Annotated in this window: 115 protein-coding genes (1 of these 115 cut by a window edge); 63 read left to right on the forward strand and 52 right to left on the reverse strand. The window is 73.1% G+C overall.

Translation table 11 applies throughout. The features are described from left to right. From O2V63_RS02415 to O2V63_RS02425, 3 genes are all read right to left on the reverse strand, one after another. A partial coding sequence (locus O2V63_RS02415) for a flagellin N-terminal helical domain-containing protein (RefSeq protein ID WP_442928978.1) occupies positions 1–473 on the reverse strand: 473 nt, incomplete at its 3' end. Positions 474–608: 135 nt separating this feature from the next. Continuing rightward, a complete protein-coding gene (locus O2V63_RS02420; protein WP_269165975.1) occupies positions 609–1,772 on the reverse strand; it encodes a flagellin N-terminal helical domain-containing protein in 1,164 nt (387 codons plus the stop codon). Positions 1,773–1,906: 134 nt separating this feature from the next. Continuing rightward, complete coding sequence (locus tag O2V63_RS02425) at positions 1,907–2,830, reverse strand: sigma-70 family RNA polymerase sigma factor (RefSeq protein WP_269165976.1); 924 nt, start codon at positions 2,828–2,830, stop codon at positions 1,907–1,909. 185 nt (positions 2,831–3,015) lie between these two features. On the opposite strand from O2V63_RS02425, the gene O2V63_RS02430 reads away from it, so the two are divergent. The 8 genes from O2V63_RS02430 to O2V63_RS02465 all read left to right on the forward strand — a co-directional run bounded on the left by O2V63_RS02430 (position 3,016) and on the right by O2V63_RS02465 (position 9,481). Further along, the gene (locus tag O2V63_RS02430; RefSeq protein WP_269165977.1) at positions 3,016–3,504 is read left to right on the forward strand and encodes a flagellar protein FlgN; all 489 of its coding nucleotides are present in this window, start codon (positions 3,016–3,018) and stop codon (positions 3,502–3,504) included. Further along, on the forward strand, positions 3,501–4,934 hold the full coding sequence (gene flgK, locus O2V63_RS02435; RefSeq protein ID WP_269165978.1) for a flagellar hook-associated protein FlgK: 1,434 nt from the start codon (positions 3,501–3,503) through the stop codon (positions 4,932–4,934). The genes O2V63_RS02430 and flgK overlap by 4 nt, the downstream gene beginning before the upstream one ends. Before the next feature lie 4 nt (positions 4,935–4,938). Next, positions 4,939–5,850, forward strand: coding sequence for a flagellar hook-associated protein FlgL (gene flgL / locus O2V63_RS02440; RefSeq protein WP_269165979.1), 912 nt, complete (start codon positions 4,939–4,941; stop codon positions 5,848–5,850). A 142-nt stretch (positions 5,851–5,992) separates the two neighbouring features. Beyond that, a complete protein-coding gene (gene csrA / locus O2V63_RS02445) occupies positions 5,993–6,241 on the forward strand; it encodes a carbon storage regulator CsrA (RefSeq protein ID WP_269165980.1) in 249 nt (82 codons plus the stop codon). A 142-nt stretch (positions 6,242–6,383) separates the two neighbouring features. Further along, positions 6,384–6,977 (forward strand): hypothetical protein, encoded by a 594-nt coding sequence (locus O2V63_RS02450; RefSeq protein WP_269165981.1) that lies wholly within the window; start codon positions 6,384–6,386, stop codon positions 6,975–6,977. A 103-nt stretch (positions 6,978–7,080) separates the two neighbouring features. Further along, a complete protein-coding gene (locus tag O2V63_RS02455; RefSeq protein WP_269165982.1) occupies positions 7,081–8,178 on the forward strand; it encodes a flagellar biosynthesis protein FliA in 1,098 nt (365 codons plus the stop codon). Between the two features lie 197 nt (positions 8,179–8,375). Further along, entirely contained in the window at positions 8,376–8,723 is a 348-nt protein-coding gene (locus O2V63_RS02460; RefSeq protein ID WP_036332933.1) for a hypothetical protein, read from the forward strand. Next, positions 8,720–9,481, forward strand: a complete 762-nt coding sequence (locus O2V63_RS02465; RefSeq protein ID WP_269165983.1) for a hypothetical protein — start codon at positions 8,720–8,722, stop codon at positions 9,479–9,481. The genes O2V63_RS02460 and O2V63_RS02465 overlap by 4 nt, the downstream gene beginning before the upstream one ends. 22 nt (positions 9,482–9,503) lie before the next feature. On the opposite strand, the gene O2V63_RS02470 is transcribed toward O2V63_RS02465, so the two are convergent. Both O2V63_RS02470 and O2V63_RS02475 read right to left on the reverse strand, forming a co-directional pair. Continuing rightward, positions 9,504–11,429 carry an NlpC/P60 family protein gene (locus tag O2V63_RS02470; protein WP_269165984.1) on the reverse strand — a complete coding sequence of 642 codons (1,926 nt, stop codon included), beginning with the start codon at positions 11,427–11,429 and terminating at the stop codon, positions 9,504–9,506. Between the two features lie 197 nt (positions 11,430–11,626). Next, positions 11,627–12,928: a citrate synthase gene (locus tag O2V63_RS02475; RefSeq protein ID WP_269165985.1), complete on the reverse strand. Its 1,302-nt coding sequence runs from the start codon at positions 12,926–12,928 to the stop codon at positions 11,627–11,629. Positions 12,929–13,207: 279 nt separating this feature from the next. Between O2V63_RS02475 and O2V63_RS02480 the strand changes: the two genes are divergently transcribed. Further along, positions 13,208–13,846 carry a PglD-related sugar-binding protein gene (locus tag O2V63_RS02480; protein WP_269165986.1) on the forward strand — a complete coding sequence of 213 codons (639 nt, stop codon included), beginning with the start codon at positions 13,208–13,210 and terminating at the stop codon, positions 13,844–13,846. Between the two features lie 107 nt (positions 13,847–13,953). Here the strand turns inward: O2V63_RS02480 and O2V63_RS02485 are convergent, their stop codons facing one another. Together O2V63_RS02485 and O2V63_RS02490 are read right to left on the reverse strand one after the other, a co-directional pair. After that, positions 13,954–15,246, reverse strand: a complete 1,293-nt coding sequence (locus tag O2V63_RS02485; RefSeq protein WP_269165987.1) for a DegT/DnrJ/EryC1/StrS family aminotransferase — start codon at positions 15,244–15,246, stop codon at positions 13,954–13,956. Between the two features lie 336 nt (positions 15,247–15,582). Continuing rightward, positions 15,583–16,986: a class II fumarate hydratase gene (locus tag O2V63_RS02490; RefSeq protein ID WP_269165988.1), complete on the reverse strand. Its 1,404-nt coding sequence runs from the start codon at positions 16,984–16,986 to the stop codon at positions 15,583–15,585. Between the two features lie 449 nt (positions 16,987–17,435). Here O2V63_RS02490 and O2V63_RS02495 point away from each other — a divergent pair, with 449 nt between their 5' ends. Next, the gene (locus O2V63_RS02495) at positions 17,436–18,110 is read left to right on the forward strand and encodes a DUF1707 SHOCT-like domain-containing protein (protein ID WP_269165989.1); all 675 of its coding nucleotides are present in this window, start codon (positions 17,436–17,438) and stop codon (positions 18,108–18,110) included. A gap of 24 nt (positions 18,111–18,134) precedes the next feature. On the opposite strand, the gene glpX is transcribed toward O2V63_RS02495, so the two are convergent. Next, positions 18,135–19,190 carry a class II fructose-bisphosphatase gene (gene glpX, locus O2V63_RS02500; protein ID WP_269165990.1) on the reverse strand — a complete coding sequence of 352 codons (1,056 nt, stop codon included), beginning with the start codon at positions 19,188–19,190 and terminating at the stop codon, positions 18,135–18,137. Positions 19,191–19,260: 70 nt separating this feature from the next. On the opposite strand from glpX, the gene O2V63_RS02505 reads away from it, so the two are divergent. Further along, positions 19,261–19,923, forward strand: coding sequence for a DUF4245 domain-containing protein (locus tag O2V63_RS02505; RefSeq protein ID WP_269165991.1), 663 nt, complete (start codon positions 19,261–19,263; stop codon positions 19,921–19,923). Here the strand turns inward: O2V63_RS02505 and O2V63_RS02510 are convergent. From O2V63_RS02510 to O2V63_RS02525, 4 genes are all read right to left on the reverse strand, one after another. Beyond that, the gene (locus O2V63_RS02510) at positions 19,920–20,141 is read right to left on the reverse strand and encodes an exodeoxyribonuclease VII small subunit (RefSeq protein ID WP_269165992.1); all 222 of its coding nucleotides are present in this window, start codon (positions 20,139–20,141) and stop codon (positions 19,920–19,922) included. The genes O2V63_RS02505 and O2V63_RS02510 overlap by 4 nt on opposite strands. Continuing rightward, the gene (gene xseA / locus O2V63_RS02515) at positions 20,138–21,373 is read right to left on the reverse strand and encodes an exodeoxyribonuclease VII large subunit (RefSeq protein WP_269165993.1); all 1,236 of its coding nucleotides are present in this window, start codon (positions 21,371–21,373) and stop codon (positions 20,138–20,140) included. The genes O2V63_RS02510 and xseA overlap by 4 nt, the downstream gene beginning before the upstream one ends. Positions 21,374–21,452: 79 nt before the next feature. Further along, a complete protein-coding gene (locus tag O2V63_RS02520) occupies positions 21,453–22,214 on the reverse strand; it encodes a M15 family metallopeptidase (RefSeq protein WP_269165994.1) in 762 nt (253 codons plus the stop codon). Positions 22,215–22,326: 112 nt separating this feature from the next. Next, on the reverse strand, positions 22,327–23,472 hold the full coding sequence (locus tag O2V63_RS02525) for a lipid droplet-associated protein (RefSeq protein ID WP_269165995.1): 1,146 nt from the start codon (positions 23,470–23,472) through the stop codon (positions 22,327–22,329). 156 nt (positions 23,473–23,628) lie between these two features. On the opposite strand from O2V63_RS02525, the gene O2V63_RS02530 reads away from it, so the two are divergent. Then, positions 23,629–24,600, forward strand: coding sequence for a 4-hydroxy-3-methylbut-2-enyl diphosphate reductase (locus O2V63_RS02530; RefSeq protein WP_269165996.1), 972 nt, complete (start codon positions 23,629–23,631; stop codon positions 24,598–24,600). An 88-nt stretch (positions 24,601–24,688) separates the two neighbouring features. Here O2V63_RS02530 and O2V63_RS02535 read toward each other — a convergent pair whose 3' ends face one another. After that, a complete protein-coding gene (locus O2V63_RS02535) occupies positions 24,689–25,288 on the reverse strand; it encodes a DUF6542 domain-containing protein (RefSeq protein ID WP_269165997.1) in 600 nt (199 codons plus the stop codon). Positions 25,289–25,690: 402 nt separating this feature from the next. Here O2V63_RS02535 and O2V63_RS02540 point away from each other — a divergent pair, with 402 nt between their 5' ends. Then, positions 25,691–26,686 carry a YihY/virulence factor BrkB family protein gene (locus tag O2V63_RS02540; RefSeq protein WP_269165998.1) on the forward strand — a complete coding sequence of 332 codons (996 nt, stop codon included), beginning with the start codon at positions 25,691–25,693 and terminating at the stop codon, positions 26,684–26,686. Between the two features lie 26 nt (positions 26,687–26,712). Here O2V63_RS02540 and O2V63_RS02545 read toward each other — a convergent pair whose 3' ends face one another. From O2V63_RS02545 to O2V63_RS02555, 3 genes are read right to left on the reverse strand one after another with little or no spacing between them, the layout of a single operon-like run. Continuing rightward, positions 26,713–27,783 carry a DNA recombination protein RmuC gene (locus O2V63_RS02545; RefSeq protein WP_269165999.1) on the reverse strand — a complete coding sequence of 357 codons (1,071 nt, stop codon included), beginning with the start codon at positions 27,781–27,783 and terminating at the stop codon, positions 26,713–26,715. 53 nt (positions 27,784–27,836) lie between these two features. Next, entirely contained in the window at positions 27,837–28,373 is a 537-nt protein-coding gene (locus O2V63_RS02550; protein ID WP_269166000.1) for a methylated-DNA--[protein]-cysteine S-methyltransferase, read from the reverse strand. Continuing rightward, entirely contained in the window at positions 28,370–29,872 is a 1,503-nt protein-coding gene (locus O2V63_RS02555; RefSeq protein ID WP_269166001.1) for an Ada metal-binding domain-containing protein, read from the reverse strand. Before O2V63_RS02555 ends, O2V63_RS02550 begins: the two co-directional genes overlap by 4 nt. Before the next feature lie 143 nt (positions 29,873–30,015). Here O2V63_RS02555 and O2V63_RS02560 point away from each other — a divergent pair, with 143 nt between their 5' ends. The 5 genes from O2V63_RS02560 to O2V63_RS02580 all read left to right on the forward strand — a co-directional run bounded on the left by O2V63_RS02560 (position 30,016) and on the right by O2V63_RS02580 (position 34,945). Next, positions 30,016–30,918 carry an ABC transporter ATP-binding protein gene (locus O2V63_RS02560; protein WP_269166002.1) on the forward strand — a complete coding sequence of 301 codons (903 nt, stop codon included), beginning with the start codon at positions 30,016–30,018 and terminating at the stop codon, positions 30,916–30,918. Next, the gene (locus tag O2V63_RS02565; RefSeq protein ID WP_269166003.1) at positions 30,915–31,739 is read left to right on the forward strand and encodes an ABC transporter permease; all 825 of its coding nucleotides are present in this window, start codon (positions 30,915–30,917) and stop codon (positions 31,737–31,739) included. Before O2V63_RS02560 ends, O2V63_RS02565 begins: the two co-directional genes overlap by 4 nt. Then, the gene (locus O2V63_RS02570; RefSeq protein ID WP_269166004.1) at positions 31,736–32,977 is read left to right on the forward strand and encodes a sensor histidine kinase; all 1,242 of its coding nucleotides are present in this window, start codon (positions 31,736–31,738) and stop codon (positions 32,975–32,977) included. Before O2V63_RS02565 ends, O2V63_RS02570 begins: the two co-directional genes overlap by 4 nt. Next, a complete protein-coding gene (locus O2V63_RS02575; protein WP_269166005.1) occupies positions 32,974–33,612 on the forward strand; it encodes a response regulator in 639 nt (212 codons plus the stop codon). Before O2V63_RS02570 ends, O2V63_RS02575 begins: the two co-directional genes overlap by 4 nt. Before the next feature lie 133 nt (positions 33,613–33,745). Then, complete coding sequence (locus O2V63_RS02580) at positions 33,746–34,945, forward strand: HNH endonuclease signature motif containing protein (protein WP_269166006.1); 1,200 nt, start codon at positions 33,746–33,748, stop codon at positions 34,943–34,945. Positions 34,946–35,010: 65 nt separating this feature from the next. Here the strand turns inward: O2V63_RS02580 and O2V63_RS02585 are convergent, their stop codons facing one another. After that, on the reverse strand, positions 35,011–35,346 hold the full coding sequence (locus tag O2V63_RS02585; protein ID WP_269166007.1) for a cupin domain-containing protein: 336 nt from the start codon (positions 35,344–35,346) through the stop codon (positions 35,011–35,013). 54 nt (positions 35,347–35,400) lie between these two features. Between O2V63_RS02585 and ychF the strand changes: the two genes are divergently transcribed. Next, entirely contained in the window at positions 35,401–36,474 is a 1,074-nt protein-coding gene (gene ychF, locus O2V63_RS02590) for a redox-regulated ATPase YchF (RefSeq protein ID WP_269164978.1), read from the forward strand. Positions 36,475–36,504: 30 nt separating this feature from the next. Here the strand turns inward: ychF and O2V63_RS02595 are convergent, their stop codons facing one another. The 7 genes from O2V63_RS02595 to O2V63_RS02625 form a co-directional block, all read right to left on the reverse strand. Then, complete coding sequence (locus O2V63_RS02595) at positions 36,505–37,614, reverse strand: tyrosine-type recombinase/integrase (protein WP_269166008.1); 1,110 nt, start codon at positions 37,612–37,614, stop codon at positions 36,505–36,507. 90 nt (positions 37,615–37,704) lie between these two features. Next, on the reverse strand, positions 37,705–37,902 hold the full coding sequence (locus O2V63_RS02600) for a helix-turn-helix transcriptional regulator (RefSeq protein WP_269166009.1): 198 nt from the start codon (positions 37,900–37,902) through the stop codon (positions 37,705–37,707). A gap of 145 nt (positions 37,903–38,047) precedes the next feature. Continuing rightward, entirely contained in the window at positions 38,048–38,170 is a 123-nt protein-coding gene (locus tag O2V63_RS02605; protein WP_269166010.1) for a hypothetical protein, read from the reverse strand. A 912-nt stretch (positions 38,171–39,082) separates the two neighbouring features. Beyond that, entirely contained in the window at positions 39,083–39,697 is a 615-nt protein-coding gene (locus O2V63_RS02610; RefSeq protein ID WP_269166011.1) for a hypothetical protein, read from the reverse strand. Between the two features lie 197 nt (positions 39,698–39,894). Beyond that, the gene (locus O2V63_RS02615; protein ID WP_269166012.1) at positions 39,895–40,296 is read right to left on the reverse strand and encodes a RidA family protein; all 402 of its coding nucleotides are present in this window, start codon (positions 40,294–40,296) and stop codon (positions 39,895–39,897) included. A gap of 41 nt (positions 40,297–40,337) precedes the next feature. Continuing rightward, a complete protein-coding gene (locus tag O2V63_RS02620; protein ID WP_269166013.1) occupies positions 40,338–40,910 on the reverse strand; it encodes a DinB family protein in 573 nt (190 codons plus the stop codon). A 52-nt stretch (positions 40,911–40,962) separates the two neighbouring features. Further along, positions 40,963–41,787, reverse strand: coding sequence for a recombinase family protein (locus tag O2V63_RS02625; protein ID WP_269166014.1), 825 nt, complete (start codon positions 41,785–41,787; stop codon positions 40,963–40,965). Between the two features lie 445 nt (positions 41,788–42,232). Here O2V63_RS02625 and O2V63_RS02630 point away from each other — a divergent pair, with 445 nt between their 5' ends. Together O2V63_RS02630 and O2V63_RS02635 are read left to right on the forward strand one after the other, a co-directional pair. Next, a complete protein-coding gene (locus tag O2V63_RS02630; protein ID WP_269166937.1) occupies positions 42,233–42,775 on the forward strand; it encodes an RNA polymerase sigma factor in 543 nt (180 codons plus the stop codon). Continuing rightward, complete coding sequence (locus tag O2V63_RS02635) at positions 42,772–43,815, forward strand: CU044_5270 family protein (protein WP_269166015.1); 1,044 nt, start codon at positions 42,772–42,774, stop codon at positions 43,813–43,815. The genes O2V63_RS02630 and O2V63_RS02635 overlap by 4 nt, the downstream gene beginning before the upstream one ends. Before the next feature lie 260 nt (positions 43,816–44,075). Here O2V63_RS02635 and O2V63_RS02640 read toward each other — a convergent pair whose 3' ends face one another. After that, a complete protein-coding gene (locus tag O2V63_RS02640) occupies positions 44,076–44,741 on the reverse strand; it encodes a hypothetical protein (RefSeq protein WP_269166016.1) in 666 nt (221 codons plus the stop codon). 256 nt (positions 44,742–44,997) lie between these two features. Between O2V63_RS02640 and O2V63_RS02645 the strand changes: the two genes are divergently transcribed. Continuing rightward, positions 44,998–45,621: a GPP34 family phosphoprotein gene (locus O2V63_RS02645; protein ID WP_269166017.1), complete on the forward strand. Its 624-nt coding sequence runs from the start codon at positions 44,998–45,000 to the stop codon at positions 45,619–45,621. 382 nt (positions 45,622–46,003) lie between these two features. Here the strand turns inward: O2V63_RS02645 and O2V63_RS02650 are convergent, their stop codons facing one another. Then, entirely contained in the window at positions 46,004–46,597 is a 594-nt protein-coding gene (locus tag O2V63_RS02650) for a hypothetical protein (RefSeq protein WP_269166018.1), read from the reverse strand. A 662-nt stretch (positions 46,598–47,259) separates the two neighbouring features. On the opposite strand from O2V63_RS02650, the gene O2V63_RS02655 reads away from it, so the two are divergent. The 3 genes from O2V63_RS02655 to O2V63_RS02665 all read left to right on the forward strand — a co-directional run bounded on the left by O2V63_RS02655 (position 47,260) and on the right by O2V63_RS02665 (position 50,306). Further along, on the forward strand, positions 47,260–48,363 hold the full coding sequence (locus O2V63_RS02655; RefSeq protein WP_269166019.1) for a mandelate racemase/muconate lactonizing enzyme family protein: 1,104 nt from the start codon (positions 47,260–47,262) through the stop codon (positions 48,361–48,363). 143 nt (positions 48,364–48,506) lie between these two features. After that, entirely contained in the window at positions 48,507–49,850 is a 1,344-nt protein-coding gene (locus O2V63_RS02660; protein WP_269166020.1) for a GntP family permease, read from the forward strand. A gap of 48 nt (positions 49,851–49,898) precedes the next feature. Further along, complete coding sequence (locus O2V63_RS02665) at positions 49,899–50,306, forward strand: hypothetical protein (protein WP_269166021.1); 408 nt, start codon at positions 49,899–49,901, stop codon at positions 50,304–50,306. A gap of 76 nt (positions 50,307–50,382) precedes the next feature. Here O2V63_RS02665 and O2V63_RS02670 read toward each other — a convergent pair whose 3' ends face one another. Then, entirely contained in the window at positions 50,383–50,856 is a 474-nt protein-coding gene (locus O2V63_RS02670; RefSeq protein WP_269166022.1) for a hypothetical protein, read from the reverse strand. A 149-nt stretch (positions 50,857–51,005) separates the two neighbouring features. Between O2V63_RS02670 and O2V63_RS02675 the strand changes: the two genes are divergently transcribed. Further along, positions 51,006–51,857 carry a mechanosensitive ion channel family protein gene (locus O2V63_RS02675; RefSeq protein WP_269166023.1) on the forward strand — a complete coding sequence of 284 codons (852 nt, stop codon included), beginning with the start codon at positions 51,006–51,008 and terminating at the stop codon, positions 51,855–51,857. Between the two features lie 13 nt (positions 51,858–51,870). On the opposite strand, the gene O2V63_RS02680 is transcribed toward O2V63_RS02675, so the two are convergent. Together O2V63_RS02680 and O2V63_RS02685 are read right to left on the reverse strand one after the other, a co-directional pair. Then, the gene (locus O2V63_RS02680) at positions 51,871–52,677 is read right to left on the reverse strand and encodes an LmeA family phospholipid-binding protein (protein WP_269166024.1); all 807 of its coding nucleotides are present in this window, start codon (positions 52,675–52,677) and stop codon (positions 51,871–51,873) included. After that, positions 52,674–55,079 carry an MMPL family transporter gene (locus tag O2V63_RS02685; RefSeq protein WP_269166025.1) on the reverse strand — a complete coding sequence of 802 codons (2,406 nt, stop codon included), beginning with the start codon at positions 55,077–55,079 and terminating at the stop codon, positions 52,674–52,676. The genes O2V63_RS02680 and O2V63_RS02685 overlap by 4 nt, the downstream gene beginning before the upstream one ends. Before the next feature lie 93 nt (positions 55,080–55,172). Between O2V63_RS02685 and O2V63_RS02690 the strand changes: the two genes are divergently transcribed. Together O2V63_RS02690 and O2V63_RS02695 are read left to right on the forward strand one after the other, a co-directional pair. Next, the gene (locus tag O2V63_RS02690) at positions 55,173–55,736 is read left to right on the forward strand and encodes a hypothetical protein (protein ID WP_269166026.1); all 564 of its coding nucleotides are present in this window, start codon (positions 55,173–55,175) and stop codon (positions 55,734–55,736) included. A gap of 132 nt (positions 55,737–55,868) precedes the next feature. Next, entirely contained in the window at positions 55,869–56,102 is a 234-nt protein-coding gene (locus tag O2V63_RS02695; RefSeq protein ID WP_269166027.1) for a hypothetical protein, read from the forward strand. Positions 56,103–56,110: 8 nt separating this feature from the next. Here O2V63_RS02695 and O2V63_RS02700 read toward each other — a convergent pair whose 3' ends face one another. Beyond that, on the reverse strand, positions 56,111–56,842 hold the full coding sequence (locus O2V63_RS02700; RefSeq protein WP_269166028.1) for a spermidine synthase: 732 nt from the start codon (positions 56,840–56,842) through the stop codon (positions 56,111–56,113). A 26-nt stretch (positions 56,843–56,868) separates the two neighbouring features. Beyond that, positions 56,869–58,218: a reverse transcriptase family protein gene (locus O2V63_RS02705; RefSeq protein WP_269166029.1), complete on the reverse strand. Its 1,350-nt coding sequence runs from the start codon at positions 58,216–58,218 to the stop codon at positions 56,869–56,871. 284 nt (positions 58,219–58,502) lie between these two features. Between O2V63_RS02705 and O2V63_RS02710 the strand changes: the two genes are divergently transcribed. Continuing rightward, on the forward strand, positions 58,503–59,123 hold the full coding sequence (locus tag O2V63_RS02710) for a hypothetical protein (protein WP_269166030.1): 621 nt from the start codon (positions 58,503–58,505) through the stop codon (positions 59,121–59,123). Positions 59,124–59,135: 12 nt separating this feature from the next. Here O2V63_RS02710 and O2V63_RS02715 read toward each other — a convergent pair whose 3' ends face one another. Continuing rightward, the gene (locus O2V63_RS02715; protein ID WP_269166031.1) at positions 59,136–59,540 is read right to left on the reverse strand and encodes a hypothetical protein; all 405 of its coding nucleotides are present in this window, start codon (positions 59,538–59,540) and stop codon (positions 59,136–59,138) included. A 100-nt stretch (positions 59,541–59,640) separates the two neighbouring features. Further along, positions 59,641–59,970, reverse strand: coding sequence for a hypothetical protein (locus tag O2V63_RS02720; RefSeq protein WP_269166032.1), 330 nt, complete (start codon positions 59,968–59,970; stop codon positions 59,641–59,643). 122 nt (positions 59,971–60,092) lie between these two features. Here O2V63_RS02720 and O2V63_RS02725 point away from each other — a divergent pair, with 122 nt between their 5' ends. After that, entirely contained in the window at positions 60,093–61,082 is a 990-nt protein-coding gene (locus tag O2V63_RS02725) for an LLM class flavin-dependent oxidoreductase (protein WP_269166033.1), read from the forward strand. A gap of 5 nt (positions 61,083–61,087) precedes the next feature. On the opposite strand, the gene O2V63_RS02730 is transcribed toward O2V63_RS02725, so the two are convergent. After that, complete coding sequence (locus O2V63_RS02730) at positions 61,088–62,422, reverse strand: C40 family peptidase (protein ID WP_269166034.1); 1,335 nt, start codon at positions 62,420–62,422, stop codon at positions 61,088–61,090. A gap of 170 nt (positions 62,423–62,592) precedes the next feature. Here O2V63_RS02730 and O2V63_RS02735 point away from each other — a divergent pair, with 170 nt between their 5' ends. Continuing rightward, complete coding sequence (locus O2V63_RS02735) at positions 62,593–62,790, forward strand: hypothetical protein (protein ID WP_269164962.1); 198 nt, start codon at positions 62,593–62,595, stop codon at positions 62,788–62,790. A gap of 59 nt (positions 62,791–62,849) precedes the next feature. After that, positions 62,850–63,458 (forward strand): SGNH/GDSL hydrolase family protein, encoded by a 609-nt coding sequence (locus O2V63_RS02740; RefSeq protein WP_269166036.1) that lies wholly within the window; start codon positions 62,850–62,852, stop codon positions 63,456–63,458. 1 nt (position 63,459) lies between these two features. Here the strand turns inward: O2V63_RS02740 and O2V63_RS02745 are convergent, their stop codons facing one another. From O2V63_RS02745 to O2V63_RS02760, 4 genes are all read right to left on the reverse strand, one after another. Beyond that, the gene (locus O2V63_RS02745; protein WP_269166037.1) at positions 63,460–63,849 is read right to left on the reverse strand and encodes a thiol-disulfide oxidoreductase DCC family protein; all 390 of its coding nucleotides are present in this window, start codon (positions 63,847–63,849) and stop codon (positions 63,460–63,462) included. An 83-nt stretch (positions 63,850–63,932) separates the two neighbouring features. Beyond that, entirely contained in the window at positions 63,933–64,712 is a 780-nt protein-coding gene (locus tag O2V63_RS02750) for a succinate dehydrogenase/fumarate reductase iron-sulfur subunit (protein WP_269166038.1), read from the reverse strand. Between the two features lie 19 nt (positions 64,713–64,731). Beyond that, positions 64,732–66,678, reverse strand: coding sequence for a fumarate reductase/succinate dehydrogenase flavoprotein subunit (locus O2V63_RS02755; RefSeq protein ID WP_269164958.1), 1,947 nt, complete (start codon positions 66,676–66,678; stop codon positions 64,732–64,734). Between the two features lie 17 nt (positions 66,679–66,695). After that, positions 66,696–67,406: a succinate dehydrogenase cytochrome b subunit gene (locus tag O2V63_RS02760; protein ID WP_036337418.1), complete on the reverse strand. Its 711-nt coding sequence runs from the start codon at positions 67,404–67,406 to the stop codon at positions 66,696–66,698. Positions 67,407–67,600: 194 nt separating this feature from the next. Here O2V63_RS02760 and O2V63_RS02765 point away from each other — a divergent pair, with 194 nt between their 5' ends. After that, positions 67,601–68,212 (forward strand): sulfite oxidase-like oxidoreductase, encoded by a 612-nt coding sequence (locus O2V63_RS02765; RefSeq protein WP_036337654.1) that lies wholly within the window; start codon positions 67,601–67,603, stop codon positions 68,210–68,212. Then, positions 68,205–68,930 carry an FAD-binding oxidoreductase gene (locus O2V63_RS02770; protein WP_269166041.1) on the forward strand — a complete coding sequence of 242 codons (726 nt, stop codon included), beginning with the start codon at positions 68,205–68,207 and terminating at the stop codon, positions 68,928–68,930. The genes O2V63_RS02765 and O2V63_RS02770 overlap by 8 nt, the downstream gene beginning before the upstream one ends. A gap of 47 nt (positions 68,931–68,977) precedes the next feature. Here O2V63_RS02770 and O2V63_RS02775 read toward each other — a convergent pair whose 3' ends face one another. After that, positions 68,978–71,089, reverse strand: coding sequence for a catalase (locus O2V63_RS02775; RefSeq protein ID WP_269166042.1), 2,112 nt, complete (start codon positions 71,087–71,089; stop codon positions 68,978–68,980). Between the two features lie 178 nt (positions 71,090–71,267). On the opposite strand from O2V63_RS02775, the gene O2V63_RS02780 reads away from it, so the two are divergent. After that, positions 71,268–72,137 (forward strand): formate/nitrite transporter family protein, encoded by an 870-nt coding sequence (locus O2V63_RS02780; protein WP_269166043.1) that lies wholly within the window; start codon positions 71,268–71,270, stop codon positions 72,135–72,137. Position 72,138: 1 nt separating this feature from the next. Here O2V63_RS02780 and O2V63_RS02785 read toward each other — a convergent pair whose 3' ends face one another. After that, on the reverse strand, positions 72,139–72,687 hold the full coding sequence (locus O2V63_RS02785; protein WP_269166044.1) for a DUF1990 family protein: 549 nt from the start codon (positions 72,685–72,687) through the stop codon (positions 72,139–72,141). 40 nt (positions 72,688–72,727) lie between these two features. On the opposite strand from O2V63_RS02785, the gene O2V63_RS02790 reads away from it, so the two are divergent. The 3 genes from O2V63_RS02790 to O2V63_RS02800 all read left to right on the forward strand — a co-directional run bounded on the left by O2V63_RS02790 (position 72,728) and on the right by O2V63_RS02800 (position 76,406). Continuing rightward, a complete protein-coding gene (locus tag O2V63_RS02790; protein WP_269166045.1) occupies positions 72,728–73,597 on the forward strand; it encodes a HipA family kinase in 870 nt (289 codons plus the stop codon). Next, the gene (locus O2V63_RS02795) at positions 73,594–73,998 is read left to right on the forward strand and encodes a DUF3037 domain-containing protein (RefSeq protein WP_269166046.1); all 405 of its coding nucleotides are present in this window, start codon (positions 73,594–73,596) and stop codon (positions 73,996–73,998) included. Before O2V63_RS02790 ends, O2V63_RS02795 begins: the two co-directional genes overlap by 4 nt. 176 nt (positions 73,999–74,174) lie before the next feature. Next, positions 74,175–76,406 (forward strand): PhoX family protein, encoded by a 2,232-nt coding sequence (locus tag O2V63_RS02800; protein ID WP_269166047.1) that lies wholly within the window; start codon positions 74,175–74,177, stop codon positions 76,404–76,406. Between the two features lie 67 nt (positions 76,407–76,473). On the opposite strand, the gene O2V63_RS02805 is transcribed toward O2V63_RS02800, so the two are convergent. The 5 genes from O2V63_RS02805 to O2V63_RS02820 all read right to left on the reverse strand — a co-directional run bounded on the left by O2V63_RS02805 (position 76,474) and on the right by O2V63_RS02820 (position 80,111). Continuing rightward, positions 76,474–76,785 carry a 4a-hydroxytetrahydrobiopterin dehydratase gene (locus tag O2V63_RS02805; RefSeq protein ID WP_269166048.1) on the reverse strand — a complete coding sequence of 104 codons (312 nt, stop codon included), beginning with the start codon at positions 76,783–76,785 and terminating at the stop codon, positions 76,474–76,476. Positions 76,786–76,816: 31 nt separating this feature from the next. Next, positions 76,817–77,530: a phosphoadenylyl-sulfate reductase gene (locus O2V63_RS02810; RefSeq protein ID WP_269166049.1), complete on the reverse strand. Its 714-nt coding sequence runs from the start codon at positions 77,528–77,530 to the stop codon at positions 76,817–76,819. A gap of 187 nt (positions 77,531–77,717) precedes the next feature. Continuing rightward, entirely contained in the window at positions 77,718–79,397 is a 1,680-nt protein-coding gene (locus O2V63_RS02815) for a nitrite/sulfite reductase (RefSeq protein ID WP_269166050.1), read from the reverse strand. Positions 79,398–79,490: 93 nt separating this feature from the next. After that, on the reverse strand, positions 79,491–79,595 hold the full coding sequence (locus O2V63_RS20770; RefSeq protein ID WP_442928980.1) for a putative leader peptide: 105 nt from the start codon (positions 79,593–79,595) through the stop codon (positions 79,491–79,493). 33 nt (positions 79,596–79,628) lie between these two features. After that, the gene (locus O2V63_RS02820; protein WP_442928981.1) at positions 79,629–80,111 is read right to left on the reverse strand and encodes an RrF2 family transcriptional regulator; all 483 of its coding nucleotides are present in this window, start codon (positions 80,109–80,111) and stop codon (positions 79,629–79,631) included. Positions 80,112–80,138: 27 nt separating this feature from the next. Between O2V63_RS02820 and O2V63_RS02825 the strand changes: the two genes are divergently transcribed. The 8 genes from O2V63_RS02825 to O2V63_RS02860 all read left to right on the forward strand — a co-directional run bounded on the left by O2V63_RS02825 (position 80,139) and on the right by O2V63_RS02860 (position 89,167). Beyond that, entirely contained in the window at positions 80,139–80,891 is a 753-nt protein-coding gene (locus O2V63_RS02825; RefSeq protein WP_269166051.1) for a (deoxy)nucleoside triphosphate pyrophosphohydrolase, read from the forward strand. A 385-nt stretch (positions 80,892–81,276) separates the two neighbouring features. After that, on the forward strand, positions 81,277–82,998 hold the full coding sequence (locus tag O2V63_RS02830) for an ABC transporter family substrate-binding protein (RefSeq protein WP_269166052.1): 1,722 nt from the start codon (positions 81,277–81,279) through the stop codon (positions 82,996–82,998). 224 nt (positions 82,999–83,222) lie between these two features. Next, positions 83,223–84,212, forward strand: a complete 990-nt coding sequence (locus tag O2V63_RS02835) for an ABC transporter permease (RefSeq protein WP_269166053.1) — start codon at positions 83,223–83,225, stop codon at positions 84,210–84,212. Positions 84,213–84,239: 27 nt separating this feature from the next. Next, positions 84,240–85,196, forward strand: a complete 957-nt coding sequence (locus tag O2V63_RS02840; protein ID WP_269166054.1) for an ABC transporter permease — start codon at positions 84,240–84,242, stop codon at positions 85,194–85,196. 11 nt (positions 85,197–85,207) lie between these two features. After that, the gene (locus tag O2V63_RS02845; protein ID WP_269166055.1) at positions 85,208–86,506 is read left to right on the forward strand and encodes an ABC transporter ATP-binding protein; all 1,299 of its coding nucleotides are present in this window, start codon (positions 85,208–85,210) and stop codon (positions 86,504–86,506) included. Further along, positions 86,503–87,567, forward strand: a complete 1,065-nt coding sequence (locus tag O2V63_RS02850) for an ABC transporter ATP-binding protein (protein ID WP_269166056.1) — start codon at positions 86,503–86,505, stop codon at positions 87,565–87,567. Before O2V63_RS02845 ends, O2V63_RS02850 begins: the two co-directional genes overlap by 4 nt. Before the next feature lie 290 nt (positions 87,568–87,857). After that, positions 87,858–88,754: an N-acetyl-1-D-myo-inositol-2-amino-2-deoxy-alpha-D-glucopyranoside deacetylase gene (gene mshB / locus O2V63_RS02855; RefSeq protein WP_269166057.1), complete on the forward strand. Its 897-nt coding sequence runs from the start codon at positions 87,858–87,860 to the stop codon at positions 88,752–88,754. Beyond that, positions 88,751–89,167, forward strand: coding sequence for a hypothetical protein (locus O2V63_RS02860; protein ID WP_269166058.1), 417 nt, complete (start codon positions 88,751–88,753; stop codon positions 89,165–89,167). The genes mshB and O2V63_RS02860 overlap by 4 nt, the downstream gene beginning before the upstream one ends. Here the strand turns inward: O2V63_RS02860 and O2V63_RS02865 are convergent. Together O2V63_RS02865 and O2V63_RS02870 are read right to left on the reverse strand one after the other, a co-directional pair. After that, the gene (locus O2V63_RS02865; protein WP_269166059.1) at positions 89,124–89,876 is read right to left on the reverse strand and encodes a GNAT family N-acetyltransferase; all 753 of its coding nucleotides are present in this window, start codon (positions 89,874–89,876) and stop codon (positions 89,124–89,126) included. The two genes, O2V63_RS02860 and O2V63_RS02865, sit on opposite strands and share 44 nt — an antisense overlap. 18 nt (positions 89,877–89,894) lie before the next feature. Next, positions 89,895–92,714 carry a bifunctional diguanylate cyclase/phosphodiesterase gene (locus O2V63_RS02870; protein WP_269166060.1) on the reverse strand — a complete coding sequence of 940 codons (2,820 nt, stop codon included), beginning with the start codon at positions 92,712–92,714 and terminating at the stop codon, positions 89,895–89,897. 227 nt (positions 92,715–92,941) lie between these two features. Between O2V63_RS02870 and fdxA the strand changes: the two genes are divergently transcribed. Next, complete coding sequence (fdxA, locus tag O2V63_RS02875) at positions 92,942–93,262, forward strand: ferredoxin (RefSeq protein WP_014739194.1); 321 nt, start codon at positions 92,942–92,944, stop codon at positions 93,260–93,262. Then, positions 93,259–94,362 carry a succinyldiaminopimelate transaminase gene (dapC, locus tag O2V63_RS02880; RefSeq protein WP_269166061.1) on the forward strand — a complete coding sequence of 368 codons (1,104 nt, stop codon included), beginning with the start codon at positions 93,259–93,261 and terminating at the stop codon, positions 94,360–94,362. The genes fdxA and dapC overlap by 4 nt, the downstream gene beginning before the upstream one ends. Here the strand turns inward: dapC and O2V63_RS02885 are convergent. Further along, positions 94,359–95,291: an AraC family transcriptional regulator gene (locus tag O2V63_RS02885; protein ID WP_269166062.1), complete on the reverse strand. Its 933-nt coding sequence runs from the start codon at positions 95,289–95,291 to the stop codon at positions 94,359–94,361. The genes dapC and O2V63_RS02885 overlap by 4 nt on opposite strands. An 81-nt stretch (positions 95,292–95,372) precedes the next feature. Here O2V63_RS02885 and O2V63_RS02890 point away from each other — a divergent pair, with 81 nt between their 5' ends. Together O2V63_RS02890 and O2V63_RS02895 are read left to right on the forward strand one after the other, a co-directional pair. Next, a complete protein-coding gene (locus O2V63_RS02890) occupies positions 95,373–96,206 on the forward strand; it encodes an NAD(P)H-binding protein (protein WP_269166063.1) in 834 nt (277 codons plus the stop codon). Then, on the forward strand, positions 96,203–96,673 hold the full coding sequence (locus tag O2V63_RS02895) for an anthrone oxygenase family protein (RefSeq protein ID WP_269166064.1): 471 nt from the start codon (positions 96,203–96,205) through the stop codon (positions 96,671–96,673). Before O2V63_RS02890 ends, O2V63_RS02895 begins: the two co-directional genes overlap by 4 nt. Before the next feature lie 7 nt (positions 96,674–96,680). Here O2V63_RS02895 and O2V63_RS02900 read toward each other — a convergent pair whose 3' ends face one another. Together O2V63_RS02900 and dapD are read right to left on the reverse strand one after the other, a co-directional pair. After that, a complete protein-coding gene (locus O2V63_RS02900; RefSeq protein WP_269166065.1) occupies positions 96,681–97,601 on the reverse strand; it encodes a hypothetical protein in 921 nt (306 codons plus the stop codon). A gap of 69 nt (positions 97,602–97,670) precedes the next feature. Further along, positions 97,671–98,654 (reverse strand): 2,3,4,5-tetrahydropyridine-2,6-dicarboxylate N-succinyltransferase, encoded by a 984-nt coding sequence (dapD, locus tag O2V63_RS02905; RefSeq protein WP_269166066.1) that lies wholly within the window; start codon positions 98,652–98,654, stop codon positions 97,671–97,673. Positions 98,655–98,766: 112 nt separating this feature from the next. On the opposite strand from dapD, the gene dapE reads away from it, so the two are divergent. The 4 genes from dapE to O2V63_RS02925 are packed head-to-tail and all read left to right on the forward strand — an operon-like array spanning position 98,767 to position 101,615. Continuing rightward, positions 98,767–99,897 carry a succinyl-diaminopimelate desuccinylase gene (gene dapE, locus O2V63_RS02910; protein ID WP_269166067.1) on the forward strand — a complete coding sequence of 377 codons (1,131 nt, stop codon included), beginning with the start codon at positions 98,767–98,769 and terminating at the stop codon, positions 99,895–99,897. After that, entirely contained in the window at positions 99,894–100,742 is an 849-nt protein-coding gene (locus O2V63_RS02915; RefSeq protein WP_269166068.1) for a TIGR00730 family Rossman fold protein, read from the forward strand. Before dapE ends, O2V63_RS02915 begins: the two co-directional genes overlap by 4 nt. Before the next feature lie 2 nt (positions 100,743–100,744). Then, positions 100,745–101,152, forward strand: coding sequence for a DivIVA domain-containing protein (locus O2V63_RS02920; protein WP_269166069.1), 408 nt, complete (start codon positions 100,745–100,747; stop codon positions 101,150–101,152). Next, positions 101,145–101,615, forward strand: a complete 471-nt coding sequence (locus tag O2V63_RS02925; RefSeq protein ID WP_269164925.1) for an SRPBCC family protein — start codon at positions 101,145–101,147, stop codon at positions 101,613–101,615. Before O2V63_RS02920 ends, O2V63_RS02925 begins: the two co-directional genes overlap by 8 nt. Before the next feature lie 109 nt (positions 101,616–101,724). On the opposite strand, the gene O2V63_RS02930 is transcribed toward O2V63_RS02925, so the two are convergent. Next, positions 101,725–102,471: a cytochrome c oxidase assembly protein gene (locus tag O2V63_RS02930; protein WP_269166070.1), complete on the reverse strand. Its 747-nt coding sequence runs from the start codon at positions 102,469–102,471 to the stop codon at positions 101,725–101,727. Next, complete coding sequence (locus O2V63_RS02935; RefSeq protein ID WP_269166071.1) at positions 102,468–102,944, reverse strand: DUF2243 domain-containing protein; 477 nt, start codon at positions 102,942–102,944, stop codon at positions 102,468–102,470. The genes O2V63_RS02930 and O2V63_RS02935 overlap by 4 nt, the downstream gene beginning before the upstream one ends. Positions 102,945–103,104: 160 nt before the next feature. Between O2V63_RS02935 and O2V63_RS02940 the strand changes: the two genes are divergently transcribed. The 9 genes from O2V63_RS02940 to O2V63_RS02980 form a co-directional block, all read left to right on the forward strand. Further along, positions 103,105–103,818 (forward strand): ABC transporter ATP-binding protein, encoded by a 714-nt coding sequence (locus O2V63_RS02940; protein WP_269166072.1) that lies wholly within the window; start codon positions 103,105–103,107, stop codon positions 103,816–103,818. Further along, positions 103,815–105,152, forward strand: a complete 1,338-nt coding sequence (locus tag O2V63_RS02945; protein WP_269166073.1) for a hypothetical protein — start codon at positions 103,815–103,817, stop codon at positions 105,150–105,152. The genes O2V63_RS02940 and O2V63_RS02945 overlap by 4 nt, the downstream gene beginning before the upstream one ends. Before the next feature lie 95 nt (positions 105,153–105,247). Next, complete coding sequence (locus O2V63_RS02950; protein WP_269166074.1) at positions 105,248–106,156, forward strand: DMT family transporter; 909 nt, start codon at positions 105,248–105,250, stop codon at positions 106,154–106,156. Next, positions 106,153–106,731: a DNA-3-methyladenine glycosylase I gene (locus tag O2V63_RS02955; protein WP_269166075.1), complete on the forward strand. Its 579-nt coding sequence runs from the start codon at positions 106,153–106,155 to the stop codon at positions 106,729–106,731. Before O2V63_RS02950 ends, O2V63_RS02955 begins: the two co-directional genes overlap by 4 nt. 116 nt (positions 106,732–106,847) lie before the next feature. Then, positions 106,848–107,015, forward strand: a complete 168-nt coding sequence (locus O2V63_RS02960) for a DUF3117 domain-containing protein (RefSeq protein ID WP_064972432.1) — start codon at positions 106,848–106,850, stop codon at positions 107,013–107,015. A gap of 89 nt (positions 107,016–107,104) precedes the next feature. Next, the gene (locus O2V63_RS02965) at positions 107,105–108,637 is read left to right on the forward strand and encodes a leucyl aminopeptidase family protein (protein WP_269166076.1); all 1,533 of its coding nucleotides are present in this window, start codon (positions 107,105–107,107) and stop codon (positions 108,635–108,637) included. 86 nt (positions 108,638–108,723) lie between these two features. Further along, positions 108,724–108,891, forward strand: a complete 168-nt coding sequence (locus O2V63_RS02970; protein ID WP_269166938.1) for an antitoxin — start codon at positions 108,724–108,726, stop codon at positions 108,889–108,891. A 72-nt stretch (positions 108,892–108,963) separates the two neighbouring features. Then, the gene (locus O2V63_RS02975; protein WP_269166077.1) at positions 108,964–110,412 is read left to right on the forward strand and encodes a hypothetical protein; all 1,449 of its coding nucleotides are present in this window, start codon (positions 108,964–108,966) and stop codon (positions 110,410–110,412) included. A 49-nt stretch (positions 110,413–110,461) separates the two neighbouring features. Next, positions 110,462–110,517, forward strand: the 5' portion of a protein-coding gene (locus O2V63_RS02980) for a hypothetical protein (protein ID WP_269166078.1). The gene runs 646 nt beyond the window's last position; only the first 56 of its 702 coding nucleotides appear in the window; the start codon lies at positions 110,462–110,464; the stop codon falls past the right edge of the window.

Raw genomic sequence — 110,517 nt, forward strand, 5'->3', positions numbered from 1 at the left:
GAGATGGTCTCGCCCTTGTTGGCCCCGACCTGGAAGGTGCCCGAGTAGCTGCCGTCCAGCAGCGCCTTGCCGTTGAAGTTCGTGGTGTCGGCGATGCGGTTGAGCTCGGACTTCAGCTGGCCGATCTCGGACTGGATGTTCTTCTTGGCGTCGGCGTTGAGCCCACCGTCGTTGGAGGCCTGCACCGACAGGTCGCGCATGCGCTGGAGGATCTTGTGCGTCTCGGTGAGCGCACCTTCAGCGGTCTGCACGACCGAGATGCCGTCCTGGGTGTTGCGGACGGCGACCTTGAGGCCGCCGATCTGCGAGCGGAGGCCCTCGGAGATGGCCAGACCGGCAGCGTCGTCGGCGGCGCGGTTGATGCGGAAGCCGGAGGAGAGCTTCTCCAGCGACTTGCTCATCTGGCTGTCGGTGACCGACAGGTTGCGGTACGAGTTCAGCGCCGCGATGTTGTTGTTCACGGTCAGACCCATGGGGGTTCCTCCTTGGACGGGGTGACCGCGGCATCCGTGCCGCAGTCGTCGTACCCCTGTCAACGGAGCAGGTCGGCCGGTCCTTGAGGGCCACTCGGCGATGTCCCCCGTTCGGGTGGGTCAGCCGGTCCCGGGTCAGGCCAGCAGCTGCAGCACCCCGCGCGGGGACTGGTTCGCCTGGGCCAGCATGGCCGTACCGGCCTGGTTGAGGATCTGGGTCCGGCTGAAGGCGGTCATCTCCGTGGCCATGTCGGTGTCTCGGATCCGGCTCTCCGAGGCAGCGGTGTTGTCCAGCGCCGCGCCGAGCTTCGCGACGTTGTGCTCGAACCGGTTCTGCACCGCGCCCAGGTCTCCGCGGATGACCGACACCTGGCCGATCGCCGCGTCGATGGCGGCGATGGCGGACGAGGCGCCGGTCGCCGGGGTGAACCCGACGGTCACCGCCGCCAGCTCCTGCGCCGACGCCCCGGAGGGCGGGGCCGTGCCGGTGACGACCAGTCCCCCGGAGTTGGTCGCGGTGACCGCTCCGGCGCCGAAGGTCGCGGTCAGTGCGGCGTTCACCCGGTCCAGTCGCTGGGCGGCGGAGTCGGTGTCGCGGAACCGGATCGAGGCGAGGTCGAGGGTCCGGCCCCGGTAGGAGACGGCGCCGTCGAGTCGGTCGAAGTCCCCGCCGGTCAGGGTGGAGCTGCCCAGCGTCACCGCGGAGGGGCTGCCGGCCGAGGGCGCTGCCGAGGCCGTGCGGGCGGTGGTCCCGCCGTCCCGGGCGGTGACGTCGACACCGGCCACGCCGAGGGCGGCCGCTGAGGTGCCCGAGCGGACGTCGATGGCGAGGGTCTGCCCGACGTCGGCGCCGACCTGGAAGGTGCCGCGGTAGCTGCCGTCGAGCAGCCGTCGGCCGTTGAAGGACGTGGTGCCGGCGATCCGGTCGAGCTCGTCCCGCAGCTGGCCCATCTCGGCCTGCACCGCTGCGCGCGCGTCGGGGTCCAGCGCGCCGTCGTTGGCGGCCTGGACGGCGAGGTCGCGCATCCGGTGCAGCACGTCGTGCACCTCGGTCAGCGCGCCCTCGGCGGTCTGGAGCACCGAGATGCCGTCCCGGGTGTTGCGCAGCGCCACCTTGAGCCCGCCGATCTGGGCGCGCATCACCTCGGAGATCGCCAGGTTCGAGGCGTCGTCCGCGGCGCGGTTGATCCGCAGGCCGGAGGAGAGGCGCTCCACCGACGCGGTGAGCTGCCGGTCGGCGATGCCCAGACTGCGTCCGGCGTTCAGTCCGGCGATGTTGCTGTTGACGACCAGGCTCATGCGGACCCTCCGTGGACCGGGAACGAGAAGGACCCGCCGCAGCCGTGCGGCGGGATCGCTCTCTTCTACGGTCCGGTGGGTCGGGTCTCAACCCGAACGGGTGAGGTCCGCGGTGCGGATGTGACTCAGGTGGCTCAGGCGGGGAGGGCCGCCGCGCCACGTTCGGGGACCACCCAGTCGTGCCGGGCCCGACCCCGCGGCTGGGGCACCGGGAACGGGGGAGGGGTCGTCGTGGCCCGGCCGGCGGTCTGCCGGGCGGCGACCCGTTCGACGTAGGCGCGCTGCTGGTTGCGGGCACGCACCCCACCGTCGGCTGGGACGGCGGTGCCGTCCCAGATCTCGCTCATCGCGGCGTGCAGCAGGGTGAGGGCACGGGCCCGCATCTGCGAGACGCGGGAGAGGGTGACGCCGAGGGAGTCGGCGATGTCGGTGAGCGACTCGTCGCCGAAGAAGTTCCGCTCCACGACCTCGTCGAGCCGGTCGGGGAGGGCGCGGATCGCCTCGTGCAGGTGCCGGGCGCGCTCGCCGCGCAGCAGTGCGCGCTCCGGGGAGTCGCCGGTGTCGGGCAGGTCCAGGGACCCGCCCTCGGTGCCGGTCTCGGCGTCCATGCTGACCATCACCGCGCGGTGCACGTCGATCTGGAGCGAGTCCAGCTCCGAGCGCTGGACGCCCAGGTTGGAGGCCAGCTCCTCCTTCGTCGGCGGCCGGCCCAGGCTGATCGTCAGCGCGTCGGCCGCGGCGTCCGTGCGCCGCGCTGCGGCCCGGACCGAGCGGCTGGCCCAGTCGCCGGAGCGCAGCTCGTCGAGGACGGCGCCCTGCAGCCGCGGCAGTGCATAGGTGGCGAAGGTCGCGCCGGCGGCCGGGTCGAAGCGGCGGGCGACCTCGACCAGCGCGACGCTGGCACAGGAGAGCAGGTCGTCCCGGCTGACGTGGCTGGGCAGGGAGATGCGGGAGGCCACCGCGTTCACCGCGAACTGGGCCAGCGGCAGATGGGTGGTCACCATCGCGTCGACGTCGGCAGGGCGGCGCTCACTCACGGCGGGGCGGGCTGCGGTCACGCCCTCCTTCTCGGCTGACCGTGCACCGCGTGGCACCGCCATCGACACATTTCCCGCCGGCCTCGGCCCATCTCGGCTTGACCGGGCCCGGCCGGGTGCCGAAGTGGAGATCGACAGCGCCCGCCGGTCCCGGTGGGCGCCGGCCTGCACGACGGGCCGCACACGACGACGGAAAGGCGGCCGGCATGGACCACCAGCACCTGTCGACGTTGCTCTGGCGAGAGCAGGAACTGCTGGACCTCCTGCTCTTCAAGGCGGAGGAGAAGCAGTACCTGATCGTCACCGGCAAGAGCCGGTGGCTGGCCCGCATCGCCCACGAGATCGAGGTGGTCCTGGAACAGTTGCGGACCCTCGAGATCGAGCGGGCGGCGGCCACCGAGCAGATCGCCGGCCGACTGGGCCTGGAGGTCAACCCGTCGCTGCGCCAGCTCGCCGACTCGGCCCCCGCCCCGTGGGACGACCTCTACGCCAAGCACCACGAGGCACTGCTGCTCATGGTGGCCGAGCTGCGCGGGCTCTCCGACGCCAACAAGGAGCTCATCGAGAGCGGCCTGGCCGTCATCAACGACGCCCTGGCCACCAGCCAGCCGCCCACCGCAGCCGGCACGTACACCCAGACCGGCCGGGCTGCCGGCAACGCCCACCGCTCGGTCACGCTGGACGGTGCGATGTGAGCTCCTTCAGCGGCCTGAACACGGCGACGACGGCCCTCTGGGCGCAGCAGCGCGGGCTGGACGTCACCGGGCAGAACATCGCCAACGTCAACACCGCGGGCTACTCGCGTCAGCGAGCGGAGCTGCAGTCGATCGGTGGCAACGCCGTCCCGGCGATGTACGCGATCAGCAACCAGGTCGGCCAGGGCGTCGACGCCGACAAGGTGATCCGCATCCGGGACGCGTTCCTCGAGGGCAGGGCGCAGATCGAGTCCGCCTCCACCGCGCGGATGACCGCGCAGGACGCCACCCTCGCGCAGATCGAGCAGGCGTTCCGCGAGCCCGGCGAGACCGGCATCCAGGCCAAGCTCACCGCCGTCTTCACCGCGTGGGGCGACGTGGCCAACCACCCGACCGAGGACGGCGCCCGGACGGCCGTGCTGCAGAAGACCGCCACGCTCGTCGCGGAGCTGCACACCACGAGCAGCAACCTGGACAAGCAGTGGACCCAGACCCGCGACAGCCTGGACACGCTGACGCAGGACGTGAACGCCAAGACCCAGTCGATCGCCGACCTGAACCGGGCGATCAAGCGCGCGACCCAGGCCGGCCTGCCGGTCAACGAGCTGGCCGACAAGCGTGACGCCCTGGTGATGGACCTGGCCACCTCCATCGGTGCCACCTCCAGCCCCGGGGACGACGGGCAGGTGAACGTCTCCGTCGCCGGCGCGACGCTGGTCTCCGGCACCAACGCACTCGGGATCAGGGCCGTGGGCACCGCGGTCCCGGCCGAGGCCACGGCGACGGACCCCTCGTTCGTCACCGACCCGGGCGGCACCCGGCTCGCCCTCGGCGGCAAGGCGGGCGGTGCGCTGACGGCGCTGAGCCAGACGATCCCGAAGTACCAGCAGCAGCTGGACGTCGTGGCGCAGCAGCTGGCCGACCAGGTCAACGCCGTGCACGCCGGTCCGCCGCTTGCCTACGACAAGAACGGCGACCCGGGCGGGCCGATGTTCGGGTCCGGCACCGTGCCGGCCAAGCCGATCACGGCAGCCAACATCACCCTTCTGATCGACAAGCCGGACAAGCTCGCGGCCGCGGCGGTCGGGACGGTCCCGTTGGTGCCGGGGAAGGCATCGGCCGACGCCGGCAACGCCGCGAAGCTCGCCGCCATGGCGAAGGCGGACTCCGGCGTGGCCGTCGCCTACCGGCGGCTGATCGTCGACCTCGGCGTCGAGGCGTCGGTGGCCACGAGCAACCTGCAGACCCAGACGGTGGTCGCCGCGCAGGTGGACGCCTCCCGCGAGTCCGTCTCGGGGGTCAACCTCGACGAGGAGATGACGAACATGCTGCGGTTCCAGCACGCCTACTCCGCCGCCGCGCGGATGATCACCACCATCGACGAGACGCTCGACGTGCTGATCAACCGCACCGGCCGAGTGGGGCTGTGACCTGATGCGGATCACCCAGCGCGCACTCGCCGTCACCGCACTGCAGGGCCTCAACCGGAACCAGGAGGCCATCGCCAAGCTGCAGGCGCAGCTGACCTCCGGCAAGACGATCAACAAGCCCTCGGACGACCCGACCGGCACGAACGCCGCGATGCAGACCCGCCAGGAGCTCGCCGGCGCCGCGCAGTACGCCCGGAACATCAACGACGGGATCGGCCTGCTCGACGCAACCGACTCCGCCCTGCAGAACACCATCAAGCAGGTCCAGCGGGTGCGGGACCTGACGGTCAAGGGCCTCAACGACGGGTCGCTGTCCGAAGCGTCCCGGGTGGCCATCGCGACCGAGGTGGACGGTCTGCGGAAGAGCCTCATCGGACTGGCGAACACCACCGTGCAGGGCCGGCCGATCTTCGGTGGCCCCACCAGCGGCGCAACGGCGTACGACGTCGCCACGGGTGCGTACACCGGCTTCGGTGGGACCTCCGTGCCCGCGATGCCGGTGATCTCGATCAACCGGCAGGTGTCCGACGCGGACGCGATCCGGGTGGACCTCACGGGGCCGGAGGCCTTCGGGGACCCTGCCACCGGCGACCTGTTCACGCTCGTCGGCTCGATCGCCACCGATGTGGTGTCCGACCCGGCAGCCCTGGCGGGCCACCTCGGTGACCTTGACGTCGCCATCGATCGGCTGCTCAAGTCAGTGGCCGACATCGGCACGCGCACGACCCGGATCGAGACGGCGCAGCAGGTGAACATGGACCTGCAGCTGTCGCTGACCAGCCGGTCGGCGGCGATCGAGAACGTCGACCTGCCGAAGACGATCATGAACCTGCAGATGCAGCAGGTCGGCTACGAGGCCGCGCTGGGGGCCACCGCGAAGGCCATCCAGCCGTCTCTGCTGGACTTCCTGCGGTGACACCGCGGCAGGTGGCCCTTTCCCGGGGCCACCTGCCGAGAAAGCAGGTGCAGGGGGCGCCCACCCGGGTGGGCGCCCCCAGTCCCGCCGACCGGCGGGGCGATGCCACGGACGGCCCACACGAACCCATGGAGGGGTACCCATGCTCACTCTCACCCGCAGCGTCGGCGAGAGCATCCGGATCGGCGAGGACATCGAGGTCTACGTCGTCGAGGTCCGCGGCGGCACCGTGCGGCTGGGCTTCAAGGCCCCCCGCGAGGTGACGATCCACCGCGAAGAGGTCTACAAGCAGATCGCCGAGGCCCAGAGCCTGGCCGCCGAGGTCGCTGCGGACGCGCTGGGTGCCTTGTCGGCATTTGCGCCAGGTCCGGATCGGCCGACTGGCAAGTAGTGCCATGAGGTTGGTCGATACGGACCAATAACAGCTCACCTCAGCCGTCACAGTAGTCACAGGGCGGCGAGTCTCGCCGTCCGTGGCTCCGATCGTGCGCAAGTCTTCCCCCACAGCACCACGGTTACAGGGGGAGACGAACATGGAACTCAGCGCACTCGCATCGGGCCCGGCAGTCGACATCGAGCTGTCCGTCGACCTGCGCGTCGGGCCGTCCGGCTCCGACGGCCTGCGTCTGTGTGGTGCCGTCGACGGCTCCTCCGGCGAGCCGGCCACCGCGGGAGCGGACTGGTCGGAGACGGTCGTGGTGCACGTCCAGCTGCGTCCCCGCCGGTCGGCCACCCGCCGGTGCCTCGCCGCCCTCGCGGAGCTGGCCGCCCGGCACGACTCGGTGGCCTTCGCCCTGACCGGGCTCAGCGGCGACGACCGCGCCGTCCGGGTCACCGTCGGCGTCGAGCTCGGCCCGCGCGAGCTGATCGCGAAGTTCTCCGACCAGGCGCAGGCCGCCTACGCGTTCGTCGACGGGCTCTTCACCGACCTCTACGACTTCATGCCGGTGTACGTCGCCGAGCCGAACGAGGTCGAGCGTGCAGCCGCCGCCGGTGTGCTCGAGGCCGTCGAGAACCCCCGGCCGCGGGCGCCGCGGGTCCCGACCCCGCGCATCCCCTCGCCGCGCCGTCCCTCCGCTGACAGCGTCCACGCCCCCGCTCGCCGCGGGGTCCCCGCCCTCGTCTGAGGCCGGAGGTGGTCGGCCCACGAGGGCCGCGTCCCACCCGCTGCAGCAGCAACACCCAGGCACGCCCCACCCAGCCCGCCTGCACTTCCCCTCAGGAGGACCGGTGTCCCAGGACATGCTCACCGCCCAGCTCGCCACCGACCCCGCCCGCACCCGTGAACCGCTGGTCTTCGGTGGGCTCACCGAGGCCGAGGGCTGGGCACTGGCCCCGATCACCCCCCGCGACCGGGTGCACTTCCGCACCGACCGGGAGCTGCCCCTCACCGAGTTCCGGGCCGCCATGCCGGCCGGGGTCACGGTGACCTACGACGAGGGCGACGGCCTGTACCGGGTCGATGGCGACACCGGAACGGGCGAGGCGCTCGCCGGCCTGATCCGCGCCTGGTGCGCCGCCGAGGGCTACGCCACGGTCGGACTGCGGCCGGAGGCCGGCGTGCGCCGTCGGGCCCCCCGCGACCTGCCCGCCGCGTTCCTGGACGGCCTGTGCCGGCACTACTGCCGGGTCAGCCTCAAGCGCCTGCAGCGGAACATGAGCACGATCCGGCTCCACCTGCCCGACAACGACGACGTCGACCAGCAGGTCGCCGAGTGGGTGTTGAAGGCGGTCAGCCAGTACGACGAGACCAAGTCCGTCCCCTTCGGGGCCTTCCTGGCCACCCAGCTCTCCAAGTGGGTGCACGACCTGGGGCGCAACGCCTACGGCCGGACCGCCGCCGACACCGAGAACAAGCAGCAGAAGGCGGTCGCCGCCTTCACCGCGGAGAACCAGCGCCGGCCCAGCGAGAAGGAGCTGGCCGCCTACATGGGCCAGAGCGTGGCCACGCTGCGCCGCAACTCCCAGACCGTCGCCACCCTCAACGGCCTGCGCAACCTGCAGTCCCTGGACGGCGGTACCGACACGGTCGAGTTCGTGGTGCCCGACAGTGCCGAGGTGCCCGACGAGATCATGGGCGAGGCCGAGCAGAGCCTGCTGTCGCACGCCCTGACCGCCGCGTGCGCCCCCGACCCGACCGCCCGCCGGGACCAGCGCGCGGCGCAGCCGAACGTGCTGGGCTGGGCGACCTGGTACCTGACCACCTGGGGCGGGCAGACGAAGACCCAGCTGTCGGCCGACCTGGGGACGTCGGTGCGCAACATGAACGTGCACGCCGACCGCGCCGAGAAGGCCCTCAAGGAGCGGCTCACCGAGCTCGGCGGCTGAGCTCCGCCAGGCGCTCCGCACGTGCGGCGGACCGGTGTCCGGGAACTGGCCAGAGCGGGCGGAAAAGGTTGCGATCCGGGTCCATCGGGCCTCTCACCTGCCGATATCCAAGTCGTGACCGCGCCGGAGCCCCCTCGCCACAGTGCGGGGGACGGTCCTCCAGTCGGGTCCGGAGCCCGTCGTCCGGCGGTGGGGGAGTGAGCGGTCCGCCCGCCGGGGACCCGGCCCAGGCGGTGCTCGTCCCGCACTGGTTGAGCAGCCCGGACCGGCTCGAGGTCGAGCGAGCCGTGCAGGCCGCGCTCGACGGAGGGCCGCTGCACCCGGTGGTCGCCGTCCACCTGGGCGAGGTGCTCACCGAACTGCACGTGGCCGCTGCCCGCGAGGTCGTCTGGCCCGCGCCCACCGCGCGCGTCCGCCGGGCCACCGGCTGGTCGGACGACGTGGTCCCGGTGCGGCTGTCCGCCGTCGAGCTGGCGAGTGTGTTGTCCCTGCCCGGTCTGCCGACCGTGGCCCGAGAAGCCCTGACCGGAGGACGCAGCGCATGACCGGAGCGCTCTTCGGCACCCCGGGCGGTCTCCTCCAGCGACTGAACCGGGCCGAGGTCCGGGTGACCGACGTGCGGGCCGCCGTGGAGCTGTTGGTCGACCGGGGGGTCGACCCGGACCTGGAGCTCGGCGTCACCGACGGCGCGGGCCGCGGCCCGATGCTGGTGCTGGTGGACACCGGTCGCCGCACCCGCGTGCTGCTCGCCGAGCTCGCCGAGCAGATGACCCGGGCCCGGGTGCCCGTCGCGGCCGAGTCGGTCGCCACCGCGCTGGACGCCTGGCTCGCGCGCCGCCCGGTGCCCGACCCGATCGCGCTGGCCGCCGGCATCGCCGTCCTGGACTGGTCCGACGCCCGGCAGACCGCGCTCGGCTGGCGGGTGGTGGTCGCGCGGAACCAACTGGTCGTGCCCTGGCGGCCGTCCCGCACCGCGTCCCTGCCCCTGGTCCACCAGGGGCGCTCGGCTGCGCTGGGCCGGGCCGCCGTCGTCCGGACCGCGCTGCGGGTCGAGGGTCCGCTGGGTCTGTGGACCTCGGCCGGCGTGCCGGGCGTGGACACCGCGGTCCTGGTCCGCCCCGAGGAGCTGCTCGTCGAGATGGCCGCCGCCGGCCTGCGGCTGCACGACATGCACGTCGTGGTCACCCCCGGCCGGCCGGTCGCCTGTGCGGACGCCGCCGTGGCGCGCCGGCTGGTGGCCGAGGCGACCGACGCCTGCGCGATCCTGCCGTGGCGGGAGCTCGCCGACCTCGGCTGGGTCTGACCCGCCGCGCCCTCTCGGCCGATCAGCTCAGGACGCCGTACTCCCAGTGCCACGGCTCGGGGTTCTGCCCGCGCGCCTGGGCCCAGTCCGGTTGCCGCCACCCGTAGTGCCCGGCGTTGAGCTGCATCCACGCCGTCTGCGCGGTGCCGAACCGGTTGATGCCGCCGCACAGGTCGACCGCCAGGGCCCAGCCGTGGTTCGAGGTGCCCGGCACCGCGGTGATCCCCGGCTTCCGGTGGTGGACGTCGACCTGCGCGCCCAGGGAGCGGTAGGAGTCGGTGATGCACAGCGGGGTGCCGAAGGTCTGCGCGTAGGCCGCGGCCATGGCCTGGTAGGCGGCCGCCGCGTCACAGCGCAACCGGTGCCCGCTGCTGATCGAGCAGAGCTGGTCGGCCGGGATCTGCCCGTTGGCCCAGCCGCCCCACGCGCCGGTCGCCGGCCCGGGCGTGCTCCCCGGGGCGGGCAGCGGTGCGCTGCACGTCGCCGGGACGGGGCCGGTGACCGGCAGCGGTGCGAGCGTGGACGGCGGCACGGTCACCCGGACGGCGGTGCTCAGGTCGGCCAGCTCGCGCACTGCCACCTGCCGGCGGTCGGCGGAGGCGGAGAGCACGCTCGTGCCGCCCAGGTACAGGCCGACGTCGTCCAGGCCGCTGCGCGGGTCGGTGCGGAACACCAGGTCGCCGACCTGGAGCTGTCCGGCCGGGACGGGGGTGCCCTGGGCCCACTGGCCGGGCAGGTCGCCGGGCAGGCCGATGCCGCCCTGCGCCCATGCCGTGGCGGTGAGCCCACCGCAGTCGTAGCCGTCGGGCCCGTGCTGCCCGACCAGGTAGGGCCTGCCGAGCTGGGCGAAGGCGGCGCTGACCGCGGCGACGGTCTCGGCGGGGAGCACGGTCAGCGTGCCGCCGGCGGCGTAGGTGGTGGCCGTGCCGGGCACCGGCGCACCCGCGGCGTCGCGCAGCGGGGCCAGCCCGGCCGGCAGTGCGCCCGGGTCGGTCAGGGTCGCGGCGGGGGGCGGGGTGACCCCGGCCGCGGCCAGCCGTCCCAGGTAGTCCTGCCATCCGGTCAGCGCGGTGGCGTTGCGGGCCTGCTGGTCGGCAGCGGCGGCGCTGGTCGAGAGCGCAGCCCATCGGGCGCTGACGGTCGGGTCGAGGTCGGCGACGATCTCCCGGACCTCGATGAGCACCTCGGCGGCCCGGCTGCGCGCCTGGGCCGCGGCCGCGTCGGCCGCGGCGGCGGTGTCGGTGTGCTGCGCCGCCTGCACGGCGGCCAGCGCGGCCCGGGCGACCGAGGCGTCCTGCTGCTCGGTCAGCTGCTCGGCCAGGCCCTGCGCATGCAGGACGTCGGGCGTCGAGCCGGGGGAGTGCAGGGAGAGCTGCGCCAGCGGCCAGCGCTCGTCCGGGCTGCGCCGGTAGGCGGCGGCGGCATGGGTGCCCACGGCAGCGCGGTCGGCGGCGACGACGGCCAGCGCGGCCGCGCCGTCGTCCCGGGCCTGCTGCGCCTGGGCGGTGAGGCTCTCGGCCTCGGACAGTGCGGCCCGGTGGCGGGCGGCGGCGTCGGCGAGGGTCGCGGCGGTGGCCTCGGCCTCGCTGGCGACGGCGGCCGGTGCGGAAACCTGGCCGGCCTCGGTGGGCGGCTGGGCGGTGACGGCCAGGACGCCGATCAGGGCCAGGGTGGCGCCGCTGACGACGGCCAGGCGGTGCCACCAGCGCTGGGCGGCACCGGGGGTGCGGGTGCGCCGCGGTGCGGGGCGGCGATTGCTGGGTGCCGGACGGCGGCCGGCCGGGGTACGAGGGGCGGGCTTCCTCCCCGCGGGCTGCCGGACCGGCGCCTTCCGGGTGGCGGGCTTCCTGGTGGATGGCTTCCGGGCGGGTGGCTTCCGGGTGGACCGGCCGGTGGCGGACTGCGCACGGGGCCGCGGCGCAGGAGCTTGCGCGCGTGGTGCGGGCACCGTCGTCCCCCCAGCTGCGTCGGATCGGCCCGGCCGCCAGGCGGCGTCCGGTGTCCTGATCCCATCGACGTGCCCCCCGGGGTGGTGGAGGTCCCTCACCGGTTCGGGGGGGTGCAGCTCACCCCTCGGGGGGAGACGACGAGGCCCCGCCGTCCAGGTGGACGGCGGGGCCTCGGGCGGTGCGGGTGGTCTCTCGGCTAGCGGTTGGCGATCTCCACGAAGGAGCGCTCGGCCGGGCCGGTGTAGACCTGGCGCGGACGGCCGATCTTCGTGGCCGGGTCCTCGATCATCTCCCGCCACTGGGCGATCCAGCCCGGCAGCCGGCCGATGGCGAAGAGCACGGTGAACATCCGGGTCGGGAAGCCCATCGCCCGGTAGATGAGGCCGGTGTAGAAGTCGACGTTCGGGTAGAGCTTGCGCTCGACGAAGTAGTCGTCGGAGAGGGCGATCTCCTCGAGCTGGCGGGCCAGGTCGAGCAGCTCGTTGTTGCCGCCCAGCTTGTCCAGCACCGTGTCGGCGGTCGCCTTCACCAGGGCCGCGCGCGGGTCGTAGTTCTTGTAGACCCGGTGCCCGAAGCCCATCAGCTTGACGCCGGGCTCCTTGTCCTTGACCCGGGCGACGAAGCGGTCGATGTCGCCGCCATCGGCCTTGATGCCCTCCAGCATCTCCAGCACCGACTGGTTCGCCCCGCCGTGCAGCGGGCCGAACAGCGCGTTGATGCCGGCCGAGACCGACGCGAAGAGGTTGGCCTGCGAGGAGCCGACGAGCCGGACGGTCGAGGTCGAGCAGTTCTGCTCGTGGTCGGCGTGCAGGACGAAGAGCATGTCCAGTGCCTTGACCAGCTCCGGGTCGGCCTCGTACGGCTCGGCCGGGAACCCGAAGGTCATCCGCAGGAAGTTCTCCACCAGGCCCAGCGAGTTGTCCGGGTAGAGGAACGGCTGCCCGACCGACTTCTTGTAGGCGTAGGCGGCGATGGTGGGGAGCTTGGCCAGCAGCCGCAGCGTGGAGATCTCCACCTGCTTGGAGTCGAACGGGTCCAGCGAGTCCTGGTAGAAGGTCGACAGCGCGCTGACGGCCGAGGAGAGGACCGGCATCGGGTGCGCGTCGCGGGGGAAGCCGCCGAAGAACTGCTTGAGGTCCTCGTGCAGCAGGGTGTGCCGCCGGATGCCCTGGTCGAACTCCGCCAGCTGGTCGGCCGTCGGCAGCTCGCCGTAGATCAGCAGGTAGGAGACCTCGAGGAAGCTGGCCTTGCCGGCCAGCTGGTCGATCGGGTAACCGCGGTACCGCAGGATCCCCTCGTCACCGTCGATGTAGGTGATCTCCGAGGTGCAGGACGCGGTGTTCACGAACCCGATGTCCAGGGCGACCTGGCCGGTGGTCGCCAGCAGCTTGCTGGTGTCGATGCCCTCGGCGCCCTCGGTGGAGGGGATCACCCGCAGGGGCAGTTCCCCACCGGGCCAGCGCAGTGCTACGTCTGGGGTGCTCGCTGTCTCGCTCATCAGGTCTGCACGCTACTGCTTTCCCCACCGGATGCGCGCGGCGGCTCGACCGGCGCATCCGGCGGAGGGGTCCGGTCTGGAGGTCCGGGTCCCCGGGCGTGGTCCTGGTGCCAGGTGGCACCGCGCCGGACGGGGGCCGGCCACGGCTCGCGCAGCAGCAGTTCCGGCGACTCGTCCGTCGGCGCAGAGGGGGGCCCGGGCACGCGAGTCGGGATCGTCCAGGATGTGCACCGGACCGCTCGCGCGGCGGGCGACGACCGACGACGGTGGGGGTGGGCTGTGCAACGGCTGGTCGTGATGGGTGCCGGTGGGCACGCGCGCGAGGTGCTCGACGTCCTGGGGTCCATGCCCGACGGGCCGTCCCGCGAGCGGACGGTCGTCTTCGCCGAGGCCGGGACGACGACCGACGCGGCGGCGGCCCTGGTCCGGGAACGGGGTCACACGCTGGTCGACGCCCTCCCGGCGGACGCCACGCACTACCTGCCGGCCGTGGGCGACCCGGCGCTCCGGGGGCGGCTCGTGGCCCTGGCCGAGAGCCGGGGCCTGCTGCCGACGCAGGCGGTGAGCCCGCTGAGCACCGTCCCGGACGCGCTCCGGGACGTACCGGGCCTGGTGGCCTTCCCCCGAAGCCACATCAGCACCAATGTGTCGCTCGGCCGCCACTGCCACCTCAACACGGGCTGCCAGGTGAGCCACGACGGGTGGCTCGGCGACCGGGTGACTCTCGGACCGGGGACACTGCTCGCCGGCGCGGTCACGGTCGAGGACGACGCGTACCTCGGGATCGGTGTCGTCGTCCTGCCCGGTCGCCGGATCGGCCGAGGAGCCGTCGTGGGGGCAGGCGCGGTGGTCGTCCGCGACGTGGCGCCCAGGACGACGGTCGCGGGGAACCCCGCTCGCCCGCTCGGAGGAGGCTGAGCCCTCCCTCGCGGCCCCGCTCCGGGGCCGCGGTGTCGCTCGGGTCACGGCAGACGGCAGGCCGGATGACCCCTGGTACCGGGCGACCCCGGTACCAGGGGTCGGGGCTACGGACGCACGACCCCGGACGGGTCCGTCCCGGCGTGGCCCACCAGGCTCTCGGTGCGCGCCGCCCGCCGGGGCCCCGGGACCCCGGCCGAGGGGGACGCGGCCGCGACGGCCAGCGCTGCCCGCGCCGTGCGGCGCTCGGCGCCCCGGGCCACCGGCGTGACGGTCGCCCGCACCAGGTCGCGGATCCGTTCCAGCGACGACGCGCCGATGTCGTTGGCCATCGGCAGGCCGATGATCCGCTGGGACAGGGACTCGGTGACCGGCAGGGCACCAGCCCGCCGGGAGGACGCGAGCGCCGGGAGCTTGTGCATCGGCGGCTCGAAGTACGCGCGGACCTCGATCCGGGCGTCGTGCGCCCGCTGCAGCAACAGGTCGCGGGCAGCTGCGGTGGGCAGCGCGACCGGCATGAACTGGAACGTGGAACCTGCGGAGCCGGCCTGGAAGGCGACGCCGGTGGACTCCAGCTCGTCCCGCAACCACGCGGCAGCCGCGCGCCGGTGCGCCAGCACGTCGTCGAAGCGGTCGAGGACGGCGAGACCCACGGCCGCGGTCAGCTCGGGCATCTTCCCGTTGATGCCGAGGTGCCCGGTCACCGAGCGGTTCGGGTCGAAGCCGAAGTTGATCAGCTGGCCCACTGCCTCGAGCACGTCGGCGGAGCGGGAGGTGACGAGCCCGCCCTCGCCGATCGCGAAGGGCTTGGTGGCGTGGAAGCTGAAGACCTCGATGTCACCCTGGTCACCGAGGAGGCGGCCGTCGTCGTCGACGGCACCGAACCCGGCCGCGGAGTCGACGACGACCGGCACGCCCAGGTCGCGCGCGACGGCGGCCAGCGACGCCCGACGCGCCTGGCTGGGGGCAGTGCCGAAGGTGGAGCACTGCAGCACGCCGGCGAGTGAACCGCGCAGTTCCCGCAGTCGGGCGAGTGACTCCTCGGAGGGCTGCCAGTCATCGGGGTCGATGTCGATGAACACCGGCTCGAAACCCGCCCAGACCACCGCGTTGACGCTGGCGACGAACGTGAACGACGGAACCGCGACCAGGCGTCGCTCGCCCTCCGGGCTGCCGAGGCAGGCGCGCAGCGCCACCATCAGCCCGGACGTCGCGTTGTTCACCGCGACCCCGGGGTGCTCGAGCCCCAGCCGGTCGGCGCACGCGCGCTCCAACCGGGCGACGCACGGGCCGCCGTTGGAGAACCAGCGCATCCGCTCGGACTCGGCGAACCAGGGCTCGACCTCACGGAGGCTGGGCAGCGAAGGTGCCTGGAAACGAATCAGCTCGTGCGCGTCCATCGTGTGCGCTCCTCCCGTGACAGGGCCCGCCCGCGTGGCTGCCCGTGGCGTCCGCAGACGGTCCCGGTGCACCCGGCTGGGGTGCTGTGGGAGCGCTCCGACCACACGGGCCGGTCGGTGGAGAGTGCCCCGGGTGGGGTCTGCTCCGGGCCGACTCCGGACAAGGAGCATCGTCACTCGCCCGAAGTGCTCGCGCCCGACGACGCGCCGCTGTTGTCGGACTACTCGGCGTAACCTGCGTCGCACGGGTGTCACTGCGCCCCACGAGTCACAGCCGCCCCGGCCGCCCCAGGGCGGTGCGGCCGGGGAGAGCGGGGCCCGGGGAGCGGAGCCGGGTCAGGGGTGGGTCATGGACAGCACGTCGAGGGCGGCGTCCAGCTGCTCCTCGGTGAGCTTCCCCTGCTCCACGTAGCCGCGCTCCACCACGACCTGGCGGATGGTCTTCTGCTCGGCCAGCGACTGCTTGGCGACCTTGGCCGCCTCCTCGTAGCCGATGTACTTGTTCAGCGGCGTGACGATCGAGGGGGAGGACTCGGCGTAGGTGCGGCACTGCTCGACGTTGGCGGTGACCCCGTCGACGCAGCGGTCGGCCAGCAGCCGGCTGACGTTGGCCAGCAGCCGGATCGACTCCAGCACGTTGCGGGCCATCAGCGGCAGCGTCACGTTGAGCTCGAAGACGCCGGTGGTGCCTGCGTAGGTGACGGCGGCGTCGTTGCCGATCACCTGCGCACCCACCTGGATCACCGCCTCGGGGATCACCGGGTTCACCTTGCCCGGCATGATCGAGCTGCCCGGCTGAAGGTCGGGCAGGGCGATCTCGCCCAGGCCGGTGCGCGGGCCCGAGCCCATCCAGCGGAGGTCATTGGCGATCTTGATCAGGCCGACGGCGATCGTCTTGAGCTGACCGGACCCCTCGACCAGGGCGTCCCGGGAGCTCTGCGCCTCGAAGTGGTCACGGGCCTCCGACAGCGGCAGGTCCAGCTCGCCGGCCAGGCGCTCGATGATCGCGGCGGCGAATCCGGGCGGGGTGTTGATGCCGGTGCCGACGGCGGTGCCGCCCAGCGGGAGCTCACCGATCCGGGGGAGCGAGGCGTGCAGCCGCTCGATGCCGTAGCGGACGGCGGCCGCGTAACCGCCGAACTCCTGGCCCAGAGTGACCGGGGTGGCGTCCATCAGGTGGGTGCGGCCGCTCTTGACGACCTCGGCGAACTCGGTGGCCTTGCGCTCCAGGGAGCCGGCCAGGTGCTCCAGCGCGGGCACCAGGTCGCGCACGATGGCGCCGGTCGCCGCGACGTGGATGGCGGAGGGGAAGACGTCGTTGGACGACTGCGAGGCGTTGACGTGGTCGTTCGGGTGCACCGGCGAGCCGAGGGACTCGGTGGCCAGGGTGGCGATGACCTCGTTGGTGTTCATGTTGCTCGACGTGCCGGACCCGGTCTGGAAGACGTCGATCGGGAAGTGCGCGTCCCAGTCGCCCCGGGCGACGGTCGCCGCCGCCTCGGTGACGGCGTCGGCGACGTCCTGCGGCAGCACGCCGAGAGAGGCGTTCACCCCGGCGGCGGCACCCTTGATCGCCGCCAGCGCACCGATCAGCTCGCGCTCGATGGGCGTGCCGGAGATCGGGAAGTTCTCCACGGCCCGCTGGGTCTGGGCGCGCCACTTCGCCCACGAGGGGACGCGGACCTCCCCCATGGAGTCGTGCTCGATGCGGTACTCCCCGCCGTCTGTCTCGGTGGCCACGCTGCGCTCCCCGGGTGTGATGTGTGCTGATGGTCCTGCGGGAGCGACCCTAGACACCACGGGCGGGCGCCTGCTCCGGAGACCTCGTGTGCACTACGGGCTGGTCACGTCATCGGCAGATGCCGCGTTCGGCGTGACCGGACACGGAGACGGGTCATGACGATGGGCCGACAGCCCGAGCGACTGCTGAGCCGGAGCCACCCGGACGCCGCCGGGTCGCTGCCCTGCTGACGTCGGCCGGTCGTCGTCTTCCGGCGTGCTCGCTCGGATGCGCACGATCGACGGCCGGGTCTTCGACGGCTTGGCCGGCCTCTCGTTGATCGACTCGGCCAGCGTGGGCGTGATGACACCTGTGGGGGTCGTCAGCTGGTCGGACCCCTGGCCTGCTGGAGGAGGTCGCCGCTGTGCGAGTCGCTCCCGATGAGCTGACCGTGCCCTAAGGTCCGCCCATGAACTCGGAGTCCCTCCCCAGCGGCCGGTCGGAGACTCCGCCGCTCACCGCCACCGTCCGGGCCTCCGACGCCGAGCGCGAGGCGGTGGTGACCCGGCTGCAGGCCGCCCTCGGCGAGGGTCGGATCAGCGTGGACGAGTTCACCCAGCGGGCCGACGTCGCCTACGCCGCGGTGACGACGGCCGACCTCGACCAGCTGCTCGCCGACCTCCCCGCCCCGGCGACGGCCGTCCCGGCGGTCGGGGAGATCGTCGGCGAGCGGACGACGGGCACGATCGCCACCGTCTTCGGGGACGTGAAGCTGACCGCGACCACCAGCGTGCCGGAGCGGGCGAGCACCGTCTTCGGCGACGTCCGCATCGACCTCCGCGGCCTGCGCACCTCGGAGGAGGTGGTGGCGCTGCAGCTGGGCACGGTCTTCGGCGACGTCGAGGTCATCGTCAGCGAGGGCGTCGCCGCCGAGATCGAGGGGTGGACCGTCTTCGGTGACCGCAAGACCGAGCTCGCGCCGGTGCCTCGACTCCCGGGCACCCCGCGCGTCCTCGTCCGGGGCTGGACCGTCTTCGGTGACCTGAAGCTGCGCAGCCTGGCGCCGGGGGAGTCGCCCAGCCGGTGGCGCGCCGTCCTGGACCGGCTGGCCGAGCGCCGGTCGGCCCCGCCGCCCGGCTCCTGAGCCGGGGCGGCGGGGGCCGACGGCTCAGGACTCGTCGTCGCCGAAGGGGACGGCCGAGTACTCGTTGAGCTTCTGCAGCGAGTGCAGGCTCTCGATCGAGCGGATGGTGCCCGAGCGGGAGCGCATCACCAGCGACTGGGTGGTGGCCCCGCCGGCGCGGTACTGCACCCCGCGGAGCAGCTCGCCATCGGTGATGCCGGTGGCGACGAAGAACACGTCGCCGCGGACCAGGTCGTCGATCGCCAGCACGCGGTCCAGGTCGTGTCCCGCGTCCAGTGCCCGCTGCCGCTCGGCGTCGTCCTTGGGCCACAGCCGACCCTGCAGCGCACCGCCCATGCACTTCAGGGCGCAGGCGGTGATGATCCCCTCCGGGGTGCCGCCGATGCCCATGAGCAGGTCGACGCCGGTGCCCTCGCGGGCTGCGGCGATCGCGCCGGCGACGTCGCCGTCGGTGATGAACTTGATCCGGGCGCCGGCCTCGCGCACCTCGCGGACCAACGTCTCGTGCCGCGGCCGGTCCAGGATGCAGACGGTCACGTCGCCCACCGAGCTGCGCTTGGCCTTCGCCACCCTGCGGACGTTCTCCGCCACCGGTGCGGTGATGTCGACGACGTCGGCGGCAGCCGGGCCCGTGGCGATCTTGTCCATGTAGAAGACGGCGGACGGGTCGTACATCGCCCCCCGGTCGGCCACCGCCATCACCGCGATCGCGTTGGGCATGCCCTTGGCCATCAGCGTCGTACCGTCGATCGGGTCCACCGCGACGTCGTAGTCGTTGCCCCAGCCGTCGCCGACGTGCTCGCCGTTGTAGAGCATCGGGGCCTCGTCCTTCTCGCCCTCCCCGATCACCACGACGCCGCGCATGTGCACCGTGCCGATGAGCGCGCGCATCGCGTCGACCGCGGCGCCGTCGCCACCGTTCTTGTCACCCCTGCCGACCCACCGGCCGGCGGCCAGCGCGGCGGCCTCGGTGACCCGGACCAGTTCCAGGGCCAGGTTGCGGTCCGGGGCCGGTCGGTCGGCGCGCAGGGTGGAGGCCGGCCTGGCCTGCAGCGGGCCGTCGGGCAGGGGAAGGGACACAGGACCTCCTGAGAGCCGTCGGGCGACGCTGCCCAGCGGGGTGGTGGAGCGGTGCTGCGATCCTAGGGGCATGCCCGACACCGGCCAGGACGGCGAGCAGCCCCGGCCCGCCCAGCCCTCCGTCACCGCGACCGACGCCTCGACCGGCGCGTCTCCCGACGCCGGCGGCCCGGCCCCCGCCGCGTCCCCGGCCGTCGACCGGATGCACCGCTTCACCTCGGCCAACATGATCCGGTCACTCCTGCCGCTGCTGGTCATCTGCCTGGTGATCGTGGGCGTCACGGCGCTCCGGCAGAACCCGGCGGACCCGGTCCGCGACGTCGACCCCGCGAGCGCGCAGCGGGCGGCCGCCGAGCGGGCGGACTACGAGCTGCTGGTGCCGACCGACCTCCCCGACGGGTGGCGGTCGACGAGCGTGCGCACCAACGCGGGCTCCGTGCAGGCCGGCGACCCGGTGACCCTGGAGATCGGCTGGTTCACCCCGAGCGAGGAGTACGCCGGGTACGTGGTCAGCGACGACCCGGGCGCAGCTGCGCTCGCCGACGTCCTCGAGGGCGCGACCGCCGACGGCACCGAGCAGGTCGACGGACAGACGTGGGAGCGGCTCGACACCCAGCGCGGGGAGACGGCGCTCACCCGGACCGCGGACGGCGCCACCCTGGTGGTCAGCGGTTCGGCGTCGGAGGAGGAGCTGGCGACCCTGGCCGGCTCCCTGGCCCCCTACGCCCCCTAGTCGTCCTGCCCGGGGGCGGCGGCAGCCAGGCGTTCGCGGGCCCGGTCGAGCCAGTGCTGGCACAGCTCGGCCAGTTGCTCGCCGCGCTCCCAGAGGGTCAGCGACTCCTCCAGGGTGAGGCCGCCGGCCTCCAACCGGCGCACCACGTCGGCGAGCTCCTCGCGGGCCTGCTCGTAGGTCTGGGTCGGCTCGACGGCCTGCTCGGGCTGTTCGGTCACGGTTCCCCATCCTCCCCGGCGGGCGTGCGGTCGACCCGCACCGGTAGCCGGCCGCCGGCCACCCGGACCTGCAGCCGCTCGCCGTCGTCCACCCCGGCGGGGTCGCGGACCAGCGCGCCGTCGGCCCGCTGGACCACCGCGTAGCCGCGCTCCAGCGTCGCGGCGGGGGACAGTGCGGCGACCCGGGCACGGGCGTGCACGAGGTCGCGTTCGGCGCCCTCCACCCGGTGCGTCAGCGTGCGGGTGGCCCGGGTGCGCAGCGCGGTGACGTCGTCGGCCCGGCCGGCCAGCAGCCGCTGGGGATCGGCCAGCACCGGGCGGCTGCGCACCGACTCCAGCCAGCGTTCCTGCTGGTCCAGGCGGCTGCCCAGCAGGTGCCGGGCCCGGGCGCGCAGCCCCTCGACCAGCCGCGTCTGTTCGCCGATCTCCGGGACGACCCGGTGCGCGGCGTCGGTGGGGGTGGCCGCCCGGACGTCGGCCACGTGGTCGACCAGCGTGGTGTCGGTCTCGTGCCCGACGGCGGTGACGACGGGCGTGCGGCTGGCCGCGATCGCTCGCACCAGGCCCTCGTCGGAGAACGGCAGCAGGTCCTCGACCGAACCGCCACCGCGGGCGATGACGATGACCTCCACCGTCGGGTCGGCGTCCAGCCGCTGCAGTCCGGCGATCACCGACTCGGCCGCCGTCGGACCCTGCACGGCGCAGTTGTGCATCGCGAGGCGGACCGCGGGCCAGCGCCGCCGGGCGGTGACCAGCACGTCGCGCTCGGCGGCGCTGTCCCGCCCGGTGATCACGCCGACGACGGCCGGGGCGAAGGGCAGCGGGCGCTTGCGGGCGGCGTCGAACAGCCCCTCGGCGGCCAGCAGCCGGCGGATCCGCTCGATCCGGGCCAGCAGCTCGCCGAGGCCGACCGCCCGGATCTCGGTGGCGCGCAGCGAGAAGGACCCGCGGGCGACGTAGTAGTCGGGGCGGGCGCGGACGATGACCCGGGCGCCCTCGGTGAGCTCCAGGCCCGGCCGGTCGGCGACGTCCCGGTGGCAGGTGACCGGCACCGAGAGGTCCGCGGCGGGGTCGCGCAGGGTGAGGAAGACGGTCGCGGCGTTGCCGCGCCGGGACAGCTGGGCGACCTGTCCCTCGACCCACACCTCACCGAGCCGGCCGATCCACTCGGCCACCTTGCGCGCCACGGTGCGGACCGGCCAGGGCGACTCGGGGGAGGACGGACTGCTCACCCGGCCGAGCCTGCCAGACGGAGGACCCGCTCCTCCCCGAGCCCGGCGAGCTCGGGTCGTGCCCCGGGAGGGTGCCGTCTCAGCCGGGGTAGCCCGGAGCCGCGGGGAGCCCGAAGAACTCCTCCATGGTGGCTGTCCCGGTGTGCTGCATCTCCGTGGCCAGCGGGGCGCCCACGTACCGGACGTGCCAGGGCTCGTACTTGAACCCGGTCACGTCCTGCCCGCCCTCGGGGTACCGCACGAGATAGCCGAACTCGGCGGCGTGGGCGGCCACCCACTGGCCCTCGGCCGTGGTGGCGAAGCAGCTCTCGATGTCGCACCCGCCACCGCCGACGTCGGCCGCCAGTCCCGTCTGGTGCTCGCTGTGGCCGGGCCGGGCCACCTGGATCTCGGCCCGGTCCTCGCCGAAGCGGCTGACCTGGGCCTCGAAGAGCGCCACCTGGTACTCGTAGGACCGGTAGGCGCTCTGCACGCTCAGGTCGATGCCCTGGGCAGCGGCGGCGTCGATCATCGCGTCCATCGCCTGCGCGGCCTCTGCGCGCAGCTGGTACCCGTTCCCGATCGGGACCAGGTCGGCCGGGGCCCAGTCGATCGGGCTGAGCGGGCGGGCCTTGTTGACGACCACCCAGGTGCTGGCCGGGTCGGTGATCGACTGCTGGGTGCGGTCGAACGTCGGCGTCGGCGTGGGTGTCGGCGTGGGTGTCGGGCTCGGGGCCGTGGGCGATGTGGTGGTGGTGGGGGCGCCGACGGCCGTCGGGGTCTGCTCGTCATCCGCCCCGGCGCCCCGCAGCCAGACGGCCACCCCGACCGCGACCACCAGCACGGCGACCAGCGCGAGCACCAGGACGAGCCCCCGACGTCCCCCCGTGTCCCCGTTGCGGTTCGTGTGCCTGCTGCCCGTCGTGCCCCCGTCGCCCACCGTCTCCGCTGCCTGCCTCGTCACTGCCGCCGGCTCAGCCGCGGTCGGCGCTGAGCTTCTCCAGCCGGTTCTGCAGCAGCGTCACGTAGGGCGCGCGGGCGCGGGTGGCCCGCTCGTAGTCGAGCAGGTCGGCCACGGTCTCGGTCGGGTAGGCGCGCAGGTGCCCGCGCAACGCCGGGATGCTGAAGGAGTCGTAGCCCTCGACCGGGCTGACCGGTGCCCCGTCGGCGGCCGGCCCGGTCGCCTCGGCCGGCGTGTCGGCGGGGACCAGCGGGTCGCTGGCGGCGCTGTCGGTGACCGCGCTGCCGGGCGTGACGCTCTCCGCCGCCTCCGGTCCGCCGAGGTCGACCAGCTCCTCGGTCGCGTCGTCGAGCGCGGGGACGTCGGGCACCGCGTCGTCGACGATCCGGGTCTGCCCGGGCACCTGCTCGGGGGAGATGTCGTCCAGCGTCGACACCCCGGCCGCGAGGACCTCGGCGGGCGGGGTACCGGGCACCGCGGGTTCGGCGACGAGCTCGTCGGCGACCGCCGCCTCGATCTCGACCTCGTCCTCGGCGATGTCGGCGACGGTGTCGGCGGTGAGCTCCTCGAGCACCTCGTCCGGGACGGCGTCGGGCACCTCGGCCGCCACCTCGTCGGCGACCTCGGCAGCCAGTTCGTCGACGACCGCGGTCACCGCGTCGGCCTCCGGGTCGTCCGGCAGCGCGGCGACCTCACCGGGGGAGAGGTCGGGGACGGTGTCGTCGGAGCTGGCCGCCAGCACGGCCGCCACCTCCTCGGAGAGGTCGTCGGGGTCGGCCACCGGCAGGTCGGCGGCGGCGAGGTCGTCGGCCAGCGTGTCGGCGAGCTCCTCGGGCGTGGGGTCGTCGTCGAGGTCCACGACCCGGTCGAAGGCCGAGCCGCGCCCGGCGGAGGCCGGCCGGGGAGCGGGGGCCTCGTCCTCGTCGTCGAAGGTGGCCAGCCCCGGTCCGGCGTCGCCGCGCAGGCTGGTGAGCACCTCGTCGCCGCGGGCAACGAGGCCGGAGTACTGCTGCTGCAGGTGCAGCGAGGTCTGCAGGGCCTGCCCGATCAGCCGGACCGGGAGCCCCGGCAACGTCGTGGGGAGCTTGCGTGCTTCGTCGAGCACGGTGGCGGCCAGTCCGGCTGCCGCGCGGACCACCTCGGGGATCTCTCGAGCCATGGGGCCCAGGGTGCCGCACGTGGCGATCACCGGCAGCCCGACCGTGTGCGCCGTCCCCCGTCCGGGCGGACGTCGTGGGGCCTCAGCGTGTCCAGCGCCACCCGGTCCGGGCCGCAGCGGCCGGTCCTGTGCCGTGGGCACACCTACAGTGGGGGCATGGCTGAACCGCGCGGACGCGTCCTGCTGGCCGACCCCCGGGGGTACTGCGCCGGCGTCGACCGGGCGGTCATCGCCGTCGAACGGGCGCTGGAGATCCACGGCGCCCCGGTCTACGTCCGGAAGCAGATCGTGCACAACAAGCACGTCGTGGCGACCCTCGAGCGCCGGGGTGCGGTGTTCGTGGAGGAGACCGACGAGGTGCCCGAGGGCGCGGTCGTCGTCTTCAGTGCGCACGGCGTCTCCCCGGCGGTCAAGGCCGAGGCAGAGCAGCGGTCACTGCGGACGATCGACGCCACCTGCCCCCTGGTGAGCAAGGTGCACATGGAGGCCAAGCGCTTCGCCAAGGACGACTACGACATCCTGCTGATCGGCCACCGCGGGCACGAAGAGGTCGAGGGCACGATGGGCGAGGCCCCGTCGAACACCCAGCTCGTCGACGGCGCCGAGGACATCGCCAACGTCCAGGTGCGCGACCCGGAGAAGGTCGTCTGGCTCTCCCAGACCACGCTGTCGGTCGACGAGACGCTGGCGACGGTCGACTCGTTGAAGAACCGCTTTCCCGGTCTGCAGAGCCCGCCCAGCGACGACATCTGCTACGCCACGCAGAACCGTCAGCAGGCCGTCAAGCAGATGGCCGCCGAGTGCGACCTGGTGCTGGTCGTCGGCTCCACCAACTCCTCGAACTCGGTCCGGCTGGTCGAGGTGGCGCTGGAGGCCGGTGCCCGGGACTCCCACCTGGTCGACTTCGCCTCCGAGGTGGACGAGGCCTGGCTGGACGGCGTCGGCACGGTCGGGGTCACCAGCGGCGCCTCGGTGCCCGAGATCCTGGTCAGCGAGGTGCTCGACTGGCTGGCGGCTCGCGGGTACGCCGACGTGGAGACGGTCAAGGCAGCAGAGGAACGGCTGGTGTTCGCCCTGCCGCACGAGCTGAAGCCGCGTCGGGAGGCGCTCGCGGTCGAGACCGACTGACGGTCCCGCCGCCCTGCGCTGAGCCAGGGCGGGACGCGAGAGGGCCGGCACCCGTGGGGGTGCCGGCCCTTCGTGCGTTCGAGGTGGGTCAGCGGCGGGCGGCCAGCCGCCCGAGGGTGATCACGAGCGCGGCGCCGGTGGCCAGGCCCATGGCCGGGAAGCCGCGCACGAGCAGCGTCGCCAGCGTCGGGAGGTTCAAGCTGGCCGACGGCGCCAGGCCGATGTTCAGCAGGGCCACCGCGACGAACACCAGGGGCGGGGCGACCAGGACGCTCAGCAGGTCGCTCCGGCGGGTGACCAGGGCGGCCCCGATGGTCCCGACGGTGAGCGCCACCAGCGTGATCAGGCCGAGGCCGAGGCCGATGTAGGAGTCGGCCGCCGCGGCGACCAGGGTGACCAGGAAGACACCGGCGATCGCGAAGGCGCCGCGGATCCCGGTGCTGTGGGAGCGGCTGCCGTACGCAGAGGAGCCGGTGCGTCGTCCGTCGCGGGGCGCAGCGGAGGGCGCGGGGTGGGGGGACTCGTCGGGGTGGCGGCCGCCGCGACCGGCGGCCCGCGGGTCGGGGGCACGACGCTCGGGCGCGCCGGGTGATCGTGGGGCACGGCCGCCGGGCGCGCCGCCGGCGGCCCGGGGCGACGGGTAGCCGGGGCCTGCGGCTCGGCCGGCGTCGCTGCGTTCTGCACGCACGGCGTCCTCCCGCCTGTCTCGAACTCGGGCATCGACAGTGACCGGAGCGATGGTGCACCTCCTCGTCGGCAGCGGAGGGCCGAGGCCGTCCCACTGGTCGGGCCACGGTATCGGCCCTCCCTGAGTGAACGCTGGACCCGGCCGGGAGTGGCGGGCCAGAACTCGCCGGTGTCGGCCCACCGAGGTGGCGCATTCTGGGCACGAGGACCTCACTCGCCCCACGCGTCCCCGAGGTCACCCGAACGGCTGAGGAGGACGTGGCGGTTCGGTGACGATCCCGACACGCGGGCATGAACGGGGAGCCGCCGGGGGATCGACGACAGGCTGGTCCACGCCGAGGGGCGGTCGCCGGCTGTGCGGGCACCGCGCCCGCCACGACCCCGTCCAGGAGGACCTGCCCGCATGAGTTCGGTGAGCTTGGTCCCCGAGGTCGCCGCGCGGGACGAGGAGCGGCTGACCGCCCGCGCCGCGTGGGCGGTCCTGCGCAGCTGCCGGGTCGGCGAACTGTGGCGCGCCTCGTGGGCCCGCTTCCGCTACGGCGACGGCTTCTCCCACGCCCGGGCGCTCGGGCTGCAGTTGTCGCTGGCCGCGGTGCCGCTGCTCATCGCCGCGATCGGCCTGAGCAACCTGTTCAAGACGCCCTCGTTGCGGTTGCTGATCGACCGGACGGTGCTCCAGCTGTCGCCCAGCTCCTCCGACCCGATGGTCCGGCGGGTGCTGTCGCCCTGGAGCGACCAGCCCGACGGGATCCCGCTCGCCACGGCTTTGGGGCTCGCCGCGGCGACGCTCGCGATGGCGACCGCCATGGGCCAGCTCGAACGCGGGGCCAACCGCATCTACGGCATCCAGCGCGACCGGCCCACCGTCGAGAAGTACCGCCGCGCGCTGGGCCTGGCGGTGATCGCCGGGGTGCCGCTGCTGGTGGGGTCGGTGCTGGTGACCACGCTCATCGCCGCGGCCGAGGCGATGGACGACGTGTACGGCGTCGAGGAGGAGGTGGTCGTGCTCCTGGTCGGCCCCGTCGCCGTCGGACTCCTGCTCGCCGCGATCACCCTGATGCTGCGCCGGGCCCCGTACCGCCTCCAGCCGGCCTGGTCGTTGCTGGTGCTGGGGAGCACGCTCGCGCTGGTGCTGTGGACCGGCTTCACCTTGCTGCTGGCGGGGGCGCTCAGCCTGATCGGCTCCCTGGGGTCGGCCTACGGGCCGCTGACCGGCGTCATCGCCCTGCTCTTCTGGGCGCAGCTGACCTCCGGTGCGATCTTCCTGGCCTTCGCCGTCTCCGCCGAGCTGGAGCTGACGGCCATCCAGGTGGCCGAGGCCCGCCTCGCCGAGGCCGGTGCACCGGCCCCCGGTCCTTCGCTGCCGGGTGGATCGGCGACCACCGAGGTGCTCACCTGACCGATCGACGTCGAGCCGGGGGCGGGTCAGCCGGTGGTGCCGTCGCGTTCCTCGAACCCGGGCAGCTCCGGAGACGGCGGCCGCAGCGCGCGGACCGTGCCCTCGACCGGTGCCGGGGTCGGCACCGGTGCGGCCGCGACGCCGAGGTCGTCGAACCGCCGGGTGGCCACCAGCACCGAGCGCTCGTAGGAGCCGACCGTCTCGTTGTACCGGGTCAGCGCCGACCCCAGGGCCGAGCCGAGTCGGGTCAGGTGTCCGGACAGGGTGCTCAACCGGGCGTGCACGGTGCGTCCGGCTTCCAGCACGGCGGCGGCGTCGTGCGCCAGCCGCTCCTGCCGCCAGGAGTAGGCGACGGTGCGCAGCAGGGCCAGCAGGGTGCTCGGGGTGGCGATGATGACGTCGCGGCCGAAGCCGTGCTCGAGCAGCGCCGGCTCGGCCTCCAGCGCCGTGGTGAGGAACCCGTCGGCGGGGACGAAGAGCACGGTGAACGGTGCCGCGGTGCCGAAGGCGGTCGGGTACCGGCGGGCGGCGAGGATGTCGACGTGGGCGCGCAGCTGCCGCGCGTGGTCGGCGACCCGCTGGGCACGCACCGCCGGGTCGGTGGCCTGGACCGCCTCGATGTACCCGGTGAACGGCACCTTCGCGTCGACGATCACCTGCCGGCCGTCGGCCAGGGTGACGACCAGGTCGGGGCGCACGGCCGAGCCCTGGTCCGTGGTGCCGGACGGCTGCTCGACGAAGTCGCAGTGCTCCAGCAGCCCGGCCACCTCCACGACCCGGCGCAGCTGCAGCTCGCCCCAGCGCCCGCGCACGTGTGGGGTGCGCAGCGCGGTGACCAGCGCGGCGGTCTCCTGGCGCAGCAGGGCCGAGGTCTGGCCGATGGTGCCCACCTGTTCCCGCAGCTCACCGTGGGCGGTGGCCCGGTCGCGCTCGATGCCGGCCAGCAGCCGGTGCAGGTGGTCCAGCGACTCGTGCACCGGCTCGAGGGCCTCCGTCGGCGCCCCGGCCCGCCCACGCACCGCCACCACCCCGAGGGTGACGGCGGCGGCCAGGAGTGCACCGATGAGGAGCCCGACGAGCAGGGAGGCGGCGTCCATGCCGGTCAGGCTGCCGGACGGGTCCGACAGTTCCCGGGAGGCGGCCGGAGGTGTCACCCGGCCGGGACCGGGGAGTGCTCGGCCTCGTGGTCCAGCAGCCAGCGCTTGACCGGCGTCCCCCAGCGGAAGCCGCCGAGGCCGCCGCCGGTGGACAGCACCCGGTGGCAGGGGACGAACAGCGCGGCGGCGTTGCGCGCGCACGCCCCCGCCGCCGCCCGGACGGCGGACGGGCGGCCGCAGCGCTCGGCGAAGGAGGCGTAGGTGTCCGGCTGACCGGCGGGCACGGTGCGCAGCACCTCCCAGGCGTCGGTGAGGAAGGGCCCGGAGCGCTGGCGCACCGGCACCGTGTCGATCGCGGTCACGTCGCCGGCGGTGAAGGCGTCGACGACGTCGAGCACCGGCAGCTCCTCGGCGCGCTCCACCCAGGTCGGCCGCAGCGAGCGGTGCACGACCGGCAGCAGCTCGCCGACGTCGTCGGTCCAGCCGCTGGCGAGCACGACGTCCGCGCCGTCCGGGCCGTCGGTGACGAGCACGGTGAACGGGCCGGGCGGGGTGTCCACGGTGCCGTAGCGGGCAGCTGCGGTGGTCATGACGGGCTCCGATCGGGAGTGGTGCCGCGGGTGAACAGAGACGGGACGGCCAGCGCCCACAGGTGCATCACGGCGTAGGAGCGCCACGGCCGCCAGCGGGCTGCGGCGTCGGCGTCGGAGCTGCCGAGCGCGGCGAGACTGCGCCGCAGCGCCAGGTCGCCGGGGAGCCAGACGTCGGGGTCGGCCAGCCCGCGCAGCCCGACCAGGGCCGCCGTCCACGGGCCGATGCCGGGCAGGGCCAGCAGCTGACGGCGGGCCTCGTCGCGGTCGGCGCCGGGGTCGAGGGGCACGCTGCCGCTGGCCAGCGCCGCGGCCAGGGTGTGCACCGTGCGCCGGCGGGCCCCGGTCAGGCCGACCGCGGACAGATCGGCGTCGACCAGGGCGTCGGCGCGGGGGAAGGCGTGGGTGAGGGTGCCGACCGGCTCGGCCAGCGGCCGGCCCGCCGCGGTGACCACGCGGGCGGTGAGCGTCCGGGCGCCGGCCACCGAGACCTGCTGGCCCAGCACCGCGCGGACCGCCAGCTCCTCGGCGTCGGGGGCGGCCGGGACCCGCCGTCCCGGGGCACCGGTCACCAGCGGGGCGAGCGCCGGGTCGGCGCCGAGCAGCGCGTCGACGGCGGCGGGGTCGGCGTCCAGGTCGAGCAGCCGCCGGCACCGGGAGACAGCTGCGCCGAGGTCCCGCAGCTCGGTCAGCCGCAGCCGGGCCAGCACCGCCGGCCCGCCGTCAGGGGCGGGGGAGAGCTGGACCACGGCGGGGCCGTGCGGCAGGTCCAGCACCCGGGAGAACGTCGTCCCGTCCCACTCCTCCAGGCCCGGGGTGGCGTGCGCGCCGAGGAAGAGCAGCACCTCGTCGGCGGCGAAGGGCGAGCGGGCGGCCAGCCGCAGGGTCAGCCAGCCCGGGGTGCCGCCGTCGCTGCGCGGCGTGGCCGGGCGGAGTGCGGAGGGCGTCGTCCCGAACACCGACCGCACCGTGTCGTTGAACTGCCGGATGCTGGCGAAGCCGGCCGCGAACGCGACGTCGGCCATCGGCAGCAGCGTGGTCTCGATCAGCAGCCGGGCGGTCTGGGCGCGCTGCGCGCGGGCCAGCGCCAGTGGGCCGACCCCCAGCTCGGTGGTGAGCAGCCGGTGCAGCTGGCGTTCCGAGTAGCCCAGCCGGGCCGACAGCCCGCCGACCCCGCCGCGCTCGACCTCGCCGTCGGCGATCAGCCGCATCGCCCGGGCCACGACGTCGGCGCGTACGTCCCACTCCGGTGACCCGGGGACGGCGTCCGGGCGGCAGCGGCGGCAGGCGCGGAAGCCGGCCGCCTGCGCCGAGGCTGCGGTGGTGTGGAAGGAGACGTTGTGCTCCAGCGGCGTGCGCGCCGGGCAGGACGGGCGGCAGTAGATGCCGGTCGTGTGCACCGCGGTGACGAACCACCCGTCGAAGCGGGGGTCACGGCTGGTGACGGCGCGGTAGCAGTGCTCCACGTCGAGCCGTCCCCGCTCCAGCACCTCGGTCATGACACGAGCATGGCACCGTCCGGCCCGGCCGACTGGCGGCTTTCGGACACGACGGTGACGGCCTCCGCCGTCCACCGATCGGTGGACGGCGGACCCACGCTCCGGTGGTCCCGGCGGGCCCGGCGCGGCGACAGGGTCAGGGCATGACGACGACGGAGGCAGCGCCCCTGCCGACCACGACCGGCGGGCTCACCCCGGCCGTCGAGGTCCGCGGGCTGCGGAAGAGCTACGGGGGGAAGGCCGTCCTCGACGGACTGGACCTCGAGGTGCGGCGCGGGGAGTGCTTCGCGCTGCTCGGGCCCAACGGCGCGGGCAAGACCACGACGATCGAGGTGCTCGAGGGCGTCCGGCGGCGCGACGCCGGCGAGGTCGCGGTGCTGGGGGAGGACCCGGCCACCGCGGGTCGTGCCTGGCGGGCCCGGATCGGGGTGGTGAGCCAGGGCGAGGGGGCGGGCCAGGCGCTGAGCGTGCGGGAGACCCTCGACCACTTCGCCCGGTACACCTCCACGCCGCGGCCCACCGCCGAGCTGCTCGCGGCGGTCGGTCTGGAGGAGAAGGCCGACACCCGGGTGGGGCGCCTCTCCGGCGGCCAGCGGCGCCGGCTCGCGGTCGCCCTCGGGGTGCAGGGCCGGCCCGAGCTGGTCTTCCTCGACGAACCGACCACCGGGATGGACCCGGTGGCCCGCCGGCAGTTCTGGCAGCTCGTGCGTGACCTGCGGGCCGGTGGGACGACGGTGCTGCTGACCACCCACTACCTCGACGAGGCCGCCGAGCTGGCCGACCGGGTCGGGGTGATCGCCGGTGGCCGGCTGGTCGAGGTCGCCCCGCCGGCCGAGCTCGGCGCCGCGCTGCGCCGGGAGGCCACGGTCCGCTGGCGGGAGGACGGCGGCTGGCGCGCGGTGCCCACCGAGACCCCCGCCGCAGTCCTGCGCGACCTGCTCGCCGCCTCCCCGCACGGCGAGGTCCCCGGCCTGACAGTCACCCGCCCCGACCTGGAGGACGTCTACCTCCAGCTGGTCGGCACCCCCGGAGGAGAGCCCCGATGACCGTCCTGACCACTGCCCGCCCCGCACCGCCCTCTACCGCCCACATCGCGCTGGCCCGGGTCGGCGTGGAGCTGCGACTGTTCGCCCGGGAGCGCCAGCAGGTGGTGTTCTCCTTCGCCTACCCGGTCGTGATGATGGTCGTCTTCGGCTCGGTGCTCGGCGGTGACGTGCTGCCCGGCGGCGTGCCGTTCCCGCAGTACTTCCTGGCCGGGATCGCGGCCACCGGCATCATGCTGACCAGCTTCCAGGCGGTCGGGACGGCGATCGCCGACGAACGCGAGGCCGGCCAGCTGGAGCGGCTGCAGCTGCTGGGAACGCCGCCGGCGGCCTACTTCGCCGGCAAGGCCGGGCAGGTGCTGGTGACCACCGCGGCGCAGCTGGCGCTGTTGCTGCCGGTGGCCCGCTACGGCTACGACGTGCCGCTGCCGGTCGACCTCGGGCACTGGCTGACGTTCCTCTGGGTCGCCGCGCTCGGCGCGCTCGCCGGCACGGTGCTCGGCATCGCGGTCTCGGCGCTGCCGGGCAGTGCGAGCTCGCTGACCACCTCGATCTCGGCGTTCGCGATCGTGCTGCAGTTCTTCTCCGGCGTCTTCTTCGCCTTCCCCGAGCTGCCGGGCTGGATGCAGCAGGTCGCGGCGGTGTTCCCGCTGAAGTGGCTGACCCAGGGGATGCGCTCGGCGTTCCTGCCCGAGCAGGCGGGCGCGTTCGAGATCGCCGGCGGGTGGGAGCACGGCAGGACTGCCCTGGTGCTGGTGGCATGGGTGATCATCGGCGTCATGGTGTGCGTGCGCACGTTCCGCTGGCGCCGGGCCGACGGATGACCGTCGGCTCCCGGCTCCGGTCCGCCGTCCTCCCCGCCTGGCGCGAGGAGGGCAGCGCGCCGGTGTCCGAGGCGGGGTGGCGGGCCACCGTGCTGGCGTGGCACGTTGCCGTCGCCGCCATGCTGGGGACGGCGCTGGTGCGAGCGGTCGCCGTCGTCGACGCGGACGGCGGGCCGCGCGCCCTGCTCGTCGGTGCGTTGACCTCCTGGGCCGCGGCGTACGCGCTGCTGGGTGCCCCGGCTCTCGTCAGCCGGCACGGACGGCGAGCGAACGCCTACCTCGCGGTCATGGTCGCGGCGATCGGCGTCGTCGGCTGGGTCGAGCCCTCGCTGCTCTTCCTGATGTTCCTGGCCTACCCGCAGGTCTGGTTCCTCGCGGAGTCCGTCGCGGCCGGTGTGCGGTGGACGGTCGCGGCGGCGGCGGCGAGCACGGCCGGACCCCTGCTCGCCTGGACCCGCGGTGACGAGCCGCTGTGGGGTCCCGGGCAGACGCTGGTGGGGCTGGCCTTCAGCCTCGCCATGGGGCTGTGGGTGAACGGGCTGCTGGCCAAGAGCGGGCAGCGGGCTGCGTTGATCGAGGAGCTGGAGTCGACCCGCGCCGAGTTGGCCGCCGCGCACCGCGAGCAGGGCGTCGCGGCGGAGCGGGAGCGCTGGGCCCGCGAGGTGCACGACACCCTGGCGCAGGGCTACACGAGCATCGTCGTCCTGGCCCAGACCGCCGCGGCCCAGCTGCCCGGCGACCCTGGTGCGGCCGCGGAGCGGGTGGCGCTGATCGAGGAGGTCGCCCGGGAGAACCTGGCCGAGGCCCGGGCGATGGTCGCCGCTTTCGCGCCGGTGGCGCTGGACTCCTCGACGTTGCGGGAGGCGCTGGAACGGCTCGCCGAGCGGTTCGGCCGGGAGACCGGCCTGCCCACCCGGCTGGACACTGCTGCGCTGGCGGACGACGCCGGCCTGACCCGGGCGGAGGAGATCGTGCTGCTGCGCGGAGCGCAGGAGGCGCTGGCCAACGTCCGTCGGCACGCCGCGGCCAGCGCGGTGGTGCTGCGGATCGGGGTGGGGGAGGCGGGGCAGGTGTCGGTGCACGTCTCCGACGACGGGGTGGGCTTCGACCCGGAGGCTGCGGCCGGCGTCGGGCTGGCCGGGCTGCGGGACCGGGCCGAGCAGGTGGGCGGCGCGGTCGACGTGGTCTCGGCCCCGGGGGAGGGCACCCGGGTCACGGTGCAGGTGCCGGCGCGATGACCCGTGTCCTGGTGGTGGACGACCACCCTGTCGTGCGCGGCGGGCTGGTCGGCTGGCTGGCCGCCCAGCCGGACCTGGAGGTCGTGGGGGAGGCCGGCGACGGGCTGGCTGCGCTGGCGGCGGTCGCCGAGCACCAGCCGGACGTCGTCCTGATGGACCTGCGGATGCCGCGGATGGACGGCGTCACGGCGACCGGCCGGATCGCGGCCGCGCACCCGGGCGTGCGGGTGCTGGTGCTGACCACCTACGACACCGACGCCGACATCGTGCGCGCGGTCGAGGCCGGGGCCACCGGCTACCTGCTCAAGGACACGCCGTTGCCGCAGTTGGCCGACGCGGTGCGGGCAGCGGCCCGTGGGGAGACCGTGCTGGCGCCGCCGGTCGCGGCCCGGCTGGTGTCCCGGCTGCGGGCGCCGGCGGCGGAGGCGCCGACGGCCCGGGAGCTGCAGGTGCTGTCCGGGGTGGCGCGCGGGCTGACCAACGCCGACATCGGCCGGGAGCTGTTCATCGGTGAGGCGACGGTGAAGACGCACCTGCTCCGGGTGTTCGCCAAGCTCGGGGTCGACGACCGCACCCGGGCGGTCCTGGTAGCGGTCGAGCGCGGCCTGCTGGCGGGCCCCGGCTCGGCCGGCTGACCGCGACTGGAGCGGGCCTGTCAAGAGCCTGCTCGCATCTGTGGAAAGGGCCCTGACCTGCGGATTCGTGTTGCTTGGGGTCCTCGACGGCGGCAATATTCGTACACACGTTCGAATGCGTCGGGAGGTGTCCGTGAGCGAGTTGATGTCAGCTCTGGACGCCTTGGCGGCCGAGGAGCTGCACGGGTTGACGGACGGCGGCGTGCTGGACCGGGTCGCCGAGTTGGTGGCCGTGCAGAACCGGGTCGCCGCGGAGCTGACCCGCACCGTGCGGCGCGCGGACACCACCCAGGCCGCCGAGCACGACGGGTTGAAGAGCATGCGGTCGTGGTTGATCGGGCACACCCGGCTGTCGGCGAGCGACGCGTCGCGGATCCTGCGGTCGGGTCGGGCGTTGGAGCACTTCCCTGCGTTGGCGGCTGGTTTCGCTGACGGGCAGGTCACTGCGGCGCAGGTGAACGTGGTGGCCGAGAAGGTGGGGGAGTCCGAGGTCGCCCGGGCGGCTGAGCAGGGCATCGACCTGGCTGCCTTCGATCAGGTGTGGGCGCTGGTGGCGGCCGAGTCGCCGCACCAGTCATTGGTCGCTGCGGTGCAGGCCTTCGAGGACGCGCTGGACCCCGACGGCCCGGAGCCCGACCCCACCGAGGGTCGTCGGCTGAGCATCGCCAAGCACTCCGATGGCAGCATCACCGGCCGCTTCGATCTGGATGCCGTCGGTGGGGAGAAGGTGCAGGCCGCGATCGAGTCGATCGTGCAGGCCGACCGCCCCCAGGGTGATGAGCGGACCCGGGCGCAGCAGAACGCCGACGCGCTGGTGCAGCTGTGTGACAACCAGTTGGCCAGCGGTGATCTGCCGATCCTGCGGACGGTGAAGCCGCACGTGGTGGTGGGCATCGACCTCGACGACCTGGTCGACCCGGCCACCGGCCCGGGGGCGGCCAGCACCGGGTTCGGGGCGACGATCTCCGCGGCGCGGGCCCGGTGGATCGCCTGCGAAGCCAGCATCTCCCGCATCGTCATGGGCCCCGACGGCGTGCCGCTGGACCTGGGCCGGGACCACCGGGTGGTCACTCCCGGGCTGCGCAAGGCCGTGGAACGGCGGGACAAGGCCTGCGTGTTCGCCGGCTGCGGCGCCCCGAGCTGGTGGTGCGACGTCCACCACCTCATCCACTGGCTGCACGGCGGGGAGACGTCGTTGCAGAACTCAGCCTTGCTCTGCGAACGGCATCACACCAAGGTCCACCACGGTTTCCGGGTGCAGCGAGATCCCGGCGGGCGATGGCGCACCTACCGCCCCGACGACACCGAGATCCTCATCGGCCCACCGCTGTAGCGGCCTGCACTCGAACGGTCCTGCACTCGGACGGACCGCTCCTCAGACGACCCTGCGCTCGGCGGTCAGCTCGCTGGGGTGTCGCCGGTGTTGACCGTCGCGCTCGGCTCGACCAGCAGCACCTGGGCGCCGTCCGGGCTGTACGGCTGGTGCGTGGTGCCCTTCGGCACGACGTACAGCTGACCCGGGCCGAGGGTGACGTCGCCGTCGTCCATCCGGATCGTCAGCGAGCCGGAGAGGACGAGGAACACCTCGTCGGTCTCCGGGTGGCTGTGCCGGGTGAACTCGCCGCGGGTGTGCACGACGCGCAGGTCGTAGTCGTTCAGCACGGCGACGGTGCGGGGTGACCACGGCTGGTCGACGGTGCTCAGGACGGCGGCGAGATTCACGGGTTCGGGCACCTGCTCATCCTCGCCCACCGGGGGAGCGCGTCAACGCCCGTAAGCTGGTTCCCCGTGAGTCTCACCATCGGGATCGTCGGCCTGCCCAACGTCGGCAAGTCGACCCTCTTCAACGCCCTGACCAAGAACGACGTGCTCGCGGCGAACTACCCGTTCGCGACGATCGAGCCCAACGTCGGCGTGGTCGGCGTCCCCGACCCGCGGCTGGCGAAGCTGGCCGAGGTCTTCGGCTCGCAGAAGATCATCCCGGCGACGGTGTCCTTCGTGGACATCGCCGGCATCGTGCGCGGCGCCAGCGAGGGGCAGGGCCTGGGCAACAAGTTCCTGGCCAACATCCGCGAGAGCGACGCGATCTGCCAGGTGATCCGGGTGTTCACCGACCCGGACGTGGTGCACGTCGAGGGCAAGGTCTCCCCGTCCGACGACATCGAGACGATCAACACCGAGCTGATCCTCGCCGACATGCAGACGCTGGAGAAGGCGATCCCGCGGCTGGAGAAGGAGTCGCGCAAGGAGAAGGACCGCAAGGTCCTGCACGACGCCGCCGTCGCGGCGCAGGAGGTGCTCGACAGCGGCAAGACGCTGTTCGCCGCCGGTGTCGACGCCGAGCCGCTGCGTGAGCTGACCCTGCTGACCACCAAGCCGTTCCTGTACGTCTTCAACGTCGACGCCGACGAGCTGGCCAACAGCGAGGTGCTCGACGAGCTGCGGGCCCTGGTCGCCCCGGCCGAGGCGATCTTCCTCGACGCGCAGACCGAGTCCGAGCTGATCGAGCTGCCCGACGACGAGGCCGCCGAGCTGCTGGCCTCCATCGGCCAGGACGAGCCGGGGCTGGACCAGCTGGCCTCCGTCGGCTTCCGCACGCTGGGGCTGCAGACCTACCTGACCGCCGGGCCGAAGGAGTCGCGGGCCTGGACGATCCCGGTCGGCGCCACCGCCCCCGAGGCGGCCGGGGTCATCCACACCGACTTCCAGCGCGGCTTCATCAAGGCCGAGATCGTCGGCTTCGACCAGCTGATGGAGGCCGGCTCGATGGCCGAGGCCAAGTCCAAGGGCTGGGTCCGGATCGAGGGCAAGGACTACGTCATGGCCGACGGCGACGTCGTGGAGTTCCGCTTCAACGTCTGACGGATTGGAAACCTGCAGTTCAGCGGCTCGTTAGAGGCGTCCAGTCCGCACAGAGTCCGCAGGATCGTCGAGTGCTGCGGACATCAGGCCGTCCGTGGCGGCCCGGGTGCGGTCGTCCGCGTCGGGCCACAGGTGTCCGTAGGTGTTCAGCGTCGTGGTCGCCGAGGCGTGCCCGAGGGCGCGCTGGACGGTGACCACGTCGCAGCCGGAGGCGATGAGGCCGGAGGCGAAGAAGTGCCGGAGGTCGTGCAACCGCAAGCCGGTCAGCCCGGCCGCGGAGAGCGCCTTCCGCCACTGGTGGCCGACGGTGTTCTGGTGCGGCGGCGTGCCGGTCGGGGTGGGGAAGAGCCAGCGGTCCGGGCCGCCGGCGGTCAGGTGCCGCTCGACGTGCCCGGCGATGAGGGTGAGCAGCCGGTCGGGGACGACCACCGTCCGTTCCGAGCCGTGCTTGGGTGCCCGCAGCTCGGCGGTGCCGTTAGGTCCGCGCTGCACCTGGCGGCTGACGACCACCCGGCGGCGGAGGAAGTCGACGTCGCCGACCTGCAGCGCGGCCGCCTCGCCGAGCCTGAGGCCGCCGAACGCGCAGACGGCGATGAAGGCGGCGAACCGCTCGTCGGCGGAAGCGAGCAGGACGCCGACCTGGCGCGGCGTGGGGATGCTCATGGCGTGCTCGCGGCGCCGACGGCGGGGGAGCGTCACCCCGTCGCTGGGATCGGTGGCGATCACCCGGTCCCGGACGGCGCCGCGCAGGACGGCGCGCACGTTCTGCACCCGGGTGTGGATGGTGCCCGGGGCCAGGCCAGCCGCGGTCATCTGCTTCACCCAGTACTCAACGTGCGAGCGGCGGAGCAGTCGCAGCTCGACATCGGTGAAGGTCGCGGACCGGACGGCGAGGCTCATCGCCAGCTCGGTGCCCGGCGCCCACACCTGGCGAGCGGCCCAGGTGGCGTAGAACGCCGAGAGGGTCACGCGGCCGGCCTTCGGGTCGACGTACGTGCCGGTGACGACGGAGGCGGTGACCTCGTCGAGCCAGCGCTGAGCATCCACCTTCCGCTTGAAGTGCCGGGCGTGCTCCTTGCCGTCGGCATCGCGGTACCGCGGGCGGTACGTGCCGTCGGGTCGCCGCGCGATGCTCGCCATGTCTCTCCTCGGCTGGTCAGGCCCTGCTCGGAGGTCAGCCTGCCGGGAGCGGCCGCCGCTGTGCGATGGCCGAGCCGCCGATCTGTGGACTCACCGGCTGCCTCCGTTGAGCTGCCCGGTGACCTTGGCCTGCCACCAGCGATCGCACTCGGTCTCCTCGTAGAGGACGCGGCGGCCGACGCGGACGCCTTCCGGCCCGATCCCGATGTGCCGCCAGTAGCGGACCGTGGCGGGGCTGGTGCGGAACCGAGCCGCCACCTCCTCCGTGGTCAGCAGTCGAACGGTCATCGAGGTCTCCCGGTTGTGGACGGCGGCTGCTGGGGGCTGCAGCTGGCTACACGGAGGAGGCGCCGACCAGCCTCGATCGCTGCCAGTCAGCACCGACCGGACATGTCACCCCGTTGTCACCCCAGACGCGCCGGCGGTGATGACCTCAGCTGCGGTAGGGGCGACGACGGAATGCCGCGATGACCTCGTCGACTGCACGGGCGACCGCGGGCAGCTCCCGGTCGTACAAGAGCCCGCGGTCGATCTGCCCGGCTAGTTCGCGCAGCACGTCGGCCCACTCACCGTGCCGTGGCGCTCTCGGCTGCGCTGGAGGAGCTGGGGTGACGACGATGCGCTCGACGACTTCCACCGCGGACCGGCCCGATCCCGCGGCTCGTGTCTGCTCCCAGGCGCGATGCCGGCAGGTGGTCGAGCACCACTTGGGGATTGGACCTCGGGACCGCGGGGTTATCGGGCCGTGGCACCAGCCACAGGTGGTCGCTGCCGCACGCCTCGCCCGGCCGTCCGTAGAGGGCTGCGCCGAGTTCTTGGCCGCCGGTGGATCTCGTCGCACGGCCGCTCGCTCCTGTGCCGCTCGGCGCCGACGCTTTCCCTCCCGAGGCCGAGCCCGGTACTCGGGGGATCCCTTGCTGCTCATGCCCCCAGCGTCTGGAGGAACGTGCATCAACACGTCACCACGAGTTCTCGGACCGACGGTGCAAGAGGTGTGTCGGACATGATCTTGCTTGTTCAGGGTGCCGCCTGATCGGGGTGACTGACCGATGGGTGTCCTTCGGGGTGAACACTTTCAAGGGCGCCTGCTCATGTTGAGGCCGACGCGCGTATCGGTTCGGTGCCGATCCGGGTCTCGTGCCCGGCAGCTGTTCTGGACCTGCGGTCGCCTGCGGGCTGCCTCGCTCCTATCGGGTTGGCGCCGCTACGGATTGCCGGCTTCACCCCGGCGGCCGGTCACCGCCGGTCGTCTCCTTCAGCGCGGCCGGTCGGCCTGGCTCGCCGCCGGCGGCGAGCCTCGGGCATGCCGCCCCGCCGTGGCGACGGTCGAACAACATAACGTCCTTTATGTTGTATCCGCGCAGTTCGCCTTTAGGCAGGGCGGTAGCGGTGTGTGCTCAAGGGAGCGAAGCAGCGAGTCACCTTGACCCCCAGTCACCCGCCTGAGCGTCATCGGTCGTTAGCGGGATCAGTCGGTCGTTGGCGTGGGCAGGCCCAACTGCTGCCGCAACTTCCGGTGCTCGACGGCTGCGTCGGCCACGATGCCCTCGGGCCAGACGTGTTCTTGGTTGCTGTAAGTGATGTAGTTGCTCGGACTTGCCATTGTTTGCACGTTCAGGGGAAAGCTCCCCAGCTTCACCCAAGTTTGCCGGTGGTCTACCTGTGCTTCGACCGTCGCAGTTACTGGATGTCCGTGGAGTAGTGGCACGGGCGATGTGTTCATGGCGAACTCCACCATTCGTGTATCAACGGAGCGCCCAGTCACGCTGTAGGCGTGTGCAAAGTCCTCGACATCGTCGGCGTCAGTACGCAATGACCGGCGCAAGGTTCTGAAGTGCATGAGCGCTTCGTCGCCAACTTCTGACGCCAGGCGGAGTCGAAGGTCCGTTACGACGAGCGGTACGGCACCACTATTGAAGATGCTCAGTGGGATGCGCAGCGCCGCCTTGTTTCGATAGAGGTATCCCGAGAAGTTCTGCACCGGGTAGCAGGTGAGGTGTCCGCGGCGTGCTTGCAACCACCAGAAAGAAGTAGTGGTGAACAGTAGAGCGCAAGTTGAGATGATGATCGAAGCGAGCGCCATGCGATCAGCTTCCCGCATTCATTCTTCGATGTCCAGGTAGCTTTCCGGCGCCGACAATCGTGAGAGTTGCTGAGCTAATACGACGGATCAGATATTCCGTCGCGGTAGATCAGGCCCGGCTCTGATCCCGCCTTCGCACCCGGCAGGAGGGTCACCTCGGCCAGGCTGCCGGCTGACCAGCAGGGCAGGTGGACCTGCTACTCGACCAACGCGATTGCGTCGATCTCCACGAGCTGGTTCGCGTAGCCGAGGGCGGCGACACCGAGCAGAGTGCTCGGGGGCTCGTTTTCGGCGAAGGTGGCATGGGTGACGTCCCAGGCGGCGACCAGGTCGGACTGGCGTGAGGACGCCACATAGATCGTCGTGCGCACCACCGTCGAGTAGCTTGCGCCGGCCTCCTCAAGCGCTGTCTGGAGGTTGGCTAACGCTCGCCTTGTCTGGGCCGCGACGTCTCCCACCTCGACGACCGCGCCAGTGAGGTCGATCGGGCACGCTCCGGCGCAGAAGACGATCTGAGTGTGGGCCGGGAGGACGGCGGCGTAGGCGTACTCGGCGACGGACGACAGCTTGGCCGTGCGGACGAAGCGAGCCTCCGGCATGAGTCGACCCTAGCGACCGACCCGCAGATAACGTCCTTTATCTAACGGTCGCTGGCAGCCGTCCGTGCTGCGGCTTCGATGCGCAACCGGTGTGCCGCCCAGTCGTCGTCGGCCGTCTCCAGGTTGCTGGCGGCCACCTCGTCCAGCTGTTCGCGCAGGATGTCTGCATGACCGGCATGTCGGGTCGTTTCCGTCAGGACGTGCACCATCACGTTGAACAGCTGGACGTCTGGCTGCGGCCACCAGGGCACGAAACCGGTCGCGTTGATCGGTAGGGCTTCGATCGTGACGTCGGCATGAGCGCATGCCCGCCGGTAGCCGTCGAGGACGTCGCCGCGCGACTCCCGTTCGGTGACCCAGAGGGTGTCGCGGTTCGAGTAGTGCGGATCGCTGAAGTTCGGGATCGGCTCGGGGTACGGCCGCCCGAAGATGTCACCGAGGTAGCGCGCTTCAGACAGGGTCAAGTGCTTGATCAAGCCGAGCACGTTGGTGCCCGTCCTCGTAAGGGGACGACGAACGTCGTACTCGGTGAGACCGTCGACCTTGCTGAGAATTGAATTGCGCACCGAACGCAGGTCGTCATGGAGGTACGTCTTCGCATCGTCGTCGTCCACAGGCCGAGCATGGCACCGACGGTTCCGTGGGGACCCGCTTGTCCTGGTCAACTCAGGTGTTCGGGGCAGCCAGCAAGGCTGTGACGTGCTCGTCGACGAGGCAACCGCAAGGTCGGGCGATTGCGACGATGACCGGCTCACGTTGCCCGCGGACGCGGGCGTACTGCTCCTCTACGCCGGTGGTCGGGCAAGTGCAGCTCGGGCAGCCAGGTGAGTGGCCGGCCGGCCAGTCGAGTGCCTCCAGCTCTTCCCCGCCGCGGCGCCCCGTCCGCCCCAGCAACTGGATCGCCGGGAGCACTGTCAGGTCCGCGGACGAGACGGGCGCCGGCTCGGCCGCTTGGGCCGCTGGCTCTGGCAGCTCCAGGACGGTCTGCTCAGCATGGGTGCCGGCCCCCACCGGGTCGGTTGGGGTGGCAGGCGCTTGCGCCAGTGCGCGCACCAGGGAACTGCGGCCAACACCCGAAGTGGCCGCAATCTGGATCAGCGTCATGCCCCGGGCGCGCATCGCCTGCGCGGCGGTGAGCCGCTCGGAGGTCATGACGGTGGGGCGTCCGCCGGCCCGGCCGCGGGCTCGGGCGGCGACGAGACCGGCGCGGGTGCGTTCGCTGATCAGGCGTCGTTCCATCTGCGCGACGGCGGCGAAGATGTGGAAGACGAGTTCCCCGCCGACGGTGGTGGTGTCGATGGCTTCGGTCAGGGACCGGAACTGGATTCCGCGGGCACCGAGGTCGTTGACGATGGTGGTGAGGTCGGCGACCGAGCGGCCGAGCCGGTCGATCCGCCACACCGCCAGGGTGTCTCCGGGGCGTAGGAAGTCCAGGCAGGCGATTAGCTGTGGGCGGGCGGCGGTGGCGCCGGAGGCGTAGTCGGTGAACACCCGCACCGCCCGGCGGCGGTCAGCGCGTCATGTTGCAGCGCCGGGTCCTGCTCGAGGGTGGACACCCGGGCGTAGCCGACCATGTTCACGCGCGCAGGTTAGCGGGAGCGGCCCACAAACGTCAGGGGTCGCCGGATTCGGTCCGTTGATTTCGGGCACGGGTTTTGGGCCGGTTGACTCATCGGCTGGCCTGCGGAAACGCCCGACGGGTTAAGGGGTGCGCGAAGAGGCCCAGAAACGGGTGGTTGTGAGCCGCGGTTTCGGAACCCCTTTCTGGTCACGCAGAGCGACACGGCCGATTTCTGCTAGTCGCTCCTCGTTCTCTCGGCAGGGGCCCTCGCCACCGACATGCCCCTTCTGTCGGAGCCGCTGGACACCGTGCATAGAGGCTGTCGTCCGGGTGTAACGCAGGAGTGGCATCCGGCCATGAGGGGGTGTGAGCGAGATGGGGCAGGCGGAGGAGCGGTTCAGCGCGGTCTATGCCGCGCACTACGGCCGCGTGCTCGCGTTCTGTCTGCGGCGGGCCGTGCCGGACGCTGCTCGGGACGCTGCGGCGGAGACGTTCCTCGTTGCCTGGCGGCGCCTCGATGACCTGCCTGCTGAACCGCTTCCGTACCTGATGAAGACAGCTGGCTTCGTGCTCCGCGACCAGAGCCGATCGAGCCGCCGCCAGGACCGGGTGGCTGCGCGCATCTCAGACACCCCGTCTCCTGCGATGCCTGATCACGGGGAGGCGGTTGCAGCCTCGGTCGACGTGGAGCGGGTGCTGCAGCGGCTCAGCCCCTCGGATCGGGAACTGCTGATGCTCAGCGCCTGGGACGACCTCGACGCCGCAGCGATCGGTGCGGTCGTGGGCTGCTCGACGGCCACGGCACGGGTGCGGCTGCACCGTGCGCGCCGACGCTTCGCCCATCAACTTCAGCAGCTCACCGGGGCCCTCGACGTCCAGGTCCCTGCATCCAGTCGAACCACGAGGGAGACAGCGTGAACCAGCAGCGGTACGCCGATCAGGTGCTGCGCGCGGCCGATCCCGCCGCTGGTGACACCCCTGAGCTCGACGACCGGGCGAGGACGGACCTGGCGCGTATCCTGGCCACCCCGCGCCAGACCCCGACCGCCGCCCCAGTGGGTCACCGCCGCCGTGGCCTGCACATCAGCATCCCGCGCCCGCGGCTGACCTTCACGGTCCTGGCAGCTGCCGTGCTGGCCGTGGTGGCAATCGCGCTGACGACTGTCCTCCCCAGTGGCGGTGGACGAGGCGCCTACGCCGCGACCCCCGCTGAGCTCACGGTCCTCGACACGTCGGCATTTGCAGCTGCTGGGATGGACCCGACCGCGACGGCCCCGCAGCTGCTGGAGACCATCGCCGAGCGGGCGGCGGCGCTACCGGACGACACCAGTGCCGGCCGGTACGCGCGCATCCGCACCGAAAGCTGGGACCTCTTCACCCAGGTGGACGGGGAACAGGTCACCAGCGAGGTGGTCCCCCAGGCGACGACAACGTGGACTGCAGCAGATGGCAGCGGCCAGACCATCCGCTCTTACCTCTGGCCAGACGGCGACACCGATACCGAGACGACCGAATGGCCGGCCGGACGGACCTTGGCGTGGCCACTCGGCTCGCTGTCCAGCGACCCCGATGTCCTCGCGCAGCAGCTCGAGGAGGCACACCCGGTGGCGAACGGCCCGGCCGAGCGGCTGGTCGCCGTCCAAGACCTGTACCGGGAGCAGCCGCTGACCCCGCAGGTCCGCGCCGCGGTGCTCCGGTACCTGGCTGCCACGCCGGGGCTGGAGGTGACCGGCATGGTGCTGGACCGAGCCGGGCGCACCGGCCTGGCCATCCACCTGGACAACGACCTGGGTGGGCTGCCCAACCGCGAGACGATGGTCATCGATCCTGCCGACGGCAGGGTGTTGGCCGCGGAGACCCGGCTCACCGAGACCGCCGGCGCGCTGAACGTCCGGGTCCCAGCGGTGATCAGCTACGAGAGCTACCTCGAAGCGTCCTACGTGAACGACGTCAACTAAAAGCTGTTGGGCATCGGTGCTCGGCGGCCCGAAAACCGTCGGGTTTCGGTCAGTCCGCTAACGGGTGGTTGTGAGCCGCGGTTTCGGAACCCCTTTCTGGTCACACAGAGCGACACGGCCGTTTTCCGCTAGTCGCTCTTCGCTTCCCCGGCCCGAGACGATCGGATAGTGGTCAGTCCGCTCACGGGTGTTTGTGGTCGGGTCCTTCGATCAGGACGTACGCCTAGCGTCCAATCGCTAGAGAACGGGGCTGGCGCCGGTCAACGTCGCAGGCTGGACTCGAACGCCCGCCGCAGGATCAGCTCCCCCGTGGTCGGATCGGCGGCTGCCGGGTCCGAGCACACCACGGCTCCCGGTGCCAAGAGGTGCCACCAGCTGCCTTTGACCTCCAGTACGACGGCGCTGGCTCGCACCGCCCCGAAGTCCACCCGCCGGTCGAAGGCGACGTCCTCGGCGACTTGACGGACCAGCCGGTACGGGAAGCTGCCTTTCCGTTCGTCGCGCTGTTCGAGCGAGAGCTGATTCACCCAGCGGTGCGCGTGCGGAAAAGTTTCGACCGCGGCCCGCTGCAGCGCTGGACGGTCAGCGAGGGCAGCGAAATCCGGCGGCGACCCGGCCTGCTCGCGCCGCGCTTGCAGCGTCTCCCGTACCGCCGACATGCCCGGGTCCGCAGGCTCCTCCTGCATCTGCACTTGGAAGCCGAGCACGGTCGCCCACCAATCGGTCCACTGCTGCCCCGCCTCCTTGCGCTCCTCGGTAGAGAGCAGACCGCGGTGGTCCGGGATCGTGCCGGAAAGCGGCGGCGGCACCGCTGGCCCTGGCAGCACCGGCAACCCAAGGGCGTCACGGATGAACAGGGCGACGTGCGACATTTCGTCGCGGTCAGATTCGGCGAACCGCCACGACGTTGTTCCGGCGAACTTCACAACCTGCCTCCCTTAGACGTGGACACGCTCTCGCAACGCACCGCCGCCGTCTAGCGGACGCGCAGCGCGGCCTCAGCCCCGCCAGGGCTCGCCGGCCCGAAGACGGTCGGGTAGCGGTCAGTCCGGTAACGGGCGGTTGTAAGCCGCTTGGGATCCCGTAGACGAGGAGGGATCTGGCACTGGTCAGTCCGGTTTGCGGGCATCCTCGCTCTTCCCCTTGGTCGTGGCGGAGCGTTGCAAGTGTCAAGATCGCCGCATGGAGGTCTTGGGCACGGTCACCGCGGGGCTGGCGGGTGCATGTGTGGATGAGCGGGGGCGCCTGATCGAGCATTTCCTGCTCGACTACGCCAGCCGTGCAGCTCGGATCGTTGATCTCGTGCGGTTGGGGAAGCTCGACAACGACAGCGACGCCATCCATGTCGATGCAGGTCCGGTCGGTTGGGCGCCGCTGGACGACGCTGCACGAGCACTGGCCGAGCAGCCGATGACTCTGGACTCGTGGATCGTCAGTGGGTCCTCGGGCCAGCTTGCTGTGGTCGAGGACCTTGTAAGCACTGGTGTTTGGAGTCAAGAAGTGACTCCCGTACGTCGCCAGCGCCGGTATGAGACTGGTCGGCCGCGTGATCAGTGGGGTCGGACTGCCGAACGCCGCCTCATCCGTCCACTAGCGCCCGAGCCGGCCTCGGAACGAGATGCGGCGGTCACCCTTCTGGCCAGCGCGGCTGGCTTGGGCGACGGGGACCATGACGCGGACACGCTCCTCGTACGCACGGGGGTGGCGCGCTGGGTCTGCGAGCTGGCGTGGCAGATGATCAGCCAGGAGCGGGCGAAAAACTTGGACGCTTTCGGGACCATGCGGGCTGGAAAGATCACGGGCTGACTTCCCGGCACATGGTTGCTTCAGGCGGCACAAACGCTCGGCTGATCGGGCGCCTTGCTTCGCCTGTCTGCTGGGGACGTGACCGCGTCGACCGAGCATCCGTTCGCACCGGCGGGCCTCTTCGACCCGAAAGGTGTGGGTATCGGGCCGCTCATTAACGGGCAATTCCGGACAGCGCCACCCTGAGTGCCGAGGGTGTCCTAAGCCGCCCTTCGGACGTGTCCCTGAGCGGCTCACTCAGGGACACGTCCACGAGACTCGCGCTGGGTAGCGCTCGATCGGCGCAACCCGTAGAACCTCGACGGCCTGATCGACCGAGGGTCCGCCACGGCCGAGCCGGAGCGTCACCTCGTCGAGGAGCTGTCGTCGGCGGTCCCCGCTCTCACCAGTAGTGCGGCTGGTCTTCGCCGGGATCCGCCAGAACCACGTCGAGGTCGATGGCGGCCAGGAGCTCGTCGATCGCGGTGCGGTCGGCACCAATACCCGCCCAGTGCGGGTCGACGTCCGCCGTGACGCACCATGCACGGTCCGCCGGCCAAACGAAGGCAGGATGGAGCGGGAACTGGTGCGGCTGATCGGGCCATCCTCCGGCAGCGCCCGTCAGGTCGGCGGCCACACCGCGCAGCAGGACGTAATCGCGGTTCGGCACGCGCACCCGTGGTGCATGCCACACGGATGATGGAAACGCCTGTGGGCCCCAACCGTCCCAGTAGGCGACGTACCAGTCGTCGGGCGTGGTCGTGTAGCTCGCCAACACCTTCAACACGGTGGCCAGCTGGGCCTGATCCGACGGGTGATTGTCGTCGACCCCGGCGTCGTTCTCCGCCTGTCGGGCGTACACCGGGTCAGGGATGAACCGCAGCCGGGCGTACGCCGTGAAGCCGGCGGGACCAAACGTGACGAGCTGCCACCACGACACCCGGCTGGTGGTGAGCCAGTCCGCCGCTGAGAGGTCAGTGCACAAGGTCAGCGCCACGTGCCCATGGTCTCGCCTCGGCTGGCCGTCTGCCCCCGGCTCGGTCAGGACTCGCCCAGCGGGGCTGGACGATCCGGCTGGACCGGCCAGTTGGCCCATCCACGCAGGTGGCGCCTTACCGTTGTCGCAACATCGGCAGGCCCGTCGAGCTTCGCGCCCTGAAGCGCCGATAACGCCTCGTTCTGTCGGCTTCGCATCGACGCGTTCTCCTCTAGAGCGAGGGGAGTTGTGCTCGGTTGTGCCGTGCGCCGAGCTGCCTGTCGCGGGCCCCCGGCCGGCGGTGGTGCGCGGTCTGGTGTCGGCCGGGTGATGTCGGGCCGAGCTTTGGAGCGGACGCAGTCGTGGGTCTACCCCGGTCCGGTCGGCCGGCCGGCGAGCCGCCTCCCTGGGGTTCGAAGGCTTGGCATTCAGTCCGCAAGAAGTCCGCAGAAGTCCGCAAAACGGTCGTTCTCACCCAGCCGGACCCAACATCACCCAATAGCAAAAGCCCAGGTCGGACGCGTCTATCATCGAACATCGTCGACGTCCGAACACCCCGTCGACGTTCCGCTTCAACGTCTGACGTCGCCTGGACCTGCTGGTCGGGCGCCTGTCAGCGTCGTCCGGTCCGCAGCGTGTTCGCAGGATGGTCGAGTGCCGACATGCGGATCGGGAGGAGTGCCATGCGGATCGCCGAGATCCACCTCTACCAGGTCGACCTGCCGTTGAACGGCACCGTCTACCGGCTGTCCGAGGGTGCCCACACCGCGCTGGACTCGACGGTCGTGCAGATCGTGTCGGACACCGGGCTCTCCGGGTGGGGCGAGACGTGCCCCATCGGCCCGACCCACGCCCCGGCCCACGCCCTCGGCGCCCGCGCGGCCCTGACCCAGATGGCCCCGGGGCTGATCGGCCGGACCGTGACCGGGCCCTCGGCGGTCCAGCGCGCGCTGCACGGCCTGCTCCACGGCCACAACTACGCGAAGGCCGCGATCGACATCGCGGTGCACGACCTGCTCGGCAAGGCCCACGGCCTGAGCGTGTGCGACATGCTCGGCGGCGCGACGACCGATCAGGTCGACTCGTACTGGTCGCTGACGCTCGACGACCCCGACGAGACCGCCCGCGTCGCGGCGGAGAAGGTCGCCGAGGGCTATCCCCGCCTCCAGATGAAGGTCGGTGGACGGCCGGTCGAGGTCGACATCGAGGCGATCCGGAAGGTGTCGGAGGCGACCGGCCGCACACCACTGGTCGTCGACGCCAACCGGGCGCTGCTCACGCGCGACGTCCTGCGGATCGACCGGGAGTGCGCCGACATCCCGTTCGTGTTCGAGCAGCCCTGCAACACCATGGAGGAGATCGCCGCGATCCGGCCCCAGCTGGGCCACCCGGTCTACCTGGACGAGAGCGCCGAGGACCTCGGCGAGGTGCTGCGGGCGATCTCGCTGGGGGTGTGCGACGGGTTCGGCCTCAAGGTCACCCGGCTGGGCGGCCTCGGGGCCATGGCCACCGTCCGCGACGTCTGCGAGGCACGCTCGCTGCCCCACACCTGCGACGACTCGTGGGGCGGGGACATCATCGCGGCGGCCTGCGTCCACGTCGCCGCGACCGTGCACCCCCGCCTGCTGGAGGGCGTCTGGATCGCCGAACCCTTCATGGACCGCCACTACGACTCGGCGCACCCGGTCCGGGTCGAGGACGGCCGCATCCAGGTGCCGACCGGTCCCGGACTCGGCGTGGTCCCCGACGACGGCGCCTTCGGCGACCCCGTCGCATCGTTCGCCTAGATCGGCTCGGCGCTGCCGGGTGAGGACGAACACCCCGGCAACGTCCGCCAGTCCGCGGCGGCGGACGATCGTGCCAAGGTGAGCACCCAACGTGGCGACGGCGGTGGTGACCGCGCCACTCCCCGTACCAGGAGGACCTGTTCATGGTCGTGGCGCACACCGCGATAGCGATCGCCGTCATCGTCCTGCTCATCATCAAGGCCAAGGTCGACCCGGTGATCTCGCTGATCATCGGGTCGCTCTACCTCGGCCTCGCGACGGGTGTCGGCTTCGCGGCGACGCTGGCGGCGATCGCGACCGGCTTCGGCGAGATCATGGCCGAGGTCGGCCTGCTCATCGGCTTCGGCGTGCTCATCGGGGCACTGCTCCACGCGGTGGGCGCCTTCCGGAAGATGGTGGCGCTGCTCGTCAGCCGGGTCGGTGCGCAGCGGCTCCCGTACGCGTTGACGGCGGCGATGTCGACGGTCTTCCCGTCGATCTACGTGGACGTGCAGGTCGTGCTGGCCTCGCCGGTGGCGCGGTCGACGGCGCCGTTCATCGGCCGGACCGGCCTGCCCCTCATGGCCGGTGCGCTCGGTGCCGGGATCTTCGCCGGCTACGTCTTCGTGATCCCGGGACTGGCCGCGATCTCCATCGCGGGCCTGCTCGACGTCCCGCTCGGGACCTGGCTGGTCTACGGCTTCGTGCTGGGCCCGTTGACCGCGATCGTGACGACGATCGTCCTGCGGCTGCTCCTGCGTGGCCGCTACTGGAACGCGGCCACGGACGAGCAGGTGGACGAGGCCATGGCCGAGCAGGAGAGCGCCGAGCTGGTCGAGGAGGAGAGGTCGACGCCTCCGCTGCTCGTGAGCCTGCTGCCGATCCTCGTGCCGCTGGTGCTGATCGCGTTCGGCGCGTTCGCCGAGCTCCTGGAGTTCTCCAACGACTTCATCGCCTTCCTCGGCGACGCCAACTTCGCGCTCTTCCTCGGCCTGGTCGGGGCCTACGTGCTCTGCCGGCGCACGCTGGGCTCGGCGGAAACGGACACCGCGATGAGCGAGGGCTTCCACACCACCGGCGCGATCCTGCTCATCACCGGCATCGGCGGGTCCCTGGGAGCCGTCATCGGGGAGACCGGGCTCGACGCGATCCTGGCCGGCCTCTTCGCTGCCGACGCGGGGGCGCCGGTCGTCCTCAGCATCCTGCTCGCCTGGCTCATCGCGGCGGTGCTGCACCTGGCGATCGGTTCGGTGTCGGTGGCGGCCATCGCAGCCGCCGGGATCATCGGCCCGGTGCTCGGGTCGATCGACGTCGCGCCGATCGTCATCGGGCTCGCGATCGCCTCGGGCGCGATGTTCGCGCTCCAGGTGAACAGCAACTTCTTCTGGATGTACAAGTCGCTGCTCGGGCTGTCGACCCAGGGGACCTTCAAGACCCTGACGATGGGCACCTCCATCGCCTCGGTCGTCTCGCTGCCGATGGTCATGGCGGTGGCGCTCATCGCATAGGGGGAGAAATCGGGCGACCAGCAGGCTGCCGCGCGCGATGCTGTGCCGGTGGACGTGGGCGAGCCGGTCTGGCAGGACCTCGAGAGTCCGCGCGACCTGACCAGGGACGAGCGCCGGTTGCTCGAGCAGTTGGTCGGCGTCGTCGGCGAGCAGGTGCTGCAGCGTCAGCTGGACGCCGCCGTCGTCACGGCCCGCTGCCGCTGCGGGTGCTCCTCCGTTCGGCTGCACAGCACTGAGGCGCCCGTGGCGGAGGGGCAGGTCCGCCAGCTCTCGGGCCCCGGCCGCTCGGACCACTTCTCCGTCGATGCGCGCAGTCGCGCTCCGGGGTTCCCGGACGTGCACGTCGTCCTGCACGTCGTCCAAGGGCGGGTCGAGGAGCTGGAGTTGTTCGCCGGAGAGGGGGTCGCCGTCCCGCTCGCCGACCTCGCTGACCCGACCGACGTCACCGTGGCCTGAGCACCTGCGCGCGGGTGCTCAGACCTGCAGTGCGCCGCAGGCCCCGTCGCGGGTCGCCCGGACGAGGGGGCGCGGGTCAGCCCAGGGACGCCGTCATGATGACGTTCTCGGGGGTGACCGTCGTGCACTCGAGGGTGAGCGGCCCGGCGTTCACGCTCTCGCCCTCGCTGCAGGAGACCTCCTGGCCGGCGATTCCGACGGTGGCCCGGCCGTCCTGGACCTGCCCGAGGGTCACGGTCGTGCCGAGCACCTCCACCTCGGTGCCGTCGCCGGAGAGCGTGACCACGCAGGAGCTCCCCGAGCACTCCACGCCGGATTCGGTGCTCATGGCGGTGTCGGTCTCGGACGGCATGGCGGTCTCGGTCTCGGTCTCCTCCGCCATCGTCGTCTCGGTCATCTCGCCGTCGGCGGGGGTCTCGGTCGCGGTGTCCAGTGCACTCGTGGCATCGGACACGGGCTCGTCGGAGCACGCGGAGAGCGGGACGAGCAGCAGGCCGGCGGCGGCGAGGCCGGACGCCAGGCGGCGGGTGCGGGTCGGAGAAGTGGCCATGCCGGGAGCGTAATGTGATCCAGATCACTTTGCGCCCGGTGCGGGCAAAGCTTCACGTCAGCGTGACCTGCCCGCCACCTACGGGCCGGCCCGAGGGCGGGTCGCGTCGCGGATGACTGATCCGCAGCCTCCTGGAGCATCCTCCTCGCATGCCGGTCGACCTGCACCTGCTCGACGTCCTGGCTGCGGCCGCGGTCGAGGACGTCGACGTCGTCGTCGAGGACGACATCGCGCTCAGCGAGGCCCTCCAGGCGCTGGCGGTCTTCCTCGCCTCCATCCTGCTCGCGGTGCTGCTGCGGCGGCTGCTGGTCCGCGCCGTCGACCGCGACGCGAACCGGCACGTCGGGCTCGTCGCCGGTCGCTTCCTCGGGCTGGTCGCGGTCACCGTCGGCGTCGTCTACGCCCTGGACCTGCTCGGTGTGCAGATCGGCCCGCTGCTCGGCGCCCTCGGCGTGGGCGGCATCGCCATCGCGTTCGCCGCCCAGGACATGCTGCAGAACCTGATCGCCGGGGTGATGTTGCAGATCCGCCGTCCCCTGCGGCTGGGCGACCAGGTCGCCAGCGGTGACTTCGAGGGGGTCGTCACCGACGTCAACCTCCGGACGACGGTGCTGCAGACCTATGACGGCCTGATCGTCTACCTGCCCAACTCCGAGGTGCTCAAGAACCCCATCATCAACTACACCAGCACCCCGCTGAACCGGACGACGTTGGCCGTCGGGCTGGCCTACGACACGGACCTGGTCCGCGCCCGGGAGGTGCTGCTGGCCGCCTGCGCAGCCGCGGACGGGGTCGCGGACACCCCGCCCCCGGAGGTGTGGGTGGAGGAGTTCGGCGACTCCTCGATCAACCTCGCGGTGCGGTACTGGCACCCTGCGGACATCGCCAGCCGCTGGCGGGTGCGCAGCGGCGTCGCGATCTCCGTGAAGTCCGCGCTGGACCAGGCCGGCATGACCATCCCGTTCCCCCAGCGGGTCCTCTGGTCGGGGGAGCGGGACTGACCGGCGCCCGGGGTCAGGGCCGGATGACCACGTCGGTGCCCCGGGCGCGCACCACCAGACCCTCCGCCGCACCCTCGATCGCCGTGAGCTCCTGGCCGAAGGGCAGCGGGTCCAGCGGCACCCGCAGCGAGAACCGCTGCCCGAGCAGCAGCCGGCTGGCCGGGGCGAGGTCGGACTCGGTGTCCAGCGCGGTGGGGGCGATCGACAGCGCGCCGCCCTGCGGCGACAGCTGGGCCAGTGCGGAGGCCGACACGGACTGGCCGAGGAGGTCGACCGTCCCGGTCAGCAGCACCTCCTCCCCGGGTGCCGGCCCGAGGCTGACCGGGCGCCCGGTGACCTCGAGGTAGCGGTTGAGGTCGTCGTAGCCCAGGAACGCCTCCCCGACCGACCGCTCGATCCACACCGGCGCGGGGTCCTGGGTGAGGAGGTCGTGGAAGGAGACGTGCACGCCGGAGAGCCGGGCGTGCACCTCGTCGACCGACATCGGCCCCGACGACACCTCGCGGAGGCTGACCTCGACGTCGTCGTAGCGGCCGTCCACCGCCTGGAGCAGGAAGAAGGCGCCGTGCACCTGCACCTGCGGACGGTCGGCGACGCCGGTCGCCTGCTGGATGTCGCGCGCCAGGAGCGACTCGGCCCCCCATCGGGCCAGCCGGTCGGTCCCCCACAGCAGCAGCAGCGTGCCCACCACCACGGACACCCCCACGAGCACGGTCCGCCGTGCCGGCCGGGGGCGTGGTGCGGTCACACCGTGGGCGGTCGCCCCGCCGACGTCCGAGTCGACCCAGCCGTCGTGCGCGGGCTCGTCGCCACCGGTCACCGTCGTCCCACCTCCGCCCCCGCCGGCAGGCTCTCGCGTGCGCCGTCCTCCCGGGCCTGGTCCTCCCGCACCTGGTCCTCCAGCGACTCGTCCCGCACCACCTCCGGGCCTCCGCTCCGGGCCCCTGCGGCCCCGGTGCGGCGCAGCTCGTCGATCGGCACCGACTCGGTGCGGACCCGCTTGCTGGGCCAGCTGGCCGCCCGTCCCAGCAGGGTGAGCACGGCGGGGGTGAGCACCGGACGGATCAGGAAGGTGTCGATGAGCAACCCGGCGGCCATGGTGAACGCCACCTGCCGGAACGTCTGCAGCGGGATGATCGCCACCATCCCGAAGGTGGCGGCGAGGATCAGCCCGGCCGCGCTGATCGCCCGGGACGTGGCCGGCATCGCCAGCATGATCGCCTTGCTCAGCGGATGTCGGGTGGCCGCCTCCCAGATGGAGCCGACGGCGAACACGTTGTAGTCCGACCCCAGCGCCAGCAACAGCACGGCGGTCGCGAACGGGACGTAGAAGGCCAGTCCGGGGTCACCGAGCACCACCTGGAAGAGAAGGACGCTCAGCCCGAGCGCCGCCGCGACGCCCAGCGCGCTGCAGGCCATCAGCACCAGCGGGGCGCAGAGCGCGCGCAGGTACACGATCAGGATGAGCAGCTCCACCAGCAGCACCGCGGTCAGCGTTGTCCGGAGGTTCTCCCGGGTGATCGCGGCGAGCTCAGCGGCGATCGCGGTCTGCCCGGTCACCGCCACCTCGGCGTCCTGCAGCCCGGCCTCTGCGGCCAGGGTGTCCAGCTGGTCGGTGAGCCCGCGCAGGTCGCTGATCGCCGGAGCGGCCAGTGGGTCGCTGTCCAGGATCACGACGAAGCGGGCGGCGTCGCCGTCGGGGGAGAAGACGACGCCGAAGCCGTCGGGGAGCGGGTTCTGGGCCGGACCGAGCACCTCGGCCACCCCCGGCTGGGCCTCGATGGCCTGCTGCAGCTCCTCCAGCTCCGCCCGCTGCTCGATGACCGCGTCGCCCTCGACGATCACCTCGGTGGGGGCGATGACCCCCCGGATCCCGGAGTCCTCGAGCACCGCCGCGCCCCGGCTCACCGGGTCGTCGGCCGGCAGCCCCGAGGTGAAGGACAGGTCCAGGCGCATCTGCAGCAGCGGTGCCGCGGCCAGGAGCAGCACGACGGTCGCCAGCAGCGTCGCCACCGTCGCGCCGCGCCGGTCGACGACGATCCGGAGCAGCCAGCTGTTCCCGCGCCGACTCGGGGGGCGGCGTGAGGTGCGCAGGGTCCCCAGCCCGAAGAGCCGCTCGCCCAGGATCGCCATCAGCGCCGGCACCAGGGTCAGCGACACCAGGACCCCGATGACGACGGTCAGCGACAGCGCCGGCCCGAAGGCCTGGAACAGCTCGAAGTCCGCGGCCAGCAGGGCCGCGGTGCCGGCCGCGACCGTGATCCCGGCGACGGCGATGATCGGCGCGTTGGTGCGCACCGCCCGCCGGGTCGCCTCCAGCCGCGGGAGCCCACGGTCCAGCTGCTGCCGGAGGCCGGCGAAGAACAGCACGCAGTAGTCGGTGACCACCCCGATCAGCAGCGCGGCGATCAGCGGCTGCAACTGGTCGGGGAGCGCGAAGCCCAGCGCCGCGGCGAGCACCCCGAGGCTGCGGATGGCGACCAGGTACCCCAGCCCGGCGGCCAGCAGGACGACGAAGGGCGCCACGACCGAGCGGAAGGTGAGCCCGACGACGAGGGCGATCAGCACCAGGGTCGCGACCTCGAACAGGTGCAGCCGCGACTCGAGGTAGTCGGCCTGGGCGACCTGTGCCGGCACCACACCGGCGACGTAGGTCTGCACCGAGCTCTGGTTGTGGAAGTGGGCCGCGTACTCGCGGGCCAGGTCCCTGGTCCGTTCCAGCGACGTGTAGTTGGAGACGTACAGGTAGGTGACCGAGGTCTCCGGCGTCGAGGTGGGCAGCGGGACGGCGGCGACGATCTGCCCGCGCCCGGGCGGCACGTTGCCGTCCAGGTACGCCTGCGTGTGGGTGGCCGCCCACAGTGCGATGTCGGCCTGGGTGAGGACGCTGAGGCCGTCGGGGTCGTGCACCACCACGGAGGTCTGGGAGAGCACCGGCACCCGGAACAGCTCCAGAGACCTTTCCTGGACGGCGGCCGCCGGGCTGCCCTCCGGCAGCAGGTTGCCGATGTCGGCGCCGCCCCCACCGCCGGCGGTGGGGAGGAACGCCGACACCACCACGGTCAGCAGGAGCCACCCCGCCACCACGAACCAGCGGGCCTTGACGACGGCGTCCCGGTAGGCGCGCGCGGCCCGCCGCAGCGCGTACCGGGCCGGTCGGGTCGCCCATCGGACGGCGGCGGCCAGCGCGGTGAGCCAACGCGGGACGGCCGTGGCTGGCACCGGGGCCTCCAGCCTCGCGGTCCTACCGGATGGGCTCAGCAGCCGTAGGCTACCGGCGGTTGTGCGCCCGCGCTCGACGGTGAGAGGACGACCATGGCCGACCCCGAGACCGATGCCGGGACCAGCTCCCCGGACCCTGACGAGCGGTCCGGCCGTGCGGTGCGGTGGTGGCTGGCCGCGGCCACCTTCGTGCTCGGGGTCTTCGTCGGCGGGCTCGTCGTCGGGTTGCTGGATGACGGGTCGGCGCCGGTCCCGGTCGCCACCCCGGCCGGGCCGGCGACCGACGTCGGCCTCCCGCTGCCGGACGCCCCGCCCACGGGGGAGACCGCCGAGGTGGTCGTCAACGCCGCCTGCCTGCGCGCGGTCAACGGGGCGCAGGACGTCGTCGCCGCCATCGACGAGCTGGGTGAGGCGGTCGGCGAGTTCAACGCGGCCCGGCTGGACGAGGTCATCCGGCAGCTGCAGCCCCTGCAAGGGCGGCTGAGCGGCGACATCGCCGGCTGCCAGGTCGTCAGCGAGGTCGCGGAGGCGACACCCACGGGAACACCCACGGGGACACCCACGGGGACACCCACGGGGACGGCCCCCGGGACGCCCACGGGCACGTCACCCGCGAGCCCGGCGCCGCCGGCCACCACCGTCGCGCCGCCGAGCTGATCGGCCGACGCGCACAGGCAGGACACATGTCGAGCACAGTGGTGTGCGGACGAGCGCCGCGACGCTGGGGGCATGCCACCGACGACGTTCCCTGTCCACGACGCGACCGCACCAGTCGGAGGGGCGTCGGACATGGACGACGATGCCGGCGCGACCCGGCGGGACTTCCCGTTCCCCGAGGCCGGCGACCACCACATGCGGGAGTGGCCGCTGGTCTGGCACCCGCTACGCGGCCACTACGAGCGCACCTGCCCGCACGGCGTCGGGCACCCCGACCCCGACGACGTCGTGTACCTCCAGTCGGTCGGCGGCGTCTCCGGCGCGCATCCCTGTGACGGCTGCTGCATCGCGCCGCTGCGGGACTGAGCCTGCGGTCAGCGCGGCTTGGTGGCCAGGTAGACCGTGTTGGTCGCCGGTCGGTCCTGCAGCGGGTTGGGGAAGCTGACGACCTCGGCGGTGACGTCGACGAAGACCTCGGCCAGCACCGCCAGGTAGCCGTCCTCGGGCGGGTCGTTCGACCACAGCGAGAAGACCCCGCCCGGCCGCAGGTGCCGGGCCAGCCGCCGCGTGCCGTCGACCCCGTAGAAGCCGGCGCTGCCGTCGGCGAGCAGGTGTTGCGGTGAGTGGTCGATGTCGACGACGACGGCGTCGAACACCCGGTCCGGCACGGCCGGGTCGAAGCCGGTGCCCGTGGCCATCGTGAAGAAGTCCCCGTGCACGAACCGGCAGCGGGGGTCGGCGGTGAGCGTGGGGCCGACCGGCACCAGCCCGCGTTCGTGCCAGTCGATCACCGGCTCGAGCAGGTCGACCACCACCAGCTCGGCCACCCGCGGGTCGGCCAGCACGGCCTCCGCGGTGTAGCCGAGGCCCAACCCGCCCACCGCGACGGCCAGGCCGGGCGCGTCCGGGGGAGGCGCGTCGAGGCGGGCCAGGGCCAGCTGGGCCACCGCAACCTCGGCCACGGTGAACTGGGTGGACATCAGGAACTCGTCGCCGAGCTTCACCTCGAAGACGTCCAGGCCGGTCACCGGGTCCCGCCGCCGGCGCAGGCTCACCTCGCCGATCGGCGTGGGGCTCCAGTCGAGCTCCTCGAACCGGGCGCTCATCGGGTGACCACGGTCATCGGCCGAGCCTACGAGTCAGCGGGTGCGGTCCAGTCGATCCGGTCGGCCAGGCGGTGCAGCCGGGCGCCGAACGCCGGGTCGACCGAGGCGGCCCAGGCCACCCGGCCCAGCACGTGGTCGCGGAAGGTGCCGGGGTCGCGGCCCCGGGTCTGCGTCGTCCAGCCGTGGACGGCGCAGTTGTGCAGCAGCGCCCGCAGCGCGTCCCGCTCCGGCCTGGGCAGCGTGGGGTGGTCGTTGACCACGGTGCCCAGCACCGCCTGCCGGCGGGCGGCGCTGGTGGCCGAGGTCTTCGCCGCGTTCACCCGGAAGCCCTCCTCGGTCACCACATCGGTGACCAGGTCGGCGAACCGGTCGCGGGCGATCCGCCGGTCCCCGCTGAAGGTCAGGTCGTCGACGTACCGGGTGTACGTGCCACCGGAGGCGGCGGCGAGGCCGGCCAGTCGGCGGTCGAGGCGGTGGCAGACCAGGTTGGCCAGCGCCGGGGACGTCGGTGCCCCCTGCGGCAGGTGCGGCACCGTCAGCCGCTGCTCCAGGCGCCGGTGCCGCTCCCGCGCCTCGATGCCGTCCGGGGGCGGGATGCGCCGCCACACCTCGGTCGGCAGCACCGTCGTCATCAGGCCGGTGAGCACGTGGGCCACCGGCTCGGGCAACCCGGCGACGCCGAGCAGCAGGCCGTGCACCCGACCGGCGGCGACGCTGGCGAAGAACGCCTCCAGGTCCATCCGCAGCACGACCGCGGACCCGGCGTGCGGGGCGACCGCGGTGCGCACGGAGCGGCCGGGCACGCAGCCGTGGGCGGCGTCGTGCACCGGGACGCGGTCGAGCACGTGCCGCAGCAGTCGCCGCTGCGCCTCCTTGAGCCGCGGCTTGGGCGCGGCGAGCAGCCGGACCCCGGCCGGGCGCTGGACCACCCGCCACCGGTAGTGCCGCAGCGCCTCGCCGGCCGTGCGCTCCAGCCGGCGGGCGTCGGCGAACCAGGCCAGCTCGCCGGCGTCGACGTCGAGCAGCCGGGCGACCGCTGCCTGGTCGGGGAGGTCGGCGACCGGCCGCCGGCGCCGGGCCAGCTCGGTCGGCACCGGCTCCCACCGCACGGGCCGGGGGAGCGGGCGCCGGGACCGCCCGCGTTCCCACCCCCGCGTCGTCCGGACGACGGCGGCCAGCTCCCGCGGCCGGTCGACCGGGGCGGTGGGGTAGACCGTCTGCACCTCGCCGACCAGCGTGCCCACCCAGGTGCGGGCGCGGGCCTGGCCCAGTGCCACCGCCACCCGGCGGACCATCTCCCGCCGTCGCCACGGGCCGGCCAGCAGCGCGGTCGCGATCGCTGCGGCGGTGACGGCGGCCTGCCGCTCGGCGGTCATCGCAGCTCCCGGAGTGCACGGCGGGGCGGGCAGCCGCTCCTCGCTGGAGGCGCCGCCTGGTGCGCGGAGCGCACAGCGCGGCTCATGACGCGATGCCCGACCTGCTCACGATGCCCCGGGGTTGCCCCGGGGTGATCGGCGGTTGCCGATCGTCCTGCCCGCCCCGTCGTACACCCGGCCACCGTAGTGGTGTGCGGACCGCCGCCGGAGTCAGGTGCGGGACAGCCGGCCGCGGGATGCACCAGGATGGGCCCCCGTCGTCCCCGACCCCCTGGAGTGCCGCCGTGACCTCTTCGCCCTCCGGCCAGCCGCCGGCCCCGATGGCCGTGCCGGCCTTCTTCGTCTCGCAGCGGGTCACCATGATGGTCAACCGCTACGAGATCCGGGCCGCTGCCCCCGACGGCTCCGAGGGGCAGTTGCTGGCGCTGGCCGAGCAGAAGCGGATGAAGCTGAAGGAGGAGGTGGTCTTCTTCGCCGACGAGACGAAGAGCCGCGCGGTCTTCTCCTTCAAGGCCCGCCAGCGGATGGACGTCTCGGCCCAGCACGACGTCTTCGACGAGCACGGTGCACCGCTGGGCATGTTCAGCAAGCAGTTCGGGGCCAGCCTGCTCCGCTCGACGTGGAACCTGGAGGTGCCGGGGCTCTCCGCCCGGGGGCAGGAGCGCCGCCCGGCGATCGCCGTCCTGCGCCGGGTCTGGGACCTGGTCCCCATCGTCGGTGACGTACCGGTGCCCTTCGTCTTCCACTTCGACTTCGTCGACACCGCGACCGGCGCCCCGGTGCTCACCAGCGAGCGGAAGAAGTCCGTCCGCGACCGCTACACCGTCACGGTGCCGGACCCGCGGCTGGACTTCCGGGTCGCCGCCGCGATGGCCGTCGCCCTGGACGCGCTGCAGAGCCGCTGAGCCGGGCGGGCGCTACAGGTAGCGGCTCTCCAGCTCCGCGAAGAACGCCTTCGCCAGCGCGGTGAAGTCGGCCTCCCGGACGGCGATCTCGTCGCCCACCCGGTAGTGGAGCACGGTGCGACCCGGGTCGAGCCTGATCTGCTTGTCGGCGATCATCGTGCGGCCGTGCACCAGCGACCCGGCGATCAGCCGCACCTCGTTCAGCGCGTTGCCGTCTGCGCCCTCGATGCCCCGGCCGCGGTGCACGAACCAGTTCTCCAGCACCACGACCAGGTCGTTGAAGAAGACCGGTTCGAACTCCCGCAGGGCAGCCGGCTCGGTGGCGGCGGCCAGGGCCCGGTAGGCGTCGAGGCGGTCGTCGACCGCCGCACGCCGTCCGTCGATGTAGTCCAGTGCGTACGTGCTCTGACACAACACGGCTGCTCCTCACCCGATCGCGACGCTGCGTCCCGGCTGGCACCTCCAGGGTGGCACTCCGTACGGCGATCCGGAACCGGTCCGGGTGCGGGACCGCCGGTCAGGCCCAGCTGGAGTCGGGCTGCAGGCTGCGGGGGACCGGCAGCGGGGGGAGCGGGGTCGGTGTCCGTCGGGGCTGCCCGCGGCCGGGGAGCTGCAGGTCCGGCCGGGTCCGCGGCTCGGGGGCCGCTCGGTCCGGCCGGGGGAGGCGCAGGTCGGCCAGGTGCACCCAGCTGGCGCGGCGCAGCCCGCCGACGACGGCCTGGACGCGTACCCAGCAGGTGCCGTCGGGCTCGTGCGCCCAGCCGAGCAGGACGGCGGGGCGCCAGTCGTCGTCGATCAGGAACTCCACCGGCAGTGGCTCGCCCAGCAGCGACGTCATCTCCTGCACGAGCGCGACTTTAGGTGCGCGGGCGATCACTGAGCGGCAGGCGCGCGTGCGCCGCCCCGGCCGGGAAGGGCGCCGGGGCGCCGTGCGTTGTCCCGGACAACCAACGCGAAAGGCTCTTCCCCATGCGCATCCCGCTGTCCGTCCTCGACCTCGCCCCGATCGCTCGCGGGGAGACCGTCAGCAGCAGCATCGCGGCCAGCGTCGCCCTGGCGCAGCGCGCGGAGGAGCACGGCTACCAGCGGGTCTGGTACGCCGAGCACCACAACATGCCGACCATCGCGTCCTCGGCGACCAGCGTGCTCATCGCCCACGTCGGTGCCCGGACCAGCCGGATCCGGCTCGGTGCCGGCGGCGTCATGCTGCCCAACCACGCGCCGCTGACCATCGCCGAGCAGTTCGGCACCCTCGACGCGATGTACCCGGGCCGGATCGACCTCGGTCTGGGCCGCGCGCCGGGCTCGGACCAGAACACGATGTACGCACTGCGCCGGGACCCGAACTCCGCCGACACCTTCCCGCAGGACGTGCTGGAGCTGCAGGGGTACCTGACCGGCTCGAGCCGGGTGTCCGGCGTCGACGCGATCCCCGGCAAGGGCTCGGACGTCCCGCTCTACGTGCTGGGCTCCTCGCTGTTCGGGGCGCACCTGGCTGCCGCGCTGGGCCTGCCCTACGCCTTCGCCAGCCACTTCGCGCCGCAGGCCCTGGAGGCCGCCGTCGCCACCTACCGGCGGGAGTTCCAGCCCTCCGCCCAGCTCGACGTCCCCCACGTGATCGCCGGGGTGAACGTCATCGCCGCCGACACCGTGCGCCAGGCGGAGGAGAACCTGCAGGCGGTGCGCCGGACCATGGCCGTCGGCCTGTTCGGCCGGGGCCGCAGCTTCACCGACGAGGAGGCCGACCTGCTGCTCGAGCAGGGGGCCGGGCAGCACGTCAGCTCGATGTTCACCTACGCCGCGATCGGCACGCCGCGCGAGATCGGCGACTACCTCGAGGGCTTCCGCAAGCAGGCCGACGCCGACGAGCTGATCGTCGCCCACCAGGCCCCCACCACCGAGGGCCGGCTGCGCTCGGTGACCCTGACCGCGGAGGCCATGGAGTCCGTCAGCGCGTAGCCGTGTCAGGCGGTGGGGCGGGTGCCGCCGATGAAGCCGCTCCACCGCATCGACGTGACGCGGAGGACCGAGCCGCTCTGCGGCGCCTCCAGGATCTGACCGCCCCCGAGGTAGATGGCCACGTGGTGGATGGTCGCGGGGTTGTTCGTGTTGGTGGCCCAGAAGACCAGGTCGCCGCGCTGCAGCTCCGACCGGGAGACCTTGGGCAGGGCCGCGTACTGGGCGCGGCTGTTGCGCGGGATCGAGATGCCGGCCTGGGCGTACGCGTAGCGGGTGAGCCCGGAGCAGTCGAAACCGACGATGCCGGCGTCCACGCCCCAGCCCATGCTCGGTCCGTTGAGCGAGCCGCCACCCCAGGAGTAGATGGTGCCCAGGTGGCGCCGGGCGGCGGAGATCGCGGTCTCGACCGCGGAGGAGTCGCCGGTGCCGGCGGAGGCGCCGCTCTGCGGTGCGGAGACGAGGGAGCGGGTGGGAGCCGGCGTCCGCTCGGCGGTCGCCCGCTCGGCCGCAGCGCGCTCCGCCGCAGCCCGCTCGGTCGCGGCGCGCTCGGCGGCGGCCGCCTGCTGGGCGGCGTGTTGCGCGGCAGCGGCGCGGGCGCCCTCCAGGCCGAGGAGGGCCTGCTGGGCCTGGGCGAGCTCCTGCTCCAGGGTGGCCCGTCGGGCTGCCAGGCCGGAGGCCTGCGCGCGGGCGCCGGCCTCCAGCTCCTCGGCGGCGGCCAGCGCGTCCTCGGCCTCCTCCTTCAGCGTCGCGGCCTCGGCCAGGGTGGCGTGCGCAGCGGTCTCGGCGGCGCGGGCCCGCTCCTCGGCGGCCGTCACCTCGACGACGACGTCACCCTGGTGGGCGCCGGCGGCCTCGAGGAGGGCGGCGCGCTCCAGCATCTGGGCCGGCCCGTCGGCGGTGGTCAGCGCCTCCAGCGTCGGGGAGGTGCTGCCCTGCTGGTAGCTCTGCCGGGCGAACGCGGCGATGGCCGTGCGGGCGGTCGCCAGTTCGGCGGCGGCGGCGTCTGCGGTGGCCGCGGCGGCGTCGGCGGCGGCCTGGGCGACCTCGTACTCGGCCTGCTCTGCCTGGAAGGTGTCCAGCGCGATCGCCGACCGGGCCCGGGCGGCGTCCACCTCGGCCTGGGCGGTGGCGAGCTCGGCAGACAGGGCGCCGACCTGCTGTGCGGCGGTGTCCTGCTGCTGCCGGGCAGCGCCGATCTGCTCGTCGGAGGGGTTGGTCGGGGTCGCTCCGGCGGTGCCGGGAGCCGCCACCAGGCAGAGGGCCGCCACGACGACCACCCCGGCCATGCGGCGCACCGGACGCTGGCCGGTCCGTCGCTGGGTCGTTGCCTCGGTGCCCATGTCCTCGTGTCCCTCCACTGCCCTCGTTCACCCGATCAGGTGACCTGACAGAGAGGTCGGACGTTCCGGCACGCTCCTTGAGCCTCTCGACACCATGAGTTGTAGAAAGCAACTCGCGGCCTGGGCCTGGTCACTCGGGGCACGGGCAGCGCAGGGGAGACCATGGGGGCATGAACGTCTTCACCGACTACGCCGAGACGCACTGGGTCCCGATCAACGGCGACATGGTGACCGTGCAGACCATCGACACCGCGGGGAAGCGGGAGACGCACGTGCTCTCGGTGCCGGACGCGCTGGCCCAGTTCAAGGTCAAGTACCCGTTCGTGGACGACGCCCAGGCCGCCGCGCTCTTCGCCCAGGGCGGCTGAGCCGCCGCAGCGAGGTCCGGATCACGGCACACCGGGCGGCATCAGGGCGTTGACCGGGTGTGACGCTCCGCTTCCTCGTCCTCGGCGACTCCCTCGCGTTCGGCACCGGCGCCGCGACGGCGCGGGACACCCTCGGCGCACGACTGACCCGTTCGCTGCAGGAGGCCGGGCACGACGTCGACCCGCAGGTGGTCGCGGTGCCCGGTGCCACCTCGCTCGACCTCGCCGCCCAGGTCCGCCGGGTGACCGGGTCCGTCGACGTCGCGTTGATCGTGGTCGGCGCCAACGACCTGACCCGGCAGGTGTCACCGGTCCGGGCGGCCGAGGCGCTGGGCGCGGCCGTCCAGGACCTCCGGAGGACCGGCGCGGCGGTGCTGGTCGTCCCCACGCCCGACCTGTCGTCGGTGGCCTGGGTGCCGCCGGCCCTGCGGCCGGTCGTCGCGGGCATCTGCGACCTGCTGCGCAACCGGCAGACCGTCGCCGCGGAGCGGGCCGGTGCCGTCGTCGCCCCGGTCGCCCCGGAGCTGGCCCGGCGGTTCGCCGCCGACCCCTCGCTGTTCTCCGCCGACCGCTTCCACCCGTCCTCGGCCGGCTACGCGCTGGTCGCCGAGGCCCTCGCCCCGCCCCTGCTCCGCCTGGTCGACGAGCGCACCGACGCGGCGGCCTGACTCAGCCGGCGTCCGGCGGGGGCACCCGGCAGGCCGCCGTCCCGCCGGGGAGCCTGTGCCGATTGGCCGCCACCAGCCGGTAGGCGATCGGGGCGACCCACCGCACCGGCGGCACGGAGAGGACGACGCCGGGCACCGACCACGGCAGACCCGCCGCCCGCAGGGCCTGCGCGACCGCCGGTGCACCACCGGCCACCGCGCCGTCCCGGTCGAACCACAGCACCTCCGTCTGCGCCCGTGCGGCGCTCACCCCGGCCGCCGCCAGGTCGGTGTACTGCCACGGGACCACCTGCACGTCGGCCGGCAGCAGCCGCCGGGCGACGTCGGCGCAGCGGGTGCAGAAGGCGCAGTCGCCGTCGAAGACGAGCGCAGGTCCGGTCACAGGGGTCATCGTGCGTCTCCACATCGACTCGCAGGACGCCGAACGGGCCGGCACCCCAGTGGGGTACCGGCCCGTTCGGTTGCGTCCTTCGTTCAGCTGGTCGGGACGCCGCCGGCCCGCAGCGCGCCGAGCAGGTCGTGGTTCAGCCGGGAGATGGTCTCCATCGAGATGCCCTTGGGGCACACGGCGGAGCACTCGCCGATGTTGCTGCAGCCACCGAAGTCCTCGGCGTCCTGCTGGGCCACCATCTTCAGCACCCGGCTGTCCCGCTCGGGCTGGCCCTGCGGCATGAGCCCGAGGTGGGAGACCTTGGCCGCGGTGAACAGCATGGCCGAGCCGTTCGGGCAGGCGGCCACGCAGGCACCGCACCCGATGCACGTCGCGGCGTCGAAGGCGGCGTCGGAGTTCTTCTTCGGCACCGGGGTGGAGTGCGCCTCGGGAGCCGTGCCGGTGGGGGCGCTGATGAACCCGCCGGCGGAGATGATCCGGTCGAACGCCGACCGGTCGACCGCGAGGTCCTTGACCACCGGGAAACCGCCGGCGCGCCAGGGCTCGATGTCCAGCACGTCACCGTCGGAGAACGACCGCATGTGCAGCTGGCACACGGTGGTCTGCTCCGGGCCGTGCGCGATGCCGTTGATCATCAGACCGCAGGAACCGCAGATGCCCTCGCGGCAGTCGTGGTCGAAGGCCACCGGGTCGTCGCCGTCGAGGATCAGCTTCTCGTTGAGCACGTCGAGCATCTCGAGGAACGACATGTCGGGCGAGACGTCGGTGACGTGGTAGGTCACCATCTTGCCCTTCTTGGTCCGGTCGCGCTGACGCCAGATGCGCAGCGTCAGGCTCATCGTCCGGGTCTCTGTGCTGGTCACTTGTAGCTCCGGTGTGCTGTCACTTGTAGCTCCGCTGGGCAAGGTGGACGTACTCGTACTCGAGGGCCTCGCGGTGCAGCACCGGCGGCTCGCCCTCCGGGGTGTACTCCCACGCGGCGACGTAGGCGTAGTTCTCGTCGTCGCGCAGCGCCTCACCCTCCGGCGTCTGGCTCTCGGCCCGGAAGTGACCGCCGCAGCTCTCGTTGCGGTGCAGTGCGTCGACGCACATCAGCTCGGCGAGCTCGATGAAGTCGGCGACCCGGCCGGCGTGCTCCAGGTTCTGGTTGAAGATGCCCTGCTCGCCGGAGACCTTGACGTTGGTCCAGAACTCGTGCCGGATCTCCGGGATCCGGTCCAGCGCCTTGCGCAGGCCCGGCTCCGAACGCTCCATCCCGCACAGGTCCCACATCAGCTTGCCCAGCTCGCGGTGGAACGAGGCGACCGTGCGGGTGCCGTTGATCGACAGCAGCCGCTCGGTCTGGGCGCGGACGGACTGCTCGGCCTCGACCGCCGCAGGGTGGGTGGCGTCGACGGCGGGGAACGGCCCGTCGGCGAGGTAGTTGCTGATCGTGCTCGGGAGCACGAAGTAGCCGTCGGCCAGGCCCTGCATCAGCGCGCTGGCACCCAGCCGGTTGGCGCCCTGGTCGGAGAAGTTGGCCTCACCGATGACGAACAGGCCGGGGATGTTCGACGACAGGTCGTAGTCGACCCAGAGCCCGCCCATCGTGTAGTGCACGGCCGGGTAGATCCGCATCCCGGTCTCGTAGGCGTTCTCACCGGTGATCCGGTTGTACATGTCGAAGAGGTTGCCGTACTTCGCCTCGATGGCGGCCTGGCCGACCCGGGCGATGGCGTCGCTGAAGTCCAGGTAGACGCCCAGGCCGTTCGGCCCGACCCCGCGGCCCTCGTCGCAGACCGCCTTCGCCTGGCGCGAGGCGATGTCGCGGGGCACCAGGTTGCCGAACGCCGGGTAGTTGCGCTCGAGGTAGTAGTCCCGCTCGTCCTCGGGGATGTCCTTGGGGTTGCGGTCGTCGCCGCGCTCCTTGGGCACCCACACCCGACCGTCGTTGCGCAGCGACTCGCTCATCAGCGTCAGCTTCGACTGGTAGTCGCCGCTGACCGGGATGCAGGTCGGGTGGATCTGCGTGTAGCAGGGGTTGGCGAAGAGCGCGCCGCGCTTGTGCGCCCGCCAGGCCGCCGTGACGTTGGAGCCCTTGGCGTTGGTGGAGAGGTAGAAGACGTTGCTGTAGCCACCCGAGGCCAGCACCACGGCGTCGGCGAAGTGGCTGGTGATCTCGCCGGTGATCAGGTGCCGGACGACGATGCCCCGGGCCTTCCCGTCGACGACGATCAGGTCGAGCATCTCGGTGCGCGGGTGCTGCTCGACGTTGCCCAGCCCGATCTGCCGCTCGAGCGCCTGGTAGGCGCCGTAGAGCAGCTGCTGGCCGGTCTGGCCACGGGCGTAGAAGGTGCGCGAGACCTGGGCGCCACCGAAGGAGCGGTTGTCCAGCAGGCCTCCGTACTCGCGGGCGAACGGCACGCCCTGGGCCACGGCCTGGTCGATGATCGCGGCGCTGACCTCGGCCAGCCGGTAGGAGTTGTCCTCGCGGGAGCGGAAGTCGCCGCCCTTGACGGTGTCGTAGAACAGCCGGTGCACGCTGTCGCCGTCGTTGCGGTAGTTCTTGGCCGCGTTGATGCCGCCCTGGGCCGCGACGCTGTGCGCGCGCCGGGGGCTGTCCTGGAACCAGAAGTTCTTGACCCGGTAGCCCATCTCGGCCAGCGTGGCCGCCGCCGAGCCACCGGCCAGGCCGGTGCCGACGACGATGATCGAGAGCCGGCGGCGGTTGGCCGGGTTGACCAGCCGGGCGCGGAACTTGCGCTCGTTCCAGCGGTCGGGGAGCGGGACGTCGCGGGGTGCCGTGGTGTCGGCGATGGGCTCGCCCACGGTGAAGAGCTCGAGAGGCATGACGGTGTCCTTCTCTCTCAGTCGATCAAGCCGAAGGCGACGGACAGCGGTACGAGCAGGAAGCCCACGGTGATGACCCCTGCGACGAGGTAGGCGAGGCCGTTGACGGCGCGCTCGCGGCGCTTGTTCGTCTGGCCGAGGGTCTGCGTGGCGGCGAAGATGCCGTGCCGCAGGTGCAGGCCGAGCAGCACCATCGAGACCACGTAGAAGAGCGTGATCGGGATGTTGGAGAAGCTGGCGACCAGACGGTCGTAGGGCGTGGAGTCGTGACCCACCGGGTTCACCGCACCGAGCGTGAGGTCCAGGATGTGCCAGATGATGAACAGCGCCAGGATCAGCCCGCCCCAGCGGACGGTGCGCGAGGCGAAGCTCTGCTGCACCCGCTTCTTGGTCACGTAGGGCACCGGGCGCGCGCGCCGGGCCTGCCGCCACAGCGAGATGGCCGCCCAGAAGTGCAGCACCACCGCGGCGAGCAGCACGAGCCGGATGATCCACAGCGCCGTCTGCGCCGGGAGCGCCGGCTCCCCGATGGTGCGGATCCACCCGGAGTAGCTGTTGAACGACTCGGGACCCGAGAAGGCCTTCAGGTTGCCCACCATGTGGGCGAGCAAGTAGAGGATCATGATGATCCCGCTGACCGCCATGACGGTCTTCTTCACGACCGAGTTGTCGAACCGGCCGGTCTTGGGGGCCCTGCGCTGGGCCGGCTGCGTCGTCACTGTCGCCACAGGGCCAAAGGTAAGCCCAGTGCCCACATGACACCCAGGTGAACGCACCGTGACACAGCTCATGTAAGGCGACCCTGACCGGTCCCGGGCTCCGGCCCGGCCCGGAAACGGCGTTGCCACCCAGGGAGACGGCGGCCTCGGGGGTGGAGGAAGATCGTCCTCACCCCAGTCCGGTGCCCCGAGAGGACGACGACGTGCCTGGACCCACCCGCGGCTTCCTCGGCCGCCGCCGCGCGGCCGGAGACCCCCGGCTCCCACCCGGCCAGTACGACGCCGGCAGTGACTGGCCGGTGCTGACCGCCGAGCCCACGCCCCGGATCGCCCCGGAGACCTGGAGCATCACCGTCGACGGCGAGGTGGCCACCCCGACCACCTGGACCTGGGACGAGGCGCACGCGCTGCCGTCGGCCGAGTACCGCGGCGACATCCACTGCGTCACCACCTGGTCGAAGTTCGACACCCGGTTCGGCGGCATCAGCGTCGACTCGCTGCTCGACGTCGCCCAGCCCACGGCCGAGGGCCGGTTCGTGATGGCGACGTCCAAGACCGGCTACACCACCAACCTGCCGATCGAGGACGTCACCGGTGGCAAGGCGTGGCTGGTGTGGGAGTTCGACGGCAAGCCGTTGACCGCCGAGCACGGCGGGCCGGTGCGGATGCTGGTGCCGCACCTGTACTTCTGGAAGAGCGCCAAGTGGATCAGCCGGATCACCGTGCTCAAGCGCGACCAGCCCGGCTTCTGGGAGCAGAACGGCTACCACGACCGCGGCGACCCGTGGAAGCAGCAGCGGTACCAGGGTGACTGACGGAGGACGCGCGCCGGCCGGGGGATGGCGGACGGCGACGGTCGCCGGGCTGCGTCGGCCGATCGCCCGGGCGGTGGAGCTGCGGCTGGACGTGCACGACCGCATCGACCACCTGCCCGGCCAGCACTACGTCGTCCGGCTGACCGCCGAGGACGGGTACACCGCGCAGCGTTCGTACTCGGTGGCCTCGGCGCCGGGTGACCCGCTGGTGGAGCTGTTCGTCGAGCGGCTGGACGACGGCGAGGTCTCCACCTACCTCGCCGACGTCGTAGAGCCCGGTGACGAGCTGGAGGTCCGCGGCCCGATCGGTGGCTGGTTCGTCTGGGACGGCGTCACCCCGGCACTGCTGGTCGGTGGGGGGAGCGGCGTCGTCCCGCTGGTCGCGATGGTCCGGCACGCCCGGGCGCTGGGCAGGCTGGACCTGCTCCGGGTGGCGGTCTCCGCCCGCACGCTCGCCGAGCTGCCCTACGCCGACGAGCTGCTCGAGGCGGGGGCGCTGATCGCGCTCACCCGGGAGGCGCACGGCATCCGCCCGGCGGCCCGGCTGACCGCGATGGACCTGCTCCCGTTGTGGGAGCCCGGGCAGACCGCCTTCGTGTGCGGGTCCGCAGGCTTCGCCGAGTCGGCCAGTCAGCTCCTGGTGGGGCTGGGGCTGCCGCCGGAGTCGGTGCGGGTGGAGCGGTTCGGGCCGTCGGCGCTGGAGCTGCCGAAGCGCTGACCGGGGTGCCGGGACGCAGTCGCCTGCGTCCCGGCACCCGGTGTGGGTCAGGCGGCCGGCGGCACCTGCGAGGCGGTCACCAGCGGCGCCCGCTCCCAGACGCGGTGCTTGCCCATCGCGGCGATCAGGTCACCGGCCAGGGCGCCGGCGCTGTCCGCGGTGAGCACGCCGGGGCCGTCGACGTCGATGCCGGTGGCGGTCAGCACCTCGGCGCCGTCGCCCCATGCGCCGATCGCCTTGAGCTGGCGGTAGCTCTCCAGCAGCAGGACGACGGACTTCACGTCCTTCTCCTTCGGCGCACCGCCGGCGACGACGACCGCGTCGAACTCGATCGACCGCGCGGTCACGAAGGTCCGCTCCACGATCTCGGTGGCGCCCCCGTCGCTCAGCTCGCCGCCGGTGGGGGCGATCAGCTTGGTCATCGCGCCCTCCGCCTCCAGCGCCTCGCGCAGCGCGGTGACCCCGGCGATGTCGGCGCCGGGGCCGGCGACGACGCCGACCAGCCGGCCCTCGATCGGGTAGGACTCCCCGGTCACCTGGGCCAGCGCCGGGCTGGGCGCCAGGTGCTCGACCGGCGTCCCCTCCGGTGCCGGCAGGCCGAGGCCCTCGGCCACCGCGCGGCACAGCTCGGTGTCGATCTTCGCCAGCACGCCGAGCGTGCGCTCCTTGATCGCCTGCTCGTAGACCTTGCCGAGCTCGAACGTGTACGCCTCCGCGACGTGCTTCTGTTCGTCCGCCGAGAGGCTCGCGTAGAACAGCGCGGCGTGCGAGAAGTGGTCGTCGAAGGACGCCGGGGCGCCCCGGACGACCTCGCCGGCGACCTTCCGCGGGACGTGCACGTAGGCCGCCTGGCTCGCGTCGGCGAGGGTGGGGGAGTCGTCGTCCACGCTGTTCGGCTTGTACGCCGCCAGGCCCTCGGGGATCCCGTGCTGGTGGAAGCCGTCCCGGGAGTTGTCGTTGACCGGGGCGTGCGGGCGGTTGATCGGGATCTGGGTGAAGTTCGGGCCACCGAGCCGGCTCAGCTGGGTGTCCAGGTAGGAGAAGTTGCGGCCCTGCAGCAGCGGGTCGTTGGTGCCCTCGATGCCGGGCACCAGGTGACCGGTGTGGAAGGCGACCTGCTCGGTCTCGGCGAAGTAGTTCGTCGGGTTGCCGGTCAGCACCAGCTTCCCGATCCGCTGCACCGGGCAGAGCTCCTCGGGGACGATCTTGGTGGGGTCGAGCAGGTCGATCCCCTCGAAGGTCTCCTCGTCGGTGTCCGGCATGACCTGGACGCCGAGCTCCCACTCCGGGTACGCGCCGGCCTCGATGGCGTCGGCCAGGTCGCGGCGGTGGAAGTCCGGGTCGACGCCGGCGGCGATCTGGGCCTCCTCCCAGATGAGGGAGTGCACGCCGAGCTTGGGCTTCCAGTGGAACTTGACCAGCGACGTCTCGCCGTCGGCGTTGACCAGCCGGAAGGTGTGGATGCCGAAGCCCTCCATCGTCCGGTAGGAGCGCGGGATGCCCCGGTCGCTCATGTTCCAGATCGTGTGGTGGGTCGCCTCGGTGTGCAGGGAGACGAAGTCCCAGAACGTGTCGTGGGCCGACTGGGCCTGCGGGATCTCCCGGTCCGGGTGCGGCTTCCCGGCGTGGATGATGTCGGGGAACTTGATCGCGTCCTGGATGAAGAAGACCGGCATGTTGTTGCCGACCAGGTCCCAGGTGCCCTCCTTGGTGTAGAACTTCGTCGCGAAACCGCGGGTGTCGCGCACGGTGTCGGCCGAGCCGCGCGAGCCCAGGACTGTGGAGAACCGGACGAACACCGGCGTCTCCAGGCCCTCCTCGGCCAGCACCGCGGCCCGGGTGACCCCGGCCGCGTTGCCGTAGGCGGTGAAGACGCCGTGCGCCCCGGCGCCGCGGGCGTGCACCACGCGCTCCGGGATCCGCTCGTGGTCGAAGTGCATGATCTTCTCGCGGAGGTGGAAGTCCTCCAGCAGCACCGGCCCGCGGCGTCCCGCCTTCAGCGAGTGGTCGGTGTCCGGGATGCGGACGCCGTTGGGCGTGGTGAGGAACTCGCCGGCCTGGGCCCGGGGGTCCCGGCCCTTCTCTGGGCCCTCGTAGGCCACGCCGGTGGCGCTCACGGTGGCCGGGGCGGACTGGTCGGGCTGGCGCTTCGGGGGCATGCGGGAGCTCCTGTGCTCGGAGAAGGGGTCGGGGTCCGCTACCCGGTCCTCGGCGGTGGAGAAACGGCGTCCGGCGACGTGTGACGTGGTCGGTGTCGGGTGTGGTCGGGTCGGCAGCGGGTAGGCCCGCGCAGGACCGCGGCGCCCGACTGCCCGGCCGTCGTGGCAGGAGAGCACCGTGGGCACCACCCGTGAGGACCTCGGGGAGACCAACCCCTCGAACGAGGAGTTCGGCGACACCGACGCGGCGCGCGAGGAGCTCGGCGACACCGACGGTGCCACCGAGGACGAGCTGCAGGAGGCCTTCGACGTCATCGTCAGCGACGGTGCGCAGCGGCTGCACCGCAACTGGCGTGAGGTGCTCACGACCGGCTTCGCCGGCGGGCTCGAGGTCGGCACCGGGGTGCTGCTGCTGTTCGCCGTCTACGCCGAGACGGGCAGCCACCTGCTGGCCGGGCTGGCCTTCTCGGTCGGCTTCATCGCACTCTTGCTGGCCCGTAGCGAGCTGTTCACCGAGGGCTTCCTCGTCCCGGTGACCGCCGTGGCCGCCGGTCGGGCCAGCTTCGCGCAGCTGGGAAAGCTGTGGGGCGGCACCCTGGTGGCCAACCTGCTGGGCGGCTGGATGTTCATGTGGCTGGTCGTCCGGGCCTTCCCGGACCTGCGGGCCACGGCGATCGAGAGCGCCGTCCACTTCGTGGACTCACCGTTGGACCTGCAGTCGGCGTCGCTGGCCTTCCTGGCCGGCATCGCCATCACGCTGATGACCCGGATGCAGCACGGCACCGAGTCCGACCCGGCCAAGATCGTGGCTGCGGTCGGCGGCGCCTTCGTGCTGGCCGGGCTGCAGCTGTTCCACTCGATCCTGGACTCGCTGATCATCTTCGCCGCGCTGCACGCCGGGGCGCCGTTCGGCTACGGCGACTGGCTCGCCTGGCTCTGGTACACCGTGCTGCTGAACATGGCCGGTGGCCTGTTCGTGGTCACCCTCCTGCGGCTGGTCCGCAGCAAGGACATGATCAAGGAGGAGCGGGCGAAGGCAGGCGCCTAGGTCACCCCTGCCGGGCGGCTCGGCGGATCGCCACCACGTAGCGGTCCAGGGCCAGCCGCTGCGCGCGCCGGCTGACCGGGGCGCCGAGCCGGGCCAGCGGCGTCGCCAGCCGGGAGAACGCCCGCAGCGTGTAGACGACGTCGCCACCGGGCTCCAGCGTGACGACGAAGGACTCCTCACCGCTCTCCGGGTGCCCGGGCAGCGTGCCGTAGCCGAACCCGCGTCGCCCGGGCTCGTCGACCGCCCACACCACCCGGCAGGGGACGTCCAGCCCCAGCCTGCGCAGCCCCGCGGTCATCAGCACGACCGTGCCCGGGGTGCTGGCCGGCCCGTCGGCCTGGACGCGCAGACCCGCGCCCCGCTGGGCGGCCCAGCGGAAGACCGCGGCTGCGGCCCGGTCGAACTCCGCCCGGCCGGAGCCGACGACGGCGGACCGCTCGACGTGGTCGTAGCCGGCCGGCAGGGTCGCCTCCCGGGTGGCCCCGACCTCGGGGTAGGTGAACGGCGCGTCGGCCAGCTGCAGCAGCGTCGTGCGGCGGAGGAGTCCCACGCCGTCAGTGTCCCCAGCCGTGCCCCGGCCCGCCGGTAGGGTGCCCAGCACTGTGCTCCCCGCCGTCTCCGCCACCCGCTACGTCACCCCGCTGCGCGAGGGTGGCTCGTTGCCGGGGCTCATGGAGGCCGACGACCTCGGCACCTACGTGGTCAAGTGGCGGGCCGCCGGGCAGGGCGTCAAGGTGCTGGCCGCCGAGGTGGTCTGCGGGGAGCTGGCCCGCCGGCTGTCCCTGCCGGTGCCCGCGTTGGTGACGGTGGACGTCGTCCCGGAGCTGGCGGTGGGGGAGCCGGACCAGGAGGTCCAGGAGCTGCTGCGCAACTCCGCCGGGACCAACCTCGGGATGGACTACCTGCCCGGTGCACTGGACTTCGAGGCGGGTGCGGCCCAGGTCGACCCGGAGCTCGCCGGGCGGGTGCTCTGGTTCGACGCGCTGATCGGCAACGTGGACCGGTCGTGGCGCAACCCGAACATGCTCTTCTGGCACGGGCGGCTGCACCTGATCGACCACGGTGCCGCGCTGACCTTCCACCACAACTGGCCGGGGGCGCCCGCCGCCGTCCCCCGCGCCTACGACGCGGCCCAGCACGCCCTGGTGGAGTGCGCCCCCGACGTCGTGGCCGCCGACGCCGCGCTGGCCCCGCAGGTCACCGGCCCGCTGCTCACCGAGGTGCTGGCCCAGGTGCCCGATGCGTGGCTGGAGGGGCCGACGGCCGAGGAGCCCGCCGACGAGGTCCGCGCCCGCTACGTCGGCCAGTTGCTGCAGCGGCTGGCCGCCCGCGAGGCCTGGCTCCCCGGCGTCGTCGCGGCGGCCGAGGCCGGCGGCGCGGGGCGACGGACCGCGCCGCGGGGGCAGAACCGGCCGAGCTGGCTCGGTCCGCCGCCGCCCGAGGGCGTGACCCAGCGATGAGGGCTGTGACACTCAGGGACACCTTCGAGTACGCGGTGCTGCGGGTGGTGCCGCGGGTCGAGCGCGGGGAGTCGATCAACGCCGGGGTGCTCGTCTACTGCCGGCAGCGGGACTACCTGGGCTCGCGCGTGCACCTGGACGTCGACCGGCTGCGCGCACTCGACCCGACGGCGGACCCGGTGGCGATCACCGCCGCGCTGCAGGCGGCCGCCGACGTCTGTTCGGCCGCGGTCGCGGCCGGCGCGGCCGGGCGGGAGGCGCTGGGGTCGCGGTTCCGCTGGCTGACCGCGCCCCGCAGCACGGTCGTCCAGCCCAGCGCCGTGCACACCGGGCTCACCGCCGACCCGGACGCCGAGGCCGACCGGCTGCTGCAGGTGCTCGTCCTCCCCGTCACCGCCTGAGCCTGCTCGGGTGCGGCGAGCCCGCGTCACGCGTCGCTGGTCCGACACCGGGCGCGACACGCCCGAACACGCACAGGAGCCCCACAGGCAACTCTGGATTCTCCGTCCGTTCACCGCTTGGATGACCTGGCCGACCTAGCGTCCGTGGAACGTCCCACCCGACCAGAGGACTCCCCATGACGGACATCGTCCCTGCCCGCCGTCGTCTCCTGCTGCCGCTCCTGAACTCGGTTCGACATGGCAGCCGCAGCCACACGACGTGCTTCTACAAGTGCGGCAACGCCTGCGACTCCCCCGTGCCGAACAAGACGGACAACCCGACCATCGGCGAGGTCGTCGAGGGTGCGTTCAGCCGGCGGACCATGCTCAAGGCCGCCGGGGCCGGAGCCCTGGTCGTGGCGGCCGGTCCGCTGCAGGCCGCCCCGGCACGGGCCGACGATGCGGACCTGCTGAACTGGCGGCCGGCGCCCAACGCGCCGCTCACCTTCGAGCCGGTCGAGCAGAACCTGCTCGACGAACTGGTCACTGCCACCGGCTACACCCACGGCGTGGTGATGCGCTGGGGCGACCCGGTGCTGCCGGACGCCCCGGACTTCGACGTCGACGCCCAGACGCCGGAGGCCCAGGCCATGCAGTTCGGCTACAACTGCGACTACATCGGGCTGCTGCCGCTGGACCGGAAGGGGCGGCGGGCGCTGCTGGTGGTCAACCACGAGTACACCGACGAGCAGCTGATGTTCGCCGGCGTGGCCGACGAGGAGGCGCCGACCACCGAGGTGCAGAAGCGCATCGCGATGATGGCCCACGGGATCTCGGTGGTGGAGCTGCGTCGGGAGGGCAATTCGGGCAACTGGCAGCCCGACCGGCGGGGGAAGCGCAACCGTCGCATCACGGCGGTGACGCCCTTCGAGCTGACCGGCCCGGTGGCCGGCTCGGAGTACGTGCAGACCAGCGCCGACCCTGCGGGCCGGCACGTCCTCGGGACGCTGAACAACTGCGCCGGCGGGGTGACGCCGTGGGGCACGACCCTGCACGGTGAGGAGAACTTCAACCAGTACTTCGGGACGTCGACGGTCATCACGGAGGATCCGCGGGAGCCCCGGTTGTCCCGTTACGGCATCTCCACCGAGGAGCTCCCCGGCCGCCGGTGGGACGAGATCGACCCTCGGTTCGACCTCACCCGGGAGCCCAACGAGGTGAACCGCTTCGGTTACGTCGTGGAGCTCGACCCGTACGACCCCACGTCCACGCCGAAGAAGCGCACAGCCCTCGGTCGGTTCAAGCACGAGGGCGCCAACGTCCAGATCGCCGAGGACGGCCGGGTGGTCGCGTACTCCGGTGACGACGAGCGGTTCGACTACATCTACAAGTTCGTGTCCAAGGCGCGCTACCGGCCCGGCATCGACCGCGAGTCGCGGGCGCACAACATGACCCTGCTGGAGGAGGGCGACCTCTACGTCGCACGCTTCACCGGCGACTCGCCGCCGGAGCAGATCGACGGCCTGGCGAGCGTGCCGGCCGACGGCGAGTTCGACGGCACCGGCCAGTGGATCCCGCTGGTGAAGGACGGGCAGTCGATGATCCCGGGCAAGTCGGTGCCGTGGGTGCTCACCTTCACCCGGCTGGCCGCTGACCGGCTGGGCAAGGAGCTGGACGCCAACGGCGACTTCCCCGACCCGGCCGCCCCGGTGGTCCTCGACCCGTCCCAGCTGCCCACCCAGATGGACCGGCCCGAGGACATCCAGGTGAACCCGGTCAACGGCCGGGTCTACGCCGCGCTGACCAACAACTCGCGGCGCGAGGTCGCCGACGAGCCGAACCCGGTGTCCCGGTCCTTCGCCTTCGACATCGAGGACGGCACCTACGAGGAGCGGGCCGGCAACCGCAACGGCCACGTGCTGGAGTGGCTGGAGACCGACGGGATCGCCGGGGACGACTTCTACTGGCGGGTGTTCATCGTGGCCGGTGACCCGGAGACCCCCGGGACGTACTTCGCCGGCTACGACAAGAGCCAGGTCAGTGCCCTCTCTTGCCCGGACAACCTGGAGTTCGACCTGTCCGGCAACCTGTGGATCTCCACCGACGGGAACGTGCTCTCCACCCGGAACCGGGAGGTCGGCACCTACGCCGGGACCAACGACGGGCTCTTCGCCGTCCCGACGGCCGGACCGGAGCGCGGTCACCTCAAGGCGTTCCTCACGGTGCCGATCGGTGCGGAGTGCAGCGGGCCGCTGATCACCCCGGACTCCCGCTCGGTCTTCGTCTCGGTGCAGCACCCCGGGGAGACCACCGGGTCGACGCGTGAGTCGCCGTCGAGCACCTGGCCGGACCAGCTGGCCGACCGGCCGTACCCGCGCCCCAGCGTGGCTGTCGTCTACCGGACCGACGGCGGTCGGATCGGCAGCTGACCAGCTGACGCAGGAGCCCGGCCGCGGACAGCGGCCGGGCTCCTCGCGGCTGTGTCCCCCGGGCGCCCTACGCGCCGTCTTCGGACTGGTCGTCCAGATGGAGGTCGGCCCGACGGGCGAACTCGACGTCGAGCTCGGTCACCCCGTCCACCGAGTGGGTGATCAGGTGGACGGTGAGGTCGCCGTAGCTGATCTCGACGTCGGGGTGGTGGTCCAGCTCCTCGGCGACGTCGGCCAGGGCTGCCACGCACCGGGCGGCGCTGCGGAAGTCGATCCCCTTCACCCGGCGGTGGATGCCGTGGACGTCCCCCGCCCACGCGGGCAGTTCCTCGAGGGCGTCGGAGAGCTCGTCAGGGGTCAGCAGGATGCGGCGGGCCATGCCGGCAGTGTGCTCGCCGGATCCGACAGGATCAGGTGTGCAGCCCGCACTCGACCTTGTTCTTCCCGGCCCAGCGGCCGGCGCGCGGGTCCTCGCCCGGGGCGACCGGGCGGGTGCAGGGTGCACAGCCGATCGAGGCGTAGCCGATCTCCGACAGCGGGTTGACCGGCACCTGGTGCTCGGCGACGTAGCCGTCGACGTCGTCCTGGGTCCAGGCGGCCAACGGGTTGACCTTGACCATGCCGCGCTTGGCGTCCCAGTCGACGACCCGGGTGCCCGTCCGGGTCGCGGACTCGTCGCGGCGCACGCCCGATCCCCAGGCGGTGAAGCCGGCCAGCGCCTGCGCCAGCGGCTGCACCTTGCGCATGGAGCAGCAGAGGTCGGGGTCGCGTTCGTAGAGCTTCGGCCCGTGCTCGGCGTCCTGCTCGGCGACGGTCAGCGGCGGCTGGACGTTGTGCAGGGTGATCGGCAGGACGCCGGTGATCCAGTCGCGGGTGCCGATCGTCTCGGCGAAGTGGTAGCCGGTGTCGAGGAAGACGACGTTCACGCCGGGCACGGCGCGGCTGGCCAGGTGCGCCAGCAGCCCGTCTGCCATCGAGGAGGTGATGGCGAAGGAGTCGCCGAACGTCTCCCCGGCCCAGGTGAGCACGGCCAGCGCCTGCTCGACCGGGTCGGTGATGCCCTCGAAGCGTGCATCGGCCTCGGCCGCGAGCTCCGGCGTCGGTGTGGTGATCGCGATCGTCATGGGTGCTGCACCCCCGTTCCGGTCAGCCGCAGGGTGAAGGTCCGCAGGCAGGCACCGCAGTGCCAGCCGGTTGCATCGTCACCGTGCGGGGTGAGGTCTTCTTCGCCGCAGTACGGACAGTGGAACGGTGGCAGCTGGCGCGTCCTTCCGGACGTGCTGTCTGTCACACCGCTCGGGTCCTGCGGGGTCACACCAGCCACTCGTCGTCGGCGCGCGCCACGTAGGCGGCGAACCGCTCGCCGGGCTCGCGGCGGTCGAGGTAGCCGCGGAGCACGCGCTCGCAGTAGTCCGCGGTCTCCTCCTTGGTGATCTTGTGACCACGGAACTTCCGGCCGAACGAGGCGTCGACGCCGAGGTGGCCGCCCAGGTGGACCTGGAAGCCCTCGACGCTCTCGCCCGCGGCGTTGCGGACGATCATGCCCTTGAAGCCGATGTCCGCCGTCTGGAACCGGGCGCAGCTGTTCGGGCACCCGTTGACGTTGATCCCGATGGGCTCGTCGAACTCCGGCAGCCGGCGCTCCAGCTCGGCGTAGAGCTCCTGGGCGTGCTGCTTGGTCTCGACGATCGCGAGCTTGCAGAACTCCAGCCCGGTGCAGGCCATGGTGCCGCGGCGGAAGGCGCTGGGGCGCACCAGCAGGTCGTGCTCGGCCAGCGCGGCGACCAGGTCCTCGACCCGCTCGTCGGGGACGTCGAGGATGACCAGCTTCTGCTGCGTCGTGGTCCGGATCCGCCCGCCCTGGGTGCCGTACTCCTCGGCCAGGTCGGCGATCCGGGTGAGCAGCGTGCCGCTGATCCGGCCGGTGCGCAGCGCGAAGCCCAGCGCGTTGGTGCCGTCCTTCTGCTTGCTGACCCCGACGTGGTCGCGCTGGTCGTGCTCCGCCGGGGCGGGGGCCGGGCCGTCGGGCAGCTCGGCGTGCAGGTACTCGTCCTGCAGCACCTGGCGGAACTTCTCCGGGCCCCAGTCGGCCATCAGGAACTTGATCCGGGCGTGGTTGCGGGACCGGCGGTAGCCGTAGTCGCGGAAGATCGAGGTGCACGCCGCCCAGACGTCGGTGACCTGGTCGGGGCGGACGAAGACGCCGATCCGCTTGGCGAACATCGGGTTGGTCGACAGACCGCCGCCGACCCACAGGTCGTAGCCGGCCTCGCCGGCGGAGTTCACCACGCCGACGAAGGAGACGTCGTCGATCTCGGGCTCGGTGCAGTGGTCGACGCAGCCGGACATCGACGTCTTCCACTTGCGCGGCAGGTTGCTGAACTGTGGGTCGCCGAGGTACTTCGCGACCGTCTCGGCCAGCACCTCGGAGGCGTCGATCACCTCGTCGGCGAGGATCCCGGCCATCGGGCAGTTCAGCATCACGCGCGGTACGTCGCCGCAGGCCTCCATCGTGCTCAGGCCGACCGACTCGAGTCGTCGCCAGATCTCCGGCACGTCCTCGATCCGGATCCAGTGGTACTGGACGTTCTGCCGGTCGGTGACGTCGGCGACGTCCCGGCCGAACTCGGTGCTGATCCCGCCGAGGACCCGGAGGGCCTCACTGGTCAGCGCCCCGCCGTCGATGCGGGCCCGCATCATGAAGTAGGAGTCCTCGAGCTCCTCGGCCTCCAGCACGGCGGTCTTGCCGCCAGGGATGCCCTGGGCCCGCTGGGTGTACAGGCCCATCCAGCGCATCCGGCCGCGCAGGTCGCCGGGGTCGATGCCGTCGAAGCCGGTGTGCGCGTAGATGTCCAGGATCCGCTGGCGCACGTCCAACCCGTCGGAGTCCTTCTTCATCCGCTCGTTCGGGTTCAGCGGCTCGCGGTAGCCCAGCGCCCACTGTCCTTGTCCACGGACGGGGCGGTTGCTGCTGCGGGTGGGGGTCGACACGTCAGTCGTTCTCCTCTGCGCCGGCACGCCGAGCGTGCGCGACGCGGCCGGGTGTGGGTGCAGCAGGGAGGCTGCGGGGGACCGGGGCCGTGGTCAGCGCGCGGCGCGACAGGCGGCGCTGGAGACCCGCGCCAGGTCGACGTGCAGGCGCTCCACGAGGAGGGCGCCGCAGTCCGTCACGGGTCGATCGTGCCACACCGAGCCGACTCGTGTTCCCGTCCGCGCGCGCGGTCAGTCCGCGGCCGGGACGCCGAAGGAACGCCACGCACTGTCCAGCTCGATCATCTCGGCCACGTGCGGCGGCATGGTGCCGGCGACGACGTCGGCCAGGGTCACGTTCTCCAGCACCCGGCGGTAGGACTCCCGCGCCGCCACCCACACCGAGGCGAGCGGCCCGGCGGCGCCCGGGTACTCGACGTCCTCGGGGCGCTGTCCGTGCACCTCGGCGAGGAAGCCCTGCTCCACCCGCATGACCCGGGCGACGGAGATCTCCGACGGCGGCATCGCCAGCCGGTAGCCGCCCTCCCGGCCGCGCTGGCTGGTCACCAGCCGGGCGTGCTGCAGGTCGCCGAGGATGGCCTGCAGGAAGCGGGCCGGGATGCCCTGTGCCTGGGCGATCCGCTCCGAGGTCAGCGAGTCGGGTGCCACCGCGGCGAGTTCGACGGCGGCGCGGACTGCGTAGTCGACCCGGGCGGAGATGCGCACGCCGGTCATCCTGCCGTGTCTGCGACGCTGCTCCCCGTGTTCCAGCTGCGGTTCACCACCTTGGTGGAGGCGCCCCTGACCGTCGCCTTCGACGTCGCCCGGTCCCTGGGGCGGCCGTGGCCGCACCCGCTGCAGGAGGTCGTCTCGGAGCGGCCCTGGCGCGACGTGCACGTGGCGGCGCTCGGCAGCGGCTGGCGGACCCTGGTCCACACCCGTTCCTTCACCGCCACCGCGGCCGGCACCCTCGTCGAGGAGCAGGTCGACGCGGAGGCCGCGTTGCCGGGGTGGCTGGATGGGCTGGTGCCGCGACGCCGGGTCGAGCGGGCGATGCAGGTGCACCTGGACGCCTATGCAGCAGCCGCCGCCCGGCGGGCGCAGGAGGTCACCCAGGTGGTCGGCGCCGCGCTGGTGGACGACCGGCAGCGGGTGCTGGTCGCGCAGCGCGGCTCGGGGCCACTGGCCGGGCTGTGGGAGTTCCCCGGCGGCAAGGTGGAGCCGGGGGAGCCCGAGGTGTCGGCGCTGGTCCGGGAGTGCCGCGAGGAGCTCGGCGTCGGGATCACGCCCGGGGCCTTCCTCGGTGAGGTGCCGCTGGACGGCGTGGTCGCCGGCGGCGTGCCGGGCGCCTCCACCCTGCGCCTGTGGTCGGGCCTGGTCACTGCCGGTGAGCTGGTCGCCCACGAGCACAGCGAGCTGCGCTGGCTGGGGCCCGAGGAGCTGGAGGACCTGGACTGGATCCCGGCCGACCGCCCGCTGCTCCCCGCCGTCCGCGCCCTCCTCGTCCGCCGCTGACCCGGGCCCCGGACGTGCGACGGCCCCTCCGACCGGCGGCGGACGCGGGAGGGCGCACACGCAGCGTGAGCAGAGCAGAGCGGCCTCATGATCATGTCGTCCGGGGTGCGTCCCAGACTGCCGGAAAGTGTGCGGTGGAAGCCCGTACATTGCCGGGATGTTTCCGGTCGTCAGCGACGGTCGTTTGCACAGGTCACAAAATGATGACGGCCGTGGACGGCCTCTTCCGGCTCTGCCTAGGGTCTGCCCGTTGCGCTCGTCCGAAAGCGTCCCGACAGCTGGACGACGGCGCGTGTTCATGTAGGAGCCCAGTCCGCCCGGCGATCCCGGGTCGGTCACACCTGATCGTTCCCCCCGCTCCTGCGGGTCGAGGAGGCAAGCGAACGTGAAGTTGAGCAAGCGCACTTCCATGCTCATCGCGACCGGGCTCACCGGTGCGATGGCGCTCTCGGCGTGTGGTGGCGGCAGCGACGACGGCGAGGGCGGTGGCGAGGCCAGTGGCGGCTCGGGTCGCGTGGTCTTCGGTGAGTCGACCGACTTCCCGGAGAACCTGTACCCGAACATCGCCGCGGGCAACGCCACCTCGGTGGCCAACGTCCTGATCAAGGTGCTGCCCTCGGCCTACCAGGTCCAGCCCGACTTCACCGTCGAGTTCAACGAGGACCTCTTCACCGGCGAGCCGACCCTCGAGGAGGTCGACGGCCAGCAGGTGAACACCTACGAGATCAACCCGGACGCGGTGTGGAGCGACGGCACCCCGATCACCGTGGACGACTTCGAGTTCACCTGGCGGGCCAACCGCAGCGGTGACCCGGCCGACGGTGGCTGCCCCGCGGTGCTGTCGACCACCGGCTACGAGCAGATCGCCTCGGTCGAGCCCGGCGAGGACGAGAAGACCGTCGTCGTGACCTACGAGACGCCCTTCGCCGACTGGCAGGGCAACTTCGAGAACCTGCTCCCGTCCCACCTGATGGACGCCGACGACCCGGCCGCGGTCTGCGAGACGATCACCGAGGGCTGGCCGATCGCGGAGGGTCTGCCGGAGGGCATCTCCGGTGGCCCGTGGCAGGTGTCGAACATCGACGCCGGCCAGCAGGTCATCGTGCTCACCCCCAACCCCGAGTGGTGGGGCGAGGGGCCGGAGCTCGAGCAGCTGATCATCCAGAACATCGGCAACGACCCGACGACCGCCGTCCAGGGTCTGCAGTCCGGTGAGCTGGGCGTCATCTACCCGCAGCCGCAGCTCGACCTCGTCGAGCAGGTCCAGGCCCTCGAGCCGAACGTCGAGAGCGAGATCAACTTCGGTCTCACGTTCGAGCACCTCGACCTGAACACCCAGGACCCGCACCTCGCCGACCCGCTGGTGCGCCAGGCCCTCGCCTACGCCCTGGACCGCCAGGAGATCGTGGACCAGACCGTCGGGCAGTTCTCCTCCGACGCGCAGGTGCTGAACAACCGGATCTGGCTGAACACCCAGCCGGAGTACGAGGACACTGCGCCGGAGCAGGTCAAGACCCAGAACGTGGACGAGGCCCGCGCGCTGCTGGAGCAGGCCGGCTACACCGCTGGTCCGGACGGGTTCTACACCCACCCGGAGCGTGGCCCGCTGAACATCCAGATCGACACCACGGAGAACAACCCGCTGCGGCAGACCACGATCGAGGTCATGATCCCGCAGCTGGCCGAGGCCGGGATCAACGCCTCCTTCAACGCCAACCCGGACATCTTCGCCGGTGCCGAGAAGCCGACCTCGCTGGAGGGCGGTGGCTTCCAGGCTGCGCTCTTCGCCTGGGTGGGCAACCCGTTCATCACCTCCTCACAGTCGATCTACCAGTCGCCGCAGGGTGACAACATCCAGCAGAACTACAGCCGGATCGGCAACCCCGAGATCGACGCGCTCTTCGCCGAGCTGGCCACCGAGCCGGACCGCGAGCGGCAGGCCGAGCTGGGCAACCAGATCGACGGCCTGCTCTGGGAGCAGATGGCCACCATCCCGCTCTACCAGAAGCCGACCTTCGTCGCGCACCAGGCGGACATCGAGGGTGTGCAGGACAACCCGACCGAGGCCGGTCCGCTGTGGAACTCGGAGACCTGGACGGTCGAGTGACCCCCAGCTCCACCCAGCACGGCTGAGCACCACCCAGCACGGCTGAACACCACCGGGCCACCGGCTGCCGCGGCCCCCGGGAGACCATCCCGGGGGCCGCGGTGTGTCGGGACCCGAGAACCCCGCTCCCCCCGGACCCGGCACGACCTGCAGCGGGTCCGGCGAAGGCACGCCGGCCCGGCCGATCGGCCGGACGGCTTCCTCTCTCGGCGTAAGGTCACCACATGTTCTTCTTCACGATCCGGCGTCTGCTCGCGTCGGTCCTCGTGTTGCTGGTCAGCTCGTTCCTGGTGTTCGCGCTGTGTGCGGCCAGTTTCGACCCGCTGGAGAAGTACTACACGCAGAACCCCAGGCCGCCGGAGTCGTTCTTCAACAACCTCCGCGAGACGCTGGGCCTGAACGACAACTTCTTCGTCCGGTACTGGCGCTGGCTCTCCGGGGCGGTCACCGGTGACTTCGGGGAGACCATCAACGGCACCCCGGTGACCGAGCAGCTCTGGCCCCGGCTCATGGTGACCGGCCGGATGATCATCGGCGCGATCGTGATCGCCATCCTGCTGGCGATCATCGTGGGCGTCATCGGCGCCGTGCGGCAGTACAAGGCCTCCGACTACACCTTCACGTTCATCGCCTACATCCTCATCGCCCTGCCGACCTTCTGGTTCGCCGCGCTGCTCAAGGAGTACGTCGCCGGCGGGGTCAACGACCTGTTCGGGGAGCAACTGCTCTACACGATCGGTGAGGAGACACCGGGGCTGTCGCTGTACGCCTCCGGGTGGGAGCTGTGGTCCGACCGGCTCGGGCACCTGGTGCTGCCCACGATCAGCCTGGCTGCGCTCTCGTTCGCGGCCTGGAGTCGCTTCCAGCGGGCCGCCATGCTCGACGTGCTGGGCTCGGACTACATGCGCCTGGCCCGGGCCAAGGGCCTCACCTACCGCCGCACCGTGCTCAAGCACGGGCTGCGGAACGCGCTCATCCCGCTGACCACGGTCGTCGCGCTGGGCGTGGGCACGCTGTTCGGCGGTGCGGTCATCACCGAGACGGTGTTCGTCTGGCACGGCATGGGCGAGTACCTGCTGAGCAACGGCATCGAACAGAACGACATCAACGTGGTGCTCGGCTGGCTGCTGGTCAGCGCCGTGTTCGTGGTCGTCTTCAACTTGGTCGCGGACCTCCTCTACGCGGTGCTCGACCCGCGCATCCGGCTGTCCTGACCCGGCCTCGCGAGAAGGAACGGACACATGGCCACCACCCAGACCACCACCGGACCCGTCGTCCCCGCGACACCCGGCACGCCCGAGGGCGGCCCGGTCGAGCGGGAGTTCACCGTCAAGGCGCGGAGCCAGCGCCAGCAGATCATCGGCCGGTTCCTGCACAACAAGGTGGGGATGGCCGGGGCGGTCATCTTCGTGCTGCTGCTGGCCTTCGGTTTCCTCGGCCCGCTGGTCACCGGCATCGACTACGCCGACCAGAGCAGCGCCAACCAGTCGGTCCCCCCGGGCACTGCCGGCTACCTGATGGGCAGCGACGCGATCGGCCGTGACCTCATGGCCGGGATCATGACCGGGGTCCAGCGCTCGCTGTTCATCGTGCTGCTCTTCGTCGCCATCGCGTTCCCGCTGGGCCTGCTGGTCGGGGCGCTGGCCGGCTACTTCGGCCGGTGGGTCGACAGCGTCCTGATGCGGCTGGTCGACCTGATCCTCACCGTGCCGCTGCTGGTCGTGCTGATCGTCGTGGCCAGCAACTTCCCGGGCTCCCGCACCCCGCTGGGCGTGGGCATCATCCTGGGCCTCTTCGGCTGGCTCGACCTCGCCCGGATCGTGCGCAGCCAGTTCCTCTCCCTGCGGGAGAAGGAGTACGTCGAGGCGGCGCACGCGATGGGCGCCTCCAACGCGCGGATCATCTTCAAACACCTGATCCCCAACTCGCTGGGGTCGCTGATCGTCTGGACGACGCTGGCCGCCGCCACCGCGATCACCCTCGAAGCCGCCCTCACCTACCTGGGCTTCGGCGTCAACGGCGCCAACCAGACCTCCCTGGGGCGGCTGGTGTCCGACGGGGTGCAGGCCGCGAGCACCCGCCCCTGGCTCTTCTACTTCCCCGGCATCGCCCTGCTGATCATCGTGCTGTCGATCAACCTGATCGGCGACGGGATCCGGGATGCCTTCGACCCGAGCAACCGCCGCGTGCGGGCCTGACGAGGAGCTCCATGTCCACGACCGGGACCACGGGCCCCAGCATGTCCGGTGCCACCTCCACGGGCACCATGAACCAGGGCCGCACCACCAGCCTGCCCGGGTTCGACCCGGGTGCGCCGCTGCTGGAGGTGAGCGACCTCAACGTCCGGTTCCCCACCGAGGACGGCCTGGTCCACGCCGTCCGCGGCGTCGACTACTCGCTGCGCTCCGGTGAGGTGCTCGGCATCGTCGGAGAGTCCGGCTCCGGCAAGTCGGTGACGTCGCTGGCGGTGATGGGGCTGCTGCCCGGCTCTGCGCGCGTCACCGGCTCGATCAAGTACCGCGGCCAGGAACTGCTGGGGCAGAGCGACCGCAGCATGTCGCGGGTCCGCGGCAAGGGCGTCTCGATGATCTTCCAGGACCCGATGACGTCGCTGGACCCCGTCTACAAGGTGGGGGCGCAGATCGAGGAGACGCTGCGCATCCACGACAAGCAGCTGTCGTCGAAGGCTGCGGAGGCACGGGCGGTCGAGCTGCTGGAGCTGGTCGGCATCCCGAACGCCACCGACCGGGTGCACTCCTACCCGCACGAGTTCTCCGGCGGCATGCGCCAGCGGGTGGTCATCGCGATCGCGATGGCCAACCAGCCCGAGGTGATCATCGCCGACGAGCCGACGACGGCGCTCGACGTCACCGTCCAGGCCCAGATCCTCGAGGTGCTGCAGACCGCCCTCCGCGAGACCGGCGCGGCGATGGTCATGATCACCCACGACCTGGGTGTCGTGGCCGGGATCGCCGACCGCGTCCTGGTCATGTACGCCGGCCGGCCGGTGGAGATCGGCAGCGTCGAGGACATCTACTACGAGCCCCGGATGCCCTACACGCTCGGCCTGCTCGGCTCCCTGCCCCGGCTGGACTCCGCGACCCGCGAGCGGCTCACCCCGATCAAGGGCGCGCCGCCCTCGGTGGTCAACATGCCGCCCGGCTGCCCGTTCGCCCCGCGCTGCCCGCTGCACATCGCCGAGTGCGACGAGGCCGAGCCCGAGCGCTTCCAGGTCGGCCCCGGCCACACGGCCGCCTGCATCCGCACCGAGGAGGTCGAGGCCGCCCACGGGCGGGCCGCCGACATCTTCAGCGAGTCCGCCGACGACGTGGACCTGGCGACCACCCCGGCCCCGGCCGGCGTGGCCCTCGCCGCGGACGACCTGGACGGCGACGGCCCCGCCGTCCCGCCCGGCGACCAGACCGCACCCCGGGCCGGCCAGGACGACACCGGCACCCAGAGCGTCGTCAGCGCCCCGCCACGCCCCACGAACGGAGACCGGGCATGACCGCCCCCACCACCCAGCGGCCTGCCGACGGCACGCCCCAGCGCGGCGAGCCGATCCTGTCGGTCCGTGGTCTGGAGAAGCACTTCCCGATCAAGGGCGGCGGCCTGATCAAGCGGACCGTCGGCGCGGTCCGTGCCGTCGACGGCATCGACCTGGACCTCTACCCCGGTGAGGTGCTCGGCCTGGTCGGGGAGTCCGGGTGCGGGAAGTCCACCACCGGGCGCGCCATCCTCAACCTGCAGCCGGCGACCGGCGGCTCCGTCGTGTTCCAGGGGCGGGAGCTCGTCGGGCTCGACCGCAAGCAGATGCGCCCGCTGCGCCGGGACATCCAGCTGGTCTTCCAGGACCCGTACGCCTCGCTGAACCCGCGGCTGCCGGTCTTCGACATCGTCGCCGAGCCCATGATCATCCACGGGCTCACCAAGGACCAGGACGAACTGCGCTCGCGGGTGCGCGAGCTGGTGGAGACCGTCGGGCTGAACCCCGAGCACACCAACCGCTACCCCGCCGAGTTCTCCGGTGGACAGCGGCAGCGCATCGGGATCGCCCGGGCGCTGGCCCTGCAGCCCAAGGTGCTCGTCCTCGACGAGCCGGTGTCGGCGCTGGACGTCTCCATCCAGGCCGGCGTCATCAACCTGCTCGAGGACCTGAAGTCCAGCCTGGGGCTGAGCTACCTGTTCATCGCCCACGACCTGTCGGTGGTCCGGCACATCTCCGACCGGGTCGCGGTCATGTACCTGGGGCGGATCATCGAGATCGCCGACCAGGAGACGCTGTTCAGCCGCCCGGCGCACCCCTACACGCAGGCGCTGCTCTCCGCGATCCCACTGCCCGACCCGCGCCGCGAGCGCGCCCGGCAGCGGATCATCATCACCGGCGACGTCCCCAGCCCGGCCAACCCGCCCTCGGGGTGCCGCTTCCGCACCCGCTGCCAGAAGTTCGCCAACGAGCTGACCGACGGCCAGCGCGAGATCTGCCTGACCGTCGACCCCAAGCTCGAGGACCGCGGCGCCGGTCACCTCAACGCCTGCCACTACGCGGAGGCCAAGTCGGTGCTGTGACATGGCGATCCTGGCGGATCGCACCGCGGCCAGCGGCCGTGCCCGGCTGGCGTTGAGCCGCTTCGTCGGATCTGAGCAGGACCCTCCGGGCCCGTGCTCGGATCCGACAGCTCGCGTTGCTCGCGCACTGCTGCGCGGCCGAGATGCGGGTCGGCTGCTGTGACGCGCTTCCGTCGATGTCAGGCGGGAGTCCTCCGGACCCCGCGCCTGACATCGACAGCTCGCTGTGCTCGCGGCCGTTGCGGGACACGGGTACGAGCGTCCTGGGCCGTCACGGTGTAATTGCTCGCGTGACTGCTCCACGCCGGCTGATGCTCGTGCACGCCCATCCCGACGACGAGACGATCAACAACGGGGCCACGATGGCCCGGTACGTCGCCGAGGGGGCGCACGTCACCCTGCTCACCTGCACGCTGGGGGAGGAGGGCGAGGTGCTGGTGCCCGAGCTCGCCCAGCTGGCCGCCGACCAGGCCGACCAGCTCGGTGGCTACCGGATCGGTGAGCTGGCCGCGGCGATGGCCGCGCTCGGCGTCACCGACTGGCGGTTCCTCGGCGGGGCGGGCCGGTACCGGGACTCCGGGATGATGGGGACGGCGGCCAACGACGCCCCGCGCGCCTTCTGGCGGGGCGACCTGGACGAGGCGGTCGCGCACGCGGTCGCCGTCGTCCGTGAGGTGCGCCCGCAGGTGCTGGTCACCTACGACGAGGACGGCGGCTACGGGCACCCCGACCACATCCAGGCGCACCGGGTCGCGATGGGCGCGGTGGAGGCGGCCGCCGACCCCGGCTACCGGGCCGACCTCGGGCCGGCCTGGCAGGTCGCGAAGGTCTACTGGAACGCCATGCCCCGCTCCGTCGTGCAGCGGGGGATCGACGCGATGGCCGCCCTGGGGGAGGAGTCGCCGTTCGCCGCGCTGGGCGACCTGGACGAGGTGCCGTTCGCGGTGGCCGACGACGTCGTGACCACCGAGGTCGACGCGCGCGCCCACGCCGCGCGCAAGGAGGCCGCGATGCGCGCCCACCCGACCCAGATGACCGTGGACGGCCCGTTCTTCGCACTGTCGAACAACCTGGGCCAGGAGGTGCTGGCCACCGAGCACTACCGGCTGGTCCGCGGGGAACGGGGCCCGGCCGGGTCGGGCCCGCAGGGCTGGGAGGACGACCTGTTCGCCGGGCTGCCGGGGTGAGGCTGCTCCGACTGCTGGGCTGGTCGGTCGCGGCGGTGGTCGTCGCCGCCTGGCTGGCGCTGGTCCAGGTGCTCTGGCTGCCCTGGCGGGTCGGCGGGGTCCCGGTGCCGATCTCCCTGGTCGTGGCCGTGGTCGGCAACCTGCTGCTGGTCGACGCGGCCCGCCGGCTGTCGGGCTCGCGGCTGGTCGCCGTCCTGCCCGCCGTGGTCTGGCTGGCCGTCGCGCTGGCCGGCACGATGCGCCGGCCGGAGGGCGACCTGCTGCTCCCTGGCGGCGACGCCGCCACGCAGGCGGTCACCCTCGGGTTCCTGCTGGTCGGCGTGGTGGCTGCCGCCTTCGCCGTCGGCCGTGCGCTGGGCGCTGCGCCGGTCAGGCCGGCCGGTGCCGGTAGTGGTAGCGGTGGTGCTCGATGAACCCCGCCTGCCGGTAGAGCGCCCGGGCCGGGGCGTTCCCGGCGGTGACCTGCAGGTAGACCGAGTGCGCGCCCCGTCCGGCCGCCCACCGTCCCAGCGCGGCCATCACGGCGGTGGCCAGCCCGCGACGCCGGTGCTCCTCCGCCACGGTGACCGCAGTGACCCCCAGCCAGCCGTCGGTCAGTGCCCCTCGGGCGACCGCCGCCAGCGGGGCCGGGGCCGGGTCGAGGCGCACCGAGGCGAAGACGACGTCCGCGGCGGAGGTGAGCACCTGGCGGGCGACCGGCGGCAGCGCCGCCCCCCGGTGCCGGTAGCCGGCCAGCCAGGCGTCGTCCGGCGTGGGGGAGAGGTCGACCGGGACGGCGGGCTCGGCCGGCCGGCCGATCGGGGCGGTGAGCACCAGCACGTCCTCGTCCCGGGTCCACCCGGCCGCGTCGAAGGCCGCATCGGCGCGCCGGGACTGCACGCCGGGCAGCTGGGCGGACGGCCGGAGACCCCGGTCGTCGTACCAGCGGGTGACGGCGGCGACCGCCTCGGGCAGGGGCAGCCCGGGGTCACCGACGACCAGTGCCGAGTTGGCCCGCCCGGTGAAGCCACCACCGGCGCGCAGCAGCCAGTCGCCCAGCCGCTCCTCCGCCAGCGCCTGCCAGCCACGGGCGGCCAGCAGTTCCAGCTCCGGTACCCCCAGGGGTGAGCGCCGCTGTCCCATGGGGTCGATCCTGCGGTTTCAGGTGGGCGGGGCCGTCACCGGGGTCGGCAGCCGCTCGGCGAGCCAGTCGAGGACGTGCTCGGCCGCCATCGGCCGGGCCACGTGGTAGCCCTGGGCGACGTCGCACCGCCACTCCCGCAGCGCGGCCAGCGCGGCGGCGTCCTCGACGCCCTCGACCACGATCGTCATCCCCAGGTCCCGGCCCAGCTGCAGCGTGCTGCGCACGATGGCCGCCGCCCGGACGTCGGAGGTGAGCTGGCCGACGAAGCTCCGGTCCAGCTTCAGCTCGTGCACCGGCAGCGCACGCAGGTACGACAGGGACGAGTACCCGGTGCCGTAGTCGTCGATCGAGAGCCGGACGCCGAGGGCCCGCAGCCCGGCGAGCACCTGGGAGCTGCGCGCCGCGTCGGCCATCAGCACGTCCTCGGTGATCTCCAGGGTGAGCGCGGCTGCCGGTACCTCGGTCGCCTCCAGCAGCATGGCGACCTGGTCGGGCAGGGCGACGTCGGCGAGGTTGGACACCGACAGGTTCACCGCGACCGACAGGTCGTGGCCGGCGGCCCGCCAGCCCTGCAGGTCGCGGAGTGAGCGCTCCAGCACCCGCAGCGCGAGCCGGCGCATCAGGCCGGCCTGCTCGGCGAGGCCGAGGAAGGTGTCCGGGGCGAGCAGGCCCCGCTCGGGGTGCTCCCAGCGCACCAGCGCCTCCACGCCGGTGACTCGGCCGCTGCGCAGGTCCAGCTGTGGCTGGTAGTGCGGCACGAGCTGGTCGGAGTCGAGCGCGTCGCGCAGCTCCTCGAGGGTCTGCAGCCGGTCGCGGGGGTCCGTGGCGCCGTCCGGCGTCCAGACCTGGGAGCCGTCCCGGGCCCGTTTGGCCGAGTACATGGCGGTGTCGGCACGGGCGAGCAGCAGTGAGCGGTCCCGGCCGTGGTCGGGGCACACCGCGATGCCGATGCTGGCGTCGACGTGCAGGGACATGCCGTCGAGCACGAAGGCCTCGCGCAGGGCGGCACCGAGCCGGTCGGCCACCTCCTGGGCCCGGGTCGCGTCGGCGTCGGGCAGCAGGACGGCGAACTCGTCGCCCCCCATCCGGGCCAGCAGGTCCGCCGGCCCCAGTGGCTGCTCGAGGCGGGGGCCGACCAGGCGCAGCAGTTCGTCGCCGACGCTGTGCCCGAAGCTGTCGTTGACCTCCTTGAAGCGGTCCAGGTCGATCATCAGCACCGCACAGGACCGGGCCGGCGTCGCGTAGACGGTGCGCTCCAGCTCCTCGGTGAAGCGCCGTCGGTTGGCCAGGCCGGTGAGCGGGTCGTTGTGCGCCTCGAGCGCCAGTTGCTGGACGCGCAGCTGCTCCACCGCCCGCAGCTCTGCGTTCTGCACGACGAGGGCCCCCTCGAGCACCACCTGCTGGACGGCCTGGCGCAGCGACGGGGACCACTCGCCGGTCCCGCTGGAGGAGCCGGTGACGACCATGCCGAGCAGCCGGTCGCCGGACAGCAGCGGCACGCTGAGGTAGGAGGTGAGGCCCAGCGCCTGCACCAGGTCGGCGTCCAGCAGATCGCTGGCGACGGCGTCGGGGACGAAGACCGGGCGCCGGTCGCGGACGGTCAGCTGCCACAGCCGGACGTCGCTGACGTCCTGGCCGACCAGCCGGTCGCGGATCACCTGGATGTTCTGCTCGGGCCATCCGACGTGGCGCACCTCGCCCAGCCGGCCGGCGTCGTCGAGCAGGTAGGCGGCGCTGCGCTCGGTGCCGGCGAGTCCCCGCACGACGGTGGCCAGCACCTCGGCGGCCTCGGCCACCCCGGTCGCCGACGCCCCGTCGACGAGCAGCTGGCGGACGGCGCGGGCGGTGCTGAGCGATGCGGCGCGGGTCTCGGTGGCGCGCGCCTGCTCGATGACCCCGCCCAGGTGCGCACCGGCGGCCGAGGCGAGCCGGCGGACGTCCTCGGAGAAGGGCTGGATCGAGGGGCTGTCCAGGGTCAGCACGCCGGACAGCTGGGGGCTGCGGCCCAGGGGCACGGCGAGGCCCGAGGCGATGCCGAACGCGTCGACCCACCAGCCGGTCAGCAGGTCGGAGTCCCGGTCGGCGGACATCGGGCGACCGGTGCGCAGCACCTCGTCGGCCAGCCGGAGCGGCTCCGGTGCCTGGCGGAACTGCGTCCAGGAGCCGATGTCGCGCCGGCCGTCGGCGTAGCTGGCCATCCGTGGCACCAGGACGCCGTCCTCCAGCAGGAAGACGCAGGCGCGGTGGACCTCGCCCAGCGCGGCGAGCTGCTCGCAGGCCGAGCCGAGGAGCTGGTCCATCGACCGGGCGAGGGCCGCGCTCTCGATCAGCCCGATCAGCACCTCGGCCTGGGCCAGCCGGCGCTGCTCCGACCGGCGCGTCCAGGCCTCCTGCAGGGCCACCGCCAGCCGCGGGGTGGCGTGCCGCAGCTGCGAGGCCGAGGCGGCCGCGGCCGGCTCGATGACGAGGGCACCGACGACCTCGTCGCCCACCAGGAGCGGCTCGCCGTGGGCCGAGCGGACGCCGTACCGGCCCGCCTCGTCGGCGAGCGACCGCGGGGCGTCGTCGAGGTGCATGTTCAGGGTGCGGCGCTCGCCGATCACCGCGGAGAGCACCGGTGAACGGTCCAGGGACAGCGGCACCCGTTCGCTGGGTGGCACCTGACCGACCGGTCCACCGGAGCGGACCTGGCGGAAGGGGACGGCGACGCCGGTGCTGGCCTCGTGCACCCAGACGGCGACCCGGCTGGCGCCGGAGCTGCGCTGCAGCCGGAGCAGGAGCTGTTCGAGGGCGGCGACGGCGTCGTACGGCGAGGGCGGGTCTCCCTGCGCCTGCACACCGTCACCGGACGTCGTCGCATCTGACACACCGCTCCATCGGCGGGACGGGCCGGCCCTTGAGGGTGTGCGGCAGGTCACCCCCCGATCGGGTGGCGCGGTCCGGCGGCACGTCGGTGGCCCACCCATCGCGCTGAGCGGGCAGGCCTCGGGTGATACTGGACGTGATCGACCGCAGTCCCTGGCCTGCCAGGGAGCTCACCGCCCGCACGTCCCGGAGGAACCCCGTGACCTACGTCATCACCCAGGCCTGTGTCGACGTCCTCGACAAGGCGTGCATCGACGAGTGTCCGGTGGACTGCATCTACGAGGGCGACCGGATGCTCTACATCCACCCCGACGAGTGCGTGGACTGCGGCGCCTGCGAGCCGGTCTGCCCGGTGGAGGCCATCTACTACGAGGACGACGTCCCGGACAAGTGGAAGGACTTCTACAACGCCAACGTGGAGTTCTTCTCCGACCTCGGCAGCCCCGGTGGTGCCGCCAAGACGGGCAAGATCAACAAGGACCACCCGCTGGTGGCCGCGCTCCCGCCCCAGGGCGAGTGAGCACGGTCCGGCTGCCGGACTTCCCCTGGGACTCGCTGGGCCCCGCCCGCGCTCGCGCCGCTGAGCACCGCGGTGGTGCGGTCGACCTGTCGATCGGCACGCCGGTGGACCCGACCCCGACCCTGCTGGGGGAGGCGCTGGCCGCGGCCGGCAACGCCCCCGGGTACCCGACGGCGTTGGGCACCGCGGACGTGCGGCGTGCGGCGGCCGGCTGGCTCTCCCGCCGGCTCGGCGTCCAGCTGGCCGACCCGCTGGGGGCCGTGCCCTCGGTGATCCCGACGGTGGGCTCCAAGGAGCTCGTCGCGCTGCTGCCGACGCTGCTGGGGCTCTCCGGCACCGGGACGGTGCTGATCCCCGAGGTCGCCTACCCGACCTACGAGGTGGGCGCCGTCGTGGCCGGGCTCTCCGTGCAGCGCACCGACACCCCGCCGGCGGTCCGTGGCGACGCCGTCCTCGTCTGGCTGAACTCGCCGGGCAACCCGCACGGCCGGGTGCTCACCGACGACGAGCTGCGCGCCTGGGTGGCCTGGGGCCGCACGCACGGCGTGCCGGTGGTGGCCGACGAGTGCTACGTCGAGCTGGGCTGGGACGGCGTCCGGCCGCGGTCGGTGCTGCACCCCGACGTCGCCGGGCCGGACCACACCGGTCTGCTGGCCGTCCACTCGCTGTCCAAGCAGTCGACCGCCGCCGGCTACCGCGCCGGCCTGCTGTCCGGTGACCCGGCGCTGGTCCGCCGGGTGTGGGAGGTGCGCCGCCACCTCGGTCTGCTGGTGCCCACCCCGGTGCAGGCGGCGATGGCCGCCGCGCTGGCCGACGACGGCCACGTGGACGCCCAGCGGGAGCGCTACCGGTCCCGCCGGGACCGGCTGGCCCCGGCCGTGCTGGCCGCCGGTGCCCGGATCGACCACTCCGAGGCGGGCCTGTACCTCTGGGTCACCCGCGACGAGGACTGCTGGGCGACGATCGACTGGCTGGCCGGGCTGGGCATCGTGGCCGCACCCGGCAGCTTCTACGGCCCGGCCGGGAGCCGGCACGTCCGGCTGGCGCTCACCGCCACCGACGAGCGGATCGACGCCGCCGTGCAGCGCCTCACCCGCTAGCTCGCGAGAGTGGCGCGGTGGGCAGCCGGGCTGACCCCGGTGGCCCGCTTGAAGGCGGTGCTCAGCGCGAAGGGGCTGGCGTAGCCCACCCGGTGGGCGATGCCGGAGAGGGTCAGGCTGCGGTCACGGAGCAGGTCGGTGGCGAGCGCGATCCGCCAGCTGGTCAGGTAGCCCATCGGCGGCTCGCCCACGAGTTCGGTGAAGCGCCGCGCCAGCGTCGCCCGGGCGACCCCGACGCCATCGGCGAGCGAGGCGACGGTCCACGGCTCCGCCGGACGGTCGTGGAGCAGGGTCAGCGCGGGCCCGACGACCGGGTCGCCGGCGGCCACGTACCAGCCGGGGGCCCGCGCCTCGGGTCGGGCGGCCCAGACCCGCAGTGCGGACACGAGGGTGACGTCCAGCAGCCGGTCCAGCACGGCCTCCTGGCCGGGCGCCTCCCGGGCCACCTCCGCGGCGAGCAGCCGGGTCACCGCGGACGTGCCCTCGTCGGCGGGGACGACCACCAGTGGCGGGAGCGCCCGCACCAGCCGCTCGCCCACCGCGCCGGGCTGGGGGTAGGTGCCGGTGAGCAGCACGGTGCCCCCGGCGGCGTCGTTGCCCCACGCGCGGGTGCCCAGCTCGGCCATCCCGGTGCCCGACCCGACCGGCGTGCACTGCTGCCCGGGGCCGACGGACACCTGCGGCGGCGTCGACGGCTCGTCGGCCACCGTGTAGTGCTGCGGGCCGCGGACCAGGGCGACGTCGCCGGCGCCGATGTGCTCGGCGCGGCCGTCGGCGAGCACCACCCACGCCGACCCGTGCAGGACGGCGAGCAGGGTCAGCGGTGCCTCGTCGGCGATCCGCATCGACCACGGCGGGCTGAGCAGGGAACGCAGCAGGAACGCCCCACGCGCGTGCGGGCCGTCGAGCAGGGCGGAGACGGCGTCCATGCGGCGCAGCGTAGACGCTGACGCATGTCATCGCGCTCCTCGGCGATGGATCGTCTCGATTCACCTCGCTGTACTGACGTCATGACCGAACAGCTGATCCTCCTGACCGGCGGCACCGGGACGACCGGCCGCCGCATCGCCCATCGACTGCGGGCCCGTGGCGTGCCCGTGCGGGTCGCCTCCCGGAGCGCTGCCTGCCGGCTCGACTGGGCCGACCCCACCACCTGGGACGCCGCACTGGCCGGCACCTCCGCGGTGTACCTGGCCTACGCGCCGGACCTCGCCGTCCCGGGGGCGGACGACGTCCTGGCCGCCTTCACCGACCGGGCCGCCCGGGCCGGGGTCGGCCGGGTGGTGCTGCTGTCCGGCCGGGGCGAGCCCGCCGCACAGCGGGCGGAGCGGGCCGTACGGGAGACCGCCGCCGGTGCGGGGCTGGACTGGACCGTGGTGCGCTGCAGCTGGTTCGTGCAGAACTTCACCGAGGGGCAGTTCGCCGACGCGGTGCGCGCCGGTGAGCTCGTACTGCCCGTGGACGACGTGGTCGAGCCGTTCGTGGACGCCGACGACATCGCCGACGTGGCCGTCGCCGCGCTGCTGGACGACGGGCACGCCGGGCTCACCCACGAGCTGACCGGGCCGCGGGCGCTGACCTTCGCTGCGGCGGTGGCCGAGCTCGCCGCGGCGACGGGCCGGCCGGTGGCCTTCCGGTCGGTGGCGCTGGCGGAGTTCACCGCTGCCCTGGCGGCAGACGGCGCGCCGCCGGAGGTGGTGGAGCTGATGACCCACCTGTTCACCGAGGTCCTGGACGGCCGCAACGCCGCGCCCACCGACGGCGTGCGGCAGGCACTGGGCCGCCCGGCCACCGACGTCACCGACGCGGTGCGGCGCAGCGCGCTCGCCGGGAGCCGGGCGTGAACGGGGACCGCCCACCCGTGCTGGTGGTCGCGACGATCGGTTCGGGGCTGGTCGCCGGGGCCTTCGCCGTCTTCAGCCTGATGGTGGTGCCGGCGCTGACCGCCCTGCCCGGCGCCGCCGGTGCGGCGGCGATGCAGTCGGTCAACCGCACGGCGGTCCGCCCGGGCTTCATGACGTTGCTGTTCGGCACCGCGCTGGTCTGTCTGGCGCTGGGCGGGGCCGAGCTCGCCGGGGCGCGTCGGCCGGCCGTGCTGACCGGTGTCGCGCTGTACCTGTTCGGGGTCGTCGGGGTCACCGTGCTGGCGAACGTCCCGCTCAACGACGCGCTGGCCCGGCTGGACGCCGCGGCGCCGGGTGCGGCGGAGGCGTGGCGGGAGAACGCCGGCCGCTGGACCCGGTGGAACACCGTGCGCTCGCTCGCCGCGACGGGCGCGGCCACCGCCTTCCTGCTCGCGTCGGCCGACTGACCGCCGGTCAGTCCAGGCTGAGCCGGAGCGGGAGCTCGAAGGTGCTCGGAGTGCTCTCCCAGCCGACCGCGGGGGTCCAGCGCCAGCCGTCCATCGTCACCTCGGTGAGGCCGAAGCGCTCTGCGTGTGCCACCGCCCAGGTGGCCTCCGGCCAGCCGGCGCCGGCGATGGAGACGGTGCCGTCGGTCTCGACCGTGGGCTGGCCGGCCTCCCGCCGGGCGGCCTCGGTGACCACGGCCGTCCGGTCGGCCAGGGTGGCCGGCCCGGCGCCTGGAGCCGCGCCGCAGGTCAGGGCGGAAGGAGAGGTGGCGAGCAGGGCACCGCTCAGCGCGCTCGCCATCGGCTCCCACTGCTGGTACGCCTCCGGGTACCCGCTGCGCTGGACCGCCTGGGCCACCTCGGTGAGCCGTCCGGTCTCCCAGCCGGGCACCTCGACCAGGCCGTCGAAGAACTTGCCGGCCGAGTAGACCGGGTCCCGCACCTGCGCCTCGCTGCCCCAGCCCTGCGAGGGCCGCTGCTGGAACAGGCCGAGGGAGTCGCGGTCGCCGTAGTCGAGGTTGCGCAGCCGGGACTCCTGCTGCGCGGTCGCCAGCGCGATGACGGTGGCCCGCGGCGGCAGGCCACGCGAACGGGCCACCGCCGCGATCGTCGCCGCGTTGGCCGCCTGCTCGGCGGTGACGCTGACGTCCGTCCCGGGCACCGTGCACCCGGCGAGCACCGACGGCGTGCCCTCCTCCTCCCGCCAGAGCAGCGCGATGGCGGCGAGGAGGGCGGCGACGAGCACCAGCGGCCACAGCGTCCGCGCGCGGCTCGTCCGGCGGGCCCGGCGCCGCGGGGCGGGTCGGGCCGGGGGACGGCGCGCCGGACGTGCCGCGGGGCGGGCGGCCCGCGGCGGGGGCCGTCGGCCCGCGACCGGGGTGCTCACCATCGCGCCGATCGTAGGTCGCCGAACTGTCAGGGACCTGGAAGGCGAGGGCCCGCGCGGCGGCCCCCGGCCTCAGTTGGCGTGCAGTGCGGCGTTCAGCGCGCCCCAGTCGCCGTCGCGCGGCAGGGCCTCGAGCGCGCCGCTGAGGGAGTTGCGGCGGAACAGCAGGCCGTCGCGACCGGAGAGCTCGCCGGCCTTGATCGACGTCCCGTCGGGGAGGAGCACCTTCGACCCGGCAGTCACGTAGCAGCCGGCCTCGACCACGCAGCCGTCGCCGAGGGAGATGCCGATGCCGGCGTTGGCGCCCAGCAGGCAGCCCTTGCCGATCGAGATGACCTGCTTCCCGCCACCGGAGAGGGTGCCCATGATCGAGGCGCCGCCGCCGACGTCGGAGTCGGCGCCGACGACGACCCCGGCGCTGATCCGGCCCTCCACCATCGAGGGGCCCAGCGTGCCGGCGTTGAAGTTGACGAAGCCCTCGTGCATGACCGTGGTGCCCTCGGCGAGGTGCGCGCCCAGCCGCACCCGGTCGGCGTCGGCGATCCGCACGCCCGAGGGGACGACGTAGTCGACCATCCTCGGGAACTTGTCGACCCCGAAGACGGTCAGGTGCCCGGCGTCCGCGCGCAGCCGGGCACGCGCCGCGTCCAGCTCGGTGGCGAGCACCGGGCCCGCGCTGGTCCAGGCCACGTTGGCCAGCAGCCCGAAGACGCCGTCCATGTTGACCCCGTGCGGCCGCACCAGCCGGGCGGAGAGCAGGTGCAGGCGCAGGTAGACGTCGTGGGCGTCGACCGGCGGGGCGGACAGGTCGGCGATGGTGGTGGAGACGGCGACCGACTGCACGCCGCGGGCCTCGTCGGTGCGCACCAGCCCGGAGAAGTCGGGCCCGAGCAGCCCCTCCAGCTCCAGCACCCCGATCGGCTGGGTGCCGCTCTCGCCCTGGTCGGCGCTGCTGAGCGTCGGGGAGGGGAACCAGGTGTCGAGCACCGTCCCGTCGGAGGTGAGGGTGGCGATGCCGACGCCGTTCGCGCCGGTGGTCTCTGCAGCGGTCGTCACGGGCAGTCAGGCTACCCAGGGCGCCCCAGCGTGGCCTGGCTGCAGGGGCCGGATGCGGGCGTCAGCGAGGGGCGGGGGGCACCCAGGCCCTTCCTCACTACCCTCGGCGGTCGTGAGCCCTGCCGACCAGCCGCTGCCCCCGCTCGACCTGAGCGCCGACGTGCTCACCCTGACCCGAGCCCTGGTCGACGCGCCCTCGGTCTCGGGCACCGAGGGGCCACTGGCCGACGCCGTCGAGGCGGCGCTGCGCGGGCTGGGCGGCCTGGAGGTCGAGCGGGTGGGGGACACGGTGCTGGCCCGCACGAACCTGGACCGGCCCACCCGGATCGTGCTCGCCGGGCACCTGGACACCGTGCCGATCGCCGACAACCTGCCCAGCCGGGTCGAGGTCGTCGACGGCGAGCAACGGCTCTACGGCTGCGGTACCAGTGACATGAAGGCCGGCGACGCGGTGATGCTGCGGCTGGCCGGGATGTTCGGCGTCCCCGGGGCGCAGCCGGCCCGCGACCTCACGTTCGTCTTCTACGACAACGAGGAGGTCGAGGCGGTCCGCAACGGCCTGGGCCGGGTGGCCCGCGAGCGCCGCGGCTGGCTGTACGGCGACCTGGCGGTGCTGCTGGAGCCCACCGACGGGGTGGTCGAGGGCGGCTGCCAGGGCACGCTGCGCGTCGTCCTCACCGTGCCCGGCACCCGTTCGCACAGCGCGCGTTCCTGGCTCGGTGTCAATGCCGTGCACGGCGCCGCCGGCATCCTCGCCACCCTGGCCGCCCACCCGGCGCGGGAGGTCGAGATCGACGGTCTCCGCTACCGCGAGGGGCTCAACGCCGTGCGGATCGAGGGCGGGGTCGCCGGCAACGTCGTCCCGGACGTCTGCCGGGTGACCGTGAACTTCCGGTTCGCCCCGGACCGGGACGAGGACCAGGCCCTGGCGTACGTGCGCGAGGTGTTCGCCGACGCGCTGGCCGCCGGGGTCACCCTCGAGCTCACCGACACCTCCGGCGGCGCGCTGCCCGGCCTGTCGGAGCCGGCCGCCGCGGCGTTCGTCGCCGCGGTCGGGCAGTCGGCCCGGGCGAAGCTGGGCTGGACCGACGTGGCCCGCTTCGCCGCGTTCGGCATCCCGGCGGTGAACTACGGCCCGGGTGACCCGAACCTGGCCCACACCGTCGAGGAGCACGTCCGGGTCGACCGGTTGCAGCCGGCCGAAGACGCCTTGATCGCCTACCTGAGCGGGAGTGACGCATGAGCCAGACCGACGACGGTGCCCGGCGGCGGCCGATCCGGCACCGCGGGCCGATCACCCTGCGCGGCGGCGAGCCCGACCCGCAGAACGCCGGGACGACGACCGACCAGCGTCTGTTGGACCGCCGCGGCAGCAGCGACTGGGTGCACACCGACCCGTGGCGCGTGCTCCGGATCCAGGCCGAGTTCGTCGAGGGCTTCGGCCTGCTGGCCGACCTGCCGCGCGCGGTGAGCGTCTTCGGCAGCGCCCGCACCCCGCGGGACTCCGCGTACTACGCCACCGGGGTGCAGCTGGGCGCAGCGCTGGCCGACGCCGGCTACGCGGTGATCACCGGCGGCGGCCCGGGCGCGATGGAGGCGGCGAACAAGGGCGCCTGCGACGCGGGGGGCACATCGGTCGGGCTGGGCATCGAGCTGCCGTTCGAGCAGGAGCTCAACGAGTGGGTCGACGTCGGCGTGCTGTTCCGCTACTTCTTCGTGCGCAAGACGATGTTCGTCAAGTACGCCCAGGCGTTCGTCATCCTGCCCGGCGGTTTCGGCACGCTCGACGAGCTGTTCGAGGCGCTCACCCTGGTGCAGACCCGCAAGGTGACCCGGTTCCCGGTGATCCTCTTCGGCAGCGAGTACTGGTCCGGGCTGGTCGACTGGATCCGGCAGACGATGGTCGCGCAGGGGACGGTGAGCCCGGCGGACCTCGACCTGCTGCACGTCACCGACGACGTCGCCGAGGCGGTCGCGATCATCCAGGCCGCGGACGCCACTCGCGGTGAGCACGAGTCGGAGCCGCCCCCCGGGGAGGCGGTCCCCGACCCCGCTCCCCTTCCCGGCTCGGCCACGGTCGACGACTGAGCATGGCCGGACTCGTCTTCGTCGTCAGCCTGCTGCTGGTCGGCGGGCTGCTGTTCCTCGGCGCCTCGCTGCTGCTCGGCCGGGGCGAGACGCAGCCCCCGGCCGAGCCCGAGCGCTCCCCGGTGCAGCTGCCCGAGGGGCGGGCGGTGGTCGCCGACGACGTCCGGGCGCTGCGCATCTCGGTGGCGGTGCGCGGGTACCGGATGACCGAGGTCGACTGGCTGCTGGACCAGCTGGCCTCGGTGCTGGACGACCGGGACGCGGAGATCGCGGCCCTGCGGGCACAGTTGCCGGGTGCCCAGTTGCCCGGCGTCCAGCGTCCGGTCGACCAGCGAGGCACCGAACCCGGAGGCCTCCCCGTCCTGGAGGACGGCCCCGGGAGTGACGAGGAGAGGCGGGCCGATGCCTGAACTGGTGGAGCAGGTCGAGGTGGACGCACCACCGGAGCAGGTGTGGGCGGCGCTGGTCGACTGGGACCGGCAGGGTGAGTGGATGCTCCTCACCGACGTGCGGGCCGGCGCCCGCGACGGGCAGGGCGTGGGTGGGGAACTCGCGGCCACCACCGGCGTCCGGCTGCCCGGTCCGCTCGGGGGCCGCCGGCTGGGGGTGCTCGACACCATGTTGATCACCGGCTGGGAGCCGCCCCGCCGGGTGGACGTGCGGCACACCGGGCGGGTGGTGCGCGGCACGGGAACCTTCGAGGTGCGGCCCCGGGACGACGGCGGGTCGACGTTCGTCTGGACCGAGGGGCTGGACCTCCCGCTGGGTGCGCTGGGTCGGGCCGGCTGGCCGCTGGTGCGCCCGGTGATGGCCGCCGGAGTCCGGCTGTCGCTGCGCCGCTTCGCCGCCTACGCGCAGGCCCACCCCGCCTGACGGCGCGGGGAGGGCGCGCTCTGCACGCTTTTCGTCCGCTCTGCACGTGCTGCTGCACAGGCAGAGCGGACAGAACCCGTGCAGAGGGGCAGGGGGGGGCGGAGCGCGCTCAGGCCGGGGTCGGCAGGGCGGCGCGTTCGGCGTCCCGGACCGTCGCCCGCGACCGGTACCACTGCCGCCACAGCAGGGCGGCCACCAGCACGTGCACGACCGTGCCGCCGTGGTACATCAGCTGGGCGCCGGCCTCGGCTCCGGTGACCCCGGCCGGCGGTGCCGCGTAGAGCGCCTTGGCCAGCACGTCGTGGGCGGCTGCTCCCGCCGCCAGCGCCACCGCGCGGGCGACCACGCCGCGGCGGTGCCCGATCGGGTCCAGGGCCAGGACGGCGGCCGTGGCCAGCCAGCCGGTGAGGAGCACGTGCACCGAGACCAGCAGGTGCATCCCCGGCGAGTGCAGCATCGCCGTCAGCAGACCGGTGCCGTAGAGCAGCCACAGGCCGGCGGCGTTGATGCCGGTGGCCACGAACGGATCGGTGAGCACTCGCACCGGTGCCGTGCGCAGCGCCCGGCTGACCCGCCGGGCAGCGGGCGCGGGCAGGGCGCGCAGCAGCAGGGTCGAGGGGCGGGCGAGCACGAGCAGCACCGGGGCGACCATCCCCACCAGCAGGTGGGCGGCCATGTGCGCGCGCAGGTCGCCGTGGGTCGTGGCGAGCGGCCCGGTGAGCGCGACGGCCAGGCAGCCCAGCCCGGCCAGCCAGGCCGCCGTCCGACCCACCGGCCACGGGGAGCGCGAGCGGGCGACCCCGGCCAGGTAGAGCGCGGCCGGCACCAGCACCACGGTCCACACGGCCTGGCTCACGGTGCCGGCGATCTCGGAGCGGGGTGGGTGCGGGCCCGCCGGAGCAGCAGCACCCCGGCCAGCAGCACCAGGGCCCCGGCGCCGATCCACGCCACGTCGTAGCCGGTGAGGTCGACGCCGTAGCGGACCTGGTGCAGCCGCAGCAGCTTGTGGTGGACGACGCCGTCCCAGACCTGGAACGCCCCGGCGCCCACCAGCACCGCACCCCACCAGGCGCCCGCTGCGAACGACCGCCGCCGGCGGACGTCGGCGAGCAGCGCCAGGCCGGCCACGGTCGCCGACCAGGTGGCGGCGTGCAGCAGCCCGTCGGAGACGAGCCCGGCGGCGCCGCTGGCCCGGTCGTAGAAGTGGTGCCAGTGCAGCAGCTGGTGGAAGACGATCTCGTCGACCGCACCCGCGGCGCCGAGACCGAACAGCAGGCCGGAGACGAGCAGCCGCCGACGGTCGGGCCGCCCGGGATCGGCTGCGGTCACGGGACCTCCGTCGTCCGGCTGCTGGTGGTGCCCGGTCGCTGCCCGGCCGCCGACCGGGGGAAACCCCCAGCCGGTCGTACGACCCAGGGCTGAGCCGGCCCGCCGGGCTTCCGTCCCCGGGGCGACGCGGTGCGCCGGGTCGGCGGCCGACGATCAGCCCATGACCGCGACCCTCTCCGCCCGGGACCTCCGGATGACCTACGGCGACGGCCCGGCCGCCGCCCACGCCCTGGCCGGGGTGGACCTCGACCTCGGCGCCGAGTCGCTGGCCGTGATGGGGCCCTCCGGCTCCGGCAAGACCACCCTGCTGCACTGCCTGGCCGGGATCGTCCGGCCGACCTCCGGGTCGGTCACCTGGCAGGGGCAGGACCTCGCGCGGCTGTCCGACGCGCGGCGCACGGTGCTGCGCCGGTCGGACTTCGGCTTCGTCTTCCAGTCCGGCCAGTTGCTGCCCGAGCTGCCCGCGGTGGAGAACGTGGCGCTGCCGTTGATGCTCGCCGGGGTCGACCGCCGGACGGCGACCGAGCGGGCGGCCCGCTGGCTGGACCACCTGGGCCTGGCCGGGCTGGAGCAGCGCCGGCCCGGTGAGCTCTCCGGCGGGCAGGGCCAGCGGGTGGCGATCGCCCGCGCCCTGGTCACCTCGCCGGGCGTCGTCTTCGCCGACGAGCCGACCGGTGCCCTCGACGCCGCCACCGGGCAGGAGGTGATGAGCCTGCTGGTCCGCTCCACCTCGGCGGCCGGGGCCGCGCTCGTCGTGGTCACCCACGACGAGGGGGTCGCCGCCTGGTGCGGACGGGTGGTCACCATGGGCGACGGCCTGCTGGTCGACGACCGCCGGACGCCGGCCGCGGCGCCGGGCGGTGGCCTCCGATGAGGGCCGCGCTGCGCCTGTGGTGGGCGCTGGCCCGCAGGCAGGGGCCCGACCGGCTGACCACCGGCCTGGCCGTGCTCGCCTTCACCGCGGTGACCTGGGCGCTGCTGACCACCCTGGGCGGGCTGCGCGCCTTCGTCGACCGCGCCGCCGTCGAGCGGACCGAGCCGGAGCCCTCGGGCATGGCCGAGGTGTACGTCGTCCTGGCCGTCGTCGCGGCTGCCCTCATCCTGGTGCCGCTGATCACGCTCGGCGGCGCGGCGGCCCGGCTTGCCATCGCCCGGCGCAACGCCCGGATGGCGGCGCTGCGGCTGGCCGGGGCGACCACCGGGCAGGTCGCGGGGATGGCGGTCGCGGACGCGCTGGCCCAGGCGGTCGCCGGCGCGCTGGCCGGTGCGGTGCTCTACGGGGCGACCCTGCCGCTGGTGGCGCTGCTGCACTTCCAGGGCCGGGCCTTCGCGGTGGGGGAGCTGTGGGTCGGCTCCTGGGGAGCGTTCGCCCTGCCGGCGGTGCCGCTGGTGGCCTTGGTCTCGGCGCTGGCGGCGCTGCGCCGGGTGGCGGTCACACCACTGGGGGTGGCCGCGCGCACCGGGGTGAAGCCGCTGTCCTGGACCCGGCTGCTCCCGCTGTTCGTGCTGGTCGGGGTGTTCCTGCTCGCCGCGAACGGGCTGCTCCGGCTGGACGCGATCGTGGTGCTGGCGATCCTCGTCGCGAGCCTGGCCGGCGCGATGTGGGTGTTCAACCTGGTCGGCCCGTGGCTGATCTCGGTGCTGGGCCGGGTGGTCGCCCGGCGGGCGCGCAGCGTGCCGACCCTGCTGGCCGGCCGGCGGATCGTCGACGACCCGAAGGCGGCCTGGCGCAGCGTGGGCGGGGTGGCGCTGGTCGCCTTCGTCGCCGGCGTGCTCAGCGTCAGCCCGGGTCTGGCGGCGACCGGTGCGGAGGAGGACCACCTCGGGGTGGACATCGCGACCGGGACGGCGATCACGCTGGTGATCGCGTCGCTGCTGGCCGCGGTCTCGACGGGGGTCACCCAGGCGGGCCGGGTGCTCGACCACGCCGGGGAGTACCGCGCCCTGCACCTGGCCGGCACCGAGGTGGCCACCCTGCACGCGGCCCGGATGCGGGAGACCTGGATCCCGCTGGCGGTCTGCGTGGGCGGCGCGAGCGTCACGGCGCTGGCGCTGATCACCCCGTTCATCGACGTGCTGGCCGACGAGCCGGTCGGGGTGGTGCTCTTCGTCGGCTCCGTGGTGGCCGGCTGCGCGCTGGTGCTCGGCGGCACGGCGGCCAGCCGGCGGATGGTCGACCGGGCCGCCGGGGCGGCGGTCCCGGCCTGACCGATCGCCGCCTGCGGCCGTGGGTCCGCCGCCGTCGGGACCGTCGTACCGGGGAGCCATGATGACCCGGTGACGGCGGCGGCTGGGGGACGAGGATGAGTCGGCGGGGCTGGGCGCTGTTCGTGGCGATGTCGCTCATCTGGGGCCTGCCGTACCTGCTGATCAAGGTGGCGGTGGAGGACTTCTCCCCGGTCGTGGTGGTCTTCCTGCGCTGCGCGATCGGCGCGGCGCTGCTCGTGCCGTGGACCCTCGCCCGGGGGCACCTGGGCACCGCGCTGCGCCGGCACTGGCGGGCCCTGCTGCTGTTCACCGTGCTGGAGATGACCGGCCCCTGGCTGCTGTTGCCGTACGCCGAGCAGTCGCTGTCCAGTTCGCTGACCGGGCTGCTCGTCGCGGCGGTGCCGTTCGTGGCCGCGGTGGCGGCCCTGGTCGCCGGGGACGAGGACCGGCTCTCCCCGCTGCGGGTGGTCGGGATGCTGATCGGGGTGGTGGGCATCGTCGCCCTGCTGGGCCTGGACGTCGGCGGGGCCCAGCTCAGCGCGATCGGGGCGGTCGCGCTGGTGGTGGTCGGCTACGCCGTCGCCCCGATCGTGATCAGCCACAAGCTGCCCGACGTGCCGGGCGTGACGGCGGCGTCATTCGCGCTGCTGTTCACCGCGCTGGTCTACGCGCCGTTCGCGGTGCCCCGGCTCGGCGACGCCGTCGAGGCACCGACGCAGGCCTGGCTGGCCCTCCTCGCGCTGGGCACGGTCTGCACCGCCCTGGCGCTGGCGCTGTTCTTCGCGCTGATCCGGGAGGCCGGCCCGCAGCGGGCGCTGGTGATCACCTTCGTCAACCCGGCGGTCGCCGTGCTGCTCGGCGTCCTGGTGCTCGACGAGCCGTTCACCCTGGGCCTGGCGCTCGGGCTGCCGCTGGTGCTCCTCGGCTGCGTGCTGGCCACCCGGCGCAGCCCCGTCCGCGCCGCGCGGTCGGAGTTCGACGACCTCGACACGGCCGTCCCGTGACCGCGCGGACGCCGGCCCCGGTGGAGCGCTGCGGATGGGCGACGAGTGCGCCCGAGTACGTCCGCTACCACGACGAGGAGTGGGGGGTGCCGCTGCACGGCGACGACGCGTTGTTCGAGCGGGTCACCCTGGAGGCCTTCCAGTCGGGCCTGTCCTGGATCACCATCCTGCGCAAGCGCCCCGCCTTCCGGGCCGCGTTCGCCGGCTTCTCGATCCCGGCGGTGGCCGCCTTCAGCGACGACGACGTCGAGCGGCTGATGGCCGATGCGGCGATCGTCCGCAACCGCGCCAAGGTGACGGCGGCGGTGCGCAACGCCCGGGCTGCGCTCGACCTGCCGGAGGGGTTGTCGGCCCTGCTGTGGTCGTTCGCACCGCCCCCGGGACGTCCACGGCCGGAGACCCTCGCCGACGTCCCGGCGACCAGCCCGGAGTCGGTTGCACTGGCCAAGGAGCTGAAGCGGCGGGGGTTCTCCTTCGTCGGACCGACCACCTCCTACGCCCTGATGCAGGCCACCGGGATGGTCGACGACCACGTCGCGACCTGCTTCCGGGCGGGGGCGATGCACCCGGACTGAGGGGTCCGGGTTGGTCGATGGCCGGGGATACGGGATCATGGACCGCACAGCTCTGCACGAACAGTCGCCACACCACGGTCCAGCCGGGCTGTGGGTGGCCGGTGAAGGAGGCACGCATGGCGGCCATGAAGCCGCGTACGGGTGAAGGTCCCCTCGAGGTCACCAAGGAGGGCCGCGGCCTGGTCATGCGCGTCCCGCTGGAGGGTGGCGGCCGGCTGGTCGTCGAGCTGTCCCCCGACGAGGCGAGCGCCCTCTCCGAGGCCCTGAAGGGCGCGATCAGCTGAACACCGACGCGAGTCTGCCCCCGGGCAGCCCCGCGACAGACGACGCGGCCCCGGCCGTCGGCAGCACGCCGGCGACCGGGGCCGCGCCGTTGCCGCGGGTCGAGGTCGTCCCGGCGCTGCCGGTGCTGGGTCCCGACGACGTCCTGGCCGTGCCGGTGCGTGCCCGCGGCTCCCTGCCCGACTGGCTCACCGCGGCGGCCCAGCCGCCGGTCGACCCGGAGTTCCTCGCCGCGGCCCTGGCCGACACCGGCAACGGCGGCAAGCCCGGCGGGATCACCAACGTGCCGATGGAGAGCCGGCGCCCGCGCAGCGTGCTGGCGGTCGGGGTGGGCGACGCGACCCTGCCGCACCTGCGCTCCTACGTGGCGGTCGCCGTCCGGCGGGCCCAGACGCTCGCCGAGTCCGGCGCCCGCCGGCTCGTGCTGCCGCTGGACACCGGCGTCGCCCCGGCCGGGGCCGACGAGGTCCGCACCGCGGTCGAGACGGCGCTGCTGGCCGGCTACCGCTTCCGGGACACCTCCACCCCGCACCCGCCCCGGCTGGCCGAGGTGCTCGTGGTGGCCGCCGGTGCCGACGACCCGGCGGTGGCCGCCGGTGAGCTCGCCGGCCGGGTCGCGGCGGAGTCGGTGGTGTGGGCCCGCGACCTGGTCAACACCCCCAGCAGCACCAAGGACCCGGCCTGGCTCGCCGACCAGGCGCTCGGGCGGCTGGGCGCGGTCGCCGGCGTGACGGTCACCGTGCTGGGGCCCGACGAGCTGCGGGCCGGCGGCTTCGGTGGTGTGCTCGCCGTCGGCGGGGGATCGGCCTCCCCACCGCGGATGGTGGTCGCCACCTACCGGCCGGACGGGACCGGCCCGGCGCACCCGGTGCTGGTCGGCAAGGGCATCACCTTCGACACCGGGGGCATCTCGATCAAGAAGACCCCGGGCATGCGCGAGATGAAGACCGACATGGCCGGCGCCGCCGCGGTCCTCGCCGCCGTCGACGCCGCGGCCCGGCTGCAGCTCCCGGGCGCCGTCACCGCCGTCGTCGCGCTCTGCGAGAACGCCGTCTCCGGTACCGCCTACCGGCCGGCCGACGTCGTGCGGCACGTGGGCGGGCGCACCACCGAGGTGCGCAACACCGACGCCGAGGGCCGGCTGGTGCTCGCCGACGCGCTGGCGCACGCCCGGCTGGCGCTGGGGGCGACCGTGCTGGTCGACGTCGCCACCCTCACCGGGGCGATGCGGACGGCGCTGGGGGCCCGGACGGCCGGGCTGTACGCGACCACCGACGGGCTGGCCGACGCGCTGCTCACGGCGGGCGGGCACGCGGGCGAGGCGTTCTGGCGGATGCCGCTGAGCGAGGAGCACGTCGGGCACCTGCGCGCGCAGCTCGACTCCGCGGTGGCCGACGCGAACAACGCCCCGGGCGACCCCGGGTCGACCACGGCGGCGCTGTTCCTGCAGCCCTTCGCCGGGGGCCTGCCGTGGGCGCACCTGGACATCGCCGGCCCGGCGCGCGCCGGCCGGGACGACGCCGAGGTGGTCAAGGGCGGCACGGGCTTCGCCGTGCGCACGCTGCTGCGCTGGCTGGAGGCCGGTGCACCGGCCGACCTGCCGGAACCGGTCGTGCGCGACTGAGCGGTTGCCGCCACCGGTCGGCGGGCATGTCCGGGGCCGAGCCGCGCCACCGGCGCGACCGGATCCCTGGGGGAACAGCCGTGAGCATGATGGACAAGGCCAAGGGCGCGCTGGACAGCGACAAGGGCGAGAAGGCCAGCGACTCGGCGCTGGACAAGGGCGAGCAGTTCGCCGACAAGAAGACCGGTGGCACGCACGACGCGCAGATCGACAAGGGGCGCGACGCCGCCGACGGCAAGATCGGCAACCAGTAACCGACGGTGCCGGCGGCTGGGGCCTGAGCGCCCCAGCCGTCAGCGGCGGGCCGGGTCGGGCAGGATCGGGCCGTGACCGAGGAGCAGCGCGGAGTCGTCTTCCCAGCCGGGCCCGACGGGCGGCGCAGCACCGCCACGCTCGGTCGGGCGGTCGTCGCCGACGCACTGCGGCCGGTCGACCCGACCGGGGCGCGGGCAGCTGAGCAGGAGACCAACTGGCGGGCCGGCTACCTGCCCCACCTGCGCCGCACGGTGGAGGCGGGGCTGAGCTCCCGCGACGCGGCGCTGCAGATCGCCGGGGCTGGCCTGGACTCGCTGCACGCCCGGATGCGGGTCGCCGGGCCGGACGGCGAGACCGACCTCGGCGCGCTGCAGACCGCGCCGGCCGCTCGCCGGCTGCGCACCGTCGAGGTGACCGGGGACGCCGAACCCGAGCGCGAGCTGTCGCTGCCCTACCGCGGCACCCGGCTGCGCGGCGACGACCTGCACCGCCGGCTGGTCGCCTGGGTCGACGCCGGGGTGATCGAGCCCAGCTGCGCCGACGCGGTGCGCACCGTGGCCGACCACCCCGAGTGGCTGGCGCTCCCCGACCGCACGGTCGCGGTGCTGGGTGCCGGCGCGGAGATGGGGCCGCTGACCGCCCTGCTGCGGTGGGGAGCCCGGGTCGCCGCCGTCGACCTGCCCCGGCCGCCGCTGTGGCAGCGGGTCCACGAGACCGCCCGGCGCGGCGCGGGCACGCTGCTGCTGCCGGTCGCCGACGACGACGCGGCCGGCGCCGACCTGATCACCGAGGTGCCCGAGGTCGCCGACTGGCTCGCGGCCCTGCCCGGCTCCCCGGTGCTCGGCAACTACGTCTACGCCGACGGCGCGACCAACGTCCGGGTCTCCACCGCCGTCGACGCGCTCACCCGGCGGCTGACCGAGGCCCGCCCCGAGCTGGCGCTGGCGTTCCTCGCCACCCCGACCGACGTCTTCGCGGTGCCCGGGGAGGCGGTTGAGCACTCCGTCGCCGCCTACGCCTCCCGGCCGCGGACGGCGAAGCTGGTGGGCCGGCCGCTGCGCACGCTGTCGGCCGGGCGGCTGCTGCGCCGGGCGTACGTGCCGGGCACCGACCCGGGCATCGCCGACAGCCTGGTGCCGCAGCAGGGGCCGAACTACGCGCTGGCCAAGCGCTTGCAGCGCTGGCGTGCCTCGGTGGCCCGGGCGGCGGGCAGCACGGTGTCGATGAACGTCGCCCCGCCCACCCGGACCCGCTCGGTGGTCAAGAACCGCGCACTGGCCGCTGCCTACGCCGGGGCGCACCGGTTCGGCGTGGAGGTGTTCGAGCCGGCGACGTCGAACGTGCTGATGGCGGCGCTGCTCGTGCACGACCTGCACACCGGTGGCGGGCCCGCGCAGCAGCACCCGTGGCAGGACGAGGCACACGCCGCCGCGCACGGCGGGCTGTGGCGCACCCCGTACGCACCGCGCAGCGCGCTGGGTCTGGCGGCGGTGCTCGGCCTGGGCGCCGCGCGCGGTTGATCCGGCCGATGTCGTCCCGCTGACGGCCGGTCACCTCTACGGTCACCTCATGCCGTCGGCCGCCGCATCGACCGCACCGGCCCATCCCCGTCCGCGGGCGCGCCT

Source organism: Modestobacter sp. VKM Ac-2977 (assembly GCF_026968045.1).
Classification (GTDB): Bacteria; Actinomycetota; Actinomycetes; order Mycobacteriales; family Geodermatophilaceae; genus Modestobacter.

What these genes read in the sequence shown, in the direction of transcription:
- O2V63_RS02450 (WP_269165981.1), top strand. Translation starts at nt 6,384, where the DNA reads ATGGAACTCAGCGCACTCGCATCGGGCCCGGCAGTCGACATCGAGCTG.
- flgL (WP_269165979.1), top strand. Translation starts at nt 4,939, where the DNA reads ATGCGGATCACCCAGCGCGCACTCGCCGTCACCGCACTGCAGGGCCTC.
- O2V63_RS02810 (WP_269166049.1), bottom strand. Translation starts at nt 77,530, where the DNA reads ATGACGATCGCGATCACCACACCGACGCCGGAGCTCGCGGCCGAGGCC.
- O2V63_RS02630 (WP_269166937.1), top strand. Translation starts at nt 42,233, where the DNA reads ATGGGGCAGGCGGAGGAGCGGTTCAGCGCGGTCTATGCCGCGCACTAC.
- O2V63_RS02800 (WP_269166047.1), top strand. Translation starts at nt 74,175, where the DNA reads ATGACGGACATCGTCCCTGCCCGCCGTCGTCTCCTGCTGCCGCTCCTG.
- O2V63_RS02950 (WP_269166074.1), top strand. Translation starts at nt 105,248, where the DNA reads ATGAGTCGGCGGGGCTGGGCGCTGTTCGTGGCGATGTCGCTCATCTGG.
- O2V63_RS02960 (WP_064972432.1), top strand. Translation starts at nt 106,848, where the DNA reads ATGGCGGCCATGAAGCCGCGTACGGGTGAAGGTCCCCTCGAGGTCACC.
- O2V63_RS02840 (WP_269166054.1), top strand. Translation starts at nt 84,240, where the DNA reads ATGGCCACCACCCAGACCACCACCGGACCCGTCGTCCCCGCGACACCC.
- O2V63_RS02745 (WP_269166037.1), bottom strand. Translation starts at nt 63,849, where the DNA reads ATGACCCCTGTGACCGGACCTGCGCTCGTCTTCGACGGCGACTGCGCC.
- O2V63_RS02525 (WP_269165995.1), bottom strand. Translation starts at nt 23,472, where the DNA reads ATGGCTCGAGAGATCCCCGAGGTGGTCCGCGCGGCAGCCGGACTGGCC.
- O2V63_RS02670 (WP_269166022.1), bottom strand. Translation starts at nt 50,856, where the DNA reads ATGGCCACTTCTCCGACCCGCACCCGCCGCCTGGCGTCCGGCCTCGCC.
- O2V63_RS02420 (WP_269165975.1), bottom strand. Translation starts at nt 1,772, where the DNA reads ATGAGCCTGGTCGTCAACAGCAACATCGCCGGACTGAACGCCGGACGC.
- O2V63_RS02925 (WP_269164925.1), top strand. Translation starts at nt 101,145, where the DNA reads ATGCCTGAACTGGTGGAGCAGGTCGAGGTGGACGCACCACCGGAGCAG.
- O2V63_RS02695 (WP_269166027.1), top strand. Translation starts at nt 55,869, where the DNA reads ATGGACGACGATGCCGGCGCGACCCGGCGGGACTTCCCGTTCCCCGAG.
- O2V63_RS02915 (WP_269166068.1), top strand. Translation starts at nt 99,894, where the DNA reads ATGAGCCAGACCGACGACGGTGCCCGGCGGCGGCCGATCCGGCACCGC.
- O2V63_RS02795 (WP_269166046.1), top strand. Translation starts at nt 73,594, where the DNA reads ATGAGGGCTGTGACACTCAGGGACACCTTCGAGTACGCGGTGCTGCGG.
- O2V63_RS02820 (WP_442928981.1), bottom strand. Translation starts at nt 80,111, where the DNA reads ATGACCGGCGTGCGCATCTCCGCCCGGGTCGACTACGCAGTCCGCGCC.
- O2V63_RS02615 (WP_269166012.1), bottom strand. Translation starts at nt 40,296, where the DNA reads ATGCCGGAGGCTCGCTTCGTCCGCACGGCCAAGCTGTCGTCCGTCGCC.
- O2V63_RS02550 (WP_269166000.1), bottom strand. Translation starts at nt 28,373, where the DNA reads ATGACCACCGCAGCTGCCCGCTACGGCACCGTGGACACCCCGCCCGGC.
- O2V63_RS02725 (WP_269166033.1), top strand. Translation starts at nt 60,093, where the DNA reads ATGCGCATCCCGCTGTCCGTCCTCGACCTCGCCCCGATCGCTCGCGGG.
- O2V63_RS02970 (WP_269166938.1), top strand. Translation starts at nt 108,724, where the DNA reads ATGATGGACAAGGCCAAGGGCGCGCTGGACAGCGACAAGGGCGAGAAG.
- O2V63_RS02920 (WP_269166069.1), top strand. Translation starts at nt 100,745, where the DNA reads ATGGCCGGACTCGTCTTCGTCGTCAGCCTGCTGCTGGTCGGCGGGCTG.
- O2V63_RS02610 (WP_269166011.1), bottom strand. Translation starts at nt 39,697, where the DNA reads ATGGCGCTCGCTTCGATCATCATCTCAACTTGCGCTCTACTGTTCACC.
- O2V63_RS02645 (WP_269166017.1), top strand. Translation starts at nt 44,998, where the DNA reads ATGGAGGTCTTGGGCACGGTCACCGCGGGGCTGGCGGGTGCATGTGTG.
- O2V63_RS02865 (WP_269166059.1), bottom strand. Translation starts at nt 89,876, where the DNA reads ATGGGACAGCGGCGCTCACCCCTGGGGGTACCGGAGCTGGAACTGCTG.
- O2V63_RS02530 (WP_269165996.1), top strand. Translation starts at nt 23,629, where the DNA reads ATGGCTGAACCGCGCGGACGCGTCCTGCTGGCCGACCCCCGGGGGTAC.
- O2V63_RS02755 (WP_269164958.1), bottom strand. Translation starts at nt 66,678, where the DNA reads ATGCCTCTCGAGCTCTTCACCGTGGGCGAGCCCATCGCCGACACCACG.
- O2V63_RS02690 (WP_269166026.1), top strand. Translation starts at nt 55,173, where the DNA reads ATGGCCGACCCCGAGACCGATGCCGGGACCAGCTCCCCGGACCCTGAC.
- O2V63_RS02700 (WP_269166028.1), bottom strand. Translation starts at nt 56,842, where the DNA reads ATGAGCGCCCGGTTCGAGGAGCTCGACTGGAGCCCCACGCCGATCGGC.
- O2V63_RS02735 (WP_269164962.1), top strand. Translation starts at nt 62,593, where the DNA reads ATGAACGTCTTCACCGACTACGCCGAGACGCACTGGGTCCCGATCAAC.
- O2V63_RS02565 (WP_269166003.1), top strand. Translation starts at nt 30,915, where the DNA reads ATGACCGTCCTGACCACTGCCCGCCCCGCACCGCCCTCTACCGCCCAC.
- O2V63_RS02495 (WP_269165989.1), top strand. Translation starts at nt 17,436, where the DNA reads ATGAACTCGGAGTCCCTCCCCAGCGGCCGGTCGGAGACTCCGCCGCTC.
- csrA (WP_269165980.1), top strand. Translation starts at nt 5,993, where the DNA reads ATGCTCACTCTCACCCGCAGCGTCGGCGAGAGCATCCGGATCGGCGAG.
- O2V63_RS02940 (WP_269166072.1), top strand. Translation starts at nt 103,105, where the DNA reads ATGACCGCGACCCTCTCCGCCCGGGACCTCCGGATGACCTACGGCGAC.
- O2V63_RS02705 (WP_269166029.1), bottom strand. Translation starts at nt 58,218, where the DNA reads ATGACCGCCGAGCGGCAGGCCGCCGTCACCGCCGCAGCGATCGCGACC.
- O2V63_RS02655 (WP_269166019.1), top strand. Translation starts at nt 47,260, where the DNA reads ATGCGGATCGCCGAGATCCACCTCTACCAGGTCGACCTGCCGTTGAAC.
- O2V63_RS02730 (WP_269166034.1), bottom strand. Translation starts at nt 62,422, where the DNA reads ATGGGCACCGAGGCAACGACCCAGCGACGGACCGGCCAGCGTCCGGTG.
- O2V63_RS02775 (WP_269166042.1), bottom strand. Translation starts at nt 71,089, where the DNA reads ATGCCCCCGAAGCGCCAGCCCGACCAGTCCGCCCCGGCCACCGTGAGC.
- O2V63_RS02600 (WP_269166009.1), bottom strand. Translation starts at nt 37,902, where the DNA reads ATGACCGTTCGACTGCTGACCACGGAGGAGGTGGCGGCTCGGTTCCGC.
- O2V63_RS02485 (WP_269165987.1), bottom strand. Translation starts at nt 15,246, where the DNA reads ATGGACGCGCACGAGCTGATTCGTTTCCAGGCACCTTCGCTGCCCAGC.
- O2V63_RS02465 (WP_269165983.1), top strand. Translation starts at nt 8,720, where the DNA reads ATGACCGGAGCGCTCTTCGGCACCCCGGGCGGTCTCCTCCAGCGACTG.
- O2V63_RS02570 (WP_269166004.1), top strand. Translation starts at nt 31,736, where the DNA reads ATGACCGTCGGCTCCCGGCTCCGGTCCGCCGTCCTCCCCGCCTGGCGC.
- O2V63_RS02900 (WP_269166065.1), bottom strand. Translation starts at nt 97,601, where the DNA reads ATGGTGAGCACCCCGGTCGCGGGCCGACGGCCCCCGCCGCGGGCCGCC.
- O2V63_RS02475 (WP_269165985.1), bottom strand. Translation starts at nt 12,928, where the DNA reads ATGAGCGAGACAGCGAGCACCCCAGACGTAGCACTGCGCTGGCCCGGT.
- O2V63_RS02845 (WP_269166055.1), top strand. Translation starts at nt 85,208, where the DNA reads ATGTCCACGACCGGGACCACGGGCCCCAGCATGTCCGGTGCCACCTCC.
- O2V63_RS02850 (WP_269166056.1), top strand. Translation starts at nt 86,503, where the DNA reads ATGACCGCCCCCACCACCCAGCGGCCTGCCGACGGCACGCCCCAGCGC.
- O2V63_RS02430 (WP_269165977.1), top strand. Translation starts at nt 3,016, where the DNA reads ATGGACCACCAGCACCTGTCGACGTTGCTCTGGCGAGAGCAGGAACTG.
- O2V63_RS02945 (WP_269166073.1), top strand. Translation starts at nt 103,815, where the DNA reads ATGAGGGCCGCGCTGCGCCTGTGGTGGGCGCTGGCCCGCAGGCAGGGG.
- O2V63_RS02890 (WP_269166063.1), top strand. Translation starts at nt 95,373, where the DNA reads ATGACCGAACAGCTGATCCTCCTGACCGGCGGCACCGGGACGACCGGC.
- O2V63_RS02505 (WP_269165991.1), top strand. Translation starts at nt 19,261, where the DNA reads ATGCCCGACACCGGCCAGGACGGCGAGCAGCCCCGGCCCGCCCAGCCC.
- O2V63_RS02540 (WP_269165998.1), top strand. Translation starts at nt 25,691, where the DNA reads ATGAGTTCGGTGAGCTTGGTCCCCGAGGTCGCCGCGCGGGACGAGGAG.
- O2V63_RS02555 (WP_269166001.1), bottom strand. Translation starts at nt 29,872, where the DNA reads ATGACCGAGGTGCTGGAGCGGGGACGGCTCGACGTGGAGCACTGCTAC.
- O2V63_RS02595 (WP_269166008.1), bottom strand. Translation starts at nt 37,614, where the DNA reads ATGGCGAGCATCGCGCGGCGACCCGACGGCACGTACCGCCCGCGGTAC.
- O2V63_RS02835 (WP_269166053.1), top strand. Translation starts at nt 83,223, where the DNA reads ATGTTCTTCTTCACGATCCGGCGTCTGCTCGCGTCGGTCCTCGTGTTG.
- O2V63_RS02575 (WP_269166005.1), top strand. Translation starts at nt 32,974, where the DNA reads ATGACCCGTGTCCTGGTGGTGGACGACCACCCTGTCGTGCGCGGCGGG.
- O2V63_RS02545 (WP_269165999.1), bottom strand. Translation starts at nt 27,783, where the DNA reads ATGGACGCCGCCTCCCTGCTCGTCGGGCTCCTCATCGGTGCACTCCTG.
- O2V63_RS02660 (WP_269166020.1), top strand. Translation starts at nt 48,507, where the DNA reads ATGGTCGTGGCGCACACCGCGATAGCGATCGCCGTCATCGTCCTGCTC.
- O2V63_RS02560 (WP_269166002.1), top strand. Translation starts at nt 30,016, where the DNA reads ATGACGACGACGGAGGCAGCGCCCCTGCCGACCACGACCGGCGGGCTC.
- O2V63_RS02675 (WP_269166023.1), top strand. Translation starts at nt 51,006, where the DNA reads ATGCCGGTCGACCTGCACCTGCTCGACGTCCTGGCTGCGGCCGCGGTC.
- O2V63_RS02885 (WP_269166062.1), bottom strand. Translation starts at nt 95,291, where the DNA reads ATGGACGCCGTCTCCGCCCTGCTCGACGGCCCGCACGCGCGTGGGGCG.
- O2V63_RS02805 (WP_269166048.1), bottom strand. Translation starts at nt 76,785, where the DNA reads ATGGCCCGCCGCATCCTGCTGACCCCTGACGAGCTCTCCGACGCCCTC.